Origin of the sequence: Streptomyces sp. NPDC096136, from assembly GCF_044763325.1 — a bacterium.
Taxonomy (GTDB): Bacteria; Actinomycetota; Actinomycetes; order Streptomycetales; family Streptomycetaceae; genus Streptomyces.
Genome location: NZ_JBIWFZ010000019.1, coordinates 1 through 115,343, shown reverse-complemented (window position 1 = coordinate 115,343; position 115,343 = coordinate 1). Strand labels below are relative to the sequence as shown.

Annotated in this window: 85 protein-coding genes, 1 tRNA gene, 1 rRNA gene and 3 pseudogenes (1 of these 90 running past the window's edge); 31 read left to right on the top strand and 59 right to left on the bottom strand. The window is 73.9% G+C overall.

What is annotated here, in order from left to right:
* The 5 genes from ACIRBY_RS30270 to ACIRBY_RS30250 form a co-directional block, all read right to left on the bottom strand.
* On the bottom strand, window positions 1–1,161 hold the 5' portion of the coding sequence (locus ACIRBY_RS30270) for a hypothetical protein (protein WP_403906469.1). It extends 162 nt beyond the left edge of the window; only the first 1,161 of its 1,323 coding nucleotides appear in the window; it begins with the start codon at window positions 1,159–1,161; its stop codon lies beyond the left edge, outside the window.
* A gap of 333 nt (window positions 1,162–1,494) precedes the next feature.
* Window positions 1,495–4,056 (bottom strand): ABC transporter permease, encoded by a 2,562-nt coding sequence (locus tag ACIRBY_RS30265; RefSeq protein WP_403906466.1) that lies wholly within the window; start codon window positions 4,054–4,056, stop codon window positions 1,495–1,497.
* Between the two features lie 53 nt (window positions 4,057–4,109).
* Window positions 4,110–4,892 (bottom strand): ABC transporter ATP-binding protein, encoded by a 783-nt coding sequence (locus ACIRBY_RS30260; RefSeq protein ID WP_403906463.1) that lies wholly within the window; start codon window positions 4,890–4,892, stop codon window positions 4,110–4,112.
* Between the two features lie 148 nt (window positions 4,893–5,040).
* Window positions 5,041–5,718, bottom strand: coding sequence for a response regulator (locus tag ACIRBY_RS30255; RefSeq protein ID WP_403906461.1), 678 nt, complete (start codon window positions 5,716–5,718; stop codon window positions 5,041–5,043).
* Window positions 5,715–7,535, bottom strand: coding sequence for a sensor histidine kinase (locus ACIRBY_RS30250; RefSeq protein WP_403906458.1), 1,821 nt, complete (start codon window positions 7,533–7,535; stop codon window positions 5,715–5,717). Before ACIRBY_RS30250 ends, ACIRBY_RS30255 begins: the two co-directional genes overlap by 4 nt.
* A 167-nt stretch (window positions 7,536–7,702) precedes the next feature.
* Here ACIRBY_RS30250 and ACIRBY_RS30245 point away from each other — a divergent pair, with 167 nt between their 5' ends.
* The 4 genes and pseudogenes from ACIRBY_RS30245 to ACIRBY_RS30230 all read left to right on the top strand — a co-directional run bounded on the left by ACIRBY_RS30245 (window position 7,703) and on the right by ACIRBY_RS30230 (window position 11,151).
* Entirely contained in the window at window positions 7,703–8,113 is a 411-nt protein-coding gene (locus tag ACIRBY_RS30245) for a DUF4267 domain-containing protein (RefSeq protein ID WP_403906456.1), read from the top strand.
* Between the two features lie 169 nt (window positions 8,114–8,282).
* Window positions 8,283–8,745, top strand: a pseudogene (locus ACIRBY_RS30240) (cupin domain-containing protein).
* 94 nt (window positions 8,746–8,839) lie between these two features.
* Window positions 8,840–10,456, top strand: a complete 1,617-nt coding sequence (locus ACIRBY_RS30235; protein ID WP_403906453.1) for an ATP-binding protein — start codon at window positions 8,840–8,842, stop codon at window positions 10,454–10,456.
* 38 nt (window positions 10,457–10,494) lie between these two features.
* Window positions 10,495–11,151: a response regulator gene (locus ACIRBY_RS30230; RefSeq protein WP_403906538.1), complete on the top strand. Its 657-nt coding sequence runs from the start codon at window positions 10,495–10,497 to the stop codon at window positions 11,149–11,151.
* A gap of 18 nt (window positions 11,152–11,169) precedes the next feature.
* Here ACIRBY_RS30230 and ACIRBY_RS30225 read toward each other — a convergent pair whose 3' ends face one another.
* The 3 genes from ACIRBY_RS30225 to ACIRBY_RS30215 form a co-directional block, all read right to left on the bottom strand.
* Window positions 11,170–12,762, bottom strand: coding sequence for a cation acetate symporter (locus tag ACIRBY_RS30225; RefSeq protein WP_403906450.1), 1,593 nt, complete (start codon window positions 12,760–12,762; stop codon window positions 11,170–11,172).
* Window positions 12,759–13,247, bottom strand: a complete 489-nt coding sequence (locus tag ACIRBY_RS30220; protein WP_403906447.1) for a DUF485 domain-containing protein — start codon at window positions 13,245–13,247, stop codon at window positions 12,759–12,761. Before ACIRBY_RS30220 ends, ACIRBY_RS30225 begins: the two co-directional genes overlap by 4 nt.
* Window positions 13,248–13,378: 131 nt before the next feature.
* The gene (locus tag ACIRBY_RS30215; protein WP_403906444.1) at window positions 13,379–15,499 is read right to left on the bottom strand and encodes a type IIA DNA topoisomerase subunit B; all 2,121 of its coding nucleotides are present in this window, start codon (window positions 15,497–15,499) and stop codon (window positions 13,379–13,381) included.
* Between the two features lie 447 nt (window positions 15,500–15,946).
* Between ACIRBY_RS30215 and ACIRBY_RS30210 the strand changes: the two genes are divergently transcribed.
* Window positions 15,947–16,183, top strand: a complete 237-nt coding sequence (locus ACIRBY_RS30210) for a hypothetical protein (protein WP_042813742.1) — start codon at window positions 15,947–15,949, stop codon at window positions 16,181–16,183.
* Between the two features lie 197 nt (window positions 16,184–16,380).
* Here the strand turns inward: ACIRBY_RS30210 and ACIRBY_RS30205 are convergent, their stop codons facing one another.
* From ACIRBY_RS30205 to ACIRBY_RS30175, 7 genes are all read right to left on the bottom strand, one after another.
* Complete coding sequence (locus ACIRBY_RS30205) at window positions 16,381–17,235, bottom strand: S1 family peptidase (protein WP_403906441.1); 855 nt, start codon at window positions 17,233–17,235, stop codon at window positions 16,381–16,383.
* A gap of 101 nt (window positions 17,236–17,336) precedes the next feature.
* The gene (locus ACIRBY_RS30200) at window positions 17,337–18,908 is read right to left on the bottom strand and encodes an RNA polymerase sigma factor (RefSeq protein WP_403906439.1); all 1,572 of its coding nucleotides are present in this window, start codon (window positions 18,906–18,908) and stop codon (window positions 17,337–17,339) included.
* Window positions 18,909–19,223: 315 nt separating this feature from the next.
* Complete coding sequence (locus tag ACIRBY_RS30195) at window positions 19,224–20,111, bottom strand: FadR/GntR family transcriptional regulator (RefSeq protein WP_403906436.1); 888 nt, start codon at window positions 20,109–20,111, stop codon at window positions 19,224–19,226.
* Window positions 20,112–20,312: 201 nt separating this feature from the next.
* Window positions 20,313–22,259 carry an ATP-binding cassette domain-containing protein gene (locus ACIRBY_RS30190; RefSeq protein ID WP_403906434.1) on the bottom strand — a complete coding sequence of 649 codons (1,947 nt, stop codon included), beginning with the start codon at window positions 22,257–22,259 and terminating at the stop codon, window positions 20,313–20,315.
* Window positions 22,260–22,432: 173 nt separating this feature from the next.
* Complete coding sequence (locus ACIRBY_RS30185; RefSeq protein WP_366451068.1) at window positions 22,433–23,179, bottom strand: NUDIX domain-containing protein; 747 nt, start codon at window positions 23,177–23,179, stop codon at window positions 22,433–22,435.
* A gap of 117 nt (window positions 23,180–23,296) precedes the next feature.
* Window positions 23,297–25,498, bottom strand: coding sequence for a glycogen debranching N-terminal domain-containing protein (locus ACIRBY_RS30180; RefSeq protein ID WP_403906431.1), 2,202 nt, complete (start codon window positions 25,496–25,498; stop codon window positions 23,297–23,299).
* A gap of 212 nt (window positions 25,499–25,710) precedes the next feature.
* Entirely contained in the window at window positions 25,711–26,973 is a 1,263-nt protein-coding gene (locus tag ACIRBY_RS30175) for a DUF4192 domain-containing protein (protein ID WP_403906429.1), read from the bottom strand.
* Window positions 26,974–27,096: 123 nt separating this feature from the next.
* On the opposite strand from ACIRBY_RS30175, the gene ACIRBY_RS30170 reads away from it, so the two are divergent.
* Both ACIRBY_RS30170 and ACIRBY_RS30165 read left to right on the top strand, forming a co-directional pair.
* A complete protein-coding gene (locus ACIRBY_RS30170; RefSeq protein WP_403906426.1) occupies window positions 27,097–29,256 on the top strand; it encodes a RecQ family ATP-dependent DNA helicase in 2,160 nt (719 codons plus the stop codon).
* 215 nt (window positions 29,257–29,471) lie between these two features.
* Entirely contained in the window at window positions 29,472–30,098 is a 627-nt protein-coding gene (locus ACIRBY_RS30165; protein ID WP_403906423.1) for a hypothetical protein, read from the top strand.
* A gap of 160 nt (window positions 30,099–30,258) precedes the next feature.
* Here ACIRBY_RS30165 and ACIRBY_RS30160 read toward each other — a convergent pair whose 3' ends face one another.
* The 8 genes from ACIRBY_RS30160 to nrdR form a co-directional block, all read right to left on the bottom strand.
* Entirely contained in the window at window positions 30,259–30,891 is a 633-nt protein-coding gene (locus ACIRBY_RS30160) for a hypothetical protein (RefSeq protein ID WP_403906420.1), read from the bottom strand.
* 59 nt (window positions 30,892–30,950) lie between these two features.
* On the bottom strand, window positions 30,951–31,661 hold the full coding sequence (locus tag ACIRBY_RS30155) for a ribonuclease HII (protein WP_403906417.1): 711 nt from the start codon (window positions 31,659–31,661) through the stop codon (window positions 30,951–30,953).
* A 608-nt stretch (window positions 31,662–32,269) separates the two neighbouring features.
* Complete coding sequence (locus ACIRBY_RS30150) at window positions 32,270–33,184, bottom strand: ADP-ribosylglycohydrolase family protein (protein ID WP_403906414.1); 915 nt, start codon at window positions 33,182–33,184, stop codon at window positions 32,270–32,272.
* 11 nt (window positions 33,185–33,195) lie between these two features.
* Window positions 33,196–33,855, bottom strand: coding sequence for a histidine phosphatase family protein (locus ACIRBY_RS30145; protein WP_403906410.1), 660 nt, complete (start codon window positions 33,853–33,855; stop codon window positions 33,196–33,198).
* Window positions 33,856–33,928: 73 nt separating this feature from the next.
* A complete protein-coding gene (locus ACIRBY_RS30140) occupies window positions 33,929–34,534 on the bottom strand; it encodes a YdbC family protein (RefSeq protein WP_042810081.1) in 606 nt (201 codons plus the stop codon).
* 33 nt (window positions 34,535–34,567) lie between these two features.
* Window positions 34,568–35,404, bottom strand: a complete 837-nt coding sequence (locus ACIRBY_RS30135; protein WP_403906407.1) for an arylamine N-acetyltransferase — start codon at window positions 35,402–35,404, stop codon at window positions 34,568–34,570.
* Window positions 35,405–35,574: 170 nt separating this feature from the next.
* Window positions 35,575–38,454 (bottom strand): vitamin B12-dependent ribonucleotide reductase, encoded by a 2,880-nt coding sequence (locus ACIRBY_RS30130; RefSeq protein WP_403906404.1) that lies wholly within the window; start codon window positions 38,452–38,454, stop codon window positions 35,575–35,577.
* 134 nt (window positions 38,455–38,588) lie between these two features.
* Entirely contained in the window at window positions 38,589–39,104 is a 516-nt protein-coding gene (nrdR, locus tag ACIRBY_RS30125; RefSeq protein WP_403906402.1) for a transcriptional regulator NrdR, read from the bottom strand.
* Between the two features lie 516 nt (window positions 39,105–39,620).
* On the opposite strand from nrdR, the gene lexA reads away from it, so the two are divergent.
* The gene (gene lexA / locus ACIRBY_RS30120) at window positions 39,621–40,415 is read left to right on the top strand and encodes a transcriptional repressor LexA (protein WP_042810077.1); all 795 of its coding nucleotides are present in this window, start codon (window positions 39,621–39,623) and stop codon (window positions 40,413–40,415) included.
* Window positions 40,416–40,515: 100 nt separating this feature from the next.
* Here the strand turns inward: lexA and ACIRBY_RS30115 are convergent, their stop codons facing one another.
* From ACIRBY_RS30115 to ACIRBY_RS30095, 5 genes are all read right to left on the bottom strand, one after another.
* Window positions 40,516–42,486: an ATP-dependent DNA helicase gene (locus ACIRBY_RS30115; protein WP_403906399.1), complete on the bottom strand. Its 1,971-nt coding sequence runs from the start codon at window positions 42,484–42,486 to the stop codon at window positions 40,516–40,518.
* A gap of 51 nt (window positions 42,487–42,537) precedes the next feature.
* Window positions 42,538–44,394 (bottom strand): IucA/IucC family protein, encoded by a 1,857-nt coding sequence (locus tag ACIRBY_RS30110; RefSeq protein WP_403906397.1) that lies wholly within the window; start codon window positions 44,392–44,394, stop codon window positions 42,538–42,540.
* 105 nt (window positions 44,395–44,499) lie between these two features.
* Window positions 44,500–45,189, bottom strand: coding sequence for a GNAT family N-acetyltransferase (locus ACIRBY_RS30105; protein ID WP_403906395.1), 690 nt, complete (start codon window positions 45,187–45,189; stop codon window positions 44,500–44,502).
* A gap of 30 nt (window positions 45,190–45,219) precedes the next feature.
* On the bottom strand, window positions 45,220–47,070 hold the full coding sequence (locus tag ACIRBY_RS30100; protein ID WP_403906535.1) for an IucA/IucC family protein: 1,851 nt from the start codon (window positions 47,068–47,070) through the stop codon (window positions 45,220–45,222).
* A 1,399-nt stretch (window positions 47,071–48,469) separates the two neighbouring features.
* Window positions 48,470–49,810, bottom strand: a complete 1,341-nt coding sequence (locus ACIRBY_RS30095; RefSeq protein WP_403906532.1) for a diaminobutyrate--2-oxoglutarate transaminase family protein — start codon at window positions 49,808–49,810, stop codon at window positions 48,470–48,472.
* 348 nt (window positions 49,811–50,158) lie between these two features.
* On the opposite strand from ACIRBY_RS30095, the gene ACIRBY_RS30090 reads away from it, so the two are divergent.
* A complete protein-coding gene (locus ACIRBY_RS30090; protein ID WP_403906393.1) occupies window positions 50,159–51,346 on the top strand; it encodes a trypsin-like serine peptidase in 1,188 nt (395 codons plus the stop codon).
* Window positions 51,347–51,458: 112 nt separating this feature from the next.
* On the opposite strand, the gene hflX is transcribed toward ACIRBY_RS30090, so the two are convergent.
* From hflX to miaA, 6 genes are all read right to left on the bottom strand, one after another.
* Window positions 51,459–52,964 carry a GTPase HflX gene (hflX, locus tag ACIRBY_RS30085; RefSeq protein WP_403906390.1) on the bottom strand — a complete coding sequence of 502 codons (1,506 nt, stop codon included), beginning with the start codon at window positions 52,962–52,964 and terminating at the stop codon, window positions 51,459–51,461.
* A gap of 161 nt (window positions 52,965–53,125) precedes the next feature.
* On the bottom strand, window positions 53,126–54,682 hold the full coding sequence (locus ACIRBY_RS30080) for a M1 family metallopeptidase (RefSeq protein WP_403906387.1): 1,557 nt from the start codon (window positions 54,680–54,682) through the stop codon (window positions 53,126–53,128).
* A gap of 120 nt (window positions 54,683–54,802) precedes the next feature.
* The gene (locus tag ACIRBY_RS30075; RefSeq protein ID WP_403906384.1) at window positions 54,803–56,875 is read right to left on the bottom strand and encodes a RelA/SpoT family protein; all 2,073 of its coding nucleotides are present in this window, start codon (window positions 56,873–56,875) and stop codon (window positions 54,803–54,805) included.
* A 140-nt stretch (window positions 56,876–57,015) separates the two neighbouring features.
* The gene (gene dapF / locus ACIRBY_RS30070) at window positions 57,016–57,891 is read right to left on the bottom strand and encodes a diaminopimelate epimerase (protein WP_403906381.1); all 876 of its coding nucleotides are present in this window, start codon (window positions 57,889–57,891) and stop codon (window positions 57,016–57,018) included.
* Between the two features lie 85 nt (window positions 57,892–57,976).
* Complete coding sequence (locus ACIRBY_RS30065; protein ID WP_403906530.1) at window positions 57,977–58,543, bottom strand: hypothetical protein; 567 nt, start codon at window positions 58,541–58,543, stop codon at window positions 57,977–57,979.
* A 112-nt stretch (window positions 58,544–58,655) separates the two neighbouring features.
* Window positions 58,656–59,594 (bottom strand): tRNA (adenosine(37)-N6)-dimethylallyltransferase MiaA, encoded by a 939-nt coding sequence (gene miaA, locus ACIRBY_RS30060; protein ID WP_403906379.1) that lies wholly within the window; start codon window positions 59,592–59,594, stop codon window positions 58,656–58,658.
* Between the two features lie 227 nt (window positions 59,595–59,821).
* Here miaA and ACIRBY_RS30055 point away from each other — a divergent pair, with 227 nt between their 5' ends.
* Together ACIRBY_RS30055 and ACIRBY_RS30050 are read left to right on the top strand one after the other, a co-directional pair.
* A complete protein-coding gene (locus ACIRBY_RS30055) occupies window positions 59,822–60,019 on the top strand; it encodes a gliding motility protein (protein ID WP_403906377.1) in 198 nt (65 codons plus the stop codon).
* 49 nt (window positions 60,020–60,068) lie between these two features.
* Complete coding sequence (locus tag ACIRBY_RS30050) at window positions 60,069–60,314, top strand: antitoxin (protein WP_366451045.1); 246 nt, start codon at window positions 60,069–60,071, stop codon at window positions 60,312–60,314.
* Window positions 60,315–60,402: 88 nt separating this feature from the next.
* On the opposite strand, the gene ACIRBY_RS30045 is transcribed toward ACIRBY_RS30050, so the two are convergent.
* Both ACIRBY_RS30045 and miaB read right to left on the bottom strand, forming a co-directional pair.
* Complete coding sequence (locus tag ACIRBY_RS30045; RefSeq protein ID WP_403906374.1) at window positions 60,403–61,110, bottom strand: class III extradiol dioxygenase subunit B-like domain-containing protein; 708 nt, start codon at window positions 61,108–61,110, stop codon at window positions 60,403–60,405.
* A gap of 113 nt (window positions 61,111–61,223) precedes the next feature.
* Window positions 61,224–62,744 carry a tRNA (N6-isopentenyl adenosine(37)-C2)-methylthiotransferase MiaB gene (miaB, locus tag ACIRBY_RS30040; RefSeq protein ID WP_403906371.1) on the bottom strand — a complete coding sequence of 507 codons (1,521 nt, stop codon included), beginning with the start codon at window positions 62,742–62,744 and terminating at the stop codon, window positions 61,224–61,226.
* A 92-nt stretch (window positions 62,745–62,836) separates the two neighbouring features.
* Between miaB and ACIRBY_RS30035 the strand changes: the two genes are divergently transcribed.
* Window positions 62,837–63,763, top strand: coding sequence for a LysR family transcriptional regulator (locus ACIRBY_RS30035; RefSeq protein WP_403906369.1), 927 nt, complete (start codon window positions 62,837–62,839; stop codon window positions 63,761–63,763).
* 79 nt (window positions 63,764–63,842) lie between these two features.
* Window positions 63,843–64,838 (top strand): TAXI family TRAP transporter solute-binding subunit, encoded by a 996-nt coding sequence (locus ACIRBY_RS30030; RefSeq protein WP_403906367.1) that lies wholly within the window; start codon window positions 63,843–63,845, stop codon window positions 64,836–64,838.
* Here ACIRBY_RS30030 and ACIRBY_RS30025 read toward each other — a convergent pair.
* Both ACIRBY_RS30025 and ACIRBY_RS30020 read right to left on the bottom strand, forming a co-directional pair.
* A complete protein-coding gene (locus ACIRBY_RS30025; RefSeq protein ID WP_403906527.1) occupies window positions 64,828–65,766 on the bottom strand; it encodes an ROK family protein in 939 nt (312 codons plus the stop codon). The genes ACIRBY_RS30030 and ACIRBY_RS30025 overlap by 11 nt on opposite strands.
* Before the next feature lie 107 nt (window positions 65,767–65,873).
* The gene (locus tag ACIRBY_RS30020) at window positions 65,874–67,010 is read right to left on the bottom strand and encodes a LacI family DNA-binding transcriptional regulator (protein WP_403906364.1); all 1,137 of its coding nucleotides are present in this window, start codon (window positions 67,008–67,010) and stop codon (window positions 65,874–65,876) included.
* Window positions 67,011–67,361: 351 nt separating this feature from the next.
* On the opposite strand from ACIRBY_RS30020, the gene ACIRBY_RS30015 reads away from it, so the two are divergent.
* Window positions 67,362–68,615: a glycosyl hydrolase gene (locus tag ACIRBY_RS30015; RefSeq protein WP_403906361.1), complete on the top strand. Its 1,254-nt coding sequence runs from the start codon at window positions 67,362–67,364 to the stop codon at window positions 68,613–68,615.
* A 41-nt stretch (window positions 68,616–68,656) separates the two neighbouring features.
* Window positions 68,657–70,762 (top strand): endo-beta-N-acetylglucosaminidase, encoded by a 2,106-nt coding sequence (locus ACIRBY_RS30010; RefSeq protein ID WP_403906358.1) that lies wholly within the window; start codon window positions 68,657–68,659, stop codon window positions 70,760–70,762.
* Between the two features lie 4 nt (window positions 70,763–70,766).
* Here ACIRBY_RS30010 and ACIRBY_RS30005 read toward each other — a convergent pair whose 3' ends face one another.
* Both ACIRBY_RS30005 and ACIRBY_RS30000 read right to left on the bottom strand, forming a co-directional pair.
* Window positions 70,767–72,179 carry an ATP-binding protein gene (locus ACIRBY_RS30005; RefSeq protein ID WP_403906355.1) on the bottom strand — a complete coding sequence of 471 codons (1,413 nt, stop codon included), beginning with the start codon at window positions 72,177–72,179 and terminating at the stop codon, window positions 70,767–70,769.
* 10 nt (window positions 72,180–72,189) lie between these two features.
* Window positions 72,190–72,909, bottom strand: coding sequence for a response regulator transcription factor (locus ACIRBY_RS30000; RefSeq protein ID WP_403906352.1), 720 nt, complete (start codon window positions 72,907–72,909; stop codon window positions 72,190–72,192).
* A 276-nt stretch (window positions 72,910–73,185) separates the two neighbouring features.
* Here ACIRBY_RS30000 and ACIRBY_RS29995 point away from each other — a divergent pair, with 276 nt between their 5' ends.
* The 8 genes from ACIRBY_RS29995 (at window position 73,186) to ACIRBY_RS29960 (ending at window position 79,430) form a co-directional block, all read left to right on the top strand.
* Entirely contained in the window at window positions 73,186–73,971 is a 786-nt protein-coding gene (locus ACIRBY_RS29995; protein WP_366451035.1) for an amino acid ABC transporter ATP-binding protein, read from the top strand.
* 98 nt (window positions 73,972–74,069) lie between these two features.
* A complete protein-coding gene (locus ACIRBY_RS29990) occupies window positions 74,070–74,924 on the top strand; it encodes a glutamate ABC transporter substrate-binding protein (protein WP_403906348.1) in 855 nt (284 codons plus the stop codon).
* 89 nt (window positions 74,925–75,013) lie between these two features.
* On the top strand, window positions 75,014–75,688 hold the full coding sequence (locus tag ACIRBY_RS29985) for an amino acid ABC transporter permease (protein WP_403906345.1): 675 nt from the start codon (window positions 75,014–75,016) through the stop codon (window positions 75,686–75,688).
* Window positions 75,685–76,566: an amino acid ABC transporter permease gene (locus ACIRBY_RS29980; protein WP_403906342.1), complete on the top strand. Its 882-nt coding sequence runs from the start codon at window positions 75,685–75,687 to the stop codon at window positions 76,564–76,566. The genes ACIRBY_RS29985 and ACIRBY_RS29980 overlap by 4 nt, the downstream gene beginning before the upstream one ends.
* 170 nt (window positions 76,567–76,736) lie before the next feature.
* Window positions 76,737–78,308: an FAD-dependent monooxygenase gene (locus tag ACIRBY_RS29975; protein WP_403906339.1), complete on the top strand. Its 1,572-nt coding sequence runs from the start codon at window positions 76,737–76,739 to the stop codon at window positions 78,306–78,308.
* Window positions 78,309–78,341: 33 nt separating this feature from the next.
* The gene (locus tag ACIRBY_RS29970) at window positions 78,342–78,428 is read left to right on the top strand and encodes a putative leader peptide (protein ID WP_311318651.1); all 87 of its coding nucleotides are present in this window, start codon (window positions 78,342–78,344) and stop codon (window positions 78,426–78,428) included.
* A 79-nt stretch (window positions 78,429–78,507) separates the two neighbouring features.
* On the top strand, window positions 78,508–79,041 hold the full coding sequence (locus tag ACIRBY_RS29965) for a cysteine dioxygenase (protein WP_403906335.1): 534 nt from the start codon (window positions 78,508–78,510) through the stop codon (window positions 79,039–79,041).
* A complete protein-coding gene (locus tag ACIRBY_RS29960; protein ID WP_403906524.1) occupies window positions 79,032–79,430 on the top strand; it encodes a rhodanese-like domain-containing protein in 399 nt (132 codons plus the stop codon). The genes ACIRBY_RS29965 and ACIRBY_RS29960 overlap by 10 nt, the downstream gene beginning before the upstream one ends.
* A gap of 267 nt (window positions 79,431–79,697) precedes the next feature.
* On the opposite strand, the pseudogene ACIRBY_RS29955 reads toward ACIRBY_RS29960, so the two are convergent.
* The 4 genes and pseudogenes from ACIRBY_RS29955 to ACIRBY_RS29940 all read right to left on the bottom strand — a co-directional run.
* A pseudogene (locus ACIRBY_RS29955) lies at window positions 79,698–81,008 on the bottom strand (FtsX-like permease family protein); the annotation flags it as partial.
* 694 nt (window positions 81,009–81,702) lie between these two features.
* Window positions 81,703–82,365, bottom strand: a pseudogene (recX, locus tag ACIRBY_RS29950) (recombination regulator RecX); the annotation flags it as partial.
* Window positions 82,275–83,384: a recombinase RecA gene (gene recA / locus ACIRBY_RS29945; protein WP_042818365.1), complete on the bottom strand. Its 1,110-nt coding sequence runs from the start codon at window positions 83,382–83,384 to the stop codon at window positions 82,275–82,277. The gene recA and the pseudogene recX, both read right to left, overlap by 91 nt.
* Before the next feature lie 363 nt (window positions 83,385–83,747).
* Complete coding sequence (locus ACIRBY_RS29940) at window positions 83,748–84,578, bottom strand: serine protease (protein WP_403906331.1); 831 nt, start codon at window positions 84,576–84,578, stop codon at window positions 83,748–83,750.
* Window positions 84,579–84,877: 299 nt separating this feature from the next.
* Here ACIRBY_RS29940 and ACIRBY_RS29935 point away from each other — a divergent pair, with 299 nt between their 5' ends.
* Both ACIRBY_RS29935 and ACIRBY_RS29930 read left to right on the top strand, forming a co-directional pair.
* Window positions 84,878–85,303, top strand: a complete 426-nt coding sequence (locus ACIRBY_RS29935; protein ID WP_403906328.1) for a hypothetical protein — start codon at window positions 84,878–84,880, stop codon at window positions 85,301–85,303.
* A 126-nt stretch (window positions 85,304–85,429) separates the two neighbouring features.
* On the top strand, window positions 85,430–86,185 hold the full coding sequence (locus ACIRBY_RS29930; protein ID WP_403906325.1) for a Clp protease N-terminal domain-containing protein: 756 nt from the start codon (window positions 85,430–85,432) through the stop codon (window positions 86,183–86,185).
* Here the strand turns inward: ACIRBY_RS29930 and ACIRBY_RS29925 are convergent.
* Both ACIRBY_RS29925 and ACIRBY_RS29920 read right to left on the bottom strand, forming a co-directional pair.
* Window positions 86,139–87,254: an AI-2E family transporter gene (locus ACIRBY_RS29925; RefSeq protein WP_403906521.1), complete on the bottom strand. Its 1,116-nt coding sequence runs from the start codon at window positions 87,252–87,254 to the stop codon at window positions 86,139–86,141. The genes ACIRBY_RS29930 and ACIRBY_RS29925 overlap by 47 nt on opposite strands.
* A gap of 296 nt (window positions 87,255–87,550) precedes the next feature.
* The gene (locus ACIRBY_RS29920; RefSeq protein WP_042820097.1) at window positions 87,551–87,745 is read right to left on the bottom strand and encodes a DUF3046 domain-containing protein; all 195 of its coding nucleotides are present in this window, start codon (window positions 87,743–87,745) and stop codon (window positions 87,551–87,553) included.
* 81 nt (window positions 87,746–87,826) lie between these two features.
* Here ACIRBY_RS29920 and ACIRBY_RS29915 point away from each other — a divergent pair, with 81 nt between their 5' ends.
* The gene (locus ACIRBY_RS29915) at window positions 87,827–88,768 is read left to right on the top strand and encodes a hypothetical protein (RefSeq protein WP_403906321.1); all 942 of its coding nucleotides are present in this window, start codon (window positions 87,827–87,829) and stop codon (window positions 88,766–88,768) included.
* Between the two features lie 12 nt (window positions 88,769–88,780).
* On the opposite strand, the gene ACIRBY_RS29910 is transcribed toward ACIRBY_RS29915, so the two are convergent.
* The 3 genes from ACIRBY_RS29910 to ACIRBY_RS29900 form a co-directional block, all read right to left on the bottom strand.
* Window positions 88,781–89,089, bottom strand: coding sequence for an AzlD domain-containing protein (locus ACIRBY_RS29910; protein WP_403906318.1), 309 nt, complete (start codon window positions 89,087–89,089; stop codon window positions 88,781–88,783).
* A complete protein-coding gene (locus ACIRBY_RS29905) occupies window positions 89,086–89,784 on the bottom strand; it encodes an AzlC family ABC transporter permease (RefSeq protein ID WP_403906518.1) in 699 nt (232 codons plus the stop codon). Before ACIRBY_RS29905 ends, ACIRBY_RS29910 begins: the two co-directional genes overlap by 4 nt.
* Before the next feature lie 88 nt (window positions 89,785–89,872).
* Window positions 89,873–90,706, bottom strand: coding sequence for an AraC family transcriptional regulator (locus ACIRBY_RS29900; RefSeq protein WP_403906315.1), 834 nt, complete (start codon window positions 90,704–90,706; stop codon window positions 89,873–89,875).
* Between the two features lie 80 nt (window positions 90,707–90,786).
* On the opposite strand from ACIRBY_RS29900, the gene ACIRBY_RS29895 reads away from it, so the two are divergent.
* The 4 genes from ACIRBY_RS29895 to ACIRBY_RS29880 all read left to right on the top strand — a co-directional run bounded on the left by ACIRBY_RS29895 (window position 90,787) and on the right by ACIRBY_RS29880 (window position 98,000).
* Window positions 90,787–95,385 carry an ATP-dependent helicase gene (locus tag ACIRBY_RS29895; RefSeq protein ID WP_403906313.1) on the top strand — a complete coding sequence of 1,533 codons (4,599 nt, stop codon included), beginning with the start codon at window positions 90,787–90,789 and terminating at the stop codon, window positions 95,383–95,385.
* Window positions 95,386–95,566: 181 nt separating this feature from the next.
* Entirely contained in the window at window positions 95,567–96,274 is a 708-nt protein-coding gene (locus ACIRBY_RS29890) for a hypothetical protein (protein WP_403906310.1), read from the top strand.
* Between the two features lie 110 nt (window positions 96,275–96,384).
* Window positions 96,385–97,197, top strand: a complete 813-nt coding sequence (locus tag ACIRBY_RS29885) for an Fpg/Nei family DNA glycosylase (protein WP_403906308.1) — start codon at window positions 96,385–96,387, stop codon at window positions 97,195–97,197.
* 32 nt (window positions 97,198–97,229) lie between these two features.
* On the top strand, window positions 97,230–98,000 hold the full coding sequence (locus ACIRBY_RS29880) for an SDR family NAD(P)-dependent oxidoreductase (protein WP_403906306.1): 771 nt from the start codon (window positions 97,230–97,232) through the stop codon (window positions 97,998–98,000).
* Between the two features lie 431 nt (window positions 98,001–98,431).
* Here ACIRBY_RS29880 and ACIRBY_RS29875 read toward each other — a convergent pair whose 3' ends face one another.
* From ACIRBY_RS29875 to ACIRBY_RS29840, 8 genes are all read right to left on the bottom strand, one after another.
* The gene (locus ACIRBY_RS29875) at window positions 98,432–98,812 is read right to left on the bottom strand and encodes a helix-turn-helix domain-containing protein (protein ID WP_007266936.1); all 381 of its coding nucleotides are present in this window, start codon (window positions 98,810–98,812) and stop codon (window positions 98,432–98,434) included.
* A gap of 109 nt (window positions 98,813–98,921) precedes the next feature.
* Window positions 98,922–99,422 carry a CinA family protein gene (locus tag ACIRBY_RS29870; RefSeq protein WP_403906296.1) on the bottom strand — a complete coding sequence of 167 codons (501 nt, stop codon included), beginning with the start codon at window positions 99,420–99,422 and terminating at the stop codon, window positions 98,922–98,924.
* A gap of 56 nt (window positions 99,423–99,478) precedes the next feature.
* A complete protein-coding gene (pgsA, locus tag ACIRBY_RS29865) occupies window positions 99,479–100,135 on the bottom strand; it encodes a CDP-diacylglycerol--glycerol-3-phosphate 3-phosphatidyltransferase (protein WP_042820365.1) in 657 nt (218 codons plus the stop codon).
* Window positions 100,132–101,646 carry a 30S ribosomal protein S12 methylthiotransferase RimO gene (rimO, locus tag ACIRBY_RS29860; RefSeq protein ID WP_390690138.1) on the bottom strand — a complete coding sequence of 505 codons (1,515 nt, stop codon included), beginning with the start codon at window positions 101,644–101,646 and terminating at the stop codon, window positions 100,132–100,134. Before rimO ends, pgsA begins: the two co-directional genes overlap by 4 nt.
* A gap of 145 nt (window positions 101,647–101,791) precedes the next feature.
* Window positions 101,792–102,694: a RodZ domain-containing protein gene (locus ACIRBY_RS29855; protein WP_403906292.1), complete on the bottom strand. Its 903-nt coding sequence runs from the start codon at window positions 102,692–102,694 to the stop codon at window positions 101,792–101,794.
* Window positions 102,695–102,902: 208 nt separating this feature from the next.
* A complete protein-coding gene (locus tag ACIRBY_RS29850; RefSeq protein WP_403906289.1) occupies window positions 102,903–105,668 on the bottom strand; it encodes a DNA translocase FtsK in 2,766 nt (921 codons plus the stop codon).
* A gap of 205 nt (window positions 105,669–105,873) precedes the next feature.
* Complete coding sequence (locus ACIRBY_RS29845; RefSeq protein WP_045949494.1) at window positions 105,874–106,554, bottom strand: two-component system response regulator; 681 nt, start codon at window positions 106,552–106,554, stop codon at window positions 105,874–105,876.
* Between the two features lie 234 nt (window positions 106,555–106,788).
* Window positions 106,789–112,296 (bottom strand): HAMP domain-containing protein, encoded by a 5,508-nt coding sequence (locus tag ACIRBY_RS29840; RefSeq protein ID WP_403906285.1) that lies wholly within the window; start codon window positions 112,294–112,296, stop codon window positions 106,789–106,791.
* 192 nt (window positions 112,297–112,488) lie between these two features.
* Between ACIRBY_RS29840 and ACIRBY_RS29835 the strand changes: the two genes are divergently transcribed.
* The gene (locus ACIRBY_RS29835) at window positions 112,489–115,047 is read left to right on the top strand and encodes a SpoIIE family protein phosphatase (protein ID WP_403906516.1); all 2,559 of its coding nucleotides are present in this window, start codon (window positions 112,489–112,491) and stop codon (window positions 115,045–115,047) included.
* 122 nt (window positions 115,048–115,169) lie between these two features.
* On the opposite strand, the gene ACIRBY_RS29830 is transcribed toward ACIRBY_RS29835, so the two are convergent.
* Window positions 115,170–115,245, bottom strand: a tRNA-Thr gene (locus ACIRBY_RS29830).
* 5 nt (window positions 115,246–115,250) lie between these two features.
* Window positions 115,251–115,343, bottom strand: a 5S ribosomal RNA gene (gene rrf / locus ACIRBY_RS29825); the annotation flags it as partial.

Here is a 115,343-nt window from a genome sequence, read left to right as displayed (position 1 = left end):
CCGGTAGGGCAGCAGCGCCCCGTACAGCCGCGCGGCGCCGTCCCGCTCCCCCAGGGCCACCAGGGCCGTCGCCCGGAACGTGCCGAGGACCTTGAACAGGTAGTCGGTGCGCAGCGGTCCGGCCTCCGCCGGCAGCCGCCGCGCCTCCCCGTCCTCGCCGGCCGCCGCCAGCGCCGCCGCGAGCAGGTCGGCGGCCACCGGCCCGAACCCGGCGTACACCCGCCGGGCCCACGGCACCGACCGCGCGAGCCGCCCCTGCGCCGCCCACAAAGCGGCCGTGGCGATGGCGAGGGAACCCTGCGCGTGCGGGGAGCCCTGGCGGGCCATCCGCTCCGCCGACCGGCGGTAGCGGGCCTCGGCCTCCTCGAAGCGCCCCTCGACGTGGGCGAGGGTGGCCGCGGCCGTCTCCGCGACCGCCGTCGGGCCCGGCATCCGGTAGGCCCGGGCGAGCTCCGTCCAGCGGCGCACGAGCCCGTGCGCGCCCTCGGCATCTCCCTCGGCGGCGAGGGCCGTGGACCGGACGAACATCCCGTACCGGCGGTGGGCCGGGAGGTCGTGCGCCGCCCCGAGCCACTCCAGTTCGGCGCCGAGGGCGGCCCGCTCGCGCCACTCCAGGTCCGCGTCGAGCTCCTTGGCCAGCGTCGCGAGCGCCCCGGCCCGCAGGACCGGGTCGGCCTGCTCCCCGGCGAGCGCGAGCGCCTCGCGGGCCGCGGCCCGTACGGCGGGCACCTTGGCGTCGGACAGCTCGGCCGCGTACGCGCCCAGCAGCCGGGCGCGTACGCCGGGCTCCCGTCCGGGCCGCTCCAGCAGGCGCTCCAGCCGCTCCACCACCGGCCGGTCGACCACCCCGTACGGGCGGGTCCGCCACGGGGTCGGCTCGCTCCAGGCGGTGAACGCGTGCACCTCCAGATCCTCCCGGCAGGCGGCGACCGCCCGCTCGACGGCCGTGCGCCGGGTCTCGCGGGCCGCCGTGACCCTCCCGGCCCGGAGCTGGGCCCGCAGCAGCCGGCCGAGCAGCTCCGCGCGGTCGGCCTCGCGGTCCCCGCCGGGGGCCGCGGGGAGCAGGGCGGCGCAGGCCAGCGCGTCGGTGAGCAGGTCCGCCACCGCCTCGCAGGCGTAGCGGCCCTCGGCGAGGCCGACCGCCCGCAGGCAGTGCTCCACGCCCCGCGCGGCGGTCGCCGAGGAGGCGGCGCGGGCGAAGTGGTGGGCGCCTCCCCCAGCACCGCGCGGGCGGTGTCCGGATCGGCCGCAAGCCGCGCGCGGGCCTCGCCGAGCAGCCGCTCGAACCGCCAGGCGTCGACCGCGTCCCCGGCGAGCCGCAGCGCGTACCCCGGCGGCGAACTCACCAGCAGCCGCGCCGGGGTGCGCGGGGCGGGCTCGCCGTCCCGCTCGGCGGTGCAGGACCCGAGGACGCGGATGTACACCATGACCCGCCCAACCCAAGCCGGACCGGCCGGTTCCTGCCCTGGTGGAGGGGGAACGGGTGGCGGCGGTTCAGCCGCCGGACACCGCGCGCAGGGGGCCGAGCGCGGCCGCCCGCCGGGCCGGGAGCGCTGCCGCGGCCGCGCCGACTCCGAGCGAGAGGACCACGACCAGGACGAGGGTCCCCCAGGGGAGCGAGAACGCGTACTGCGGAATGGCCCCGTTGGCGAGTCCGCTCACCTTCCACGCCCCGAACAGGCCGCCGGCCAGGCCCAGCAGGGTTCCGTAGGCGGCGACGGCGAGCGATTCGAGCGCGATCATCCGGCGGACCGCGCTGCGGTCCATGCCGATGGCGCGCAGGACGCCGATCTCCCGGGTGCGTTCGGCGACCGACATGGCGAGGGTGTTGACCATGCCGAGGGCGGAGATGACCACGCCGATCGCGAGCAGCCCGAAGACCATGGTCATCAGATCGCCCGCGACACCGGCCTGTTCGCGGACGAGCCGGTCGCGGTCCTGCACCTTGAGCAGGGGGCTGTTGTCGACGGCGCCGCGCAGCCGCTTCTCCATGTCCGCCGCGCCCGGTCCGGTGCGCACGAGGACGCGCTGGACGGAGTCGCGCAGGAAGCCGTTGGCCTGGACCTCGTCGCGGTGGGCGAGGACGTCCCGGGCGGTGGGGTTGTCCTCGTAGATCCCGACGACGGTGAAGGGTCGGTCGCGCTCGCCCTGCCCGGGGCCGATGGCGCCGTCGATCCGCCCGCCGGTGGCGAGCCGGTTCTCCTTGGCGAAGCTGCTGGAGACGGCGATCCGGCCCGGCCCGATGGCGGCGGCGGATCCGCTGGTGAAGCGGAGCTTCATGACGGCCCCCACGGTCTTCGGGTCGACGCCGGAGACCTCCCGGGCGAGGGCTCCGGCCGAGAAGGTGGAGTCCGCGACGGCCGAGGCCGTCGACACCCCGGGCAGCGCGGCGACCCGCCGGACGGCGGCCGCGTCGATGGCCGTGGTGTTGCCGCGGGTGCTGATGACGTAGTCGGCGCTGAGACCGGCCGCGGCCTGGGAGTCCAGGGCCCGCGCGGAGGAGTGCTCGATGACGGCGAGTCCGCAGACCAGCGCGGTGCTGATCATCAGGGCGGCGGCGGTGGCCGCCGTACGGCGGGGGTCGCGCAGGGCGTTGTCCCGGGCCAGGTCGCCCGCGACCCCGAAGCGGGCGGTCAGGCGGCCGAGGAGGCGGATCACCGGGCCCGCCAGCAGCGGGGCCAGCAGGATCAGCCCGGTGACGAGGATCCCGCAGCCGGCCATGGCCGTCCGCAGGTTCCCCTCCGAGGCGTCCTTGGCGCCGCCCAGCGAGAGCAGCAGCCCGGCGCCGGTGAGGAGGAGGGCCGCGCCGGCCGCGCCCCGGATCCGGGACAGGGCCGCGGAGGGCGGCTGCTCGGCGGTGCGCAGGGCCTCGACGGGCGCGGTCCGGGCCGCCCGGCGGGAGGGCAGCCAGGCGGCGAGGACCGTGACGCCGACGCCGACGGCCAGGGAGGCGAGCACCGGGGCCGGGCCGACCACCAGCGGCCCCTGCGGCAGCCGTTCGTCCGCGCCGCCGAGGACCTCGGGCAAGGCGGTGGCGACGCCGAGCCCGAGGGCGAAGCCGAGCACGGACGCGACGAGCCCGACGAGGGCCGCCTCGGCGAGCACGGAGGCGACCACCTGCCGGCGGGTGGCGCCGATCGCGCGCAGCAGCGCCGTCTCCCGCGAGCGCCGGGTGACGAGCATGGTGAAGGTGTTGACGATGAGGAAGGAGCCGATGAACAGCGAGACCACGGCGAAGACCAGCGGCAGCCGGGAGTAGCTGCGGGTCCGGGTGTCGATGAAGACCGACTGCTGTCGGGCCAGCGCCCTCGCGGTGGTCGCCTCGGCCCGGTCGGCCGGGAGCAGCGCGGAGACGCGCCGGGCGAGCTCGTCCGGGTCGGTGCCGGGCGAGGCGGACAGGTCGATGCCGGTGTAGCGGCCCGGGGTGGCGAACAGCCCCTGGGCGGTGGCCCGGTCGAGGACGGCGAGGGTGCCGCCGGCGGTGACCCGCGGGTCGGTGGTCGAGACGATGCCGACCAGCCGCAACCGCAGGACGGGGCCGTCGGTGGCCAGGCCGACGGTGTCGCCGAGGGCGTATCCGCCGGCGTCGGCGGTGCCCCGGTCGAGGGCCACCTCGCCGGCGGTGCGCGGGGCGCGGCCGGCGGTCAGCGGATGGCGGCCGTCCGTGCCGTCGGGGCCGGGGACGTAGGCGGCGGCCAGCTTCCCCATGGTGTTCCCGGCGCGCAGCGGACTGCCGTCCTTGGCGGACAGGGTGGCCGAGCCGTCGACGGCCGGCCGGGCCGCGGCGACGCCGGGAACGGCCGCCAGCCTGGCCACGAGCGCATCGTCGAGGACGGACTCTCGCTGGTCGGCGGGGGCGCCGAGGGGGTACTTGGGGTCCACGGTGACCGCGATCCCGGCGTGGTTCCGTGCCAGGGAGGCGCGGTAGGCGGCGGTGGTGGAGTCGGCGAAGACGAGCGAGCCGGAGATGAAGGCGACCCCGAGGCAGACCGCGAGGACGGTCATGGCCAGACGGGCCTTGTGCGCGAGGACGTTGCGCAGGGCTGTTCGGAGCATGGCGGGCTTTCAGGAGGTGGGGCGCGGGGGACGGGAGGGCGCGGGAGGGGTGGTCAGGAGGTGCGGCCGCGGGCCTCGAAGGCGAGCATCCGGTCGAGGACGGCGGCTGAGGTCGGCTCGTGCAGTTCGTCCACCAGGCGGCCGTCGGCGAGGAAGACGACCCGGTCGGCGTGGGCGGCGGCCGCCGGGTCGTGGGTGACCATCACCACGGTCTGGCCCAGCTCCCGCACCGAGTCGCGCAGGAAGCCGAGGACCTCGGCGCCGGAGCGGGAGTCGAGGTTGCCGGTCGGCTCGTCGGCGAACACGATCTCCGGCCGGGACGCCAGGGCGCGGGCCACCGCAACGCGCTGCTGCTGGCCGCCGGAGAGCTCGGCGGGGCGGTGTGCGAGCCGGCCCGCGAGTCCGACCGTGGCGACGACGGTGTCCAGCCAGGCCGCGTCGGGCCGCCGGCCGGCCAGCCTCAGCGGCAGGGTGATGTTCTCCAGCGCGGTGAGGGTGGGCATCAGGTTGAAGCCCTGGAAGACGAACCCGACCTTCTCGCGCCGCAGCCGCGTCAGCCGGCGGTCGTCGAGGGAGGACAGCTCGACCCCGCCGATCCGGGCCGATCCGGAGGTGACGGGGTCCAGGCCGGCCATGCAGTGCATCAGCGTGGACTTGCCGGAGCCGGAGGGGCCCATGACGGCGGTGAAGCGGCCCCGGGCGAAGTCCACGGACACCGCGTCCAGCGCGGTGACGCGGGTCTCGCCCTTTCCGTACGTCTTGGTCAGGCCGCGGGCGCAGGCGGCCGGCTCCGTGAGGTCCGCGCCGGAGGGGGAAGGGGGGAAGGTTGGTGACATGCCTCCATCCTCAAAGCCCTGACCTGCGCAGACATCGCCCTGGAGGCGGGAGTTCGGCTCTGCCGCAGGTCGGGGTCCGGCCGGCCGCGCTCTGCCGAAAGGCAGAGGCCGCGGCGGCGCAACCCTGTCCCCGGAGGGGGGCGGGAGCTCAGGGGGCCAGGCCGGTCCGGTGGGCCAGCAGCGCCGCCTGGACCCGGCTCGTCGATCCCGTCTTGTCGAGGATGGCGCCCACGTGGCTCTTCACGGTGCCGGTCCCGATGCCCAGCCGGGCGGCGATGTCCTGGTTCGACAGGCCCTCGCCGAGCATGGCCAGGACCTCCCGCTCCCGGCCGGTCAGCCGGGCGATCCGGTCGTCCGCCTCCGGGACGTCGGCGCCGCGCGGACCGGCGGCGGTCAGCATCCGGGAGATGACCGCGCCCGTCACCCCCGGGGAGAGCACGGCGTCCCCGGCGGCGGCCGCCCGTACCGCGCTGATCAGCTCCTGCGGCCCCTCGTCCTTCAGCAGGAACCCGGCGGCGCCCTCCCGCAGCGCCTGCAGGACGTTCTCGTCGTCGCCGAAGGTCGTCAGCACCACCACGCGCGGAGCCGGATCGAGGGCGAGCAGCGGGGCGATCGCGGCGAGCCCGTCGCAGACCGGCATCCGGATGTCCAGGAGGACGACGTCCGGGTGGTGCGCGGCGGCCAGTTCGACGGCCTGCCGTCCGTCGGGGGCCTCGGCGACCACCTCGATGCCGTCGGCGTGCCGGAGGATCAGGCGCACCCCGGCGCGGATCATGGCCTCGTCGTCGGCGAGGAGGACGCGGATCGGGTGGGCGGGCGCGGTCACGGGGTCTCCCAGGGTGTGGCGTCCCGGACCGACGGGACGGTGAAGCGGTCGATGGCGATGAGGCGCTGCCCGCTGTCGAAGCAGTAGCGGGCGATGGTCAGGGAGCCGGGGCGGGACTCGGTCGCCCCGTTGAACGGGTACACGCAGCCGGCCGTGCCGGGCGGGCGCGGCGGTTCCCGGCCGGTGGCCGCCGCCCGGACGGCGGCGTTGTCCGTGACCCCCCGCACGTCGTCGTAGGTCATGCCGATGCGGGGCGGCGGGGGCGGTCCGGCGTCCCGGTGCGGGGCGGTGGCGTAGACGAAGAGGGTGCCGAGGACCATCAGCACGCACAGCGCCACCATCCCGAGGGCGAGCGCCAGCGCCTGCGCGGTGCCGCGTTCGGCCGGGTCGCCGGTCCGGTCGGCCGCGACGCCGGTCCGGTCGGCCGCAGCGCCGGTCCGGTCGGCCGCAGCGCCGGTCCGGTCGGCCGCGACGGGTGCCAGGTCGCCGACCCCGCGTCCCGGGACTGCCTCACGTACCGGGTCGGCCCCGCGTACGGGGACGGCCCCGCGTCCCGGGTCGGCCCCGCCGGGGGCCCGGGCGCCGGAGCCCGGGTCCCCTTCCGCCGCCTCCCGCCGGGGCGCGGGGGCGTCCCCGGGTTCGGCCGGGAGCACCGCCTCCACCCGGAAGCCGCCGGACGGCAGCGGGGCGGCGGTGAAGCCGCCGCCGAGCAGTTCCACCCGCTCCCGCAGGCCGGTGAGCCCGCGGCCGGTTCCCAGGCCGCCCGCCGGTGCGGGGACCGTGGGCGGGGCGCCGTTGCGGACGGTGACCCGTACCGACTCCTCGCCGTGCGCCACGGTGACGGCGACGTGCGCGGCGCTCGCGTACCGGTGCACGTTGGTCAGGGCCTCCCGGACCACCCGGTGCACCGCCCGCCGGACCCCCGCCGGACGGGTGTCGAGGTCCGGTCCCGTCCAGTCGAGGCGGACGGCGACCCCGCCGTCCCGGGACTCCGCCACGAGCGCCTCGATGTCGGCGCGGGTGCCGGTGGCGTCGGTGAGGGCCTCCGGCCCGGTGTCGCGGCCCAGCGGCCCGAGCACCCCGAGGGCCTGGCGCAGCTCGCGCATGGCGTCGCGGGTGGTCCGCCGCACCAGGACGGCCTCCTCGCGCAGTTCGGGGTCGGACCGCTCCAGGGCCAGTTCCAGGCCTCCCGCGTGCAGGGAGATGAGGCTCAGCCGGTGCCCCACCAGGTCGTGCATCTCGGCGGCGATCCGGGAGCGCTCGTGGATGCGGGCCTCGCTGTCGGCGAACCGGCGGGCCCGCTCCGCCGCGTCGCCGCGCTCGCGCAGCGCCCGCACGAGGCGCCGCTGCTGCCCGTACGAGGTGCCGACCAGGCCCGGGACGAGCACGGCGGTCGGCGTCAGGACCAGCCCGAGCGCCGGGCCGTAGGGCAGCGGTCCCGGACCGAGCCAGGGCGCGGCCACCGTCGCGCACACCACCAGCAGGGCGGCCGCCGCCGCCAGCAGCCGGGCCCGCCTCCGCGCCCGGGCCGTCCGCCGGGCCACCGTGTACGCCGTCGCCGCGGTGGCCGGGCCGACGCAGACGGCCAGGCCCGTCAGCGCGGCCAGGACGAGGAGGACGGCCGCGGGGAAGCGGCGGCGCAGCGGGAAGAGGGCCGCGCCGAGCGCCAGGGCGGGCAGCTGGAGGTACGGGCGCGGGAGCATCCCGGCGTGCGCGACGGCCACCCACACGCCGAGCCCGGCGAGCAGCACCCAGGCCGTCTCCGCCACCGCGCGCGCGGGTCCCCGGAGCGGACGACGAAGCCGAAGGAAACGCATGCTCACCACGCTGACCAGTATCGATACCGGAACCGGCGACGGCATGCGCCTCACGGCCGATCCACTCCTCTGCCAAAAGGCAGAGGGCTCCCCCTTCGGCCCCCACCGGGATCCGTCTCCAAGAGGGTTCCAAGAGCCTTCCATGAGCCGACGCCGACGCTCTTCCCATGACACCCCTCCGAAGCACCCCGGTGTACCGCAGGCACCTCGCCACCGCCCTGGCCGTCCTCGGCGCCGGGCTCGTCCTCGTCGTCGGCCTCCAGTACCTGCTCGCCCCGCAGGCCACCGCCCCCGACTTCGGTCTGCCGACCCGGCCGCGGCACGACGGTGCCGGCTTCCTCGCCGTCAAGGGCGTACGGGGCCTCGCGACCGGCCTGGTCGTCCTGGTCCTGCTGCTCGCCGGGCAGCGGAAGGCGCTCGGCTGGGCGATGGCCGCGATCGCCGTCGTCCCCGTCGGCGACATGGTGATCGTCCTGACCTCGGGAGGCCCCGCCGGCACGGCGTACGGGGTCCACGGCGCGACCGCCCTGGCCGTCGCCGCCACCGCCGCCCTGCTGCTGCGCGAACGCCCGGCCTGACCGGCCGACTCCTCCTCCGCCTCCGCGGCCCCCGCGGCCCGCACCGTCTGAGAGCGAGCCCCCGATGTCCCTGATCACCCCCTCTTCGGACCCCTCCCCGGCCCCCTCCCCCGACCCGTCCGCCGCTCCGTCCTCCGGCCCCTCCTCCGGCCCCTCCTTCGGCCGGTCCGTGATCGTCCGCGCGGCCGGGGCCGAGACGATCGGCGCCGCCCCGGCCACCGTCCGGCTCCTCGCCGACAGCAGCGCCACCGGCGGCGCCCTGTCCACCCAGCGCGTGACCCTCCTCGACGGCGCGAACGGCGCCGCGCCCCACCGCCACTCCCGCTCCTCCGAACTCTCCTTCCTGCTCGACGGCACCGCCCGGCTGCTGTCGGGCGAGCAGGTGGTGACGGCCGGCCGCGGCGACCTGGTCGTCGTCCCGCCCGGCCTCGACCACGCCTTCGCCGCCCCCCCCCGGCGAGAACGCCGACATCCTGATCGTCGTCACGCCGGGCATCGAGCGGTTCGAGTACTTCCGCCACCTGGAGCGCACCGCGTACGGGAAGGTGCCGCCCGAGTCCCTGCTGGAGGTCCAGGAGCTCTACGACACCTGGTTCACCCGCAGCGAGGCCTGGGAAGCGGCCCGGCGGTGACCGGGCCGGGCCCCGGTCACGCACGGTGACCGCCTGGGCGGGCCTGCGCGACAGGCGTTCCGCTTCGGCGCCCGCCGACCTACGGTTGCTTTCCATGCGGTTCCTCCCCCCGCGCTCGCGGCGTCTCGGGCTGCCCCGACGCGCCGTCTCGCAGATCCTCTTCACCCAGCTGGCCATCGCCGCCGGGGTCCTCGTCCTGGCCACGGGGCTCTTCCTGGCGCCCCTGAGCCACCAGCTGGACGACCAGGCGATGCGGCGCGCGCTGGCCATCGCCCAGAGCGCGGCGGCGGACCCCTCCCTGGCGGCCGACCTCCTGCGGTCGCGGCCCACGGCAGACAGCCCCGTCCAGGCCTCCGCCGAGCGGATCCGCAGCGCGACCGGCGCCGAGTACGTCGTCGTCCTCGACCTGGCGGGGATCCGCCGCTCCCACCCCAGTCCCGACCGCATCGGACGGCCCGTCTCCACCGACCCCGGCGACGTGCTCGCCGGACACGAGGTGATGGAGATCGACCAGGGCACCCTCGGCCGCTCCGCCCGCGGCAAGGTCCCCCTCGTCGCCGCCGACGGGGAGATCGTCGGGGCCGTCTCCGTCGGCATCGCCTACGACAGCGTGCGCGACCGGCTCCTCGGCGCCATCCCCGGCCTCCTCGCCTACGCCGGCGGCGCCCTGGCCGCCGGGGCGCTCGCCGCCTACCTCCTCTCCCGCCGCATCCAGCGGCAGACCCGGGACCTGGCCTTCTCCGACATCGCCGGCCTCCTCGCGGAACGCGAGGCGATGCTGCACTCCATCCGCGAGGGCGTGATCGCCCTCGACCGCGACGACCGGGTACGGCTCGTCAACGACGAGGCGGCCCGGCTGCTGGGCCTCGACCAGGACCGCGCGGCCACCCTGGCCGGCCGGCCCCTGGACGAGGTCCTCGGCCCGGGCCGCACCAGCGACGTCCTCGCCGGCCGCGTCACCGGCCGCGACCTGCTGACCGTCCAGGGCCCGCGCGTCCTGGTCGCCAACCGCATGCCCACCGCCGACGGCGGCGCCGTGGCCACGCTGCGCGACCGCACCGAACTGGAGCACCTGAGCCGCGAGCTCGACTCCACCAAGGGCCTGATCGACGCCCTGCGCGCCCAGGACCACGAGCACGCCAACCGCCTCCACACCCTCCTCGGCCTCCTCGAACTGGGCCTGCACGAGGAAGCCGCCGCGTTCGTGACCGAGGTCGTGGGCGTCCACCGGACCACGGCCGAGCAGGTCGCCGAGAAGGTCCACGACCCGCTGCTGGCGGCGCTGCTGGTGGGCAAGGCCACCGTCGCGGCCGAACGCGGCGTCCCGCTGCGCCTCGCCCCCGAGTCCCTCCTCCCCGACCGCCTGGTGGACCCCGGCGGCCTCGTCACGATCCTCGGCAACCTCGTCGACAACGCCCTGGACGCGGCGGCCGGCTCCACCGCGCCCCTCATCGAGGTCGACATCCGCGCGCAGGGGCGCACCGCCGTCCTGCGGGTGCGCGACAGCGGCCCCGGGATCCCCGCCGGACGCCGCGAGGAGATCTTCACGGAGGGCTGGTCGACCAAGCAGCCCGCGGCCCACCGTGAGCGCGGGCTGGGCCTCGCCCTCGTACGCCGCCTCGCGGAGCGGCAGGGCGGCAGCGCCCGGGCCGGTGAAGCAGAGGACGGAGGGGCGGAGTTCTCCGTCGTACTTCCGGAGGCCCTGCGGTGAACGAGTCCCCGATCCACGTATTGGTCGTCGACGACGACATGCGTGTTGCCCGTATCAACGCGGCGTACGTGGCGAAGGTTCCCGGGTTCCTGGTGGCGGGCCGGGCCCATTCGGCCGCCGAGGCACTGGAGTTCCTCACGGCCCACCCGGTGGACCTGGTCCTCCTCGACCACTACCTCCCCGACGGGACCGGCCTCGACCTGGTGCGGCGCCTGCGCGAGCCGGGCCGGCACACCGACGTGATCATGGTCACGGCCGCCCGCGACCTGGTCACCGTCCAGGCGGCCATGCGGCTCGGCGCCCTCCAGTACCTGGTCAAGCCGTTCACCTTCGCCGGCCTGCGCGCCAGGCTGGAGGCCTACGCGGCCCTGCGCCGGTCCCTGTCCGGCGGCGGGGAGGCCGAACAGGCCGAGGTCGACCGGATCTTCGGGGCCCTCGCCGCGGCCGGCACCCCCAACGACCTCCCCAAGGGGCACTCCCCCACCACCGCGGACCTGGTCCGCCGGGTGCTGCGCACGGCCGAGGGCCCCCTGTCCACCCAGCAGATCGCCGACCGGGCCGGCATCAGCCGCCAGACCGCCCAGCGCTACCTGAAGCTCCTGGACCGCGCCGGCCGCGTCTCCCTGGCCCTGCGCTACGGCGAGACCGGCCGCCCGGAGCACCGCTACACCTGGCTCCCGTCGGCCGGCGCCTGAACCGCCGCCCCGCGGACCTCACACCGCGCCGGCCCCCGTCAGGGAACGGACCTCCGTCTGGGCGTACTTGCGCTCGTCCGGCTCCTCCGCGGAGGTGACCGTGCCCAGCCAGCCCGCGAGGAAGCCGAGCGGGACCGACACGATCCCGGGGTTCTGCAGCGGGAAGTACTGGAAGTCCAGCCCGGGGAAGAGGGATCCGGGGCTCCCGGACACCACCGGCGACAGGACCACCAGCACCAGCGCCGGGACCAGCCCCCCGTACACCGACCACACGGCCCCCCGGGTCGTGAAGCCCCGCCAGAACAGCGAGTACAGCAGCACCGGCAGGTTCGCCGAGGCCGCCACGGCGAAGGCCAGCCCCACCAGGAAGGCCACGTTCATGTCCTGGGCGAGCAGCCCCAGGGCGATGGCCACGGCCCCGATCCCCACGGCCGCGGTCCGGGCCACGGCCACCTCGCTGCGCTGCCGGGCCCGGCGCCGCCTGAGGGAGGCGTACAGGTCGTGCGCGACGGAGGCCGACGAGGCCAGCGTGATGCCGGCGACCACGGCGAGGATCGTCGCGAAGGCGATGGCGGCCACGAGCGCGAACAGCACCGCGCCGCCGGTGGATTCGGCGCCTCCGCCGAGGATGCCGGCCAGCAGCGGGACGGCCGTGTTCCCGGAGGCGCTGGACGCCCGCACCGCGTCGGGCCCGACCAGCGCGGCCGCCCCGAAGCCGAGCACGATCGTCATCAGGTAGAAGCCCCCGATCAGCCCGATCGCCCACACCGCCGACCGGCGCGCGGCCCGCGCGGTCGGCACGGTGTAGAAGCGCGACAGGATGTGGGGCAGCCCCGCCGTGCCCAGGACCAGGGCCAGGCCCAGGCTCATGAAGTCGATCCGCGCCGTCCAGCCGCCGCCGTACCGCAGGCCGGGGCTCAGGAACCGGGCCCCGTGCCCGCTGCGTTCGGCGGCGGACGCGAGGAGCTGGTCGATGTTCCCGTGGAAGCGCAGCAGGACCAGCGCGGTCAGGGCGATCGCCCCGCCGATCAGCAGGACGGCCTTGACGATCTGGATCCAGGTGGTGGCCCGCATCCCGCCGAAGGCCACGTAGACCACCATCAGCGCGCCGACCCCGATCACCGTCAGGGTCCGGGCGCCGGGGCCCGCGTCCGACAGGAGCAGACCCACCAGGCTGCCCGCGCCGACCATCTGCGCGACCAGGTAGAGGACCGAGACCACCACCGAGGAGGTCCCGGCGGCGATCCGCACGGGCCGTTCTCTCATCCGGGCGACAACGACGTCGGCGAGGGTGAAGCGACCGCAGTTGCGGACCAGTTCGGCGACCAGGAACAGCACCATCAGCCAGGCGACGAGGAACCCGATCAGGTACAGCAGGCCGTCGTAGCCGAAGAGCGAGATCAGCCCGGAGACCCCGAGGAAGGAGGCGGCGGACATGTAGTCGCCCGCGATGGCGAAACCGTTCTCCATCGGGGAGAACAGCCTCCCGCCCGCGTAGAACTCCTCCGCCGAGCCGTGCCTCCTGCGGCTGACCCAGGTGGTGATGCCGAGGGTGACCGCGATGAACAGGCTGAACAGGAGCAGCGCGAGCGTCTGGTGCTCGGAGGTCACCGGTCCTCCCCCCGCCCGGTGCGGTTGCGCTCCTGGCCGCGTTCCCGTTCGAAGACGGTCCAGCGCAGGTCGAGCGCGGCGCTGTCCCGTCGCAGCCGGGCGTGCCGGGAATAGGCCCAGGTCAGCAGGAAGGTGCTGAGGAACTGGCCGAGGCCCGCCAGAAGGGCCACGTTGAACGAGCCGGCCACGGGCCGGGCCATCAACCCGGGCGCGGCGGTGGCCGCGATCACGTAGGCGACGTACCAGACGAGGAAGCCGGCCGTCGCGGGCACGACGAACCTCCGGTACCGGCCGCGGACTTCCTGGAAGGCGGCGCTGCGCTGCACCTCCAGGTAGATGTCGGACGCGCTCGGGGCGCTCCCGTCCGCCGGGGTCCGATGCGGCGGCGGGGCCTCCGCGCCCTCGCCCCAGCCCACGGCCAGGGCGTCGTACCAGGGGTCGTCAAACCGGACCGTTCCGGCTTCACGACCTTCGTGCTTGTCCACCGAACTCTCCTTGTCCGTCGCCGCATCGGCGGCGTGCTCACAAGGATGTGCCGAATGGTCGCTTTCCGGACTGGTGTCCTGGCGCTCTTCACTCCATCAGGTGAGGGAGCGAAGAGCGCCGGGGCGCCGGATCAGGCGTCGATGCGCGAGCGGTCCAGGGTCGCGGCCGAGCTGGTGATGAACTCCTTGCGGGGGGCGACCTCGTTGCCCATGAGGAGGTCGAAGACCTGCTCCGCCGCTTCCAGGTCGCCGATGTTGATCCGCCGCAGGGTGCGGTGGCGGGGGTCCATCGTGGTCTCCGCGAGCTGGTCCGCGTCCATCTCGCCGAGGCCCTTGTAGCGCTGGATGGCGTCCTTGTACCGGATGTTCTTGCGCTGGAACTCCAGCAGGGTCTGGCGCAGCTCGTTGTCCGAGTACGTGTAGACGTACTTGTCCTGGCCCCGCTTGGGCTGGACCAGCTCGATCCGGTGCAGCGGCGGAACGGCCGCGAAGACCCGGCCCGCCTCGACCATCGGCCGCATGTACCGCTGGAACAGGGTCAGCAGCAGGGTGCGGATGTGGGAGCCGTCGACATCGGCGTCGGTCATCATGATGACCTTCCCGTACCGGGCGGCGTCGATGTCGAAGGTGCGGCCGGAGCCGGCTCCTATGACCTGGATGATCGCGCCGCACTCGGCGTTCTTGAGCATGTCCGAGACCGACGACTTCTGGACGTTGAGGATCTTGCCTCGGATCGGCAGCAGCGCCTGGAACTCGGAGTTCCGGGCGAGCTTGGCCGTACCGAGGGCCGAGTCCCCCTCGACGATGAAGAGCTCGCTGCGGTCCACGTCGTCGCTGCGGCAGTCGGCCAGCTTGGCCGGCAGCGAGGAGGACTCCAGCGCGGTCTTGCGGCGCTGCGCCTCCTTGTGCTGGCGGGCCGCGATCCTGGTCCGGGCGGCCGCGACGATCTTCTCCATCACGGCGCGGGCCTGCTGCTTGTCGTCGCGCCGGGTCGAGGTCAGGAAGGCCTTGAGCTCCTTGGCGACGACGGCCGCGACGATCCGGGTGGCCGCGGAGGTGCCGAGCACCTCCTTCGTCTGTCCCTCGAACTGGGGCTCGGCGAGGCGGACGGTGACGACCGCCGTCATGCCCTCCATGGCGTCGTCCTTGACGACGTCGTCCTCGGCGACGCGCAGGAGCTTCGCGGAGCGCAGCACCTCGTTCACGGTCTTGGTGACGGACCGCTCGAATCCGGCCACGTGGGTGCCGCCCTTGGGGGTGGCGATGATGTTCACGAAGGACTTGACGCCGGTCTCGTAGCCCGTGCCCCAGCGCAGGGCGATGTCCACGCCCAGCTCCCGGGTGACCTCGGTGGGGGTCATGTGGCCGCGGTCGTCGAGGACCGGGACGGTCTCCTTGAAGGTGCCCGCGCCGGTCAGGCGCAGCACGTCGCAGACGGCCTTGTCCGGGGCGAGGTAGTCGCAGAACTCGCTGATGCCGCCGTCGTAGCGGAAGGTCTCCTCGGTCTTTCCCGCGCCGTCGACGGCGCGCTCGTCGCGGACGACGATGGTCAGGCCGGGCACGAGGAAGGCGGTCTGACGGGCGCGCTGGTAGAGCGTCTCCAGGGAGAGCCGGGCGTCCTTGAGGAAGATCTGGCGGTCGGCCCAGTAGCGGATCCGGGTGCCGGTCTTGCCCTTGGTGATCCGCTTGATCTTGCGCAGGCCCCCGGCCGGGTCGAACGGGCTGTCGGCGCCCTGCTCGGTGAAGAGCCCGGGGACGCCGCGCCGGAAGCTGATGGCGTGCGTGGAGCTGCCGCGGTCGACCTCGACGTCGAGTCGGGCCGACAGGGCGTTGACCACGGAGGCGCCGACGCCGTGGAGGCCGCCGGAGGCCGCGTAGGAGCCGCCTCCGAACTTGCCGCCGGCGTGCAGCTTGGTCATGACGACCTCGACGCCGGACAGGCCGGTCTTGGGCTCGACGTCGACCGGGATGCCTCGGCCGTTGTCGCGGACCTCGACCGAGGCGTCCTCGTGGAGGACGACCTCGATGTGGTCGCAGTAGCCGCCCAGGGCCTCGTCGACGGAATTGTCGATGATCTCCCAGAGGCAGTGCATGAGGCCTCGGCTGTCGGTGGAGCCGATATACATGCCGGGGCGCTTGCGGACGGCCTCGAGGCCTTCGAGGACGAGCAGGTGCCGCGCGGTGTAGTTGGAACCGTCCCGGTCTGCTCCGGACAGCAGCGCGCTGGAAGGCACGGACGTGTCGGCGGTCACGCAGTTCGCTCCTCGCTGAATTTCTTTTCTGGCCCACTGGGGCGCAGGGGTGGCTCGGTTGCCGGTCGAAGGGTACCGAGGCCTGGTAGAGCCGATGCAACGCCACCCTCGCGCGTTCCACAGCCTAGTGCAGATCCGCACGGGTGTTCGATCCCCCGGGAGGGTGAAGCAAACATCACGTTCCCTTCCAGGCATGAACCATTTAGGGTTCGGGCACGTCCTCATGCACAACCGGCACTCACGCCGGGGAGGACGAGAACTGCTACAAGCGAACGACTGACAACGCGAAACCGTAAAGCAACGCAATACGGCTCCTTCGCCGCCAACCGGCAGCAGCCGGCCAGCTTCGGAAGGAAGTTTCGAGGAAAAGCCGCGAGCGGGAACGTTTTCGGCCTGGTTGGATGTTGACCCTGGTACGACAGCTCGTCGAGCTAGAGAAGAGGCGACGTGACTACTGTTCTGACACCCGCGACCCCGCTGACGGCCGCTGACCGATGCGACCGTTGCGGCGCCCAGGCATATCTGCGCGTCGTCCTCCTGAGCGGTGGTGAACTGCTCTTCTGCGCCCACCACGGGCGTAAGTTCGAGCCGGAACTCAAGAAGATCGCCGCGGAAATACAGGATGAGACCGAGCGGCTGACGTCCGCTCCGGCCGCCCACGCAGCCGACCACGAGGACCGCTGACACAAGGCCTGACCTCGCATCCGACGAGCCAGGACCGGCAAGGCCGGTCGACGGGCGGCGTCTCTGAGACCCAGAGACGCCGCCCGTCCTCATATCCGGGCACCCTTCCCCGCTCCGGGGACACCCTGCGGCTCCAGCACCCCCGTGCCGGGCCGTACGGGGGTGCTGGAGCGCCTGCGGACCCCGCGTGCGATGCCTCAGACCCCGCCGCGCCGCCGGTCGCCCTGGGGGCCGCTCACGAAGTCGATCAACGGGGCGATCCGGGTGTACACGCCCGGGCTGTCGGCGCGCCCGCAGCCGCGCCCCCAGGACACCAGGCCGATCAGCCGGCCGCCTGCCACCAGCGGGCCGCCGCTGTCCCCCTGGCAGGCGTCCTTCCCGCCCGACCGGTCGCCCGCGCACACCATGGAGTCGGCCCGGTACTGACCGTCGGAGCCGCCCGGGTACGCCCGCCGGCAGACCTCGTCGTCCAGCACGGTGACCTGCGCCGCCCGCAGCCCGTACGCGTAGTCCCCGAACCCGCTCGTGTCGCCCCAGCCGTACACCGCCGCCCCGGTGCCGGCCTCGTAGCCGGGGTGGCCCTCGCCCGCCATGGGGAGCACGTTCTCCGCCGGCACCGCCTCGGCCAGCTCCAGCACGGCGAGGTCGCCGGCGTTGGTCCCGGGGTCGTACGCGGGATTGACCCGGGCCGCACGGACCGCGATCTCCCGCCCCTCGGAGGCCCGCAGCTCCGTCCGCCCGGTGATCACGCGGAAGTCGGCGACGGAGTCGACCGGCCCGCCCAGCACCTGGCGGCCCAGGCAGTGGGCCGCCGTCACCACCGTGGTCGGCGCCACGAGGACGCCCCCGCAGAACTGTCCGTCGCGGATACCCCCGAACCGGTCACGGCTGGCGAGGGCCACGACCCACGGGCTGTCGGCCACCTTCACCGGCTTCCCGCCTATGACAACGCTGTCCGCCGCCGCCGTGGGCGCCTTGGCCGGCGGCACCACGGCCGCTCCCGCCACCAGGGTCAGTGCACCCGCCAGGGCACGGGCGAAGGAACGACGCATGGGGCCTCCTGACTCCGAGTGTGCATCACTCCACCCAGAGTGGGATGCCCGGTGGCCGCGCGCACCCGCGCGGCCGCTGGCGTACGCCCCTGCCGGTCCGGTCAGTCCAGGTAGTCGCGCAGGACCTGGGAGCGCGAGGGGTGGCGCAGCTTCGACATGGTCTTGGACTCGATCTGGCGGATGCGCTCGCGGGTGACCCCGTAGACCTTGCCGATCTCGTCGAGGGTCTTGGGCTGGCCGTCGGTCAGTCCGAAGCGCATCGAGACCACGCCGGCCTCGCGCTCGCTCAGCGTGTCGAGCACCGAGTGCAGCTGCTCCTGCAGGAGCGTGAAGCTCACCGCGTCGGCCGGGACGACCGCCTCGGAGTCCTCGATCAGGTCGCCGAACTCGCTGTCGCCGTCCTCGCCGAGCGGCGTGTGCAGGGAGATCGGCTCGCGGCCGTACTTCTGGACCTCGATGACCTTCTCGGGGGTCATGTCCAGTTCCTTGGCCAGCTCCTCCGGGGTGGGCTCGCGGCCCAGGTCCTGGAGCATCTGGCGCTGCACGCGGGCGAGCTTGTTGATCACTTCGACCATGTGCACCGGGATGCGGATGGTGCGGGCCTGGTCGGCCATCGCGCGGGTGATCGCCTGCCGGATCCACCAGGTCGCGTAGGTGGAGAACTTGTAGCCCTTGGTGTAGTCGAACTTCTCGACCGCGCGGATCAGGCCCAGGTTCCCCTCCTGGATCAGGTCCAGGAAGAGCATGCCGCGGCCCGTGTAGCGCTTGGCCAGGGAGACCACGAGGCGGAGGTTGGCCTCCAGCAGGTGGTTCTTGGCGCGGCGGCCGTCCTCGGCGATGATCTCCAGCTCGCGCTTGAGCTTGGGCGCCAGCTTGTCGGAGTTGGCCAGCTTGTCCTCGGCGAACAGGCCCGCCTCGATGCGCTTGGCGAGCTCGACCTCCTGCTCGGCGTTGAGGAGGGGGACCTTGCCGATCTGCTTGAGGTAGTCCTTGACGGGGTCGGCGGTGGCGCCCGCCACGACGACCTGCTGGGCGGGGGCGTCGTCCTCGTCGTCGGAGATGACGAAGCCCTTGTTCTCCCCGCCCTCCTCCTCTTCCTCGGCCTCGGCCTTCACCGCGTCGGGACCCTCGTCGACGGTTTCCTCGTCGCCCTCGTCCAGGTCCTTCTTGGCGGCGGTCTTCTTGGCGGCGCTCTTCTTCGCGGCGGCCTTCTTCGCGGGCGCGGCCTTCTTGGCCGCCGTCTTGCGGGCCGCCGTCTTCTTCACGGCCGGCTCGGCCGCAGGCTCCCCGGCGAGGGCGTCGGCGGTGTCGGGTTCCGTCGGACCGGCTTCCACCGCCGGGGCCGCGGCGGCCGGCGCGGCCGCCGATTTGGCCGCGACCGGCCTGGTCGTCGTACGCTTGGCAGGGGTCTTCGCTGCGACGCTCTTGCGTGGGGTGCGCTTGGGCGACTCTGCGGCACTGACCATCAGCGTCACACCCTCTTCCTCGAGGATCTGGTTGAGGCTGCGCAGGACATTCTTCCACTGGGTCGCAGGAATCTGGTCAGCCTCGAAGGCCCGACGCACGTCATCGCCGGCGATCTGCCCCTCGGCCTTGCCCCGCTCGATGAGCGCCATCACGGACTCGGATTCGGCGATCTCCGGCGGGAGCGTACGGGATGTGCTGGCCGACACGAACAACCTCTCGGAACGATGGGAACGGGTTCCGACCCCGGCCTGGTGCTGGACCGGAGCCGACGACCACCGACTGGGGATGGGCCGGGGGCGCGGGCAGGGGCCGGGGAGCTGCACAGCACCCCAAGGGCTGCTGTCTTCCCTCCGTCGGCCATCACCGCTTAGGTCATCGCGTGACGTCGCAGAGCGTTACGCCCAATCTTCGTGGCCCAAGTCACACCGACGTCTCGACACCCCCCGCACACCGGTGTCGCCGGGCCCGAGAACGGGCCCGGCGACCGGTGCGGCACCCCCACGCCCCCGTGCGCCGGGGGGTCAGTGCTCGCGCGGGGCGGGCACCACGCGCTCGACCTCCGGATGCACCGTCAGGAGCTGGCGCATGGCGTTCTCGGCGCCCGCGCCGTCACCGGTGGCGAGGGCCTCGACCATCCGCGCGTGGTGCGCCACGCAGGTCTCGCTCGGGCGGTCGCAGGAGGTGACGGGACTGCCGGAGACCTGGAGGGCGGCGGAGACGATGCCCGAGAGGTGCTCCAGCATCCGGTTGCCGGCGACCTGGATCAGCAGCCCGTGGAACTCGTTGTCGGCGCGGGCGAAGGTGATCGCGTCGCCCTGCCCGAGGGCGTGGCCCATGATCTCGACCATGTCGGAGAGGCGCTGCTGGACGTCCGGGCGGCCGTGGCCGGCGGCGAGGCGGGCGGCCAGGGGCTCGATGGTCCAGCGGAGCTCGTTGAGCTCGCGGCGCTGGTCGTCGCGCTGGGGGCCGAAAGCGCGCCACTCGATGATGTCGGGATCGAGGAGGTTCCAGTCGGCGACGGGCCGGACCCGGGTGCCCACGTTGGGGCGGGCGCTGACGAGGCCCTTGGCCTCCAGGACGCGCAGCGATTCGCGGACGACGGTGCGGGAGACCTCGAAGCGCTGGCCGATCTCCTCGGGGACCAGCGGCCGGTCCGCGCCGAGGTCGCCTGAGACGATCATCTGGCCGAGCTGCTGGACGAGTTGACCGTGCAGCCCGCGCCCGCGGCTGCCGGCCGCCCGGCGGCCCACACGGCTCAACTCGACGTCGGCGCCGTCCCAGTGGGGCGGTCCGACCCGGTCGGAGCCGGGGGCCTCCGCATAGGGGTAGCGGTCGAGTTCGCCCGGGCCGGCGAGGCCGGTGTCGGCATGGCGGGCGGCGGTCATCATGGTGTGCGCAAGGGTACTCACGAATCCTTTGTCGGCCGTGCCTCCACCGCCCTTGAGGTCTTTGGTGAAAAGCACACGAAAGGGTGATCGGTGCCACCTACGCAATTGACGACTTATCGTAAAGAACCGGGCCTTTTGCGGGGAGTTGTGGTCCGCTTCGCGTGATCCGACGCGAAGCGGACTTGTCCGGTCCTCCGGGAGTCGGCCGACGCACCGGAACGATCACCAACGGACCCGACCGCGCAGTCCTGTGAACCCATAGGCGCACAACAGGACCATCAGCGACAACACCAGTGCGGCTCCGACCGGTTGGACCATCACCCGGAAGGCCCCCAGCACCCAGCGGTCCGCCTCCGCCGGCCATGGGGCCGAGGCCAGGCCGCGCAGCCGGGAGGCGAACCCGGTCGCGGGATGCGCGGAGGGCCCCTCCAGCGCCTTGCGCACCAGCGGTACGACCATCACCGGCACGGCGAGCACGGCGGCCAGGCCGGCCGAGGCGGAGCGGAACACCGCGGAGCCGAGCACCCCGGCCCAGGCGCAGCCGACCAGCAGCCCCGCCCAACTCGCGGCGGGAGCGGCCCACTCCGCCCAGGTGCCCAGCGGGCCTCGGCCGAAGACGAGCCCGAGGGCGGCGGCGTCGGCGGTGACGGCCAGGGCGCCGAGGAGGAGGGCGAGGACGGCGCAGACCCCGAGCTTGGCGGCGAGCAGCCCGAGGCGGCGCGGGACGGTGCCCCGGTCGGCGGCGAGGGCGGGGTAGCGGTACTCCTCGCCGAAGGCCAGGGCGCCGAGCAGCCCCGCCCCGAGCGCGGCGGGGGGCAGCGGGACCAGATCCGGCCAGGCCGCGAGCACCCGGTCGCGGGGGGCGTGTCCGGCCCGGGCCAGCACCAGGGCGGTCAGGGCGGAGACGGCGACGACGAGGGCGGCGGTGAGGAAGGGCGTGGCCGTGCCGAAGACGCGGCGCAGTTCGTAGCGCAGGGGGCGCAGCGGCCCGCCCACACGGCGCACCACAGAGACGGGGGGTGCGGAGCGGGAGGCCGGGGGGCGCGCGCCGGCTGCGGGGCGTTCCGCGGCCTCCGGCCCGGGGGCGGGCCAGGACGACGCGGCCTCGGGGCCCGCCTCGCGGCGGAACCCGGCGCCGTGGGCGGGGCGCGGGTCCGTGCGGGGATCGGGGGGGACGGCGGTGTCGGGGCCCCCGGCGGCGCCCGCCCCCGCCCGGACCGGCGCCCCGGCCTCGACCCGCGCCTCCGCCTTGCCCGGTCCGCCGGCACGGGCCTGCGGTACGGGTGGGACCGGGGCTCCGGCGTCGCCGGTCTCGTCGGCGAGCTGGTGGACGAGGACGCCGTTGCGGAACGCCGCCTCACCGACCTCGGCGCAGTCGCTGCCGTACACCGAGAGCCGGCTGCCGCTCTCCGCGACGATCTCCACGGCGCGGTGCGCGGCACGGGCCTCGCGGCCCAGGACGTCGGCCAGCCGGGCGGCGTGCGGGGTGCGCACGGCGACCCGCGGGCGCAGCCGGGTGCGGGCGAAGTCCGCGGCCTCCTGGTCCGCGACGAGCCGGCCCGAGGCGATGGAGACGACCCGGTCGGCGCTGCGGGCGGCCTCCTTGGCGTCGGCGGTGGTGAACAGCACGGCCCCGCCGAGGGAGGCGTGGCCGCGCAGCAGTCCGTGCAGCCAGGCGCGCTCCCGGGGCTGGAGGCCGGCGGACGGCTCGTCGAGGAGCAGGGTGCAGGGGTCCGCGAGCAGGGCCGCGGCCAGCCCGAGGCGGCGGTCCATGCCGACCGAGAGCGACCCGATCCGCTGGTCGCGCAGGCCCGCGATGCCGACGACCTCCATCATGGTGTCCGCCCGGGAGGCCGGGACGCCGACGGCGGCGCAGAGCATGCGCAGCTGGCCGCGGACCGTCCTCGAAGGATGGCCGGGAACGTCGCCGAGGAGTACGCCGACCTCGCGGCCGGGATGCGGGATCCGGTGCAGCGGGCGGCCGCGGAAGTAGGTGATGCCGCGGCCCGGTTCGAGTTCGAGCATGAGCCGCAGGGCGGTGGTCTTGCCCGAACCCGGCTCTCCGAGCAGGGCGGTCACACACCCCGGGCGGGCCTCGAAGGTGAGGTCGTCCACGAGGGGCGGCAGATCTCGACGGGGGGTGCTGGTGAGTCCGATGGCCTGGAGCATCGCTTCTCTCGCGGGGTGTGAGACCGCTCTGCGGCAGCGTGAGTACCGCACGCAAGATAACGCGATATGTCCGATTTTCTACGCAACCGCTCCGGGTCGCGGCCGGTATTGCGGCCATCCGGGGCGGTGCGGGCCCGGACGCCCCTGGCGGGCACCCGACCGGATGGGGCGGATCAGACTTCCGGCCGGAGCATCGGCGGGTTGAGCAGGGTCGCCCCGCCGGCCCTGAACAGCTGTGCGGGCCTGCCGCCCTGACGGGTCGTCGTTCCGCCGGCGGGCACCAGGAACCCGGGGGTCCCGGTGACCTTGCGGTGGAAGTTGCGCGGGTCGAGCGCCACGCCCCACACGGCCTCGTACACCCGGCGGAGCTCGCCCACGGTGAACTCGGGCGGGCAGAAGGCGGTGGCCAGCGAGGAGTACTCGATCTTCGAGCGGGCGCGCTCCACACCGTCGGCGAGGATCCGCGCATGGTCGAAGGCGAGGCCCGTGACGGTCTGGTCGGGGCCTTCCAGGAGCTCGTCGACGGGAGCCCAGCGGGCGCTGTTCGCGTCGCCGCCCGCCCGGGGCGCGGGAAGGTCGGGAGCGAGCACCAGGTGCGCCACGCTGACCACCCGCATCCGGGGGTCGCGCTGCGGGTCCCCGTAGGTGGCGAGCTGTTCGAGGTGCGCCCCGTTGTCCACACCGGGAGCGGCCGGGTCGTGCGCGCACAGCCCGGTCTCCTCGGCGAGCTCCCGCGCCGCGGCGGCCGCGAGGTCCTCGTCCCCGCGCACGAAGCCGCCGGGCAGGGCCCAGCGTCCCTGGAACGGCTGCTCTCCCCGTCGTACGACCAGCGCGCAGAGCGCGTGGCGCCGCACGGTGAGCACGACCAGGTCGACGGTGACGGCGAAGGGCGGGAAGGCCGACGGGTCGTAGGGCGACATGCGGCGATCATAGTCGTCTGCCTGACGATAAACAGCGCTTTCGTGATCCCGAGGACGGTGATCTGGAACCCAGTCCGCGCCGTCGCGCCCAGGCGGGCCGACCACCCGCGAGGTGCCTCACCCTCCCAATTGGAGTCCATCGGCGGCCTCCTCCACCATGCCGACGCCGAGACGACTGATCCGGACCGTGAACGGCTCCCCCGCCACCCGCAGTCCGGCCAGGCGCAGGGCACCGAGCGGGGCGCCCGCCCGGGGGGCCACGGCGACCGTCCGCGCCGGGGCGTCCGGGCGGATGCCCGCGAGCGCGGTGAGGGCGTGGATCCCGGCGGCGGCGGCCACCGCCGCAGGCCGGCAGGCCGCCGGGTGCGGGAGCGGGGCGCTGCCTGCGGTGCGCTGCTCGGCGGCGTACATCTCCGGCAGCCGGTACCCGAACACCTCCGCCGCGTCGAGCAGGCCCCGCAGCAGGCCCGCGGCTTCCTTCTCGTGGCCGGACTGGGCCAGTCCGGCCACGGCGACGGCGGTCTCGTGGGGCCGGACCGCGCCGGAGCGGTGACCGAAGGGGTTGTGTCCCGGCTCCCGGGCCGCCATGCTCCGCAGCCCCCATCCGGAATCCATCGGCGGGGCGCCGAGGAGGCGGGCGAGCTGTTCGGACCGGGTCCGGTCCAGCAGCCCGGGTGCGAGGCTGCCGCCGCCCAGCAGGCCGGTGTCCAGCAGGTGCGCCGCGGCCGCCGTCAGCCGGGCCAGCGGTCGGCCGTCGGGATGCAGGGCGGCGGCGGGGCGGCCGCCGTCCGGGCCGTCGATCCAGAACCGGTCCAGGAATCTCTCCCGCAGGGCGGCCGCCCACTCCCGCCACTCCTCTGCTCCGGCCCGCCCGCACCCGTCGAGCAGGTCGGCGCCGAGCAGGGCGGCCCGGTGGGCGTGGGCCTGGGTCTCGCAGCGCCGCGGCCCCGGGTCGGGGTCGGTCAGGAAGCCGTCCTCCCCGAGGGCCCCGCGCAGCCAGTCCAGGCAGCGCTCGGCGGCGGGCAGGAGGCGGGCCACCTCCTCCTCGGGCAGCCCCCACCGGCGGGCCTCCGCGAGCACCGCCGGGAAGCCGAGGGTGGCCTCGGTGCCGGTGCAGCCCGGCGGCAGCTGCGGTCCGGCGGCGCGCAGCGGCCCGGGAATCCGGCCCGCCCCGGGGCCCCGCCCCGCGACCTGGCTGCGGGCCAGGGTCCGCAGCGTGGCGGCGGCGAGCCCGGTGCCGAGGGGCAGCGCCATCCGGGCGGCCCAGAGCGACTCCGCCGGTGCCAGTCCGAGCCGCCAGGGCACCCCCGCCGCGGCGAAGGCGTCGCCGGGGTCCGCGGCGTCCCGCAGGAGCAGGGCCCGCAGGTCGTCGACGCTGGTCCTCAGCCAGGCCTCCACCCTGGGGTCGTCCCCCTCGGCGCGGGCTCCGGCCAGCGGGTTCGCGACCTGTCCGGCGGGGGCCCGCGCGGTGCGGTCGCGCGTGGTCCGCAGCTCGATGGTGCGGGACTCCCCCGGGCCCAGTTCGAGCTGCCAGCGCAGGAGACCGGCGGTGGCGAGGGCGTCGTCCGGGGCGGGTTCGGCGGTGATAACGGCCAGGGCCTCCTCCGTGCTCCAGCGCAGCCCCGCCGCGTGCACCCCGGCGGCGAGCTCGGGCCCTGCGCGGCCGGCCGCCACCGCGGCCAGTTCGGCCAGGTCCGTGCCGAGCGAGACCTCCACGGGCAGCCGCAGGGGACGGGCCGCGAAGCTGCGTACGGTGATGCGTTCGGTGCCGTCCGCGTGCCGGACGCGCTCGATGCCGATGTCGGGGTCGGGTCCGGGTTCGACTCCCGTCCGGACGGTGGCCGCGAAGACGGCCCGGTCGGGCCCGAGACTGCGCCCCTGCACGGCGACCGGGTCCCGCCCGGCGACGCGCAGCACGCAGCGCGACAGCAGCCGGCGTCCGGACCGGTAGACGCCCTCGATGCCCTGCCCGGTCAGCTGGCCGTGCTCGGGCGAGACGACCAGGCAGGGGGCGGCGACGCAGATGACGGCACCGTGCACCGGCGGCAGCTCGGCCCGCCGCCCGCCGCCGGGCCCCGGCGGTGGTCCCGGCGGCCGGACACCGGGGGATCCGCCCTCGGGCAGGGCCGTCGGCACCGGGGCGTCGGGCACGGCCGCGATCCCCGGCGGCGACCCCGGAGGGTGTGACCCGGAGGCCGGGGCGGCCGCGGGCGGCGGCTGCGGGGGGCGGGGGGCGGGCGCCGTCCCGGAGGGGAGCCCCGGGGGGCGGGGAGCGGAGGTGGTTCCGGGCGGGCCGGTTTCGGGTGCGGGGGGAGCCATGTGTCGCCTTGTCTGCGCTCCGGCCGGTTCGGCTGGGCGGCGGCGCGACCGGACCCCCACCGCCCACCGGCTGAACGCCCTCACCCCCGCCCGGGTCACGGGACCCGGTGGCGGCGGCCCGCAGCGGGTGGCGCGCGGGCGGCGTTCGGCCCCGCCCGCCGCGTCCCACAGCCGTCGCAGGGGGCGGCCCGGCGCCGGGGCCCGACGGGCGCTCACCGCCCGCTCCCCTCGGGGCGGCGGGAGGGGCGGCGGCGCTGCACGGTCCGCCGGCCGGGCGGACGGGTGGGGGCGGCGGTCCGCTTGCGGCGGGGTTCGCGGCGCCTTCGCTCCTCGCGCAGGCACTGCCGCAGCCCCTCGGGGTCGAGGCCCTCGTTGCAGGCGTGGTGGAGCAGCTGGGCGAACCGGTACTCGGCGTCCGCCTGGAGGGCCAGCCCGAGGGCGATCCGGGCGGTCGGCTCGTCCCCGCTGGACCAGGAGACCCAGCCGGCCAGGGTGAGCGGGGCCGCCGCGTGCTCACCGTAGGCGCCGACGCAGCGCCGGGCCAGGGCCCGCCACAGCCGCAGGGCCGGGGCCGCCTCGTCGCCCTCCATCCACTCGGCGGCGATGTCGCGGATCTCCCGGTCCTGGAGGCCGAGGATCACGGCGGCGGCCTCGTCGTGGCCGAGCAGGGCGTCGTCCCAGTCGTCCGCGCGGGGCCCGCCCTCGGCGGGCGGGGCGAGGGTAAGCCGCCTCAGGAGGGTGCGGGCCAGGCTGAGCGTCTGCGCGCCGACCTCCTCGCGCGTCTCCCCGTCGAGGATCCTCGGGACGAGGGAGACGGCGGCCCGCTCCAGGGCCTCCTCCTGATCGGCGGCCCAGGCTCCGCCGAGCGGCGCCATCCGCTGCTCGATCTCCCTGAGGGAGCCGCGGACCCGGAGCCCGGCGAAGGTGGCCGCGGCGGCCATCACCGAGGTGCCGGGCGGGACCAGCGGGGTCCCCTCGGCGGGACAGGGGTCGGCCTCGGTGCAGACGTACGACCAGTAGCGGCCGCCGGAGAGGCACAGGGCTTCCAGGACCGGTACGTCCAGCGCGCCGCAGGCCGTCCGGAGCCGCTGGGCGAGCGGCCTCAGCCGGGTCATGACCCGTTGCCCGCTCTCCCCCGCGGCCGGGTCCTGGCAGAGGAAGACCACGATGCCGTCGGGCTTGCCGCCGCGCCGTTCGCTGCCCTTGATCAGGCATTCGGCGACCTGGCGGGCCGTGTCCTCCCATTCGGCGGTGGCGGTGGGGATCCCGACGCGGAGCCGGCCGCCGAAGCGGCCCGACGCGCCGTGCACGGCGACCATGACGAGGGAGTCGGTGGGGTGGAAGCCGAGCATGTAGGGCAGCGCGTCGGCCAGTTCGGCCGGGCTGCGCAGGGTGATCTCGGGGGCGTCGGGGGCTCCGGCGGGACTGATGGAGGGCCTGCCGGACGTACGGTGCGATTCGTCGTTCGTCGTCATGCCTCGAAGGTCCCGTGCGTGATCCGATCCGGAAACCCCTGTGGATAACTCGTCCAGCGTTCAACATCCACAGGCCGGAGTCCGCATTGGCGCGATGTCAGAGGGATCGGGTTGCATGGGGGCATGAACGCAGACCTGAGGTCCTCCGCCGATTCCGTACTCGCCCGCCTCGTCGGCGACCCCACGGGCACCGCGAGGCTGCGCGAGGACCAGTGGCGGGCGATCGAGGCCCTCGTCGCACACAAGCGGCGGGCCCTGGTCGTCCAGCGCACGGGCTGGGGCAAGTCCGCGGTCTACTTCGTCGCCACCTCCCTGCTGCGGGCGAACGGCGCCGGGCCGACCGTGATCGTCTCCCCGCTGCTCGCGCTGATGCGCAATCAGGTCGAGGCCGCCGCCCGCGCCGGCATCCACGCCCGCACCATCAACTCCGCCAACCCCGAGGAGTGGGAGGGCATCCAGGCCGAGGTCGCGGCGGGCGAGGTCGACGTCCTGCTCGTCAGCCCGGAACGCCTCAACAATCCCGAGTTCCGCGACCAGGTCCTGCCCAAGCTGTCGGCCGCCACGGGCCTACTCGTGGTCGACGAGGCCCACTGCATCTCCGACTGGGGGCACGACTTCCGCCCCGACTACCGCCGGCTGCGCACGATGCTCGCGGACCTCCCCCCGGGCGTGCCGGTCCTGGCGACGACCGCCACCGCCAACGCCCGCGTGACGGCCGACGTCGCCGAACAGCTCGGCACCGGGGCGGGCACGGACGCCCTGGTGCTGCGCGGACCCCTGGACCGCGAGAGCCTCAGCCTGGCCGTGCTGACCCTGCCCGACGCGGCGCACCGCCTGGCCTGGCTCGCCGACCACCTCGGCGAGCTGCCCGGCTCCGGGATCATCTACACCCTGACGGTGGCCGCCGCCGAGGAGGTCACCGCCTATCTGCGCCACCGCGGGCACACGGTCTCCTCGTACACCGGCAAGACCGAGAACGCCGACCGTGAGCAGGCGGAGAACGACCTCCAGGCGAACCGCGTGAAGGCCCTCGTGGCCACTTCCGCCCTCGGCATGGGCTTCGACAAGCCCGACCTGGGCTTCGTGGTGCACCTGGGCTCGCCCTCCTCCCCCATCGCCTACTACCAGCAGGTGGGCCGCGCCGGCCGTGGCGTCGAGCACGCCGAGGTGCTGCTGCTCCCCGGCCGGGAGGACGAGGCGATCTGGCAGTACTTCGCCTCGGTGGCCTTCCCCCCGGAGGAACAGGTGCGCCGCACCCTGGACGCCCTGGCGCAGGCCGGCCGCCCCCTGTCGCTGCCCGCCCTGGAGCCGCTGGTCGACCTGCGGCGCACCCGGTTGGAGACGATGCTCAAGGTGCTCGACGTGGACGGCGCGGTGCACCGGGTCAAGGGCGGCTGGACCGCCACCGGCGAACCCTGGGTGTACGACGCCGAGCGGTACGCGTGGGTGGCCCGGCAGCGGGCCGCCGAGCAGCAGGCGATGCGCGACTACGCCGCGGCCACCGGATGCCGGATGGAGTTCCTGCGCCGCCAGCTCGACGACGAGGAGGCCGCGCCCTGCGGCCGCTGCGACAACTGCGCGGGCGCCCGCTTCACTGCGGCGGTGTCCTCCGCCTCCCTCGACACCGCCCGGGGGGAACTGGGGCGCCCGGGGGTCGAACTGGAGCCGCGCAGGATGTGGCCGACCGGACTCGCGGCGGTGGGCGTCGACCTCAAGGGCCGGATCCCGGCCGGCGAACAGGCCGCGTCCGGACGGGCCCTGGGCCGGCTCTCCGACATCGGCTGGGGGAACCGGCTGCGGCCCATGCTCGCCCCCCAGGCACCCGACCAGCCTGTTCCGGACGATGTGGCACAGGCCGTGGTGGCGGTTCTGGCCGACTGGGCCCGGGGGCCGGGCGGCTGGGCCTCGGGCGCCGAGGACGCGCCGGCACGCCCCGTGGGAGTGGTCGCGCTGCCCTCGCGCAGCCGCCCGCAGCTGGTCGGCTCGCTGGCCGCGCGGATCGCGGAGGTCGGGCGGATTCCGCTGCTCGGAGCCCTCGAGTACACCGACCAGGCGCCGGAGTTCGGGCTTCCGTCCTCGAACAGCGCCCAGCGGGTGCGGGGGCTCCACCAGGCCTTGACCGTGCCGCCAGCCCTGGCGGCGAGCCTGACCGAGGTCGCCGGTCCCGTGTTCCTCGTCGACGACCGCGCCGAGAGCGGCTGGACCCTCGCAGTGGCCGCCCGGCTGCTGCGGCGAGCGGGAGCGAGGGGGGTGTTTCCGCTGGTGCTCGCACTTCAGCCGTAGCGGAACGAGTCGTCACCGGCGTGGCGGGGCAAGGATATGAACGGCATACCGGCGAATTCCGGTCCGCGTGCTCAAATGCTCATTGCCCCACCGTCGCGGGCCACGCGAGAATCGGAGTGCTCCCGCTCGGCTCGTCGGCACGCTCCTGGGCCTCGCTGCGGCGCGCCCACACCTCAGCCGTGCCCGTTCGCGGGCGTGTACCCGAAGGGAGGACCGTGACCTTCGGTTTCGCCCCGCCCGCGACCGCGTCCTTGACTACGGCCACCGGTGGCACCAGTCGGCACGGCCGACTGCTCGAACCCTCCGAATGGACCGCCGCGGGAGTTCCCCTGCTGCGCAACCCGCGGGAGGTGGTCAGCGGCCTGCACTCCCGGCACAGCCCGGTGCCGTCCACCGCCGTCATAGCCGTGCTCGGGCCCGAGGAACAACTCGTCGCCAGCGCCTCGTTCGTACAGCGCTCGACCTCGGCGGACGGCTGGGAGTACCGCAACGCCCTGCTGTCCCGGCTGCGCCGGGTCATCCCGCACGACCTGCGGCGGCGGACCCCGGTCCGGACGGCGGTGCTGATGTACTGCCGCGAGGGCGACGAGCGGTGGACCGAGGAGGACGGGGCCTGGATGTGGGGGCTGCGGGACGCCTGCACCCTGCACGGGCTGCGCTGCGGCGCCTACATCACCCTGACCCGCGGGGGCTGGCAGGTGCTCGGCGAAGGCCGGGGCGGAAGGCACCCGAGTTCGGAGTCCCGACCGGAGCGGCTCGGCTCCATCACCGAGGTCGCTCCCCTGCCCCTGGCCACGGCCGGCGGCACGGTCGAGCCGCTGCGCCGGGCGGCTGCCCGCTAGACGGTCTCCGGTCCCCGGCCGCACCCGGTCGGCGGGGACACGGCCCAGGCCCGCACGGCCGCCCTCCCACGGACAGGAGGTGCGGCTGGTCGGGCCCCGGACCTCGGCGGGGCCGGCCTGCGGCCCGCCCCGCCCCCTCGCCCGTACGGGGCACGGGGCGTCAGACGCCCGCGCCCAGCACCGAGTTGATCTGCTTCGCGTCACCGCAGACGACGAGCAGCGCACCCGCTCGCGCGAGTGCGACCGGCAGGGCGGCCGCGGTCGCCCCGGCCGGTCCGCCGTTGGCCGCGAAGACCACGACGGGACGTCCGGCGGCGCGCTGCACCTGCGCCGCGTCCGCGTAGAAGACGTCGTCCTTGGCGTCGTGCTGGGCCCAGTAGGAGGCCTCGCCGAAGGACAGCTCGTGCGCGGCCCACGGGTGCGGGTCGCCGGTGGTGATCACCAGGATGTCGCCGGGCGCGCGCCCGGTGTCGAGCAGCAGGTCCACGGCCTCCTCGGCCGCGTCCAGCGCGCCCTCGGCGGAGGCCGGGATCAGCTGGACCTGCGGCACCGCGTCCGAGACGGACGGCGCGGCGGAAGCTGGGGGAACGGGCCCGGGGGCGGCCTGCGCCGCGCGCTGCGCGGGCGGGGCGGGGCGGGCGGGACCGGGGCGTCCGGGCCGGGGTACGGCGGCGGGACGCGGACCAGGTACGGGGCGGGGGGTCTGCGCGGTGCGGCTCGCGGCCGGCGTGACGCGGGGACCCTGGGCACTCTCGTGAATCTGAGGCTCCTCGATGGCGGGGGTGAGAGGCATGAGTTGATGTCTATCAAACACCGGTACGAAACGTACCGGTGGGTGGCACGTGGGTGCGATCAGAAATCGAAGCCGAGTTGGCCTCCGTTTTCCAGCTCCATCGATTCCTCGCTGCGGCGCACCTTCTTCAAGTGCCGCCACTGGGGCAGCGCGTCGAGGTACGACCACGAGAGCCGGTGGTACACGGTGGGGCCGCGCTCCTCCAGCGCGGCGCGGTGCACGGGCGAGGGGTAGCCGGCATTGGCGGCGAAGGCGAAGTCCTCTGTCCCGTCGCCCGGTTCGCCCAGTGCGGCCATCATCCGGTCGCGCTGGACCTTGGCGATCACCGAGGCCGCGGCGACGGCGATGCAGGACTGGTCGCCCTTGATCACCGTGCGGACCTGCCAGGGCGTGCCGAGGTAGTCGTGCTTGCCGTCGAGGATCACCGCGTCGGGCCGCACCGGCAGGGCCTCCAGCGCGCGTACCGCGGCGAGCCTTAGCGCGGCCGTCATCCCCAGCGCGTCGATCTCCTCCGGGGAGGCGTGCCCGAGGGCGTGTGCGGTGACCCAGGCCTGCAGGACGTCGAACAGTTCGTCGCGTCGCCTGGGGGTGAGCAGTTTCGAGTCGGTGAGCCCCTCGGGGGCCCGGCGCAGGCCGGTGATCGCCGCACACACGGTGACGGGACCGGCCCAGGCCCCTCGTCCGACCTCGTCGACCCCGGCGATGACCTTGGCGCCGGTGGTTGCACGGAGGGAGCGTTCGACGGTGTGGGTGGGTGCTTCGTACGGCATGGCGCCAGCAAGGTTACGCCGCCCCGGGCCGCCTGCACACCCCGGCCCGCGGCAAGCGCGCGCAGGGGGTACCGGCCGACCCTCGCGGGGGGCCGTACCGGAGCTGCGGCGGGACGTCCGCGGCCCGCCCGGAGGGCGCTCGGGAGCGGAGCACCGGCACCATCGGTCCGACGATCACCTCGGCGATCTCCCGGTCGGCCCATTCGCTTCCGCATACCCTGGCCGGGTACACCAGCACCACCGGGATCGCGTCGGCGATCACCAGAATCATGGCGTCCGGCTGGGCTTGCACCCGCCTGATTCAGGGTGACACCAGCCCCTGGATGGCCACACGGGGCGACTCACACAACACCCTCCCGAACCGCCTCGCGGAGGGAATCATCCGACCGGGATCGCAATCGTGAAGCGCGGCCCTCGGCTCCTTCGCCGCCGCCGTCGGCCTGCTCGGCCTCGTCGTGCCGGTCGGTCCCTGATCGCCGAATCCGTCGTCCCGCTGCGGATGTTCACCGGCCGCAGCCGCCCGGGCAGCCGCCGGCGCGCACGGCCATGCGAAGGGACCCGGGTGCGGGGCCTCCCCCGCACCCGGGTCCACAGCGAAAAGGGGTGGTCTAGGCGGGGAGCTCGGGGAGCCAGGCCGGGAGCGCCTCGGTCCGCGCCAGCCAGGCCTGCGGCAGTGCGGCGTCCCCGCGCGCGCCCAGGATCCCGCCGACGATCGCGCAGGTGGTGTCCACGTCGCCGCCCACCTGGGCGGTGGTCCAGAACGCCCGCTCGAACGCGTCCAACGCCCGCGCCGCCGACCACAGTGCGAACGGCACCGTGTCGTGGGCGCTGGTGCGCCGACCGCAGCCCAGTACGGCCGCGACGGTGTTCGCGTCCCCGTAGTCCAGCATGTCCCGAGCCCGGCGCACGCCGGCGCCCACGGCGCTGCGCGGCACCAGCGCGATCACCCCGTCCAGCAGGTCCTCGGCGGTCGGCGGACCGTCCTGGGCCGCCGCCAGCGCGGCCGCGGCGGCGACGGCCATCGCCCCGCACACCGCCTCGCGGTGCTGGTGGGTGGTGTAGGCGGAGATCTCGGCCTGGTGGGTGGCCTGCTCGGGGTCCTCCGCGTACCAGGCGCCCAGCGGGGCGATCCGCATGGCCGCGCCGTTGCCCCAGGAGCCCTGCCCGTTGAAGAGCTCGGCGGCCAGGGTGCGCCAGTCCTCGCCCTCGCGGACCAGGCGCAGCATCCGGTTGACGGCGGGGCCGTAGCCGCGGTCGAAGTCGTGGTGCTCGGCGAACGAGGCCGCCAGCGCGTCCTGGTCGATGCGCCCGTGCGCGGCGAGCACGGCCACCACCGAGCAGGCCATCTCGGTGTCGTCGGTCCACTGCCACGGCTCGCTGCCGGCCGGCAGCTCGCGCCGCTTGAGCAGCGGGTAGTTCACGGGGACGAAGTACTGGGAGCCCAGGGCGTCCCCCAGGGCCAGCCCGCGGAGGCTGGACAGGGCGCGTGCGTAGCGCCGTTCGGAAGCGGAATCAGCGGTCATCGCGCGCCACTTTAGCCGTCCAGGTCATAAGGCTCGGGTGTGGTCCACCGCTCAAACGGGCGGTCCATCCGGTACCGTCCGTCGGGACCGAGCATCAGCACCCGGAATTCGCCGTTCCCGGGGTTGGAGAGGGCCTCGAACTCGGCCACCGACCAGTGGAACCAGCGCATGCAGAACAGCCGCATCGTCAGACCGTGCGTCACCAGCAGGACGTTCTCGGGGTGGTCGGGTGCTTCGAAGCTGCGGTAGAGGCTCTCCAGGAAGGAGCCGACGCGGTCGTAGACGTCGGCGCCCGACTCGCCCTGGGCGAAGCGGTAGAAGAAGTGCCCGTAGGCGTCGCGGTAGGCCTTCTGGAGCTTCACGTCGTCGCGGTCCTGCCAGTTGCCCCAGTCCTGCTCGCGCAGCCGGGGCTCCTCGCGCATCCGCACCCGCGAGGGGTCCAGGCGCAGCTCGCGGAAGGTCTGGAGGGTCCGGCGGTACGGGGAGACGTAGGCGCTGATGTGCTCGTCGCCGAAGAGCTCGCGCAGCCGGACCCCGGCCTCGGCGGCCTGTTCGCGGCCGGCGGGGGTCAAGCGCAGGGCGTGGTCGGGCTCGCGCTCGTACACCGTGTCATCGATGTTTCCCTCCGATTCCCCGTGCCGGACGAGGACGATGCGCCGTGGTCGAACCATGCCCCGACCCTATGCGGCCCCCGGGGCGAGCACGCCCCGGGCACGCCGGTCGCCGGAGCGGTTCGTCGTACGGTCATACCGTCCAGCCGGGTTCGAGGTCCACGACGTCCCCGGTGAGGGCCTCCACGTCCGCCTCGGTCTGGGCGCGCAGCGAGAGCCGCTCCACCCGCTCCTGCCGGTACTTGCCGTGCTCGGCGGCGGCACGCCACATGGACAGCACCAGGAACTCACGGCCCGGCGCCTCGCCGAAGAGTCCCCGGATCATCCCGGGCGACCCGGCCATGGCGGGGTTCCAGACCTTCTCCTGCATCAGCGCGAAGTGCTCCACGCGGCCTTCCCGGACCCGGGTGTGCGCGACCCGGACCACGTCGGCGTCGGTGAAGCGCGGCTCGAAGCCGGTCTTCACGTCGAAGCGGTAGTCGAAGAGCGTGACCCGGGCGTCGGTGTAGGTGCCCGCCTGCGCGGCCGCCAGTCTGTCGTGCGAGCGGGCCATGAAGGAGTCGTAGAAGGAACGGCTCTCCCAGAACGCGAAGACATGCGCGACCCCCTGCCGGCCCCTGCTCCAGCCGCCGCCCTGCCCCCGGAATCCGGGTTCGCCGGGCAGCCCCGCCCACTTGCGCTGCCCGCGCTCGAACCCGCGTCGGTCCGTCACCGTGCAGCGAATCCACTTGACCAGCACCGCGCCATCGTACGGGCCGGGGACCGGCCCCGGTCAGTCCCCGGAGCGGTGGATCCGTACCAGTTCGGCCGCATCCCGCTCGGGCAGCCGAAGACCGAACTCCCGCTCGATCAGGGCGAGCAGTCCGTCCGGGGCGACGGCCTCCCGCTCGGTCCGCCCGTCGGGGTGGAGGCGCATGAGTTCCCGCCCGACGAGTGTCGTGCGCACCGTGTCGCCCGGGAGCTGTACGAGGGTCTGCCCGATGAAGGCGGAGCGGGGGTGGGTGGAGCTGTAGTGGTTCAGCACGACGTAGTCGACGGGGTGGTAGCGCTGCGGGGAGAAGGCGTACAGGTCCCGCCAGGCGTCACCGCGGCGGATGCGGAGGGCCAGGACGCCGCCCTCCTCCTCGTGGACGGCGAAGGTCCACCGGCCCTGGCGCACCTCGGTCCCGGGCCGCCCCAGCGGGACGGGCTCGCGCGGGCCCTGGTAGCCGAACCCCGCGTCGCAGAGCCACGGTTCGCCGTCGACCGTGACGACGAGCGCGGCGTGCGTCACCGGGAGCAGGGTGTCGCCCCGGGTGCGGTTGCGGGCGCCGCGCCCGGAGACCTCGAAGCCGATCCGTTCCAGGGCGGCGGCCAGCAGCGAGTTCTGCTCGTAGCAGTAGCCGCCGCGGCGGCCGTGCACGAGCTTCTCCTGGAGGGCCTCGACCTCCAGCGCGACGGGCCGGCCGAACAGGACGTCCAGGCTTTCGAAGGGGATGGTGGCGGTGTGCGCCCGGTGCACCGCGTACAACGTGCCTAGGTCCGGCCGGAGTTCCCGGCCGTCGCCGCCCAGCCCGATCCGCGCCAGGTAGGCGGCCAGATCCAGCTCGTCACCGTTCCACATGCCCATCCGCTCCCCGTCGTGGTGTTCCCGGGCCCGCGCGTGCCCGCGGGCCCCTCCCCATGATCACCACGCCGGCTCCGCGCACCAACCGTATTCACCGCTCCCGCACCGGAAACGCCGAAGAGGGCGCCGACCCGCAGGTCGGCACCCTCTTACGTGGTGCTAGGCGTCAGCCGTCAGCTGCAGCCGCTGGTGGAGCCGCAGCCCTCGCAGATGTAGCAGGAGCCGGCGCGCTGCATCTTCGTACCGCAGGAGAAGCAGAGCGGAGCGTCGGCGGAGACGCCCATCTGCATCTCGACCAGCTCGGCGTTGCTGTGCGCCGTCTTCGGGGCCGGGACCGGGACGACCGCCACCGGCTTGACCACGGGGGCGACGGGCGCCGACTGGGCCAGGGACTCGGTGTCGATCTCCTCCTCGAGCGGCTCGTACGAGCCGGTGTCGAGGTGGCGCTGGCGCTCCTCGGCGGAGTGGATGCCGAGGGCCGAGCGGGTCTCGAAGGGCAGGAAGTCGAGCGCCACGCGGCGGAAGATGTAGTCGACGATCGACTGCGCCATCCGCACGTCCGGGTCGTCCGTCATACCGGCCGGCTCGAAGCGCATGTTGGTGAACTTCGCGACGTACGTCTCCAGCGGGACGCCGTACTGCAGACCGACCGAGACGGCGATCGAGAAGGCGTCCATCATGCCCGCGAGGGTCGAACCCTGCTTGGACATCTTCAGGAAGACCTCGCCCAGGCCGTCGTCCGGGTAGGAGTTGGCCGTCATGTAGCCCTCGGCGCCACCGACCGTGAAGGAGGTGGTGATCCCCGGGCGGCCCTTGGGGAGGCGCTTGCGGACCGGGCGGTACTCGATGACCTTCTCGACCGCCGTGCGGATGGTCTCCTCGGCCTTCTCGGTGATCTCGGCCTTCTCCTCCTCCTTCTTCTTCGCGGAGAGGGGCTGGCCGACCTTGCAGTTGTCGCGGTAGATCGCGAGCGCCTTGACGCCCAGCTTCCACGCCTCGAAGTAGATCTCCTCGATCTCCTCGACGCTGGCCGTCTCCGGCATGTTGACCGTCTTCGAGATCGCGCCGGAGATCCAGGGCTGGATCGCGGCCATCATGCGGACGTGGCCCATCGGGGAGATGGAGCGCTCGCCCATCGCGCAGTCGAAGACCTCGTAGTGCTCGGTCTTCAGGCCGGGGGCGTCGACGACGTTTCCGTGCTCGGCGATGTGGGAGACGATCGCCTCGATCTGCTCCTCCTGGTAGCCCAGGCGGCGCAGGGCCTGCGGGACGGTGCCGTTGACGATCTGCATCGAGCCGCCGCCGACGAGCTTCTTGAACTTGACCAGGGCCAGGTCCGGCTCGACACCGGTGGTGTCGCAGGACATCGCGAGACCGATGGTGCCGGTCGGCGCGAGGACGGAGGCCTGGGAGTTGCGGAAGCCGTTCTTCTCGCCGAGGCGCAGGACGTCCTGCCAGGCCTCGGTCGCGGCGGCCCAGATCGCGTTGTCCAGGTCCTCGGTGCGCGGCGCGACGGCGTTGGCGTCGGCGTGCTGCTTCATGACGCGCTTGTGCGAGTCGGCGTTGCGGGCGTAGCCGTCGTACGGGCCGACGATGGCGGCCAGCTCGGCGGAGCGCTTGTACGCGGTGCCGGTCATCAGCGAGGTGATCGAGGCGGCGAGGGTGCGGCCGCCGTCCGAGTCGTACGCGTGGCCGGTCGCCATCAGGAGGGCGCCGAGGTTGGCGTAGCCGATGCCCAGCTGGCGGAAGGCGCGGGTGTTCTCGCCGATCTTCTGCGTCGGGAAGTCCGCGAAGCAGATGGAGATGTCCATCGCGGTGATGACGAGCTCGACGACCTTGGCGAAGCGCTCGGCGTCGAAGGACTGGTTGCCCTTGCCGTCGTCGTTCAGGAACTTCATCAGGTTCAGCGAGGCGAGGTTGCAGGACGTGTTGTCCAGGTGCATGTACTCGCTGCAGGGGTTGGACGCGGTGATGCGGCCGGACTCGGGGCAGGTGTGCCAGTTGTTGATCACACCGTCGTACTGGATGCCCGGGTCGGCGCAGGCCCACGCGGCCTCGGCGAGCTTGCGGAAGAGCGCCTTGGCGTCGACCTTCTCGATGACCTCGCCGGTCATGCGGGCGCGCAGGCCGAACTCGGTGCCGTTCTCGACGGCCGTCATGAACTCGTCGTTCACGCGGACGGAGTTGTTGGCGTTCTGGTACTGGACGGACGTGATGTCGTCGCCGCCCAGGTCCATGTCGAAGCCCGCGTCGCGCAGGGCGCGGATCTTCTCCTCCTCCTTCACCTTGGTGGCGATGAAGTCCTCGACGTCCGGGTGGTCCACGTCCAGGACGACCATCTTGGCCGCGCGGCGGGTGGCGCCGCCCGACTTGATCGTTCCGGCGGACGCGTCGGCGCCGCGCATGAAGGAGACCGGGCCGGAGGCGTTGCCGCCGGAGGAGAGGAGCTCCTTGGAGGAGCGGATGCGGGAGAGGTTCAGGCCGGCGCCGGAGCCGCCCTTGAAGATCATGCCCTCTTCCTTGTACCAGTCGAGGATCGACTCCATGGAGTCGTCGACGGACAGGATGAAGCAGGCGGAGACCTGCTGCGGCTGGGGCGTGCCGACGTTGAACCACACCGGGGAGTTGAAGCTGAAGATCTGGTGCAGGAGGGCGTAGGTCAGCTCGTGCTCGAAGATCTCCGCGTCGGCGGGGGACGCGAAGTAGTCGTAGTCCTCGCCGGCCTTCGTGTAGGTCTTCACGATGCGGTCGATGAGCTGCTTCAGACCGGTCTCGCGCTGCGGGGTGCCGACGGCGCCGCGGAAGTACTTGCTGGTGACGATGTTGACCGCGTTCACCGACCAGAAGTCGGGGAACTCGACGCCGCGCTGCTCGAAGTTGACCGAGCCGTCGCGCCAGTTCGTCATGACGACGTCACGGAGCTCCCAGTTCACCTCGTCGTACGGGTGCACGCCGGGGGTGGTGTGGATGCGCTCGATCCGCAGGCCGCCCTTGGCGGCCTTGGTCCCCTTGGCGCGGGAACCACGTGCCGAGCTGCTCGCCGTCTCTGTCATGCCGCCTGCCTCCCATATGCGGGCAAAAACGCCCTAAAGTGCCAGCGATATTCCGCGGCACAATGCTGTGTCCTGGATCTACGAATCTCGCCCTGCCGACCGGCGGGGCCGCACTGCGCTGCGGCCCCGTCCGGTCAGTCGGCGGCGGAGGCGGGCACGGGGACGACCGAGGGGGTCCCTCCGGGCTCGCACTCATGGGGATGAGGCCGCGGCACGCGGAGTTCCGCGATGGCGGTCTCGAAGTCTTCAAGGGTGTCGAAAGCTTTGTAAACGGACGCGAACCGCAGGTACGCGACCAGGTCGAGCTCCTGCAACGGGCCGAGTATGGCCAGACCCACGTCGTGGGTGGTCAGCTCGGCGCTCCCGGTGGCGCGCACCGCCTCCTCGACCCGCTGGCCGAGCTTGGCGAGGGCGTCCTCGGTGACCGGCCGCCCCTGGCACGCCTTGCGGACGCCAGAGATGACCTTGGTGCGGCTGAAGGGTTCGGTGACCCCGCTTCGCTTGATCACCATCAGCGACGCCGTCTCCACCGTCGTGAAGCGACGGGAGCAGTCGGGGCACTGACGGCGCCGGCGGATCGACGTTCCGTCATCGGTGGTGCGGCTGTCGACGACGCGGCTGTCGGGGTGCCTGCAGAAGGGGCAGTGCATGGTTCCCTCACCCTCCTCTTGGCACGACTGAATCACCCCACGGAGCCCCTCAGCGACAGAGAGCGAGTCTCCGCCGGGGGCTCGTGAAGCAGCCACAAGCATATGCGATCCCGGAGCCCCGAGCAGACCCCGACCACAACTTGTGGGCTGTGACGCTCATCCAACCACTAGATCTTGCGTTGGGCAGGATTTGCACCCCTACGCGTGTCGCGGGGCCCGATGGCCGGATTCCGGCGGTTGCGGTGCCACACTGGGCACGAGCCCGAGCGGTGGCGACCCAACCGGGAAGGGTACCGTAAGCAGCACACGCGGTTCCGAATCCGCGTTCGGACGACGGGCCGACCGCACCCCTCCGGGCCGCCGTTCGAGCCGGTCATCCACACCGGCCGTCCATACACCCACCGCTCTAACCCAGGTGGGGGATCCGCGATTTTTCACTCGAACGTGTGTTTGGCGCAACCTTTCGAAAGCTACTACCGTTGTCCAGCTAGGGAGAACATTTCGAGAGGGGCCGACGTGACCACCACCGCAGACAGTGCCACCATCACTGCCCAGAACCGCTCCCAGAGCCGACTCGAGCCGGTGCATGCCATGAATGACGCAAGTCAGAACCCGGAGGCGGAGGCCGCCGTACGCCCCGCACGCTCGCTGCCAGGGCGACCTCCAGGCATCCGCGCCGACAGCTCCGGACTCACGGATCGGCAGCGGAGGGTCATCGAGGTCATCCGTGACTCGGTGCAGCGTCGCGGCTACCCGCCGTCCATGCGCGAGATCGGCCAGGCCGTCGGCCTCTCCAGCACCTCCTCGGTCGCGCACCAGCTGATGGCCCTGGAGCGCAAGGGCTTCCTGCGCCGCGACCCGCACCGTCCCCGCGCCTACGAGGTGCGCGGCTCCGACCAGCCCAGCTCGCAGCCCACCGACACCACCGGCAAGCCCGCCGCCTCCTACGTTCCCCTGGTCGGCCGGATCGCGGCCGGCGGCCCGATCCTCGCCGAGGAGTCGGTCGAGGACGTGTTCCCGCTCCCCCGCCAGCTCGTCGGCGACGGTGAGCTCTTCGTGCTCAAGGTCGTGGGCGACTCGATGATCGAGGCCGCCATCTGTGACGGCGACTGGGTCACCGTCCGCCGCCAGCCCGTCGCGGAGAACGGCGACATCGTCGCCGCGATGCTGGACGGCGAGGCGACGGTCAAGCGTTTCAAGCGGGAGGACGGCCACGTCTGGCTGCTCCCGCACAACGCCGCCTACCAGCCGATCCCCGGCGACGAGGCGACCATCCTCGGCAAGGTCGTCGCCGTACTGCGCCGCGTCTGACCGCTCGCCCCCTCAGCCAGCTCCGGGACCCTCTGCGCCGGTCCCGGAGCTGTTGTATGCCCACTGTTCGTATGCCCGCTCTGCGCCCGTCGGCCGGGACCTACTGGTCGTCTGCCTTCGCGCTCGCGTCGATCGCGGCCAGTGAGCGGCGGACCTGGTTGCGGTCCGTCGTGTACCAGAAGTCGGGCAGCGAGGCCCGCAGGAAGCTCCCGTACCGGGCCGTGGCCAGACGGGGGTCGAGCACCGCGACGACGCCCCGGTCCCCGGACGCCCGAACGAGGCGGCCGGCGCCCTGGGCCATCAGCAGGGCCGCATGGGTGGCGGCGACCGCCATGAAGCCGTTGCCTCCGTTCTCCTCCACGGACTTCTGCCGCGCGCTCATCAGCGGGTCGTCGGGGCGCGGGAACGGGATCCGGTCCATGATCACCAGCTGGCAGCTGGGACCGGGCACGTCCACGCCCTGCCAGAGCGAGAGCGTGCCGAACAGGCAGGTGCGCGGGTCCGCCGCGAAGGCCTTGATCAGCTCGCCCAGCGTCTCCTCGCCCTGGAGCAGGATCGGGTTGTCGAGCCGTCCGCGCAGTTCCTCGGCGGCCGCCTTGGCACCGCGCATGGAGGAGAAGAGGCCGAGGGTCCGGCCGCCCGCCGCCTCGATCAGTTCCGCCAGCTCGTCCATCATGTCCCCGCGGGTGCCCTCACGGCCCGGGGTGGCCAGGTGCTTGGCGACGTAGAGGATGCCCTGCTTCGGGTAGTCGAACGGGGACCCGACGTCCAGGCCCCGCCAGAGCGGCACGCCCTCCCCCTCGACCCCTTCCGGGGAGAGGCCGAGCGAGGCCGCGACCCCGTTGAAGTCCCCGCCGAGCTTGAGGGTGGCGGAGGTGAGGACCACCGAGCGGTCCTCGAAGAGCTTCTCGCGCAGCAGCCCGGACACCGACAGCGGCGCGACCCGGAGGGTGGCGCCGAAGCGGTCGTGGCGCTCGTACCAGACGACGTCGTACTCGGAGCCGAGCATGATCCGCTCGGCCACCGTGTGGACGTTCTCCACCGCGGCCAGGGCCTGCTTGCGGATGGCGTCCTCGTCGTGGACGGACTTGTCGCGGGTGGCGCCGATCGCGGAGATCACGGTGCGGGCGGAGTCGCGCAGGGCGGCCAGCGCGTAGCCGAGGTCGTCGGGGATCTGCTCCAGGCGGCCGGGGAGCGCCAGCTCCATCACCCGCTCGAAGGTCTCCGCGGCGGTCTGCAGGGAGTCCGCGATCTTCTCGTCGACCAGCTTGGCGGCACGCTTCACCGCCCGGTTGACCTGGCCCGGGGTGAGCTCGCCGGTGGCGACGCCGGTGACGCGGGAGACCAGCTCGTGGGCCTCGTCCACGATCAGGACCTCGTGCTGCGGCAGTACGGGGGCGCCCTCGATGGCGTCGATGGCGAGCAGCGCGTGGTTGGTGACGACCACGTCCGCGAGCTTGGCCCGCTCTCGGGCCGCCTCGGCGAAGCATTCGGCGCCGTACGCGCACTTCGTGGCGCCCAGGCACTCCCGGGAGGAGACCGAGATCTGACCCCAGGCCTTGTCGGAGACGCCGGGGGTGAGGTCGTCGCGGTCGCCGGTCTCGGTCTCGTCGGCCCAGTCGCGCAGGCGCAGCAGGTCCTTGCCGAGCTTGCTGGTGGGGGCGGCCGCCTCGAACTGGTCGAAGAGGCCCTCCTCCTCGTCCTGCGGGGCGCCCTCGTGCAGCCGGTGCAGGCAGAGGTAGTTGGACCGGCCCTTGAGCATGGCGAACTGCGGCCGTCGGCGCAGCTGCGGGTGGAGGGCCTCGACCGTGCGCGGCAGGTCGCGCTCGACGAGCTGGCGCTGGAGTGCCAGCGTCGCCGTGGCCACGACGACGCGCTCGCCGTGCGCCAGGGCCGGGACCAGGTAGCCGAGGGACTTGCCGGTGCCGGTGCCGGCCTGGATCAGCCGGTGGGAGTTGTCGTCGATCGCTTCGGCGACGGCTTCGGCCATGGCCACCTGGCCGGGGCGCTCCGTGCCGCCGACGGCGGAGACGGCGGCGTGCAGCAGGTCGGGGAGGGAGGGCTTCGTCATAGCAGGACCAACCCTACGGGGCGCCGCCGACAGCGGCGTACCCCTCGGGCCTCACGGGCGGTAGAGGGGATTGGGCACGGTGCCGTGGATGACGGCGTGGGGGCGGTCCGGGCGGTCGCGGTAGCCGTCCTGGTGGAGCCGGTTGCGGTTGAGGCAGAGCCGGTCGATCCGCTCGGTGAGCAGGTCGAAGAGCTCGTGGCGGTCCTTGAGGTCGGGGAAGCGGGCCTGGTGGCGGAGGATCTCCGCCCGTACGAGGGACCAGAAGTCGTCCTCGGGGACGGCGAGGCGGTCCTCGCACAGGGCGGCGAGGTAGCGGAAGACCCCGACGAACAGGCCGGCGTGGAGGAACTGGGTGAGGAAGGCGGGCGGCTCGGAGCGCAGGACGGCGCGGGCCTCCTCGGGCAGGGACTCCTGCTCGGGCAGCGGGGCGCTGCTGATGCCGACGTCGGCCACGAAGTCCTTGACGGCGAGGCGGACGGGCACGTCCTGCTGGTCGAAGACCACGATCGCGTTCTCGCCGTGCGGGGAGAAGACGGTGCCGTAGCGGTAGAGGAAGTGGAGCAGCGGGGGCAGCAGGGCGGCGAAGAGCCGCTGGAGCCAGGCCGTGGGGGCGAGGCCGGAGCGGGCGACGAGTTCCGCGGTGAAGCAGCGGCCGCGCGGGTCGGTGTGGAGGAGCGAGGCGAGCGTGCGGGCGCGCTCGCCGGGGGCGAGGTGACGGGCCAGGGGTTCGCGCCAGATCGCTCCGAGGAGTTCCTTGTACTGGTAGGGGACCTCGGGGAGCCGGCCGTACACGGGGTGGCGGACGGTGACGGAGGCGACCTCGCCGAGCAGGATGACCCCGCATTCGTCGCGCAGGAAGGGGTCGGCGTCGCGCAGGGAGTGGATCCAGGCGGTGACGGCGGGGGCGGCCAGGGTGAGGTCGCCGGGCAGGCCCCGCCAGACCATGGTGTTGAGGACGGACAGCGGGAGTTTGACGCTGTGGCGGTCGGGGCGGGTGAGGTTGAGGAAGGTGCGGACGGACTGCTGCGGGAGCCGTTCGTCGGGGTCGGCGGGGAGCGGGACCAGGGCGCCGGAGGCGAGGGCGGGGGCGAAGAGGGGGAGGACGACCTCGTCCCACTGCCAGGGGTGGACGGGCAGGTAGAGGTAGCCGAGGGGGTCCAGTCCGCGCTCGCGGAGGGTCCCGTCGAAGACGGCACGGGTGACGGGGTCGAGTTCGGCCCCGTAGAGGCGCGCGGGGTCCTCCAGGCCGGCGCCGCCGCGGTACTCGGCGAGGGAGGTGTGGGCGGCGAGCCAGGGCAGGCGCTGGGGGGTGCGGGCCTCGGGGGCCCAGGCGGCGGCGTCGGCGGCTGACCATCCGACGCGGCCCTTGTTGGCGACGAGCCAGGGGTGGCCCGTCTGGTGGCCTTCGAGCGCGGCGTAGTCCAGGTCGGCGAGGACGTCGGCGGTGAGGGCGTGGTGGTCGAGGCGGGCGTCGGCGGCGAGGGTGGCGCTCAGCTCGCGGATCAGGTGGCCGAGGGTGGGGCCGTCGAGGCCGAGGAGGGTGCGGGCGCGCACGAGGAAGCCGTACGGGTCGCCGAAGGACGTCGGGGGTCCGGTGGAGGGTGCCGGCGGGGTGAGCGTGATCGTCTCCGGTGCGACCTGCCAGCTCCCGTAGGCGCGGCGGCGGGCGCGGAAGCCGAGGCTGCTGCCGTCGTCGAGGGTCAGGGTCCAGGCGTCGCCCGCGGCCGCCGGTGCCGGGGCTGGGGTGACGATCTCCTCGTAGGCGAACTCGGCGAGCATCTTGGCGAGCAGCCGGCGGGCGGCGGAGTCCCAGGTCGGACGGTTGAGCTCGGGGGGTGTGCGGGGGTGTCGGGGCGACGGGGGGAAGGCGGGCTCCATGGAGTCGGGGGCTGCGGGGAAGGTCGGCACGGGACTCCTCGTGGATCGGGAACTTCGCGGCGGGACGCGGAGTTTTCGAAGGGAGAGGCGTGAAGGAACGGCCTGGGAGGACGGACGGCGGGTCGACGGCGGCGATCAGAGGAGATTGCGCAGCGACCGGTCCCGGATCATCAGGGCGGCACGCTTCCCGGGGAGTTCGATTTCCGTGGCATAGCGGAAACCGGCGGCGAGGAAGGCTGATACGGAGGGGGTGTTGCGGATGTCCGGTTCGGCGATGACCCGTGTGCAGCGCGGGCGGTTGTCGAAGACGAGCTCGGTGACGGCGCGCAGCAGCGTGGTCCCCAGGCCCCGGCCGCGGTTCGTGCCGTCTCCGATCAGCAGGTGGATACCCGTGTCGTGGGGGCGCGCCGGGTAGTGGCGGGAGACCGGGTCGAGGTCGGCCCGGTAGATCTCCCAGTAGCTCATCGTGGTCCCGTCGAGCAGGCCGAGGCAGGGAATGCTGCGGCCGTCGCCGTCGAGCTGGGCCCGCAGGTGGGCGGCGGTGACGGCGGAGGCGCCGGCCAGTTCCCAGTAGGCGGCCACGTCGGGGTCGTTCATCCAGCGGGTGAGGAGCGGGAGGTCCCGGCCCGGCCGTACGGGTTCGAGGCGGAAGGCTCCGGCCGGTGTGGGAAGGGAGCCCCAGCCCGCGGGTGAGTCGAGGAGGTCCGCCTCGGCGAGCAGGGGCAGCAGTCCGACGGTGAAGCGGTGTCCGGTGGTCTCGTGCCGGGCGGTCCCCTGGCGGGCGAGGCCGGTGAAGGTGCTGGTGGTGGTTTCGGCGGGGGGCATCGGGCTCTTCTCCGTGTCGGTGGGCTCGCGTCAGTCGTGGAGGGGGTTGGCGATGGTGACGTAGACGGACTGCGTGTCGACGGGGCCCACGAGCTCGTCGAGGCCGCCCAGGCGGGTGAGCAGGTTCGCCTTGCAGCGGAGGGTGGGTGAGTCCAGCAGCTGCGCGGGGAGCGGGCCGAGGCCCGTGGCCTTGCCGAGGAAGCGGCGGAAGGCGGCGAGGAGCACGCGCTCGTCGGCGAGCCGCTGGGAGCCGAAAGCACCGATGAGGCCGAGCACGTTGTTGATGCCGAGGTAGTAGGCGAAGCGTTCGTCGGTGACGGCGTCGGGGACGAAGGTGTCGCTCGCGCGGCCGATCCCGGGGAGCCGTTGTTCCAGTTCGGTGCGCCGGGAGTCGCGGAAGTAGTACCCCTGGTTGTCGCGGAAGCGGCCGCCGACGGGCCAGCCGGCCCGGTCGAGGAGCACCAGGGTGTTCTGCTGGTGGGCTTCGAGGGCGATGCCGGCGAGCGCGTCGAAGGCGAGGACCGGCAGGACGACCTGGTCCAGGTAGCGCAGGAACCACTCGGTGGCGACCGCGGAGGCGGGGCGCCCGGTGGTCGCGGCGAGCCGGGAGACGGTGTCGGCGAGCCGGGACCGCATGGTGGTGCGGCTCGGCCACGGGCGTGGGGAGGTGAGTGCGGCGACGCAGACCGCGTCGTCGTCGGAGCGGAAGGGGTTGTGTCGGAGCAGGGCGTCGAGGCCCGGCACGGGGGTGCCGTCGGGTGTGTCGACGGCGACCCAGGCGGGGTCGCGGACGATGTCGAAGCCGGGGTGGGCGGTCTGCCACTGCTCGGCGAGGCCGGTGCGGAGCAGCCGGTGCACCTCGACGCCGCGGTGGAGTTCCTTGCGGAGGTTCTCGCGACGGGAGTTGGTGATGCGCAGGCCCAGGGAGAGCTTGAGCATGGCGGGCGCGCCGGGGCGGTGGACGGTGCGGACGGAGGAGGTGGGGTACCAGGGGGTTCCGTACGGACCGAGGTCGGTCAGGAGTCCCGCGTCGCGCAGGGCGGTGACGGCGGGGCGCTGGAGGAGGTCGCGGGCCTGCCAGGGGTGCAGGGGAAGGGGGGTGGTGCCGGCGGGCAGCGGGAGGCCGGGGGCCAGCCGGGTGAGGAGCCGGGCCGCAGAGACCGGGCGGCCGCGTTCGGTCCAGGCGGATTCGGTGGCGAGGACGGTCGGTGCGACCGCGATCCAGTGCAGGGGGAAGGAGCCGTGGAGTTCGGGTGAATAGTGGTGTGCTTCGGCTTCGGAGAGTCCTTCGCGGCTCTTGGGGTCCGGTTGGAGGGGGTGGCCGAGGAGAAGGGACTGCTCTGCGGTGAGGAAGAGGTCGCTCGCGATGGGAGCGGGGGCGGCGGGGCGGCGGCGCCGGTCGGCGATGAACTCGGTGGTGCGGCGCACCGAGTCGGCGACGCGGCCGACGAGGTCGGCGCCGCGGCCGTTGCCCTCGCGGGCGAGCAGGGATGCGAGGGTGACGGCGTCCACAGCGGGGGCGTCGGCGGGGGCGCCCTCGATGCGGGCGGGGGCGAAGCGGTGCCAGCCGGCCGCGGACCAGTGCCGGACGGGGACGAGCAGCGCGGCGGCGGACGCGGGGAGAGGGATGCGGAGCAGGGTACCGACGGGCCCGTCGGGGCGGCCGATGCCGCTCTCGCGGATCCAGCACCGCAGCAGGTTCTCCACGGTGGCGGCCTCGGCTGCGGTGGCCGGGTCGGGGTGGTCCAGCAGGTCGGGCAGCACCGCCGGGTCGGGCCCGGCGGGTCCTGCCCCGCCCGCCAGGGGCCGGGGGGTCGCGGCCTTCTGCCGGGGCACGGTCCCGCCCCGGGCGCCTGCCGACCCCGGGCCGGGCCCGGGCAGCCCCGGCCCGGGGTCGGCGGCCCGGTCCCGGTCCCCCTGCGGGGTACCGGGCGCCTGAGCCGATGCGGCTCCGGCCCAGGGCAGCACCGGAGCGGGCCCGGCCTCCGGCCGAGGGGGCTGGGGGGTGTCCTGCGGCCCGGGCCGGTCGGTGCCCGCCGGGAGCGCCGGTGCGGGGGCTGGCGTCGCGTGGGCCGACTGCCCGGGATGGTCCGGGGGCGGGGTGGCGGCCGGCTCCGTGAGGTGCGCGCACTCCCCCGCCCCGACCGGGTCCGGGTCCTCCGCCCAGGGCGTCGTGGTCGGTCGGGCCAGAGGGGCGGCCTGCCCGGAGGCCGACGGCACGGGCCCAGGTGGTGTGGCCGCCGGACGGCCGGTCTGGGCGGGGGGCGGGTCCACGGGCAGGACCGTCCCGGCGGAACGGGCCGGTCCCGGGCCGGCGGGGGCCTCGCGGTGCAGTGCCTCGCCGGGGCCGCCCGGACGGGCGGCGGGGGTATCGGGGTGGCACGGCAGGCCCTCGGCGGGAATGGCCGAACCGGCCGCACGGGCCTCGCGGGGGGCGGCCTGCGCGACGGCCGGGGCGTCGGAGCGGGGCGTGCGGACGGTGGCGGGGATGGCCGTGCCTGTCGTATGGGTGGCGAGGGCGGCGGCTTCAAAGGCGACCTCCCCGGCGGCGCGAGCGTCCGGGTGGGATGGGCCGACGGTGACGGGGATGACTTGGCCCGTCGCACCGGACGCGGAGTCGGCTGCTCCTGCGACTGCCAAGGCGTCCGTGTCAGGCGGGCGGACGGCGGTCGGCGAGCTCGACGCTCGGGCCTCGGGGTCGGCGACCCCTGCGTCCGCGAGAGAGTCCCGGTGGGGCGCACCGACGGTGACGCGGATAGCCCGGCCCGTCGCACCGGACGCGGAGTCGGCTGCTCCTGCGACTGCCAGGGCGTCCGTGTGAGGCGGGCGGACGGTGGTCGGCGAGCTCGTCCCTCGGGCCGTGAGGTCGGCAACGCCTAGTGCCGTCGGAGCGTCCGAGTCGGGCGGGCGGACGGTGGTGGTGGGGATGGGCGGGCGCCTCGTGTGGGTCGCGGGGGTGGCGGGCACTGCGGCAGCTCGGGTGTCCGGGTGGGAGCGGGGGCTGGTCGCGGGAGTCGGTCCGGGCTCGGGGTGGGTGGGGGCGGCGGGCGGGATGGGCGGTCGAAGTTCCGCATGAGTGGGGGCGGCGGCGGGCGGGTGGGGGGCCGGGCGGGTGGGGGCGGCGGCAGGCAGGGTGGCCGGGCGGGGGCTTGCGGCGGCGGGCGGGTGGACCTCCGGGCGGGTGGGGGCGGCGGCAGGCAGGGTGGTCGGGAGGGGGTGGGGGTGGGGTGGGACGGGGGTGGGGGTGGGGGGTTCGGGGTGGGGCATGGGGGTCCTCGGGTCAGTGGGCGGCGGCGGGGACGGCGTCGGCGAGGCGGTCCAGGACGGCTGTGGCCTGCTCGTCGGTCAGGGTGAGCGGGGGCAGCAGGCGGACCACGGCGCCGTGGCGGCCGCCGAGTTCGACGATCAGGCCGCGGTCCAGGCATTCCTGGCGGATGGCGGCGGCGAGGGCGGGGGCGGCGGCCCCGGTGTCGGGGTCGACGATCTCGATGCCGAGCATCAGGCCCCGGCCCCGGACGTCGCCGATGCAGGGCTGGTCGCCCGCCAGGCCGCGCAGGGCCGTCTGCATCCGCCCGCCCAGCTCCGCCGCGCGCTCGGCGAGGCCGTTGCGGCGGACGTAGGCGAGGGTGGCGGTGCCGGCGGCCATGGCGAGCTGGTTACCGCGGAACGTTCCGGCATGGGCCCCGGGAGCCCAGACGTCCAGCTCCGAGCGGTAGACGATCACGGCGAGGGGCAGGCTGCCGCCGATCGCCTTGGACAGGACCATCACGTCGGGGACGACCCCGGAGTGGTCGACGCCCCAGAAGGCGCCGGTGCGGCCCACTCCGGTCTGTACCTCGTCCGCGATCAGCGGGATGCCCCGGGTCTCGGTGATCTCCCGCATCCGGCGCAGCCAGTCGTCCGGGGCCGGGTGGACCCCGCCCTCGCCCTGGACGGGTTCGACGAGCATGCCCGCCGGCGCGGGCACCCCGCCCTTGGGGTCGTCGAGCAGGCTCTCGGTCCAGGCCGCGGAGAGCCGGGCGCCCTCAGCGCCGCCGACCCCGAAGGGGCAGCGGTGGTCCTGCGGGTAGGGCAGCCGGGTCACGCGGACGTCGGTGGCCCCGCCGGAGGCGGAGAGCGCCCCGGCCGTCATGCCGTGGTAGGCCCCGGCGAAGGCGAGGAGGCCGGAGCGGCCGGTGGCCGCCCGGACCAGCTTCAGCGCGGCCTCGACGGCGTCCGTCCCGGCCGGCCCGCAGAACTGGACGCGGGCGTCCGAGGCCAGCCCGGTCGGCAGGTTGGCGAAGAGCTCGGTGGTGAACGCGTCCTTGACCGGGGTCGCGAGGTCGAGCACGTGCAGCGGGGCGCCCGAGTCGAGGACCCCGCGAATGGCCTCCAGGACGACGGGGTGGTTGTGCCCGAGGGCGAGGGTGCCGGCGCCGGAGAGGCAGTCGAGGTAGCGCCGCCCGTCGGCGCCCTCGATGGTGAGCCCGCGCGCCCGTACCGGGACGATGGGCAGCGAGCGCGCGTACGTCCGGGCGGCGGACTCCCGCAGTGCCTGCCTGCCCAGGATGCCCTCGGCCGCGGCGCCCCCGCGGCCGCCCTGGGGCGCGATCTGTGCCGCGGCTGCGGCCTGCTCGGTCAGGGACACGACTGTCGGACCTCCCGCACGGATTCCTCTTCCGGATTGCGCCTCGAACACGAACGCTGCTGCACCGTCCCCCGTACGTACCAACGACGGCGGCGGCGCCGGATCACGGGTCGGCCGAAGATCCTTGGGGCCCCGGTCCTCCTGAACGTCCCTCAGCAGCCCGCCGCGGCGCGCCCGCACCCGGTGCGAGCAGCCGGCGAAGACGCCGGCCGGGGACCGGAACCGCCGACCCGGGGGCCGCCGTCTTCAACGGCGGCGGCATAGTGGGGTGCTGCGAAAGCGAACCGAAGCACCCTGGACGACACCGTCCCAACACCTCGAAGCACCTGGGGGACTTACGACATGCGACCGAACCGACCGGTCACCGCGGCCCTCTGCGCGGCCGCGCTCGCGCTGACCGCCGCGGCCTGCGGACCCGGCGACGGGGAGGCCGGCGGCGACGCCAAGCCGACCGTGGCAGCGAGCCTCCCGTCCGGCGGCGCCGCGGACGGCCCGATCAAGATCCCGCAAGAGCTCAAGGACAAGCTCAAAGAGCACGGCTTCGACATGGAGAAGTGGAAGGGGGGCGCGTGGAAGAACTGGAAGAAGGAGGACTGGCTCCGCGAGGCGAACGACTACGTCAACCCCATCATCGACGGCCTGTGGGACCCGGACCGGATGCGTGACGCGGAGCAGCCGCAGACCCCGGCCGTCGACCCGGACGCCGGCAAGGACCAGGGCGTCACCGACCCGACGCCGGCCCCGGTGACGGCCAAGGCCGCGGTCTCGCCGTACCACTCCACCGTCCCGGCGTCCGGCAAGGTCTTCTTCGACGGCCCCGAGGGCTCGATGGTCTGCTCGGCGACCGTGGTGAAGGACCCCGCCCACCCCGGCAAGTCCAACATGGTCTGGACGGCGGGCCACTGCGTCCACGCGGGCAAGGCCGGCGGCTGGTACCGCAACATCGCCTTCGTCCCCTCGTACAACAACGCGGGCCGTCCGGCGGCCGAGCTCAAGGGCGCGCCCCGCGAGCAGGTGGCCCCGTACGGCGTGTGGTGGAGCGACTGGGCGCAGACCTCCGACCAGTGGATCGCGACCGGCGGGCCCACGGGCGGCGCGGGCGCTCCGTACGACTTCGCGGTGCTGCACGTGACCCCGGAGAAGGGCGGCAGCGGCAAGTCCCTGGAGGAGACGGTCGGTACGGCGCTCCCGGTGGAGTTCAACGCCCCGGCGGTCCCGAAGATCACGGGGATGACGGCGACGGGCTACCCGGCGGCGGCTCCCTTCGACGGCCAGAAGACCTTCCAGTGCACGGACAAGCCGGGCCGTCTGGCGCTGCACAAGGAGGACCCGGTGATGTACCGGATCGGCTGCACGATGACGGGCGGCTCCTCCGGCGGCGGCTGGATCGCGACGGGCGCCGACGGCAAGCCGGCGCTGGTGTCGAACACCTCGATCGGTCCGGCGAAGGCGGGCTGGCTGGCCGGCCCGAAGCTGGGGCCCGAGGCCAAGGCGATCTACGACGCGGTGAGCACCAAGTTCAAGCGGTGAGCGCGGACGGGGCGTAGTCCCCTCCGCACACGAAACGACCGGGGGTCCTCCGCACTAGGCGGAGGCCCCCGGTCGTCTGCGTCTGCGTCTGCGTCTGCGTCTGCGGCCGGCGTTACTGCTTGGCGGGGACGTACGGCGCCAGTTCGGCCGCCAGTTCCCGGTGGACCCGCGCCTTGAGCAGGGTGCCCTCCGGGGTGTGCTCCTCGGAGATCACCTCGCCCTCGGCGTGCGCCCGGGCGACCAGCCCGCCGCGGGTGTACGGCACCAGGGCCTCCACCTCGACGGCCGGACGCGGCAGCTCGCTGTCGATGAGCGCGAGGAGTTCCTCGATGCCCTGGCCGGTGCGGGCCGAGACGGCGATGGAGTGCCGCTCGATGCGCAGCAGGCGCTGCAGGACGAGCGGGTCCGCGGCGTCGGCCTTGTTGACCACCACGATCTCGGGCACGTTGACCGCGCCGACCTCGCGGATGACCTCGCGGACCGCCGCCAGCTGCTCCTCGGGCGCCGGGTGCGAGCCGTCCACGATGTGCAGGATGAGGTCGGAGTCGCCGACCTCCTCCATCGTGGAGCGGAAGGCCTCGACGAGGTGGTGGGGCAGGTGCCGGACGAAGCCGACGGTGTCGGCCAGGGTGTAGACGCGGCCGGACGGGGTCTCGGCCCGGCGCACGGTCGGGTCGAGGGTGGCGAACAGGGCGTTCTCCACCAGGACGCCCGCGCCGGTGAGCCGGTTGAGCAGGGAGGACTTTCCGGCGTTGGTGTAGCCGGCGATGGCGACCGAGGGCACCTTGTTGCGGCGCCGTTCCTGCCGCTTGATGTCGCGGCCGGTCTTCATCTCGGCGATCTCCCGGCGCATCTTCGCCATCTTCTCGCGGATGCGGCGCCGGTCGGTCTCGATCTTGGTCTCACCGGGGCCTCGGGTGGCCATGCCGCCACCGCCGCCGCCGCCCATCTGCCGGGACAGCGACTGACCCCAGCCGCGCAGACGGGGCAGCATGTACTGCATCTGCGCGAGGGCGACCTGCGCCTTGCCCTCTCGGGACTTGGCGTGCTGGGCGAAGATGTCCAGGATGAGGGCGGTCCGGTCGACGACCTTGACCTTGACGACGTCCTCGAGGGCGATGAGCTGGCCGGGGCTGAGCTCACCGTCGCAGACGACGGTGTCGGCGCCGCTCTCCAGCACGATGTCCCGCAGTTCGCGGGCCTTGCCGGAGCCGATGAAGGTGGCCGGGTCGGGCTTGTCGCGGCGCTGGATGACACCGTCGAGTACGAGGGCGCCCGCCGTCTCGGCGAGGGCCGCGAGCTCCGCGAGGGAGTTCTCGGCGTCGCCCACCGTGCCGGAGGTCCAGACACCGACGAGGACCACGCGCTCCAGGCGGAGCTGGCGGTACTCGACCTCGGTGACGTCTTCGAGCTCGGTGGAGAGACCGGCCACGCGGCGCAGGGCCGCGCGCTCGGAGCGGTCGAACTGGTCGCCGTCCCGGTCTCCGTCGATCTCGTGGCTCCAGGCGACGTCCTCTTCCATCAGGGCATCGGCCCGAAGGCTCTCGGTGAAGCGCTGCGGGTCCCGCACGTCCTGCGCGTCCCGCGGGTCCTGGGAAGGGGATGAAGAGGAGGTCATTGGATCCTTACGTCGATTCGATTGCATGCGCGCCGGCTAGGGCCAAAGGTACCGGCCTGCGTGACCGGCACTGTCACGTCCAACGCAGGACTCCGCCCGGTGATTCCCCGGACCGCCCCGTCGTCGGCCTCGACGATGGTGACATGCCCGTTCCCGGCCCGTCATACCGTTTTCCCGCCCGCTTTCGGGGCCGGGGCGTGGGCGGCGGCGGGCGCCCCCTTCGGAGAGGCCTTCGGGGAGGCCTTCGGGGAGGCGTCCGCCGTCGCCTTCGGGGCCGCCGGGGCGCTCCAGTCCGGGTGGCCGGGCATCGGCGGGGTCTTCTCCCCGTAGAGCCAGGGCTCCAGGAAGGCCGAGAGGTCGCGTCCGGCCTCCTGGGAGGCCAGGCGCACGAAGTCGTCGGTTCCCGCGGTCCCGTCCTTGTGGTCCGCCACCCACCGCCGCTCGACCCGGTCGAAGGCCTCCGTGCCGATCTCCTCGCGCAGCGCGTAGAGGATCAGCGCCGACCCGTCGTAGACCACCGGCCGGAAGAGTCCGATCTTCTGCCCGGGGGCCGCCGCCTTCGGTGCCGCCGGGGGGCCGCCCGCCGCCCGCCACTGGTCGGAGCGCTGGTACGCCTCGCGCATGCGCCGCTCCAGGGAGTACTTGCCGAGCCCGTCCGCGTACAGGGCCTCGTACCAGGTGGCGTGGCCCTCGTTGAGCCAGAGGTCGGACCAGGTGCGCGGGGTGACGCTGTCGCCGAACCACTGGTGGGCGAGCTCGTGGACCATGACCGCCTCCACGTACCACTCGGGGTAGCCCTCGGCCTCCCCCGCGAAGAGGCTGTTCTCGAAGAGCGAGAGGGTCTGCGTCTCCAGCTCGAAGCCGGTGCGGGCGCGTGCGATCAGGACCCCGTAGTTCTCGAAGGGGTAGCGGCCGACCCGCTGCTCCATCCACTCGATGTGCCCGGCGGTCTTGCGCAGCCAGGGCTCCAGCCGCTCCCGGTCGGCGGCGGGCACCACGTCGCGCAGCGGCAGCCCGTGCGGCCCGGTGCGCTGCAGGACGGCGGAGCGGCCGATGGAGACCTGCGCGAGCTCGGTGGCCATCGGGTGCAGGGTCCGGTACGTCCACTGGGCGGCGCCTCCCGCGCGGGCGGCCGGGAGGGCGGCGGGCAGGCCGTTGGCGACGGCGGTGTAGCCCTCGGGGACGGTGACCCGGAAGGTGAAGTAGGCCTTGTCGGCGGGGTGGTCGTTGCAGGGGAAGACGCGGTGGGCGGCGTCGGCCTGGTTGGCCATGGCCAGGCCGTCGTCGGTGGTGACCCAGCCGCCGTCGGCCGAGCCGCGCGGGTCGCTGGTGTGCCGCACGGTGATGCGCAGCGGGGTGTGGGCGGCGACGGGGTGTGCGGGGGTCAGTACGAGGTCCTCCCCCGCGCTCTCGAACCGCGCGGGCTCGCCGTTGACCTCGGCGGAGGCCACCTTGCCGTGGGTGAAGTCCAGGTTGATCCGCTCCAGCGGGGCGAGGGCGCGGGCTTCGATGGCGGTGACCGCGTCGAGGGGGCTGCGGTTGTCCTTGTACGTGAGGGAGAGGTCGTACGAGAGGACGTCGTACCCGGGGTTGCCGAGCTCGGGGAAGAGCCGGTCGCCGATGCCGAGCGCCTTGGGCGGGGGCAGCGCGGCGGCGACGAGGGTGAGCGAGGCCGCGGCGAGCAGGGCGGCGCGCAGGCGGGGGGAGGAGAGCTGCATCCACCACCGCTTACCAGCGCCCGCCGCGGGCCCGCGCGCGGCGCGCGACGGATCCACCCGAACGAGACTCCCCCGGCCGTTCCCGGCCTCCCCCGGCCTCCGGCACCCGCCCCCGGCCCCTCAGGCCCGGCCGACGTCGTAGACGCCGGGTACGTCCCGCATCGCCCGCATCAGGCCCGGCAGCACGGAGGCGTCGGGCAGCTGGAGCGTGTAGCTGTGCCGGACCCGCTGTTCCACGGGCGGCTCCACGGTGGCGGAGACCACCTCGACCCCCTGGCGGGCGATGGCCTCGGTCAGGTCGGCCAGCAGGTGCGGGCGGCCGAACGATTCGGCGAGCAGGGTGACCCGGCAGTCGGCGGTGGCCCGCCAGTGCACGGCGACGGAGGTGCGGCCCAGGGAGCGCATCTGGGCGACGGCCGGGCAGTGGATCCGGTGGACGGTGACGGCCCCGCCCCGTACGACGAACCCGGCGACCGCGTCCGGCGGTACGGGGGTGCAGCAGCCGGCGAGCCGGACGTGCGCGTCGGGGAGGTCGGCGACGGCGTTGCCCCCGCCCCCGCGCAGCCCGGGCACCGAGAGCGGGGCGCGGGGGGCGGCGGTGGCGGGTACGGCCCCGTCGGGGTGGGCCTGGAGCCAGCCGCTGATGGCGATCCGGGCGGCGGGGGTCCGGGCGTGCTCCAGCCAGTCGGCGGCGGGCCCGGAGGAGGCGTCCTGGGCGAGCAGCAGCTGGACGGTGTCGCCGTCGGAGAGCGGGGCGGAGAGGGAGGTGAGGCGGCCGTTGACGCGGGCGCCGATGCAGCCGTGGGCCGCCTCGCCGTGCTGGGCGTAGGCGGCGTCGATACAGCTGGCCCCGGCGGGCAGGGCCAGGGTGCCGCCGTCGGCGCGGTACACGGTGATCTCGCGGTCCTGGGCGAGTTCGGCGCGCAGCCCGGTCCAGAAGGTGTCGGGGTCGGGCGCGGACTGCTGCCAGTCGAGGAGCCGGGAGAGCCAGCCGGGGCGGGTGGGGTCGACGCGCTCCTCCTCGCAGTCGGCGCCCTCGCCGGTGGCGTACGGGTTGCCGAGGGCGACCACGCCGGCTTCGGCGACGCGGTGCATCTGCCGGGTGCGGACGATGACTTCGGCGACGTACCCCTCGGGGACGGCGACGGCGGTGTGCAGCGACTGGTAGAGGTTGAACTTCGGGACGGCGATGAAGTCCTTGAACTCCGAGACGACCGGGGTGAAGCAGGTGTGGAGCTCGCCGAGGACGGCGTAGCAGTCGGCGTTCTCGCCGACGAGGACGAGGATGCGGCCGAAGTCGGGGCCGCGCAGCTCGCCGCGGGTGCGGGAGATGCGGTGGACGGAGACGAAGTGCCGGGGGCGCACGAGCACCTCGGCGGTGATGCCGGCTTCGCGCAGGACGGTGCGGACGGACTCGGCGATGGCGAGGAGGGGGTCGTCCGCGCCGCAGTGGGAGGCGATGAGCTCGCGGGTGCGCTCGTACTCCTCGGGGTGCAGGATCGCGAAGACGAGGTCTTCCAGCTCGGTCTTGAGGGCCTGGACGCCGAGGCGTTCGGCGAGCGGGATCAGGACGTCGCGGGTGACCTTGGCGATGCGGGCCTGTTTCTCGGGGCGCATCACGCCGAGGGTGCGCATGTTGTGCAGCCGGTCGGCGAGTTTGATGGACATGACGCGGACGTCGTTGCCGGTGGCGACGAGCATCTTGCGGAAGGTCTCGGGTTCGGCGGCGGCGCCGTAGTCGATCTTCTCGACCTTGGTGACGCCGTCGACGATGAAGGCGACCTCGTCGCCGAACTCGGCGCGGACCTGATCGAGGGTCACCTCGGTGTCCTCGACGGTGTCGTGGAGCAGGGACGCCGTCAGGGTCGTGGTCTCGGCGCCGAGTTCGGCCAGGATGAGGGTGACGGCGAGCGGGTGCGTGATGTACGGCTCGCCGCTCTTGCGCATCTGGCCGCGGTGCGAGGACTCCGCCAGGAGATACGCACGGCGCAGGATGGACAGGTCCGCGTCCGGGTGGTGGGCGCGGTGCGCTTCTGCTACGTGTCCGATGGCGGCCGGGAGGCGGTCCCGGGACGCGGGCCCGAGCAGGGCGGCTCGGCCCAGGCGGCGCAGATCGAGCCGGCTACGGCCACGTCTGCGCAGCTCAGGGCGCATTTCTGCGTGTGCTTCGGGGTTCGTGGCCTCTGCACTCATGGGCACCTCCGGCGGCTTCGACCGGCGGTGGTGGGCATGGGGTGAGCCCTCAGGGCCGGTGCCTGATGTTACCGACCCCACCACGTGGCGCAGTCCGCCTCTCGCTCAGCGTGAAACGGATCACCCATGAGAGGGAATCTTCAGGCGAAAGCCGTTTCGCCGAGCCAGTCCGCTTCGAACTCGCCGGCGGCCACGATGACGGCCGGACCGGTCATGTCGATGCGACCGTCGGGGTGTTCGGTGATGACGAGGGTACCGCCGGGCAGGTCGACCGTGTACGAGACGGGCTCACCCGTGACGGCGGGGTCGGCGCCGTCGCGCCGGATGGCGGCCACGGCGACGGCGCAGGCGCCGGTTCCGCAGGAGCGGGTCTCGCCGGATCCGCGCTCGTGGACGCGCATGGCGACGTGCCGCGGGCCGCGGTCGACGACGAATTCGACGTTGACCCCGGTGGGGTAGGCGGAGGCGGGGCTGAAGGGCGGGGGGCTGTACAGGTCGCCGGCGTGGTCGAGGCTTTCAACGAACGCGACGGCGTGCGGGTTCCCCATGTTCACGTTCCGCGCGGGCCAGGAGCGCTCGCCGACGGAGACGGTGACCTCTCCTTCGGGGAGCCGGGCGCGGCCCATGGAGACGGTGACGTCGCCCGTCTTGGCGAGGTGGACCTGCTTGACCCCGCCCCGGGTGGCCACCGCGAAGTCGCCGGGCTCGACGTGGCCGGCGTGGTGGAGGTAGCGGGCGAAGACGCGCACGCCGTTGCCGCACATCTCGGCGACGGAGCCGTCGCTGTTGCGGTAGTCCATGAACCACTCGGCCTCGTCGGCCAGGTGGGCGGCCTCGGGGTGGGCGGCCGAGCGCACCACGTGCAGCACGCCGTCCGCCCCGATGCCGGCCCGGCGGTCGCACAGGGCGGCGACGGCGGTGGGCGGCAGCTCGACGGCGTTGTCCGGGTCGGGAACGATCACGAAGTCGTTCTCGGTCCCGTGACCCTTGAGGAAGGGGAGGGCGGTGTGCGTCACGGGCCCATGGTACCGAGCGGGACGGGTTCCCGGCCGGTGGGACCGGCATGCGGTCAGGGTGCCGTCAGCGCGGCGTCGGCGCTGGTCAGCGCAGGCGGGCCACCCGGTAGACGGCCAGGGCGACGACGACCAGCGCGACCAGGGCGTAGAGCCCGGCGATCCGCCAGTCGGGGCGGCGGCCGCTGCCGCGCGACGGGAGCCCCGGCCAGGAGTAGCCGACGCGGCGCGCGGCCATCATGCCCCAGCCGCCGGCGCAGGAGCTGATGAGGAAGCCGAGCATGGCGACGACGGCGCCGCCGTCGCCGAACTCGAAGGCCAGCGGGAAGGCGAACATCAGGGAGCCGGCGGCGGCCAGCATCACGATGGGGGCGATCTGCCAGATGCGCAGCCTGCGCTGGGGGCGCAGCTCGACCTCGACGGCGGGGTCGGCGGCGGCCTCCGCGCCGGGCTCGGGCAGGTCGGGGCCGTCGGGGGTCAGCCGCGCCGGGTCGGCGGGCAGGCCGAGCCCGTCGGGGCCGTCCGGTTCGCCGGGGGTTCCGGGCGCGCCGGGGCCGACGGGCTCACCGGTCGCCGCGGGGGCGGCGGAAAGCCTCGCCTCCGCCTCCCGCTCGCTCCCGTCCCGCCCGGTGTCTCGTCGAGGGCCGGCCTCCATCGCCACGCGCCCTCCCCACTTCGGACTCCGCACGCCACTGTTCAGAAGTTTGATGATGGCACGGTCGCGGGCCCTCGACGGGCACACGGGGCTTCCCGATGCCATCACGTGATCAGGCTGTGACCGCTCGTTCGACCAACGACTGCGCGAGTCCGGGGAGTTCCCCGCGGTCGGCGGCGGCTCCGCTGAGCCAGTGGACGCGGGGGTCGCGGCGGAACCAGGAGTCCTGGCGGCGGGCGAAGCGCTTGGTGGCCCGTACCGTCTCGGCCCTGGCCTCGTCCTCGGTGCACTCGCCGGCGAGGGCGGCCAGCACCTGCTGGTAGCCCAGGGCGCGGGAGGCGGTGATGCCCTCGCGCAGGCCCCGGGCCTCCAGGGCGCGGACCTCGTCGACCAGGCCGGCCTCCCACATGCGGTCGACGCGGGTCGCGATGCGCTCGTCGAGCTCCGGGCGGGCCACGTCGACGCCGATCTGGACGGTGTCGTAGACGGACTCGTGGCCGGGCAGGTTGGCGGTGAAGGGCTTGCCGGTGATCTCGATCACTTCGAGCGCCCGGACGATGCGGCGGGTGTTGCCGGGCAGGATCGCGGCGGCCGCCGCCGGGTCGGCGGCGGCGAGGCGGGCGTGCAGGGCGCCGGGGCCGCGCAGGGTGGCCTCCGCCTCCAGCCGGGCGCGCACCTCGGGGTCGGTGCCGGGGAACTCCATGGCGTCGAGCGCGCCGCGGACGTAGAGGCCGGAGCCGCCGACGAGGACCGGGGTGCGGCCCTCGGCGAGGAGCTTGTCGATCTCGGCGCGGGCGAGGCGCTGGTACTCGGCGACGCTGGCGGTCTCGGTGACGTCCCAGACGTCGAGGAGGTGGTGGGGGACTCCGCCGCGCTCGTCCATCGTCAGCTTGGCGGTGCCGATGTCCATCCCCCGGTAGAGCTGCATGGAGTCGGCGTTGACGACCTCGCCGTCGAAGTGGCGGGCCAGGGCGACGCCCAGGTCGGACTTTCCGGCCGCGGTGGGACCGACGACGGCGATGACCCGCGGGGCGGGGGCTGCATTCCTCACCGACACAGTCTCGCAGCCCCCGGTCAAGACACCGTCATGTACCCGATCGGGTGAGGTGACGGGGTGTGGCCGGGGTCGTTGCCCTGACGAGGTTCCGGCCCGGCGTGCGCCTGGCGCGCATCCGGTGGAGGCCGGTCCGGGCCCGCCGGAACTTCACCCGCACGAGTAACGTTATGGGAGTAGACATGGGCGTTTTTGACCGGATTTTTCGCCGTAAGGAAGAGGCAGTGACCGAGCAGGTCGCCGCCGAGGCCGCCCCGGCGGAGACGACGGCCGAGGAGACCGGGCCGGCCGGCGGGGCCGGGGAGGCCGAGGCCGCCGCCGAGTCCGGGGCTCCCGCGGCGGAGGCCGCCGTGGAGATCCCGAAGCAGCAGTCCGCGGACGTGGTCGCGGACAGCGAGGCCGGCGAGGGCGCCCGAAGGTAGCGACCGCCTCCCCGGGCTCCGTCCGGGGGGACCTCCAGGAAGGTGACCCATGGGCCTGCTCGACAATCTGAAGGCCAAGCTCGCTCCGGCCAAGGACAAGGTCGGCGACCTCGCGCAGAAGCACGAGGGCACGATCGGCCAAGGCCTGGACAAGGTCGCCAAGGCCGTGGACTCCAAGACCCACGGCAAGTACAGCGACCGGATCACGAGCAGTACGGACAAGGCGAAGGACGCCCTGGGCAAGGTCGCGCACAAGGACGCCCCCGGCGGGCCGACGCCGCCGGCGGCTTCCTGACGCGGGGCGCCGGCGGGATCAAGGGGCGTGGGGCCGGGGGTCCCGCGCCCCTTCGCCGTACGCTCTCACGCGGGGGCGGGGCCCGCCGTCAGGACCAGGCGGCCACGAAGTAGCCGACCCCGTACGGGGCCTCCTCGTACAGCAGTCGCCCGCCCAGGCCCGCCCCCTCGGCCGCGCCCGCCAGCACCTGCCAGGGAGCCCGGCCGGCCGCCTGGAGCTCGGCGGCGAGCACGGGGTCCAGCGCGGCCAGCGCACCGGTGTCGGCGGAGCCGAGGGCCCGGCCGGCGGCGGCGTCGAAGGCGGCGGCGCGGTCGTCGAGGTAGCCGGGGGCCTTCAGGGTGCGGCAGGCGCTGCCGTCGCCCATGACCAGCAGCGCGACCCGCTCGTCGGCGGCGGCGAGCTCCCGGCCGGTCTCCAGGCAGCGCGCGGCCTCCAGCGAGGCGGCGACGGCGAGCCCCTCGACGGGGGCGGCGCCCCAGCGCGCGCGGCCCAGCAGCCAGGCGCCCACGGCGAGGGAGGCGGGCAGCAGGCGCGGCCCCTCCTCGCCCTCCCCGAGCCGGACCTCGGCGTCGACCCCGAAGCCGTGGAAGCCGCCCCGGGAGCCCTGCGGGTACGGCCCCTGGTGGTCCTCGTCGGCCGCGCCGACGACGACCAGCACGTCGGGCCGGGAGGCGGCCAGCACGGCGAGCGCGTCGGAGCAGGCGGTACGGGCCCCGTCGAGTTCGGCGGCGGCGCCCGCGGCGACCTCCGGCACGAGGAGCGGCGGGGCGGGGCAGACGGCGGCGGCTACGAGCATGATCCGCAGCCTAGGCGGTGTCGTGCCGATCGGGCCAGAGGACCTGCGGGCGCCCCGGGCGGCCCGCAGGTCCCCGGTGACGGCCGCCGGGGCGGCCGCCGGGGCGTCGCGGGTCAGTCGATCGCGCAGCCCGAGGTCGCCACCGGCAGCGGGGCCGGGACGCCGAGGGTCGGGATGCCGAGCATGACGCCCTGCGGCTGGGCCGGGGCGGCGTTGCGCTTCTCCCAGGCGTCGCCGGCCCGGGTGCGGCGCACGCCGGTGGTCGGGCCCTCGGCGAGCAGGTGGTGCGGGGCCGCGTAGGTGATCTCCACGGTCACCACGTCGCCGGGGCGGACCTCCTCGTCCGGCTTGGTGAAGTGGACCAGGCGGTTGTCGGGGGCACGGCCCGACAGGCGGGCGGTGGCGCCGTCCTTGCGGCCCTCGCCCTCGGCGACCATGACCTCCAGGGTGCGGCCGACCTGCTTCTTGTTCTCCTCCCAGGAGATCTCCTCCTGGAGGGCGACCAGGCGCATGTAGCGGTCCTGGACGACCTCCTTGGGGATCTGCCCCTCCATCTCGGCGGCCGGGGTGCCGGGGCGCTTGGAGTACTGGAAGGTGAAGGCGCTGGCGAAGCGGGCCTCGCGGACCACGTGCATCGTCTGCTGGAAGTCCTCCTCCGTCTCGCCGGGGAAGCCCACGATGATGTCGGTGGAGATCGCGGCGTGCGGGATGGCGGCGCGGACCTTCTCGATGATCCCGAGGAAACGCTCCTGCCGGTAGGACCGGCGCATCGCCCGCAGGACCGGGTCCGAGCCGGACTGGAGCGGCATGTGCAGCTGCGGCATCACGTTCGGGGTCTGCGCCATGGCGGCGATGACGTCGTCGGTGAAGTCCTTCGGGTGCGGGGAGGTGAAGCGGACCCGCTCCAGGCCCTCGACCTGGCCGCAGGCGCGCAGCAGCTTGCTGAAGGCCTCGCGGTCGCCGAGGTCGGAGCCGTAGGCGTTGACGTTCTGGCCGAGCAGGGTGATCTCCGAGACGCCCTCGGCGACCAGGGCCTCCACCTCGGCGAGGATGTCGCCGGGGCGGCGGTCCTCCTCCTTGCCGCGCAGTGCGGGGACGATGCAGAAGGTGCAGGTGTTGTTGCAGCCGACGGAGATGGACACCCAGGCGGCGTACGCGGACTCGCGGCGGGTCGGCAGGGTGGAGGGGAAGGCCTCCAGCGACTCGGCGATCTCGATCTGCGCCTCCTCCTGGACGCGGGCGCGCTCCAGGAGGACGGGCAGCTTGCCGATGTTGTGCGTGCCGAAGACCACGTCGACCCAGGGGGCCTTCTTGACGATGGTGTCGCGGTCCTTCTGGGCGAGGCAGCCGCCGACGGCGATCTGCATCCCGGGGCGCTTCGTCTTCATCGGGGCGAGCCGGCCGAGGTTGCCGTAGAGCTTGTTGTCGGCGTTCTCGCGCACCGCGCAGGTGTTGAAGACGACCACGTCGGCGTCCCCGTCGGAGCCCTCGGGGGCCCGTACGTAGCCGGCGTCCTCCAGCAGACCGGACAGTCGCTCGGAGTCGTGCACGTTCATCTGGCACCCGTAGGTGCGCACCTCGTAAGTTCCCTTGGGGTCCACCACTGCCGGGCTCCGGTCGCTGCTGCTGGTCATGGAACAAGGGTAGGCGGTGCCGGAGAGCCCCCCGTCCCCCCGTGGGGCACGGCCGGGGAGGCGGACGTCCCCGCGATCTAGCATCACCGCTCATGGAACTGGCTCAGCTGAGGTACTTCGTGGCGGTCGTGGAGGAGGGGGGCTTCACCCGGGCCGCGGGGCGCCTGCACGTGTCCCAGCCGGGGGTGAGCGCGCAGGTCGGGCAGCTGGAGCGGGAGCTGGGGCAGCGGCTGCTGGACCGGTCGGGGCGGCGGGTGACGCCGACGGAGGCGGGCGAGGCGGTACTGGTACACGCGCGGGCGGCGCTGGCCGCGGTGGAGGCGGTCCGGCGCACGGCCGACGAGTTCTCCGGGCTGCTGCGGGGCCGGGTCGCGCTCGGGCTGGTCCCCGGGGCGGCCGGGGCGCCGGTGGACTCCTTCGACCTGGTGTCGCTGCTCGGCGACTTCCACGACGCGCACCCGCAGGTGGAGGTGTCGCTCACCGAGGACACCTCGGAGGGGATGCTGGCCGCGCTGCGCGGCGGGCGGCTGGACCTGGCGGTGGTCGGGCTGGCCGGGGAGCCGCCGCCGGGCGTCACCGTGCGGCTCCTGCTCGACGAGCCCCTGGTGGCGGCGGTACGGGCCGACGACCCCCTCGTACGGGAGGCCGTGGACGGGAGCGTCGCGCTGGACGCGCTGCGCGGGCGGGCGCTGATCTGCCTGCCGCGCGGGACGGGGCTGCGCGGGGTGCTGGAGCGGGCCTGCGCGGAGGCCGGGTTCGCGCCCCGGGTGGACTTCGAGGCGGCGGCTCCTGCGGTGCTGGCCCGGCTGGCGGCGCGGGGGCTGGGGGTGGCGGTGGTCCCGGACGGGGCGCACGCGCCGGAGGGTCCGGGGCTGGTGGCGCTGCGGATCACCGGGCCGGAGCTGAGCGGGCGGGTGGCCCTGGCCTGGCGCGCGGACGGCCCGTCGGGCCCGGCGGCCCGCAGCCTGCTGGCCCGGCTGCGGGCCGCCCTGCCGCCGGAGCCCCGGCCCCGCGGGTAGGCCGGCGCGGCCGGGTCGCGCCCGGGGCCGGGAGGGCGGGCCGTGACAGGACGGCGGGGTGGGTGGGAGGATCGCGGGCATGCCCCTCGTACCACCCCGTATCACCCCGCGCCGCCTCCTCGTGGGGCTGGCCGCCGTGCTGGCCGTGCTCGGGGTGCTGCTGTGGTGGCTGCGGCCCTTCGGGGAGCCCGCGCTCACGGGGCGGCTCACCTTCAGCACGGGCGTCCGCACCGGCGTCTACCACCGCTACGGCCAGCTGCTGGAGCAGGCCCTCGCGCAGGACATGCCCGGGGTGAAGGTCCGGCTGGAGACCAGCGAGGGATCACAGCAGAACCTCCAGCGGGTGGCCTCCGGCGAGGCCGACTTCACCATCGCGACGGCGGACGCCGTCGCCAAGTACCGCGCCGACGGCAAGCCGGGCGCGGAGCAGCTGCGCGGGTGCGCGCGGCTCTACGACGACTACGTCCAGCTGGTGGTCCCCGCCGGGTCGCCGGTGCAGTCGGCCCGGGACCTGCGGGGCAAGCGGGTCGCGGTCGGCCAGGACGGCTCGGGCGTGCGACTGGTCTCGGACCGGCTGCTGCGGGCGGCCAAGCTGGACCCGGCCCACGACATCACCCCCGTCGCCATAGGCATCGACACCATGCCCGCGGAGCTGGAGGCGGGGCGGATCGACGCCTTCTTCTGGTCGGGCGGCCTGCCGACCAGCGCGGTGCGCGAGCTGTCGGAGCGCTTCGACATCCGGCTCGTCCAGCTCGGCGACCTGGTGGAGCAGCTCCAGGCCAGCGGGAGCCCGGCGCGGTACTACCGTGCGGCGGTGATGCCGCAGGACGCGTACGCGCGGGCCCGCAACACCTCGTCGGTGGCCACGCTGGCCGTCCCCAACCTCCTGGTCACCAAGGAGGGCACGGACGCCCGGCTGACGGAGCAGTTCACGCAGACGGTGATCCTGAGCCGGGACAGGATCGGCCACGAGGTGCACGCGGCGCAGCTGGTGGACCTGCGGACGGCGATCTACACCGATCCCCTGGACCTGCACGAGGGGGCCCGGCGGTACTACCGCTCGGTCAAGCCGTAGGGAGCCCGCCGGCCGGCGCCAGCATCCTCGCGGCGGCCGCCGCGCCGATGAGCCCGGCGTGGGTGCCGAGCGCGGCCGGGACCACCCGGAGGTCCGCGACGAAGGACAGGGCGGCGTACGAGGCCAGGTGGCGCCGGACCGGCCCGAAGAGGGTGTCCCCGCTGGCGGCGACCCCGCCGCCGATCACCGCGATCTCGGTCTCGACGAGGGTGGCGGTGGCCGCGATGGCGGCGGCCAGGGCGCGCCCGGCGCGGTCGAAGGCGGCCAGCGCGACCGGGTCGCCGGCCTCGGCGGAGGCGGCGACGCCCGCCGCCGTCGGGTCGGGGCCGGTCCAGCCCTGGGCGAGGGCCCAGCGGGCGATGGCGGTGCCGGAGGCCAGGGATTCGACGCAGCCGCGGCCGCCGCAGGCGCAGGGCTCGCCGTCGAACGCGACGCTGATGTGGCCGATGTGGCCGGCGTTGCCGGTGGGGCCGGCGTGGAGCCGGTTGTCGAGGACCAGTCCGCCCCCGACTCCGGTGGAGACCACCATGCACAGGGCGTTCGCGTAGCCCCGGGCGGCGCCGAGCCAGTGCTCCGCCGCCGTCATCGCCACCCCGTCGCCGGCCAGGACCGCCGGGATCCGGGCGCCGCGCGCGGCCAGTTCGGCCTCGATGCGGGCCCGGACGGGGAAGCCGCGCCAGGCCCCGATGTTGACCGGGCTGACCGTGCCCCGCGAGGTGTCGACGGGGCCGGCGCTGCCGATGCCGCAGCGGACGGCCCGCTCCCACGGCGGGGCCGCGGACAGTTCGGCGATCACTTCGGCGACCGCCGCCATCACCGCCTCCGGGTCCGTGCCGCGCGGGGTCGGGCGCCGGGTGGCCGCCGTCATGGTTCCGTCGGGGTGGACCAGCGCCCCGGCGATCTTCGTCCCCCCGATGTCGATCGCCACGGTCGGGCCGGTGTCGCCGGTCGTGCCGTACGCCGCCGCGACGGCGCGCGGGGTGGGGAGGGCTGGGGTGGGGGTGGTCACGGGGCGCTCCTGGAAGGGGTCGGTTCTCAGTATGCGGCCGGCGGCGGGGCCGTACTCCCGCGGGGTTCCAGCCGGGGCAGCTCGCTCTCGCGGACCCGGGGCGGGGCGCCCGCGAGGACGGAGAGCAGCTCCTCGGCGGCGAGCCGGCCGAAGCCGGCCGTGTCCCGGACGAGGGCGGTCAGCGGGGGGTGGGTGACCCGGCAGAGGGCCGAGTCGTCCCAGGCGACGATGGAGAGCCGGCCGGGCACCGGGATGCCGAGTCCGGCGGCGACCGCGCTGCCCGCCACCGCCATCACGTCGTTGTCGTAGACCAGCGCGGTGGGCGGCTCCGGCTCGGCGAGGACCCGGCGGGTGGCGGCGGCGCCCTCGGCGTCGGAGTAGTCCGTGGGTACGGAGCGCACCTGGCCGGGAGGGAGCCCGAGCCGCCGGGCCTCGGCGCGCAGCGCGGCGACCCGGCGGGCGGTGTGGGCGAGGCCGGGCAGGCCGGCGATGTGCACGATGCGGCGGTGGCCGAGTCCGTGGAGGTGGTCCAGGACCTCGGTCATGGCCCGGGCGTCGTCCGCCCGTACCGCCGCGAGGCCGGCGGCGGCGTCCTCCCCGGCCCCGGTGCCGGCCGCCGGCCCGGGCGCCCGCGCGTCCTCCCGCGCGTCGGCCGGTGCCGGGTCCTCGGGGTGCCACGGGTCGGGGGGCGTCCCCGCGCCGCCGCCTATCACGACCGCCGGAAGGCCCAGCCGGGACAGCAGCGGCGGGCGCGGGTCCCGGGTGCGGGGGTCGACGACGAGGACCCCGTCCACGCGGCGCTCGGCCCACCACCGGCGGTACACGGCGCATTCGGCCTCGACGTCCTCCACCACCTGGAAGAGCAGGGCGGTGCCGGCGGCCGAGAGCACCTCCTGGATGCCGGACACGAGCCGCAGGAAGAAGGACTCGGCACCGAGGGTGTGCGCGGGACGGGCCAGGACCAGCCCCACGGCGCCCGAGCGTGCACCCGAAAGGGCCCTGGCGGCGCTGTTGGGCCGCCAGCCGAGCTCCTCCGCGACCCGGCGGATCCGGGCGCGGGTGCCCTCGGAGACGCCCGGCTTGCCGTTCAGCGCGAAGGAGACGGCGCTCTCCGACACCCCGGCCCGGCGGGCGATGTCCTTGATGGTGGGTCTGCGGGCCATGGCCGTGCCTTCCTCATCCCTCGGCGACGCGGCCGACGTGGGCCCCGTGGGCCGGACCGTACGCGATCCGGCCCCGGCGGTCCGCACCGGCGGCGGGCCCCGGCCGCCCCCGGCGCGGCCTGAACCGCTCTCCCCCTTTCCCCGTGGAAGCCTGTACGCGCGCCTGCGCTCAACCGCAGGAGCCCCGGCCTCCGCCGCACCCCCCAGCCCTTGCACGCCGACGGCTGAAGCGCATGAGCACCCCGCCCGCCGGAATCCGGCCGGGGCGCGCGGAGGCCCTGTTGACTTCCCCCGGACCGGCCCGGCAGTTTGTGGGCGTCCGGCGAATCCCCCTGAACTCCGGGACCCCTCATGGACCGCGCCGCCCGCCCCCGCACGCTGCGCTTCGGCGCGAACTACACGCCTTCCCGGGGCTGGTTCCACCACTGGCTGGACTTCGACCTCGACGAGGTGCGGGCCGACCTCGACGCGGTCGCCGCGCTCGGACTGGACCACGTACGGGTCTTCCCGCTGTGGCCGCTCTTCCAGCCGAACCGGACCCTGATCCGGCCGCGCGCCGTCGAGCAGCTCGTCGCGCTCGCCGACGCGGCCGCCGAGCGGGGGCTCGACGTGAACGTGGACGGCCTCCAGGGGCACCTGTCCAGCTTCGACTTCCTGCCCGCCTGGACGGGGACCTGGCACCGGCGCAGCATCTTCACCGATCCGGACGTGGTGGCCGGGCAGGAGGAGTACCTGCGCACCCTGGCCGCCGCCCTCGCCGACCGGCCGAACTTCCTGGGCATGACCGTCGGCAACGAGGTCAACCAGTTCTCCGACGCGCCCCACCCCGACCCCGACCGGATCACCGCCGCGCAGGCGCAGGCCTGGCTGGAGCGGATGCTGGCCGCCTGCGAGGAGGGCGCGCCGGGCCGGTTCCACCTGCACGCCGAGTACGACGCCGTCTGGTACCGGGACGGGCACCCCTTCACGCCCGCGCAGGCGGCCCGGCTGGGCGCGGCCACGGCCGTGCACTCCTGGGTGTTCGACGGCACCGCGCAGCGCCACGGCCGGGCGGGGGCCGCCACCGAGCAGCACGCCGCCTACCTGATCGAACTGGCCAAGGCCTGGGCCGAGGACCCGCACCGCCCCGTGTGGCTCCAGGAGGTCGGGGCGCCGGCGCCGCTGGTCCCGCCCGAGCACGCGGCGGAGTTCGCCGGGGCCACCCTGGCGGCGGCGCTGGACTGCCCCGGCCTGTGGGGGGTGACCTGGTGGTGCTCGCACGACGTGTCCCGGGAGCTGGCGGACTTCCCCGAGCTGGAGTACGGGCTGGGCCTGCTCACCAACGACGGCCGTACCAAGCCCGCCGGGGCCGCCGTCGCCCGGGCCGCCGAGGCCTGGCGGGGCCGGGAGCACCGCCCGGCCGTACGGTCCACCGCCCTCGCCCTGGACAGCGGATCGGCCCGGTCCGCCTGCGCCCCGGGCGGCGCGTTCTTCGAGGCCTGGGCGGTACTGGCGGCGAAGGGGCTGCGTCCGGCGGTGGTCCGGGCGGAGGAGGCCGGCGACCCTGGCCGGCTGGCCGCGCGCGGGATCACCGAGGTGCTGCGCGTGCACGACGTCACGGCCTGATGCGACCCGACCGCCCCTCCCCCCGTCTGCGAGGAGCCCGCATGTCCGGAACCGGCGACGCAGCCGATCCCCGTACCGCCGACCCCTCGGGGCCTGCCCGCCGTACCGTCCTGGCCCTGGGCGCCGGGGCCGCAACCGCCGTCCTGCTGCCCGCCGCCGGCGCCGCGCGGGCCGCGTCCCCGGCCGCGCCGGAGCCCCGCCTGGCCCCGTACGCCTCCTACTGGTTCCCCGACGCGCTGCCCGAGGGCGCGCCCGGCCCGGGGATCGTCTGGCGCTCCCTCAAGGACTGGACCCCGCAGTCGGATCCGGACCTGGTCCACAACACCGCGAGCGTCCCTCTGGCCCCGCGCTTCACCCCGGTCCCGGCGAACCGGGACGCCCGCGCCGGCCAGGCCCGGATCGTCTCGCTCGTCTCCTTCGGGCCCACCTCCCGCAACCCCTCCCAGGGGCAGGCGACCGCCGACTCCTACGCGCCGACGCACTGGGCGTACCTCGACGAGCTGGTCTTCTGGGGCGGTTCGGCCGACGAGGGCCTGGTCCTCGCCCCCAACGCGCCCGTCGTGGACGCGGCCCACCGCAACGGGGTCCGCGTCCTGGGCAACGTCTTCCTGCCCCCCGTCGCCTACGGCGGCGACCTGCGATGGACCCGGGACCTGGTCCGGTCCGACGCCCACGGCCGGTTCCCGCTCGCGGAGAAACTGGCCGAGGTGGCGCGGACCCACGGCTTCGACGGCTGGTTCGTCAACGCCGAGACGGACGGCGGGGACAGCGGACTCGCCACCCGGATGCGGGGGTTCCTGCGCGCGCTGCGGGCGGCCGGTGAGCCGCACGGGCTGCGGATCACCTGGTACGACGCCATGAACAGCACCGGCGCGGTGGGCTGGCGGGGAGCGCTCGACGAGCTCAACCAGGAGTTCTTCGAGGACCGGACGGGCAGGGTCGCGGACTCGGTGTTCGTGGACTTCCGCTGGACGCCCGGGTCGCTGGCCTCCTCGGCGGCCCTGGCCGAGCGGCTGGGCCGCTCCCGCCACGAGCTGTGGGCGGCCGTGGACGTGGAGTCCAGGGGCTGGGATTCCGAGGTCCGCTGGGACGCGATCGTCCCGCGCGGCCGCGACCACGTCGTCAGCCTCGGCTTCTACCGGCCCGAGTGGACCCGCAACCACCTCGCCGACCGCTCCCCCGGCGCCTTCCACCGGGCCGACGACCGGTTCTGGACGGGCGAGTCGCTGGACCCGTCCCGCCCCGCGCCCGATGCCGTCTGGCGGGCGCCCGCCACGGCCGTCGCCGACCGGTCCACCGTCACCGGGCTCCCGTTCGCCTGCTCCTTCAACACCGGGCACGGGCTGTGCTGGTACGAGGGCGGCGCCGTCGCCTCGGAGGAGCCCTGGAGCCACCTCGGGCTCCAGGACCGGCTCCCGGGGCGCCAATGGGTGGTGGACACCGACGGCGAACGCCCCGACGTCCGGCTGGACTTCGCGGACGCCTGGCGCGGCGGCTCCAGCCTGCTGGTGACGGGCGCCCTCACCGCGCCCGCCGCCGTCGGCCTGCACTCCACCCGGCTGCCGCTGAACCGTTCCGCCGTCGCAGAGCTGGTCCACACGGCCGGCCCGGTCGCGGTGGAGGTCGAGCTCGGGGTCGCCGTGCGCGAGCCGGCCGCTCCGGGCGCGCCCGTCCCGTACACCTGGCTGCGGGCCGGTACGGCGGGCGGCCCCGGGGGCTGGCGGACCTCCCGGGTCCCCCTCGGGGCGCTGGCCGGGGAGACGGCGTACGCCCTGGCGGTACGGATCACCGCGCGGGGGAAGGGGCCGGTGTCCTGGCGGCTCGGAGCCCTGTCGGTACGCGACGCCGCCGCCGTCCGGCGCCCGGCCGCGCCCTCCCGCCTCACGGTCGACGCCTCGGCCCGCCGGGGCGCGGAGGCCGAGCTCCGCCTGTCCTGGCTGCGGGCGGCCGGGCCGGTCCGGCACTACGAACTGCACCGCCTCCTGCCGGACGGCACCCGCCGCTTCCTGGCCGGCACCTGCGGGACGGCCCTGTACCTCCCCCGGCTGGCCCGCGCCGGCCGGGAGCGGGCGGCGGCGTTGGAGCTGCGGGCGGTGGACGAGGCGTACGCGGCGTCGGCCCCGGCCCGGGCCGGATTCGCGTGGTGAGGGCTCAGGCGCCGTGCGGGTCGGTGCGCGGCACGGCCACCGTCACGCGCAGCCCGTGCGGCGGGTTCTTGGCGTAGGAGAGGGTGCCGCCGCCGGTGGCGAGCAGGGCGCGGGAGATCGACAGGCCCAGCCCCGAGCCCTTGACGTTCTGGTGGCGGCCGCTGCGCCAGAAGCGGTCGCCGACGCGCAGCAGCTCCTCCTCGGTCAGGCCGGGCCCCCGGTCGGCGACGACGACGAGGGCGCTGCTGCCCTGCGCGGAGACGGAGACCTCGACCTCCTCTCCGGCCGGGGTGAACTTCAGGGCGTTGTCGATGACGGCGTCGAGGGCGCTGGACAGGGCGATGGGGTCGGCCCAGCCGGTGACGGCGGAGCGGCCCGTCTCCCTGAGCCGTACGCCCTTCTCCTCGGCGTACGGGCGCCAGGAGGCGACCCGCTCGGCGGCCAGGGCGCCGATGTCGGTCAGGCTGATCTCGGCGGAGGCGTGCTCGGCCAGCGCCAGGTCGAGGAGGTCGTCGAGGACCTGGGCGAGGCGTTTGCCCTCGGTGCGCACGGAGGCGATCTCCTCGTTGCCCTCGGGGAGTTCGAGGGCGAGGAGCTCGATCCGCAGGAGCAGCGCCGCAAGCGGGTTGCGCAGCTGGTGGGAGGCGTCCGCGACGAACGCCCGCTGCTGCTCCAGTACCTCTTCGACGTTGTCGGCCATCTCGTTGAACGAGCGGGCCAGGCGTCTGAGTTCCGGGGGGCCGCTGGCGGCCGCGACGCGGGAGTTCATGCGTCCGGTGGCGATGCCGTGGGCGGCGGCGTCGAGGGTCCGGACGGGCTTGAGCACCCATCCGGTCAGGCGGAGCGCGGCGCCGAAGGCGGCGAGCATGGCGGCGGCGAGGCCGGCGGCGATGAGCAGCCAGCCGTGCAGGATCCGGGCGCGCATCTGGTCGGTGGGTGATTCGGTGGCGACGACGGCCACCACGTCACCGTCGAGGACGACCGGCGAGACGACGAGGAGTTTGCCGTTGACCTGCCAGGGCCAGACCTGTCCGGGGTCGTGGCTGCGGCGTCCGGCCAGGGCCTCCTCGAAGGACCGGCGGGCCTCGCCGGAGTCCGGGAGCTGCCACCAGCCGGGGGCGCGGACCATGGCGTTGTCGTCGCGGTAGAAGATGCCGACGCGGATGCCGTACAGCTCCTGGTAGCGGGCGAGTTCCAGCTGGAGGGTGTCGCGCCGCTCGTCGGCGCCGGTCGCGCCGGAGCCCTCGGCGTCGATGACGAACTGGGCGAGGGCGGCGAAGCGCGCGCTGTCGTCGATCCGGTCGACCACCACCCGCTGCTGCTGGGCGGCGGCCAGGCTGACGGCGAGCGGGAAGCCGAGGGCGATCAGCACGCCCGCCATCAGGATGACGAGGAGCGGGAGCAGGCGGGCGCGCACGGCGGACCCGCTAGGGCGCGGCCGGGGTGACGAGCCGGTAGCCCACCCCGCGGACGGTCTCGATCAGCGCGGGCATGCCGAGCTTGGCGCGCAGCGAGGCGACGTGGACCTCGAGGGTGCGGCCCGTCCCCTCCCAGCTGGTGCGCCAGACCTCGCTGATGATCTGCTCCCGCCGGAAGACCACGCCGGGCCGCTGCGCGAGCAGGGCCAGCAGGTCGAATTCCTTGCGGGTGAGGGGCACGTCCGCGCCGTTCACGGTGACCCGGCGGGTGGGCAGCTCGACGGCGACCGGGCCGAGCCGGACCAGGCCCGGTCCGGCGGCCTCGCCGGGAGCGGCAGGCTCCTCGGAGGTTCCGGTGCGGCGGGCGACGGCGTGGATGCGGGCCAGCAGCTCGCCGGTGTCGTAGGGCTTGACCACGTAGTCGTCGGCGCCCATGTTCAGGCCGTGGATGCGGGAGCGGACGTCGCCGCGGGCGGTCACCATGATGACGGGCGTGCTGGTGCGCTTGCGGATCTTGCCGCAGACCTCGTAGCCGTCCTGGTCGGGCAGGCCGAGGTCGAGCAGGATCACCCCGTACGGGGAGGCCGCGGGCTTGGCACCGGCGGGCAGCAGCGCCTGGAGGGCCTCCTCGCCGTTGCGGGCATGGGTGACCTGGAAGCCGTGCCGGGCGAGGATCGCGGACAGGGCGGCGGCGACGTGGTCGTCGTCCTCGACGAGCAGCAGTCTCATGGTCGTCCCCCTCTCCTTCTCTCGCTCTCGGGTTTCCGTTCGGATGGCCACCATGCATCCACGCCGATGCAGAGTCCCACGTCAAGGGTGTTCCGGCCCGGCGGGTCTTCCGTTATGCACCCGGTACGCGTACATCGTGCACAGATGGTCGCAGCGCACGGAGCGTATCGGCGCGAGGCCGTATCGTTATCCTCAATTCTCCCTCAGATGTGATGACGCTGTGCGCGCCGCGTCACTACTGTCCTGCCAACCGACGGAGGACGGAGCAAGAAGCCGATGAGCGGAGTATCAGTGGCCGAGGACGCGCAGGACGCGGCGGGCGCCGCGGACGGCCTGGTCGTACTGAGCAACGTCAACAAGCACTTCGGCGCGCTGCACGTGCTTCAGGACATCGATCTGAGCATCGCCCGCGGCGAGGTCGTCGTGGTGATCGGTCCTTCGGGATCGGGCAAGTCGACGCTGTGCCGGACCATCAACCGGCTGGAGACCATCGACTCGGGGACCATCACGGTCGACGGGAAGGAACTGCCCTCCGAGGGCAAGGAGTTGGCCCGGCTGCGTGCCGATGTGGGCATGGTCTTCCAGTCGTTCAACCTGTTCGCGCACAAGACCGTGCTGCAGAACGTGATGCTGGGACAGCTCAAGGTCCGCAAGACGGACCAGGCAGCGGCGATGGAGAAGGCCAAGTCCCTCCTGGACCGCGTCGGCGTCGGCTCCCAGGCCGACAAGTATCCGGCGCAGCTGTCCGGCGGCCAGCAGCAGCGCGTCGCGATCGCCCGGGCGCTGGCGATGGACCCGAAGGTGATGCTCTTCGACGAGCCGACCTCGGCCCTGGACCCGGAGATGATCAACGAGGTGCTGGAGGTCATGCAGCAGCTCGCCCGCGAGGGGATGACGATGGTGGTCGTCACGCACGAGATGGGCTTCGCCCGCTCCGCGGCGAACCGGGTCGTCTTCATGGCCGACGGCAAGATCATCGAACAGGCCGCCCCCGAGCAGTTCTTCAGCAACCCCAAGAGCGACCGCGCCAAGGACTTCCTGTCCAAGATCCTGCACCACTGACGCCCGCGTCTGGTAGTGATCCGGTCGACGGCGCCCGCCGTCGCACACGACGTGTCCAGCTCGTCGTTCAACAACGTCTCACCCGAGGGAAGTTCACCATGAAGGTTCTCAAGGCCGGCGCGGCAGTGGCCACGGCCGCCGTTCTCGCACTGACGGCGACCGCCTGTGGCGGCGGCACGAAGGACGGCGCGGGCGACGCGGGCGCCTCCGGCGGCGCCAAGGCGAACAAGATCGTCATCGGCATCAAGTTCGACCAGCCGGGCCTGGGCCTGAAGACCCCCGACGGCAAGTACGAGGGCTTCGACGTCGACGTCGCCACGTACATCGCCAAGGAGCTCGGCTACCAGCCGGACCAGATCGAGTGGAAGCAGGCCGTCAGCGCCGAGCGCGAGAACCTGATCTCCAACGGCGACGTCAAGTTCATCGCCGCGACCTACTCGATCAACGACAAGCGCAAGGCGAAGGTCGACTTCGCGGGCCCGTACTTCCTGGCCCACCAGGACCTGCTGGTCCGCGCCGACGACAGCAGCATCACCAAGGTCGAGGACCTCAACAAGAAGAAGCTCTGCTCCGTCACGGGCTCCACCTCGGCGCAGAACATCAAGAAGGACCTGGCCAAGGACGCGGACCTCCAGGAGTTCCCGGGCTACTCCGAGTGCCTGACCGGCCTGGAGAACAAGGCCGTCGACGCGCTGACCACGGACGACTCGATCCTCGCCGGCTACGCCGCGCAGGAGAAGAACAAGGGCAAGTTCAAGCTCGTCGGCCTGAAGATGAGCAACGAGAACTACGGCATCGGTCTGAAGAAGGGCGACAAGGAGCTCCAGACCAAGATCAACGCCGCGCTCAGGAAGATGGTCTCGGACGGCAGCTGGGAAGCGGCCGTGAAGAAGAACCTCGGCCCGGCCGACTACAAGAACGAGCCTGCCCCGCAGATCACCGAAGGCAGCTGATTTCCCGGTGAGGTGCGCGCCGCCGCCCGCCCGTCCGCGGGCGGCGGCGCACCGCCTCACCGGCCATCCTGGGGAGAGCGCAGGGCATCGTGTTCGACTTTCTTGATTCCGGGCAGTACGACCTGCTCGGAGCCTTCTGGGTGACGGTTCAGCTCACCCTCTACTCGGCGGTGGGCTCCCTGGTCTGGGGCACCGTCCTGGCCGGGATGCGGGTCAGCCCGGTCCCGCTGATGCGGGCCTTCGGCACCGCGTACGTGAATCTGGTCCGCAACACGCCGCTGACCCTGCTGATCATCGGCAGCTCCTTGGGCCTCAGCCAGACCCTCGGCCTGAACATGGGCGGCGGCACGTTCAAGGAGACCGGCTTCCGGCTCGCCGTCCTCGCGCTGACCGCCTACACCGGCACCTTCGTCTGCGAGGCGCTGCGCTCGGGCATCAACACCGTGCCCGTGGGCCAGGCCGAGGCGGCCCGGGCGCTGGGGCTGGGCTTCTTCCAGGTGCTCACCCTGATCGTGCTCCCCCAGGCCTTCCGGGCGGTCATCGCACCGCTCGCCAACGTACTGATCGCCCTCACCAAGAACACCACGGTGGCGGCGGCCATCGGCGTGGCCGAGGCGGCCCTGCTGATGAAGGAAATGATCGAGAACGAGGCGGACGCGCTCTTCGCCGTCTTCGGGATCTTCGCCCTCGGCTTCTGCCTGCTGACCCTCCCCACCGGTCTGCTGCTGGGCTGGGTGGCCAAGCGAGTGGCGGTGAAGCGATGAGCTCGGTGCTGTACGACGTTCCCGGCCCGAAGGCCAAGGCCCGCAACTGGATCTACACGGCCGTCTTCCTGGCCCTGTTCGCGCTCGCCGCCTGGTGGATCCTGTCCATCATGGCGGACAAGCACCAGCTCGACGCCGACAAGTGGACCCCCTTCGTCACCGACGACCGGATCTGGACCACCTATCTGATCCCCGGCCTGCTGGAGACCCTGAAGGCCGGCGCGATCGCCATGGTGATCGCGCTGCCGCTGGGCGCCCTGCTGGGCATCGGCCGGCTCTCCGACCACGCCTGGGTGCGCATACCGGTCGGCACGGTCGTCGAGTTCTTCCGCGCCATCCCGGTGCTGATGCTGATGATCTTCGGCTCGGCGTTCATCGTGAAGTTCGTCCCCGCCGTTTCCTCGGACTTCCGGCCGCTGTACGCCGTGGTGATCGGCCTGGTCCTGTACAACTCGGCGGTCATCGCCGAGATCGTCCGCGCGGGCGTGATGTCGCTGCCGCGCGGCCAGACCGACGCCGCCAAGGCGATCGGCATGCGCAAGGGCCAGACGATGGTCCACGTCCTGATCCCGCAGGCCGTCACCGTGATGCTGCCCGCCCTGGTCAGCCAGCTGGTGGTGATCCTCAAGGACACCGCGCTCGGCGGTTCGCTGCTGGGCGTCGGCGACCTGCTGGCGGCCAACCGGCAGATCTCGGCCAACTACAGCAACACCATCGCCACGCTCGTGGTGATCGCCCTGCTCTACATCGCGCTGAACTTCGCCCTCACCACCTTCGCCTCCTGGCTGGAGGGCCGGCTGCGGAAGTCGAAGAAGGGCGCCGCCCCCGTGGCCGCCGTCGCCAAGGTCGACGACATGGCCACCGGAGCGGCGGCCTGACCGCGGGGGGCTGACGTCCGGTCAGTCCCGCACGATGCGTAGCCTGTGTGGTGCGGCGGAACTCTCCGCCGCACCACACGGCTTTGTCCGGACCGGGGTCACTTGACGCCGGAACCTCCAGTGGGTTGCATACGTTCTGTGATCACATACCGGACATCGGGAGCCGCATCATGGACCCGGTGATCGTCGTCGGCTCGGGCCCCGTCGGACTCGCCCTGTCCCTCGCCCTGGCCGGCCACGGCGTGCCCTCCGTCCTGCTCGACGAAGGCCCCGGCAAGGACGAACCCCGGCCCGCCCGCAGCGTCGTGCTGCACTCCGACACCGCGGCCATGGTCCACCGCCTGGGCTGCACCACCCTGCGCGACGAGGGCGCGCGGTACGCAGCCTGGCGCACCATGAGGCGCCGTCAGGAGTCCCGGCGGATCACCTTCGAGGACGCCCCCGCCCCCCTGCACCTGCCGCAGCACGCCCTCACCCGCGGACTGCGCGCCGCGGCCGCGGCGCACCCGCTGGTCCAGCTGGTGGCCGACGCCAAGCTGGACTCCCTGGAGCAGGACGGGCACGGGGTCACCGCGCACACCCGGGGCTCCGAGACCACCTGGTGGCGCGGCAGCCACCTGGTCGGCTGCGACGGAGCCCGCTCCACCGTCCGCAAGCTGCTCGGCATCCGCTTCCCCGGCCGGACCGCCGTGGAACGGCACGCCGTGGCCGCGCTGCGCGCCGAACTGCCCTGGCCCGGCGAGACGTTGCTGCACCGCAACCCGCCGTCCGGGCCCGAGGAGATCACCGCCCGGCCGCTGCCCGACGGGGTCTGGCGGCTGGACTGGCTGCTGCCCGCGCGCGGGGAACTCGTCACCCCCGACGCCCTCGTCACCCTCATCCGCGACACCCTGGCGCTCTGGTGCGGGGGCAGCACTCCCCCGTACGACCTCATCGACACCGGCGTGCACACCCTGCACCACCGCCTCGCCCGGCGCTGGCGCGACGGCCGGGCCTTCCTCGCCGGCGACGCCGCGCACCTGCTGGGAGCGCTGGGCACCCAGGGCGTCGAGGAGGGGCTGCGCGACGCCGAGAACCTGGCCTGGAAGCTGGCCCTGGACTGGCACCAGGGCGCCTCCGAGGCCCTGCTCGACAGCTACGAGGGCGAGCGGCGCACCGCCGTCGCCGCACGGCTGCGCGCCGCCGACCAGGCCCTGCCCGCCCTGCGCGGCGGGGGTGGCCTGCGCACCCTCCTGCCCGGGTCGGGGCGGTCCGCCGAGGCCCTGCTGACCGACGGGCACCTGGGCCGGGGCCCGCTGGGCGGCCGGCCGGTCTACGCCCCGCCGGTGGCGGTGCGCGAGGTCCCGACGGACACGGAGCCGGGCGGGCCCGTGGCGAACGTGCCCGTGTCCGCGCCCGACGGGTCCACCGTCCCGCTGCGGGACCTGCTGGGGCGGGGCCGGCTGCTGGTGCTGCTGGTCGCCCCGGGCACCGGGGTGTGGGACCGGCGGCACTGGATGGGCGTCGGGCTGATGCCCCGGCTCGCGGCGGCCGTGACCGCGCTGCCGGTTCCGGCCGACCTGCTGGTGGCGGACGGCTATCCGGGGGCTCCGGCGCACACCGTGCTCCTGGTACGGCCCGACGGACACCTCGCCGCGACCTTCTCGGGGGTCCGCCCGGCCGAGCTGTACGCGGCGGCGGACGCGGTGCGGGCGGGTGCCCCGGCCGGAGCCCCCGCCACACCCGCCCCTGTGATCGATTGACCGCCCTCGGGCACTCGTGGTTCACTCGCCGACATGACCGGCAACGACGTACGCCTGTGGCGGAGGGTCCACATGGACCTGCTCCGCTACGCGGGCTGCGTGTGTCGCCCCTCCTGCTGATTCGCCCCTTCCCCGCGCGCCCCGCCGCCCTTCCGGGCCCGCGCGCCCTTTTCGCGAACCCCAGGACGGTCACCCCCCGATGTCTGCTTCCGCGTCCCCGCACGCCCCTGCCCGCTCCGCCGCCCCCACGGCGGCGGAACTCCTCGCCTTCGCCCTGCGCACCGCCGCCGACCCCGCCGTCGTCGACTCCCTGCCCCTCGACCCGGAGGGCCGGACCTGGATCCGGCTCGACGGCCCGGGCGGCAGCGAGGCCTGGCTGATCGGCTGGCCGCCGGGCACCGGCACCGGCTGGCACGACCACGCCGAGTCCCGGGGGGCGTTCGCCACCGCGCGGGGCCGCCTCACCGAGCACTCCCTGGCCGTCCGGCTGCCCTCGGAGGGGTGGCGGAACCTGGAACTGGCCCCGGACGTGGACCGCACCCGCAGCCTCGGCGCGGTGACCGGGCGGGCGTTCGGCGAGCACCACGTCCACGAGGTGCTCAACGAGTCCGCCACCGAGCACGCGGTCTCGGTGCACGCCTACTACCCGCCGCTCCCGCTGATCCGCCGGTACAGCCGCAGCGGACCGGTCCTCACGCTGGAGCACGTCGAGCGCCCGGCGGACTGGCAGTGAGCGGCCCCGTCGGCATCGACGACCTCCTGGAACGGGTCCGGGCGGCCTACACCCGCGTCGACGCCCGGTCGGCGCACGAGGCGTGGCAGGACGGGGACGCCCTGCTGGTGGACATCCGCTACCAGGCGCTGCGCGAGCGGGACGGGCTGATCCCGGGGGCGGTCGTGGTGGAGCGCAACGAGCTGGAGTGGCGGCTGGACCCGCTGGGCTCCCACCGCCTCCCGCAGGCCGTCTCGCACGAACTGCGGGTGGTGGTGATCTGCAACGAGGGCTACGCGTCCTCGCTGGCGGCGGCGTCGCTCCACGCGCTGGGGCTGCACCGGGCGACGGACCTCACGGGCGGCTTCCAGGCCTGGCGCTCCGCAGGCCTCCCCGTCGTCCCCGCCTGACACCGCGGGGTGTCCGGGAAGGAGCGCCCGCCCCGCGCTTCGGGCGGACGGAGCTCCCTCGCGGACACCCCTCGGGGCCGCTGCGCGGGGCGTGCTCCGCGCAGCGGCCCCCGCGTCACCGGCCGCCCCCGGCTCACTACGACGCCGCCACGTCCACCGGGCGCGACCGCAGGGCCAGCCGGCCCGGGAGGGCGACGGCCGGGAGGCCAGGAGCGCGGCCGCGCCGACCACCCCCGCCCACACCACCGGCAGCACGGTCGGCGCGGCCGACCCCGTCATCGCGACGCTGAAGGCCGTCAGCACCGCCGCCGCCGTCCCCGACCCCAGCACCACCCCCGTCAGCAGCACCGCCACCGCCTCGGCCCGCAGCATCCGCAGCACCTGCCGCCGCTGCGCCCCCGCCGGCCTCAGCAGCGCGAACTCCCGGAACCGCTCGGCCGTGGACATGGCCAGGGTGTTGACCACCGCGATCGCGGTGAAGGCCAGGACCAGGCCCATCGCCAACACGTTGGCCCCCGCCCCGGCCGGCGTCGGCCGCGCCGGGCCGCATCGGCCTGGCCCGCCGACAGCACCGGCACCCCCGCGGCGGCGGCCAGCCGCTCCCGGCCGACGCCCGGCTCCGCCGCCACCAGCACGCTGCTCGCCAGCGGGTCGCCCACATGCGCGGCCACCAGCGCGTGCGGCAGCACCACGTCGCCGAAGCCCAGCCCCCGCGCGTATGTGACCCCGGGCGTCCGGCGGACGCGTTCGACGGCCCCGGGGTCCACCCCCGGCCCCTGGGCGGCGAGCACCCACGGCGCCCGCACGCCCTCGCGGGCCTGCGCCCGGGCCGCGTGGCCGAGGGTGGGGGTGGCGAAGAGCACGGTGCAGGTCATCCCGATCAGCAGGGTGAGGGGGGTGACGGCGCAGGCCATGCGGGTGGCGTTGCCGCGCAGGTTGGCTGGGGCCAGCCGGCCGCCCGGGCCGGTCAGCGCCAGGGGTCCGGCGAGCAGCGCGGCCGCGCCGCGGACCAGCAGCGGACCGAGCAGCGCGACGGCGCCGGCCAGCACCACCACCGCGAGGAAGGTCACCGGCGTCGACGCCGGCTCGGTGTGCAGGGAGCCGAGCACGACGACCAGCACGGCCCCGCCGGCCAGCAGGAGCAGTCCGGCGACGGTGCGGGCCCAGGCGGGGCGGGGCCGCTCGACGGCGGCTTCGGCCAGGGCCTCGGCGGGGCGGATCCGGGCGACCCGTCGGCCGGTGATCCGGACGGCGGCCCAGCCCCCGAGCAGGCCCGCCGCGACGGCCGCGATCATCGGGAGGATTCCGGCGGGCGGTGCGCTCCAGGGTGGCCGGGACGGCCCCGGTGGCGACGAACCGGCCGTACAGCCAGGCGGCCGGCGGCAGCCCCGCGAGGGCGCCGCCGATCCCGGCGGCCAGGCCGACGAGCAGCGCCTCGCGGCCGAGCAGGCCCCGCAGCTGCCGCGGGGTGGCGGCGACGGCCCGCAGCAGGGCGAGTTCGCGGTGGCGCTGCTGGACGGAGAGGGCGAAGGTGCCGGCGACCACGAGGACCGCGACGAGGAGGGAGGTGCCGCCCATCGCACCGCCCGTGGGGACCAGCCCGGTGCGTGCGCCGGCCGCGTCGGGGAACTCGACCGGGCCGCGGTCGTCACCGGTGGAGACCCGCGCGGTCGTGCCTTCGAGGGCCCGTGCGACCCGGGCGACGAGCTGCTCGGCGTTCACCCCGGCGCCGGGCAGGACGCCGATGGCCGGGACGCCGCCGGCGCGGGCGGCGAGCCGCTGGGCCTCGGCGTCGGTGAAGAAGAGCGCGCTCTGGTGGCCGAGGCCGCCGTGGGCGGTGTGCGCCACACCACTGACGGTGTACGTCTTCGGGTCGCCGGTGGCCTGCACGGTGAGCCGGGCTCCGGGCGCGAGTCCCGCCCGGACGGCCAGGTCGCGGTCGATGACGACCTCGTCCGCGCCCCCGGGGGCGCGGCCCTCGGCCAGGGTGAAGGGGGTGAGCTCGGCGGAGGTCCAGGCGTGGCCGTACGAGGGTTTCGGCGGGCCCGCGTCGCCGACCAGCGGGACGGCCTGGAAGGTGAGCTCGGGGACGGCCCGTTCGACGCCGGGGACGGCTTGGACGGTGTCCACGACGGAGGCCGGCAGCCAGGCCCGTTCGGTCCGAAGGGCGTAACGCAGCATCCTGCGGTCAACTCTGTCGGCGGGAGCCGCTCCCGGCACTGGAGTGCCCCGCCCTCCCCGCCGGGGGGGCTGACCCCGCCCCCCGAGGGGGTCAATCCCCGGGGTACCCCAGGTCGTCGGCGTCCCCGCCCTCCGCCTCCAGGGCGCGGCGCACCACCCGCAGGGCCATGCCCTCCGGGTACCCCTTGCGCGCGAGCATCCCGGCCAGCCGCCGGATCCGCTTGTCGCGCTCCAGCCCCCGGGTCGAGCGGAGCTTGCGCTCCACGAGCTCGCGGGCGGTCTGCTCCTCCTGCTCGGAGTCCAGCTGTTCCAGCGCCTCCTGGACGAGGGTGGTGTGCACCCCCTTGGTCCGCAGCTCCTGCGCGAGCGCCCGTCGGGCCAGGCCCCGGCCGCGGTGCCGGGACTCGACCCAGGCCCCGGCGAAGGCGGCGTCGTCGATCAGGCCCACTTCCTCGTACCGGGAGAGGACCGCCTCGGAGACCTCCTCGGGGATGCCCCGCTTCGCCAGTGCGTCCGCGAGCTGCCGCCGGGTGCGCGGCATCCCGGTGAGCAGGCGCAGACAGATCGCCCGCGCCTGCTCCTCGGGACTCTGGGGCGGCAGCTCCTGGCGGCCCTCACGGCCGCCCCCCGCTCTGCCGCCCCTCTCCTGCTCCTCGCGCACGGTCAGCTCTTGGCCACGGCGGCCTTGGCCGCCGGCTTGGCCTTCGACGCCGGGGCGGGCACGGAGGCGTCGGCCGGCGCGGCGGACGCGGCCGCGTCGTCGCCCTCGGCGTCCTTGCGCACGCCGACGCCCAGCTTCTCCTTGATCTTCCGCTCGATCTCGTTGGCGAGGTCGGGGTTGTCCTTCAGGAAGTTGCGGGCGTTCTCCTTGCCCTGGCCGAGCTGGTCGCCCTCGTACGTGTACCAGGCGCCGGCCTTGCGGATGAAGCCGTGCTCCACGCCCATGTCGATCAGGCCGCCCTCGCGGCTGATGCCCTGACCGTAGAGGATGTCGAACTCGGCCTGCTTGAAGGGGGGCGCGACCTTGTTCTTCACGACCTTGCAGCGGGTGCGGTTGCCGACCGCCTCCGTGCCGTCCTTCAGCGTCTCGATGCGGCGGATGTCGATGCGCACGGAGGCGTAGAACTTCAGCGCGCGGCCACCGGTCGTGGTCTCCGGCGAGCCGAACATCACGCCGATCTTCTCGCGGAGCTGGTTGATGAAGATCGCGGTGGTCTTGGACTGGTTGAGCGCGCCCGTGATCTTGCGGAGCGCCTGGCTCATCAGGCGGGCCTGGAGACCGACGTGCGAGTCGCCCATCTCGCCCTCGATCTCCGCCTTCGGCACGAGGGCCGCCACGGAGTCGATGACGATCAGGTCGAGGGCGCCGGAGCGGACCAGCATGTCGACGATCTCGAGGGCCTGCTCGCCCGTGTCCGGCTGGGACAGGATGAGGTTGTCGGTGTCGACGCCGAGGGCGCGGGCGTACTCGGGGTCGAGCGCGTGCTCCGCGTCCACGAAGGCGACGGTGCCGCCGGCCTTCTGCGCGTTGGCCACGGCGTGCAGCGTCAGGGTCGTCTTACCGGAGGACTCCGGGCCGTAGATCTCGACCACGCGGCCGCGGGGCAGCCCGCCGACGCCCAGGGCGATGTCCAGGGCGGTCGACCCGGTGGGGATGACCTCGATGGGGTCGTTCGGCTTGTCGCCGAGGCGCATGACCGCACCCTTGCCGAATTGCCGTTCAATCTGTGCGAGCGCGGCGTCGAGAGCCTTCTCGCGGTCGGTGCCTGCCATGGGTTCCACCCGGTTTGCTTGAGTCGATCGCTTCACGCCATTGACGCTAACGCCTGCCACTGACAATGCGCTTCCACGCCCGGTTCGGCTGTGGATAACTCATCAGAATGGATGTTCGATTTTCCTGTCAAGCCGACCGCGCCGCACCCCGCAACCCCTTCGCACCGAAGGCGGAACGCTCCCCACCGCCCCCGGCCGCGACCTCCGGGAGGACCTGCGGCGGCACGGCCGGCAGGGCGCCGCGGCGTGGCGCGCCTCACATCCGCCGGCCGGGCCCGCGGGCGGCGGGGGACGCACCGCGGCCCCGCCGCGCACCGGGGGGCCGGTGGGCGACGGGGCCGCGGGGTCCGCCGGGGCGGGGGGTTACGGCTTCGGCAGGGTGCAGCCGGGGCGGTTCAGGTCGATCTGGTTGCCGGGGCCGATGCACGGGACGAGGACGTAGGTCTCCTGGGCGTAGTTGATGCCCTGGCGCACCGTGACGTTGCCGGCCTGGTCCACCTCGCACGGGTTGTTGTCCGTGCAGCGCTGGCCGTCCTCGTTGCCGGTGTTGTTGACGGCGACGACCTTGCCGGTCGTCGTGTCGATCACCGGCGAGCCGGAGGTGCCGCCGATGGTGTTGCAGGACGAGGTGTAGCGGACCGAGTCCTTCCAGGTCCACTCCCCCTCCTTGAGGCGGTAGGCGAACCCGTCGACGCTGCAGCTGTAGGTGCGCTTCCAGTAGCCGGAGACCACCTTGATCGACGCCCCCTGGACCGGGTGGGTGTCGTTGAGGGTGAGCGCCGCGATGCCGTATTGGCTCTGGATCTGCGCGTACGTCTTGGTCAGCTGGTAGAGCGAGACGTCCGTGTCCGTCATCGTCCCGTACGCGATCTTGCTCGCGCGCAGGGTCGCGACCTTGGAGCCCGAGGCGTTGAGCAGGGAGAAGCTGCGGCTGGACGCGCGGTTGACGAGGACCTCGCCGGCCGCCGGGAAGCCGGTCTCCAGGCAGTGGCCGTTGGAGAGGACGAGCGCGGGGTCGTCCGGCTGCGAGCCGGGCGCGCGGACGACGGAGCCTGAGCAGTTGCTGAGCGCGACCGTGCCCGCGTAGGTGACCGCGGCGGCCTGCCGGGGCGCGGGGGCCTGGGCCACGGCCGGAGTGGCCGCCGCTCCGGTCAGGAGCAGGGACAACACGGCGCCGGCGAGAGGCTTGTTCATGTGGGGGTTCCCCTCTGGTGACGAATGCGACCGAAGATCCTTCGGTTGACATGTGCACTGCATTCTTCGCCCAGAGGAATCAACACACAATAGGGCGTTGGGAGTTGGACACCAGGGCGGCCGAAAGCCCGCGGCCGTAAGCGGAATTAATCACTCCAACACCCCGCGAGGCGGACGGGGGAACCCATTCCGGGGCGCATGACCCACACCCCCGGGCTGGCGCGAAACAGCCGTTTTACGGCCGGTACTCTGCGGTGCCCCCGACGACGGGGGCCGTGAGATTCCGCTCAGGAGGACCCATGGCCGTCAAGAAGGCCACGATCCAGCAGCAGGTGGCAGAAGCCCTCGCCCAGGCCAACCCCGCCGACCGCCCCCTCGTCACGATCCAGGCCATCGCCGGCCCGAGCGTCTGGCTGATGAGCATGCTCGGCCTCATCGGCCAGGCGTTCCTCAGCTACTACTTCATCACCGTGACCGAGCAGGCCGTGGTGCTCCACCGGGCCAGCCGGATGAGCAACCGCCCGCAGGAGATCGTCTTCGCGATACCGCCCCACCAGGCCGTCGGCACCATCACCGAGGTCAAGCGCAACGCCATCTGGAGCTCGTTCCGCATGCAGCTCCCCGGCCAGGCGACCCCGACCCGCATGAACGTGCACCGCATCTGGCGGGGCGAGATGGACCAGCTGCTCGGCCTGCTGGCGGGCCAGGGCCAGCCGGTCGCCTGACGGCCGCGCACAGACCGGGGCGGAGGGGCGCGTCCCCAACCCCTCCGCCCTCCGCCCTCCACCCTCCACCCTCCGAGTGACAACCCATGGTTGACACCCCTCAGGTGTCAACCTAGGGTTGCACCTATGACGAACCCTTCCGTGGAACCCGTCCGCATCCCCCATCCCGTCCGCCTCGACGACCTGATCGAGGCCATCAAGAAGTCCCACGTCGACACCCTGGAACAGCTCAGCGGCGCCGTCGTCGCGGCCGAGCACCTCGGTGACGTGGCGGACCACCTCATCGGCCACTTCGTCGACCAGGCCCGCCGCTCCGGCGCCTCCTGGACCGACATCGGCCGCAGCATGGGCGTCACCCGGCAGGCCGCCCAGAAGCGCTTCGTCCCCAAGGCCGACAAGGAGGGCGACCCCGGCCTCGACCCCGAAGCCGGCTTCGCCCGCTTCACCCCCCGCGCCCGCAACGTCGTCATCGCCTCGCAGAACGAGGCCCGCGCCGCCGACAACGCCGAGATCCGCACCGAGCACCTGGCGCTGGGCCTGCTGGCCGAGCCCGAGGGCCTCGCCGGACTCGTCCTCGGCGCCCGGGGCATCTCGGCGGACGCCCTGCGCGCCGCCGCGACGGCCACCCTGCCCCCGGCGGCGGCGGAGATGCCCGCCCTCGTCCCCTTCGACGCCAACGCCAAGAAGGTCCTGGAGCTCACCTTCCGCGAGGCCCTGCGCCTGGGCCACGGTTACGTGGGCACCGAGCACATCCTGCTCGCCCTGCTGGAACTGGAGAACGGCGAGGGCACCCTCAGCGGCCTCGGCCTGGACAAGGCCACCGCCGAGGCGGCCGTCACCGAAGCCCTGGCAGCCGTACTCGGCGCGGACGGGCAGCCGTAGGCTCCCCGCCGGCGGCGGCCCCGTCGGCGCCGCCGGCCTCGCCCGCCACCTCGTACCGCTTCACGTAGGCGCCGAGGAAGGCCTGCAGCGTGGCCACGGCCGGGATCGCGATGAGCGCCCCGACCGCGCCCAGCAGGGCGGTCCCCGCGATGACCGAGCCGAAGGCCACCGCCGGGTGGATGTCCACCGTCCTGGCGGTCAGCTTCGGCTGGAGGACGTAGTTCTCGAACTGCTGGTAGACCACGACGAACCCGAGCACGTACACCGCGTACCAGGGATCGACGGTGAAGGCGATCAGCGTCGGCAGCGCGCCCGCCAGGTAGGTGCCGATGGTCGGGATGAACTGGGAGACCAGCCCCACCCACACCGCGAGCGCGGGCGCGTACGGCACCCCGAGCACCGCGAGGACCACGTAGTGCGCGATGCCGGAGACCAGCGCCATCAGCCCGCGCGAGTACAGGTACCCGCCGGTCTTCGCGACGGCGATCTCCCAGGCCCGCAGCACCTCGGACTGCTTCGCGGGCGGCAGTACGGAGCACAGCGCGCGCCGCAGCCTCGGCCCGTCGGCGGCGAAGTAGAAGGAGAACAGGCCGACCGTCAGCAGCCGGAAGAGCCCGCCGAGCACGGTGGCGGACACGTCGAGCACCCCGCTGGCGCTGTTCTGCACGTACTTCTGGAGCCAGTCGGAGTGCACCAGGCTGTCCTGGATCTCCAGCCGGGACAGCTCGGTGTGCAGCGTGCGGTTGATCCAGTCGATCACCATGTCGAGGTAGTGGGGGAAGCCCTCCACCATGTCGACGATCTGCCCGGCGAGCATCGAGCCGAGCAGCGCCAGGAAGCCGGCGGTCGCGACGAGCACGCCCAGGAACACCAGGAAGGTGGCGAGCCCGCGGCGCATGCCCCGGGCCGCCATCCTGGCCACCGCGGGTTCGATCGCCAGCGCCAGGAAGAACGCGATCAGGATGTTGACGAGCAGCCCGATCAGCTGGTGGAAGGCCCAGCTGCCGAGCTGGAAGCAGGCGACGAGCGCCAGTACGAGGATCACCGCGCGGGGCAGCCAGCGCGGCATCCGCGCGTCCGCCCGGGCCGGGGCGCCGTGGGGCGCGGGCACCTCCGACCCGTCCGCGGGCCCTGTCGGGGCGGTACCGGGCGAAGGGATTCCGGGCCCCTCAAGCCCGCCCCGCGCCGGGGCGGGGTGCTCCGCCGGGGCCGGGGGGTCCACTGCCACGGGCCGTCCCGGGAACGGGGGGTCCTGCGGGTCCTCGGGCCGGTCGGTCGTCTCGTCTGTCACTGCCACGCCGACCAGTCTGTCCCACGGGCCGCGCGAACCACGAAGCCGCCCGGCACGCGGCGGGCGGCAGGGCCTCAGCGCAGCGAGGCGGGCACGTCCATCGCCGAGCACACCGCGCGCCACACGTCCTTCGTCTCCCAGCCCGCCTCCAGCGCCTGGTGCACCGTGCGCCCGCCGAGCTCGGACATGACGTGGTCCCGCGCGAAGGAGTCCGCGTAGGCCGCACCGAAGTGCTCCGCCATCCGCTCCCAGAAAATCGTCAACCGCATGACCCCAGTATCCCGCCCCGGAGAGTGCACCCTTCCCGTTGCCGCCCACCGCCGCCCTCCGTGCGCCCTACGGTGGCTCGCATGCCTGGAGACGAAGCGTCCGCGCCGGCCCCCGCGGCCGCCCCGGCCCCGCTGGCCCGCGCCGAGCAGTTCATCTGGCTCACGGCCCGGGTGCTCGAGCAGCACCGGTTCGCGTACCACTTCCTCGGCGGGGACGCCGACCCCGTCGACACCGCCCTCGGCTCCTACCTGGGCCCCGACGGCGGCTACGGCCACGCCCTCGACCCCGATCTGCGCGGCCCGCTGAGCCAGCCCCTGCACACCGCCCACGCCCTGCTGGTCCTCGACGGCCTCGGCCGCTGCGCCGGGCAGCGCATCCAGCGGCTCTGCCGCCACCTGACCCGGATCTCCACCCCGGAGGGCGCGCTCCCGCTGGCCGTCCCGGCCCCGCGCGGGCATCCCGCAGCGCCCTGGCACCCGGTGGGCGACGACCCGCCGGGCGAGCTGGTGACCACGGGCCCCGTCGTCGGGGTGCTGCACCGCAACCGGATCTGGGACGCCTGGCTGTTCCGGGCCACGGAGTTCTGCTGGGAGCGGGTCGAGACCCTGCGCCACGCGCATCCGTACGAGGTCCAGGGCGCGGTGGCCTTCCTCGACGGGGTCCCCGACCGGGCCCGCGCGGCGGCGGCCGCGGACCGGCTCGGCCGGCTGGTGCGCGAGCGGCGCCTGGCGGTGCTCGACCCGGCCCGGCGCGAGGAGTACCCGCTCTCCCCCGGCTACGCACCGGGCGAGCGGCTGTTCCCGCACGACTACGCGCGGCGGCCGGAGTCGCTGGCCCGGGGCTGGTTCACCGACGAGGAGGTGGGCCGCTCGCTGGACTTCCTCGCGGCGGAGCAGCAGCCGGACGGGGGCTGGCCGGTGCGCCGCCGGGCCTGGGCCCCGGGCAGCACCCTGGAGCGGCGCCCGATCGCCACCATCGAGGCCCTGCTGACCCTGAGGGCCTACGGGCGGCCCCTGGCCTAGGCCGCGCCCGTCCTAGCCGGCGAGGGCCCGCACGCCGGCGGTGACCACCACGGCCGCCCCGACCACCACGAGGAACGGGGCGCGCAGCAGCAGCGCCGCGGCGGCGGCCGCCAGCCCGGCGGCGCGGGCGTCGAGGACCAGCTCGTGGCCGGTGCTGAAGGTCTGCTGGGCGGTGAGCGCGGCGAGCAGCGCGACCGGCAGCAGGGCGGAGAGCCTGCGCACCGCCGGGCGCTCCAGGGCCCCGGCGGGCACCAGCAGTCCGGCGAGCTTGACGGCGTAGCATCCGGCGACGGTGAGCCCGATGGCGATCCAGACGTTCACGAGCGGCGTCCCTTCAGCCACAGCACGGCGGGTGCGGCCAGCGCGGCGATCAGTACGGGCACCCCGGCGGGCAGGACGGGCAGGAAGCCCAGCCCGAGGACGAGCGCGAGCCCGGCGGCGGCCCGCTCGGTGGTGCTCTTCAGCATGGGTGCGAGGAGGGCCAGGAACACGGCGGGCCCGGCGGCGTCCAGCCCCCAGGCGGCGGTGTCGCCGATGGCCTCGGCACCGAGCGCGCCGAGCAGGGTGGTGAGGTTCCACAGCAGGTACAGGGTGAGACCGGTGACGGTGAACCCGAGCCGGGCCGACCTGCGGTCGGGCTGGGCGAGGGCCACGGCGGTGGTCTCGTCGATGACCCAGTGCGCGGCCAGCGGGCGGACGGCCTTCGGGAGGGCGAGCAGCTGGGAGAGCCGCAGGCCGTAGAAGGCGTTGCGGGTGCCGAGGAAGAAGGCGCCGGCGGCGGCGGTGAACGGGTTCCCGCCGGCGGCGAGCGCTCCGACCAGGGCGAACTGGGAGGCGCCCGTGAAGACGAGCAGGCTCAGCACGCAGGCCTGGAGGACGCTGACACCGGCCCCGGCGGCCGTCACGCCGAACGCGAACCCGGAGAGCCCGACGGCCACCCCGACGCCGAGGGCGTCCCGCACGACGGCTGCCCTGGTCCGCCCGCCGACGCCGTCGGGGGCCTCTTGTATGACCATCTGTTCTGTTCCCACCCGGCGACGGTAGGCGGGGACGGCCGGCCGGGTCTTGTACGTTCTTGCGCGCCCCCCCGGCCCGGCGGCGGGGCTAGCCCGTGCGCCCCCGCCGGTAGGCGCCCGGGGGGACGCCGACGATGCGGGTGAAGTGCCGGTTCAGGTGCGGCTGGTCGGTGAAGCCGACGGTGACGGCCACCTCGGCCGGCGCGCCGCCCGCGTCGAGCAGCCTGCGGGCGCGGCGGACCCGCGCGTCCGTCAGCCAGGTGTGGGGCGGCATCCCGTACCGCTCCCGGAAGGCCCGCAGCAGGGCGAACGGGCTGGTCCCCAGCTCCGCCGCGAGCTGCTCCAGGGACGGCGGCGCGGCCATCCGCTCCTCCAGGACGGCCCGCGCCCGCTCCGCGTCGGAGCCGCCCGCGCGGGACACCGCGCGGGCGGGCAGCGGCGCGGCGTGCCGGCCGAGCATCCGGGCCACGACGGCGCGCAGCAGGGTGTCGGCGGCCAGCGCGTTCCCCGCCTCGGCGGCCCGGTGAACCTCGGTGATCAGCTTCGCGCCCTGCGCGTCGAGCACCATCTCGGCGGTGAAGCCGGGGGTGCCGCGCAGGGTGCCGAGCTCGGCGGCGACCTCGGTGATCAGCTCCCGGGAGGGGTAGAGCGTGGAGTACGCCCAGCCCCCGGGGTCCCCGGCCCGCGCGGTGTGCGGCACCTCGGGGTTGATCAGCACCACGCTGCCCGGCCCGGCCCGCAGGGTGCCGCCGGGCATGCCGATCTCCTCGACGCCGCCGGTGACGGCCGCGATGACGTAGCCGTCGTGGGCGTGGCGGGGGAAGGTGTGGCGCACGTAGTGGGCGCGCAGCAGGTCCAGCCCGGGCAGGTGCGGGTAGCGCCAGTGCCGGGCCCACTCGCGGCCCGTGTCGTCCTTCCCCATCCCCTCATTCTGCGCCCCCGTGCCGCCGGGCGTTTGCGCAGGTCCGGCCGGTTGTCAGTGACGGGGTGCACGATGGGGGCATGGCAGGCGCTGCGCTCGACTCGTTCTCCCCCGCGACCCGCTCGTGGTTCACGGGGGCCTTCCGTACGCCCACCTCCGCGCAGGAGGGCGCCTGGCGGGCCATCGGGGAGGGGTCCGACGTGCTCGTCGTGGCGCCGACCGGCTCCGGCAAGACCCTCGCCGCCTTCCTCGCCGCCCTCGACCGGCTGGCCTCGGGGCCGGCGCCGGCCGAGCCGAAGAAGCGCTGCCGGGTGCTGTACGTGTCGCCGCTGAAGGCCCTCGCGGTGGACGTGGAGCGCAATCTGCGCAGCCCGCTGACGGGCATCCGGCAGGAGTCGGCCCGGCTGGGCCTGCCCGAGCCGGACGTCCGGGTCGGGATCCGCTCCGGGGACACCCCGGCCGCCGAGCGCAGGGCGCTGGCGCTGCGCCCGCCCGACATCCTGATCACGACTCCGGAGTCGCTGTTCCTGATGCTGACCTCGGCGGCCCGCGAGGCCCTGTCGGGGGTCGAGACGGTGATCCTGGACGAGGTGCACGCGGTCGCCGGGACCAAGCGCGGCGCCCATCTGGCCCTCTCCCTGGAGCGGCTGGACGAGCTGCTGCCGCGCCCGGCCCGCCGGATCGGGCTGTCGGCGACGGTCCGGCCGGTGGAGGAGGTGGCCCGCTACCTCGCCCCGCGCGGCCGGGTGGAGATCGTGCAGCCGCCGTCGGCCAAGGAGTTCGACCTGTCGGTGGTCGTCCCGGTGGAGGACATGGGCGAGCTGGGCGGCTCCCCCGCCACCGAGGGCCGCGAGGGCGGGGACAAGCCGTCGATCTGGCCCCATGTGGAGGAGCGGATCGCGGATCTGGTGCAGGCCCACCGCTCCACCATCGTGTTCGCCAACTCCCGCCGTCTCGCGGAGCGGTTGTGCAACCGGCTCAACGAGATCGCCCACGAGCGCGCCACCGGCGAGCCGCTCGGCGAGGGCGCGCCGCCCCCGGCCGAGATCATGGCGCAGTCGGGCGCCGCGCGGGGCGCCCCGCCGCTGCTGGCGCGCGCGCACCACGGCTCGGTGTCCAAGGAGCAGAGGGCGCTGGTGGAGGAGGACCTCAAGGCGGGCCGGCTGCCCGCCGTGGTCGCGACCTCCAGCCTGGAGCTGGGCATCGACATGGGCGCCGTGGACCTGGTGGTGCAGGTGGAGTCGCCGCCGTCGGTGGCCTCGGGGCTCCAGCGCGTGGGCCGGGCGGGCCATCAGGTGGGGGCGGTCTCCACCGGGGTGGTCTTCCCCAAGTACCGGGGGGACCTGGTCCAGGCCGCCGTGGTCACGGAGCGGATGCGGACGGGGGCGATCGAGTCCCTGCGGATCCCGTCCAACCCGCTCGACGTACTCGCCCAGCAGCTGGTGGCGATGACCGCGATGGACACCTGGCAGCTGGACGACCTGCTGGCGCTGGTCCGGCGGGCGGCGCCCTTCGCGGCGCTGCCGGAGTCGGCGTTCACCTCGGTGCTGGACATGCTGGCGGGCCGCTACCCGTCGGACGCGTTCGCGGAGCTCAGGCCCCGGGTGGTGTGGGACCGGGTCGCGGGGACGGTCACGGGCCGGCCCGGCGCGCAGCGCCTGGCGGTGACCTCGGGCGGCACCATTCCCGACCGCGGGCTGTTCGGCGTCTTCCTGGCGGGCGCCGATCCGAAGAAGGGCGGCGGCCGGGTCGGCGAGCTCGACGAGGAGATGGTCTACGAGTCCCGCGTGGGCGACGTCTTCACCCTGGGCACGACCTCCTGGCGGATCGAGGACATCACCCGCGACCGGGTCCTGGTCACCCCGGCTCCCGGGGTGCCCGGCCGGCTGCCGTTCTGGAAGGGCGACCAGCTGGGCCGCCCCCTCGAACTGGGCCGTGCCGTCGGTGCGTTCCTGCGCGAGCTCGGCGGGCTCGCGCAGGAGGACGCCCGGCTGCGGCTGCTGGCGGCGGGGCTGGACGCCTGGGCCGCGGAGAACGTCCTGGCGTACCTCGCGGAGCAGCGGGAGGCCTGCGGCCACGTGCCGGACGACCGGACCATCGTGGTGGAGCGGTTCCGGGACGAGCTGGGCGACTGGCGGGTCGTCGTGCACTCCCCCTTCGGCGCCCAGGTGCACGCCCCGTGGGCGCTGGCGCTGGGTGCCCGGCTCGCGGAGAAGTACGGGATGGACGCCCAGGTGATGCATGCCGACGACGGCATCGTGCTGCGCCTGCCGGACGCCGACCTGCTCTCCATGGAGCTGGACCTCCTCGACCACGATCCGGCCCGGCCCGCGTCCTTCGGCTTCGACGACGGGCAGGCCCCGCTGGGCGCCGCCGACGTCGCCTTCGACCAGGGGGAGGTGGCCCAGATCGTCACCGACCAGGTCGGCGGTTCGGCCCTGTTCGCCTCCCGGTTCCGCGAGTGCGCGGCGCGCGCCCTGCTGCTGCCGCGCCGCAGCCCCGGCAAGCGCACACCGCTGTGGCAGCAGCGCCAGCGGGCCTCGCAACTGCTCCAGGTGGCGTCCGAGTTCGGCTCCTTCCCGATCGTGCTGGAGGCCGTGCGCGAATGCCTCCAGGACGTCTTCGACGTCCCGGGCCTGACCGAGCTGATGGGGGACGTGGAGGCGCGCCGGGTCCGCCTGGTCGAGGTCACCACGCCCGAGCCCTCGCCGTTCGCCCGCTCCCTGCTCTTCGGGTACGTCGCCCAGTTCCTCTACGAGGGCGACTCGCCGCTGGCCGAGCGGCGGGCGGCGGCGCTGTCGCTGGACTCGCGGCTGCTGGCGGAGCTGCTGGGCCAGGCGGAGCTGCGCGAACTCCTCGACGCCGAGGTGCTGGAGGAGCTGGAGCGGGAGCTCCAGTGGCTGACGGAGGACCGGCGGGCGAAGGACGCCGAGTCGGTGGCCGATCTGCTGCGCCTGCTGGGCCCGTTGACGGACGCCGAGCTGGCGGAGCGGGGCGCGGAGCCGGGCTGGGCGCCCGCCCTGGAGGCCTCCCGCCGGGCGATCCGGGTGCGGATCGGCGGCGCGGAGCACTGGGCGGCGGTCGAGGACGCGGGCCGGCTGCGGGACGCCCTGGGGACGGCGCTGCCCGTGGGGGTCCCGGAGGCGTTCACCGAGCCGGTCAAGGATCCGCTGGGCGATCTGCTGGCCCGCCACGCCCGCACGCACGGCCCGTTCACCACGATCGCCGTCGCCGCCCGGTTCGGGCTGGGTGCGGCCGTGACCGAAGGCGCCCTGCACCGGCTCGCGGCGGCGGGCCGGGTGGTGCAGGGCGAGTTCCATCCGGCGGGCATCGGCCAGGAGTGGTGCGACGCCGCGGTGCTGCGCCGGCTGCGGCGCCGCTCGCTGGCGGCGCTCCGGCAGGAGCTGGAGCCGGTCCCGCCTGCCTCGCTGGCCACCTTTCTGCCGCAGTGGCAGCACCTGGGCGGCGGTCTGCGCGGGATCGACGGCCTGGCGCGCGCCGTGGAGCAGCTCCAGGGAGCGCCGGTGCCGGCGTCGGCGCTGGAGCGGCTGGTCCTGCCCTCCCGCGTCGCGGGGTACGCGCCGTCCCTGCTGGACGAACTGACCACCACCGGCGAGGTGGTGTGGGCGGGGGCGGGGGCCCTGCCGGGCAAGGACGGCTGGGTCTCGCTCTACCTGGCGGACGCGGCTCCGCTGCTGCTCCCCCCGCCGCACCCCCTGGAGCTGAACCCCCTTCACCAGGCGCTGCTGGACGCCCTCTCGGGCGGGTACGGCCTGTTCTTCCGCCAGCTCACGGAAGCGGTCCGGGCCCGCCATCCGGAGGCGGGCGACCTGGAGCTGTCCTCGGCCCTGTGGGACCTGGCATGGTCCGGCCGGCTGACCAACGACACACTGGCCCCCCTGCGCTCCCTGCTGGGCTCGGGCCGTACGGCGGGCGCCACCGCCCACCGGGCCCGCCGTACGGTCCCGCGCGGCCGGTACGGCAGCCTGAGCGCGACCGCTTCCCGGAGCGGGCCGCCCACGGTCTCGGGCCGTTGGTCGCTCCTCCCGGCGCCGGCCCCGGATCCGACCCACCGCGCCCACGCCCTGGCCCGCACCCTGCTCGACCGGCACGGGGTGGTGACGCGCGGGGCTGTGGCGGCGGAGGGCGTCGAAGGCGGCTTCAGCGCGGTGTACCGGGTCCTGTCCGCGTTCGAGGACAGCGGGCAGACCCGCCGGGGGTACGTGGTGGAGGGGCTGGGCGCCGCCCAGTTCGCGATGGACGGCGCGGTGGACCGGCTCCGCGCGGCCGAGAAGAACCCGCCCCCGCTGGAGGCGGTGGTCTTGGCCGCCGCCGATCCGGCGAACGCGTACGGGGCGGCCCTGCCCTGGCCGGAGCCCCCGGCCGGAGCCACCCACAAGCCGGGCCGCAAGGCGGGCTCCCTGGTGGTGCTGGTCGACGGCGAGCTCACGCTGTACCTGGAGCGCGGCGGCAAGACCCTGCTGGCCTGGCCCGAGGCGGGCGATCCGCGCCTGGCGGCGGCCACACAGGCCCTGGCGGCGGCCTCCCGCGCGGGGACCCTCCCGGACCTGACGGTGGAGCGCATCAACGCGGCGGCGGCCCTCACCTCCCCGCTCGGCCGGGCCCTGGAGACGGCCGGCTTCCACGCCACCCCGAGGGGACTGAGGCTGCGCAACTAGGCCGTGTGCCTCAGGGAAACGGCTTGAACCCGCTCCGGTCTCGACTCAGCCACGTATGTCTTGGCCATGTCACGAAACCGCTGCCAGCCGCTCCTGAGCTGGCACAGGCGCTTATCCATGCCTTATCAAAGGTGATCACAGGCACCGCATTGGCGGTGCACAGTCATGGGGGAGAAGAGAAGTGAGCAGCATCAGCATGCGCAAGACCACCCTGGCCGCGGCCGGCCTCGCCGTCGCCGGCACCCTGGTCCTGACGGGCTGCAAGGACGGCAACGAGGAGCTCACCCCGGCGGCGCCGTCCGCCCCGGCCGCCCAGCCGTCCCAGCCCGGCGGCTACGCCACCCCGCCGGCCGGAGCCCCGAGCTCCCCGGCCGCGGAGGGCTACGACGGCGCCTCCGGCGCCCCCGCCGGCGGCGGCGGCGCGGTGGCCACGTCCGGCCAGGCCTTCAAGATCGGCCAGGCGGCGACCGTCCCGTTCACCTCCGGCAGCAAGACCGGCCAGCTCGCCCTCACGGTCACCAGCATCGAGGCGGGGAACCCGGCCGACCTGGCGTCCCTGAACGTCGCCGACAAGGTGAAGGGCAAGACGCCCTTCTACATCCACTACACGGCCAAGAACACCGGCACGACGGACCTGTCCTTCACCTCCGTCGGCCACATGAAGGGCCTGCTCGACGGCGGCGCCGAGTCCGACGTCCTTCTGGTCGTCGGCAAGTTCGACAAGTGCCCGAGCGAGTCGCTGCCGTCCGGCTTCACCAACGGCAAGTCGCAGGCCTCCTGCGCCATCGCCCTCGCGCCGACCGGCGCCAAGGTCACCGGCGCCGAGTACTGGGGCGACCCGTACAACAACCTGAACAAGCCGGCCCAGAAGGGCCTCACCTGGAAGTGATGAGCGGCCCCACGGCCCCTCACCGCTCCTGATCGCGCGACCCCCCTGCGGCGGCCACCCCGCCCGGGGGGTTCCGCGTTTCCCCGCCCCGGCGGCGTGACAATGGCCCCATGCCCGAAGGAGACAGCGTCCACCGCGCCGCGGCCCGGCTGCACGCCGCCCTGGCGGGCAAGACCCTCACCCACGCAGACCTCCGCGTCCCCCGGTTCGCCACCGCCGACCTCGCCGGCCGCACCACCCTGGACGTCACCCCGCGCGGCAAGCACCTCCTCGCGCGCCTCGAAGGCGGCCTCACCCTCCACAGCCACCTCGGCATGGACGGCGCCTGGTACGTCTTCGCCCCCGCCGAGAAGTGGCGCGGCGGCCCCTCCTACGAGATCCGGGCCGTCCTGGCCGCCGCGGACGCGACGGCCGTCGGCTACCGCCTCCCCGTCCTGGAGCTGCTGCGCACCGCCGACGAGGCCCGGGCCGTGGGGCACCTCGGCCCCGACCTCCTGGGGCCCGACTGGGACCCGGACCGGGCCGCCGCCAACCTCCTCGCCGCCCCCGGCCGCCCCCTGGGCGAGGCCCTGCTGGACCAGCGCAACCTGGCGGGGATCGGCAACATCTACAAGTCCGAGCTCTGCTTCCTGGCCGCGGCCACGCCCTGGACCCCGGTCGGCGCGCTCCCCGACCCCGAGGTCACCGCCGTCCGCCTCGCGGGCGCCGCCCAGCGCCTGCTCGCCGCCAACACCGGACACGGCGGCCCCCGCAACACCACCGGCAGCCGCCGCCCCGGCCGGGAGCTGTTCGTCTACGGCCGCGCCCGCCGCCCCTGCCTGCGCTGCGGCACCCCCGTGCGCCAGGCCCCGCAGGACGACCGCCCCACCTACTGGTGCCCGCGCTGCCAGTCCGGTCCCAGCCCGGACGCCCCCACCGATTGACGCCCCGTCAGATCCACTCGTACGGTCCTGGCATGCCCACACCCATCACCGCGTACGACCTCACGGGCCGGACCGCACTCGTCACCGGAGCCGCCGCCGGCATAGGCCGGGCCACCGCGCTCCTGCTCGCCGCCGCGGGCGCGGCCGTGCACTGCGCGGACCGCGACGAGCGGGGCCTCGCCGAGACCGCGGCCCTGATCGCCAAGGCCGGCGGAAGCGCCACCGCCCACCCCCTCGACGTCACCGACCGCGCCGCCCTGCGGGCCGCCGTCGCCGCGGCGGGGCCGCTCGACATCGCCGCCGCCGTCGCCGGGGTCATGCACACCAGCAGCGTCCTGGAGACCACCGACGAGGACCTCGACCGGATCCTGGACGTCAACTTCAAGGGGGTCCTGCGCACCTGCCAGGAGGCCGTCAGATCCATGATCACCGCCGGCCGCCCCGGCTCGGTGGTCACGATGGCCTCCGGCGCCGTGGACGCCGCCCAGCCCGGCCTGCTCTGCTACAGCGCCGCCAAGGCCGCCGTGGTACAGCTGACCAAGACCCTGGCCACCGAGAGCGGGCCGCACGGCATCCGCGTCAACGCCGTCGCCCCGGGGTGGGTCCGCACCCCCATGACCGCCCGCCACACTCCCGAGGCCCAGGAGCAGACGGAGGCCGCCATGGTCCGCATGTCCCCGCTGCGCCGGGTCGGCGAGCCCGAGGACGTCGCCCACGCGGTGCTCTACCTGGCCTCGGACGCCTCGTCCTTCATGACGGGACAGATCCTTCGGCCGAACGGCGGGGTGGCGATGCCCTGGTAGCGCCCTGCGCGCCCGCGTCGGCGGCGCCGGGGGTCCGGCCCCCGGCCCTGCGCGCGGGGCCCGGTACGCAGTGCACGGGCAGCAGCCCCAGTCCCCAGCCGCCGATGGCTATCGCCCCCTCCACGGGGCCCGAGTCGGCCGGCGCCACCGCCAGCCTCACCACGGCCCACCACCACAGCGCGCCCGCCGCGAGCACGAGGGGCAGGACCAGCACGACGGACAGAGCCACAGGTATGCGCAGTAACAGCCGCACGGCCACCTCCCAGAGGGCCGGTTCCCGGTCGCGCCCATCCTCCCGCACACCCCCGGCCCCCGCACCCAGAACGACGGGCACCCGGCCGGCGGCGGGAGCCGTGGACGGCAAGGAGCCCCGGCCGGTGCTCCACGCACCACCCGGGGCTCCGCCACACCCACGTGTCCAGCTCGCGCACTCAAGCGGCTACGACGTTCACCGCTTCCACGGGTGCCTTGATGGTCACCCGTTCGGGTCCGCCCGTGACCGAGGCCACGGAGACCGAATTGAGCATCGGGCGCACCGGTGCCGGCACCGGTTCGCTTGCGGCTGCCGACTGCGCGAGCTCGGCCAGCGACAGCTCGTCACTGACTTCGCGCATCAGCTCGGACATCCGTACGTCCAACGCGTCGCAGATCGCGGAGAGCAGCTCGGAGGATGCCTCCTTCTGCCCCCGCTCCACCTCGGAGAGATAGCCGAGCGAAACTCGGGCGGACGAGGAGACTTCGCGCAGAGTACGGCCCTGGCGCTGGCGCTGCCGACGCAGCACGTCACCCAGCAGGCGACGGAGCAGAATCATCGGTGGCTCCCTCCTCTGACCGTGTAGCCGTAACCTTCACGCCCCACCGTACCGCCTCGCGCCGCGGCCGTGCGGGGAGCGATGTCGTGTTCACTCAGGGCTGCAAACATCAAATCCCCCCGTTCTGTTCCGTATCCTGCCCCCGCGGATTCTCGCGGAGTTCGCTCGAGAGCAGTTCGAGCACTGTGCGTGCACTCTCCCTACGGATTTCCGTACGGGAGCCGTTCAACCGCAGCCGGGCCGTTTTCCTGCCCCCCGGACCCGCCACGGCGACGAAGACGGTGCCGACCGGCTGCCCGTCCTGGGGGTCCGGACCGGCCACCCCGGTCGTCGCGATCCCCCACGACGCGCCCATCACGCGCCGCACCCCGTCGGCCATCTCCGCGGCGACCTGGGCGTTCACCGCGCCTTCGGCCGCGAGCAGGGCCGCGTCCACCCCGAGGACGCGGTGCTTGAGTTCAGTGGCGTACGCCGTCACCGACCCGCGGAAGGAGCGCGATGCCCCCGGCACCGCCGTCAGCTCCGCGGCGACCATCCCCCCGGTCAGCGACTCCGCCACGGCCAGGCTCTGGTCACGCTCCGCGAGCAACCGCAGCACGTCTTCGGCCACGCGCACGGCGCCGTACCCCGCCCCCGCGGATTCCGGCGCCTCCCCCGCCCCCTTCGTCACTTCGCGGCCCGCTCCGCGGCCAGTCCCGCCCGGCGCAGCACCAGGGCCTGCCGGACGTAGTCCAGACCGGTGACCACGGTCAGCACGACGGCCACCGCCATCACCCAGAAGCGCAGGGTCGCCAGCGGGCCGGTCAGCGCGAGCACGTACATGCCCACCGCCGTCCCCTGGGCCAGCGTCTTGAGCTTGCCCCCGCGGCTGGCGGGGATCACCCCGTAGCGGATCACCCAGAACCGCATCAGCGTGATGCCGAGCTCCCGTCCGAGGATGACCCCGGTCACCCACCAGGGCAGGTCCCCGAGCCAGGAGAGACACACGAGCGCCGACCCCATGATCGCCTTGTCGGCGATGGGGTCGGCGATCTTCCCGAAGTCCGTGACCAGGTTGTACGTCCTGGCCAGGTGCCCGTCGAAGATGTCCGTGATCATGGCGACGGCGAAGGCAGCCCAGGCCAGGGCCCGCCAGACGGGGTCGTAGCCCCCGTCGGCGAGCAGCAGCAGGACGAATCCCGGCACGAGGACGAGCCGGACCATCGTCAGGATGTTGGCGATGTTCCAGAGGCTGGCCTGGTTGACGGCCGCAGTCCCGAGCTTCGCGCCGGGCGCGGGCCGGCGGCCGGTCCCGCCCGCCGCCGATGCCGGGACTCCGCTCATCCGGCCGCCTCCTGGATTTCCGAGAACTCCGTGCCCAGGGGTTCGGCCACCAGGTCCACGCCCAGCGTGCCGACCACCTTGGCCGTGACGATGCGCCCCGGCACCAGGCCGGTGCCGTCGGTGAAGACGACCTGGCCGTCGGTCTCGGGGGCCTGGTGGGCGGCGCGCCCGTAGGCGCCCTCGCCCTCCTCCGCCTCGTCGAACGGGACGACCGTCTCGACGAGTACCTCAAGGGTCTCGCCGATCCGCTCCTCCGCACGCTGGGAGGTGAGCTCCTCGGCGAGCCGCTGCATGTGCGCGAGGCGCTCGGCGACGGTCTCCTCGTCCAGCTTGTTCTCGTAGGTGGCGGCCTCCGTGCCGTCCTCGTCCGAGTACCCGAAGACGCCGATGGCGTCCAGGCGGGCGTGGGTGAGGAACCGCTCCAGCTCGGCGAAGTCCTCCTCGGTCTCGCCGGGGAAGCCGACGATGAAGTTGGAGCGGACGCCGGCCTGCGGGGCCTTGGAGCGGATGGTGTCCAGCAGCTCCAGGAAGCGGTCGGTGTCGCCGAAGCGGCGCATGGCGCGCAGCACGTCGGGGGCCGAGTGCTGGAAGGACAGGTCGAAGTACGGCGCGACCTTGGGGGTCGAGGTGAGCACGTCGATCAGGCCGGGCCGCATCTCGGCGGGCTGGAGGTAGCTGACGCGGACGCGCTCGATGCCGTCGACGGCGGCGAGCTCGGGCAGCAGGGTCTCCAGCAGGCGGATGTCGCCGAGGTCCTTGCCGTACGAGGTGTTGTTCTCGGAGACCAGCATGATCTCCTTGACGCCCTGCTCGGCGAGCCAGCGGGTCTCGCCCAGCACGTCGGAGGGGCGGCGGGAGATGAAGGAGCCGCGGAAGGACGGGATCGCGCAGAAGGAGCAGCGGCGGTCGCAGCCGGAGGCCAGCTTCACCGAGGCGACCGGGCTCTTGTCCAGGCGGCGGCGCAGCGGGGCGCGCGGACCGGAGGCGGGGGCGACGCCCTCGGGGAGGTCGGCGGGGGCCTCCGCGGGCGCCTCGGCGCCGTCCTGGGCGTGTCCGGGCAGGGCCACGGAGGCCTTCTGGCGCTCGGCCGGGCTGATCGGCAGCAGCTGGCGCCGGTCGCGCGGGGCGTGGGCCTCGACGCTGCCGCCGCTGAGGATGGTCTGGAGGCGGCTGGAGATGTCGGCGTAGTCGTCGAAGCCGAGGACCCCGTCGGCCTCGGGGAGGGCCTCGGCGAGCTCCTTGCCGTAGCGCTCGGCCATGCAGCCGACGGCGACGACGGCCTGGGTGCGGCCGTGGTCCTTGAGGTCGTTGGCTTCCAGCAGGGCGTCTACGGAGTCCTTCTTGGCGGCTTCGACGAAGCCACAGGTGTTGACGACGGCGACGTCCGCGTCGGCGGCGTCCTCGACGAGCTCCCAGCCATCCGCCGCCAAGCGGCCTGCGAGCTCCTCCGAGTCCACCTCGTTACGGGCGCAGCCAAGAGTGACAAGGGCGACGGTACGGCGTTCGGGCATGGACTCAAGACTACTTCGTCCCGGCGCCGGCCCCCGCCCCACGTCCCCCCACAGCAAGATCCCCGGGGGCCGGCGGCAGGTGCCGCACGGGTCCCGGGGATCTGGAATTTTTTATTCCGGGCTGCTCGCCGCCGATCGGGGCCGGTCAGCCCGCCTGGGCCTGGCCCTGGCGGGGGTCGTCCTTGGTGTAGGTGAGACGTTCCACCTGGCCCGACTCGAACCGGTCCTTGATCTCCTTGCCGTTCACGAACAGCTTGACGGCACCGGCGTCACCCAGGACGAGGTCCACGGACTCCTTGTCGGTGAACGTCTTCGACTCGCCGTGCGCGAGGGTGCCGTCGAAGAGCAGCCGGCCGCTGTGGTCCTTCGCCGAGATCCAGCTCTCGCCGACGTCGGCCGTCAGGACCACGGTGACGAGGTCCTTGGGCGCGGCCGCGATGGCGCTGTCCGAGGGCTCCGGCTTGGGGGCCTGGGGTGCCTGCGGGGTCTTGGCCGGGGGCTGCTGCCCGCCCGCCGACTGCTTGGGCGCCGGCTGCGGGGAGGCGGAACCTTCCGCCACGGGGTGCTTGGCCTTCTCGTCGCCGCCGCTGAAGGCGGTGAAGCCGACGAAGCCGATCACGGCGACGATCGCGGCGACCATGGCGGCGGTCCAGTTGGGCCGCTGCCGTTCGGGGCGGATGCGCTCGGCGTCGAACATCGGCGCGGCGGGGGTGGGTGCCGGCCGGCCGCCGTGCGCCGCGTCGTACATCTCGACCAGGGGTACCGGGTCGAGGTGAACGGCGCGGGCGAGCGTACGGATGTGGCCGCGGGCGTAGACGTCGCCGCCGCACCGCGTGAAGTCGTCCTCCTCGATCGCGTGCACGATCGGGATGCGCACGCGCGTGGTGGACGAGACCTCGTCGACGGTGAGCCCGGCGGCGATCCGGGCCTTCTTGAGGGCCGTCCCGATGGACGGTCCTTCGACGGAGCGTTCGACGAGACGGTCCTCGGACCGGTCGTCGGCCGAAGGCCGCTCTTCTTCGGGGGAGTTGGAGTTGCCGATGGACACAAGGGCGCCTTTCGAGCGTGTAGCCACCTGCTGGATGTCCAGTCTAGGGGGGTGACGAAAGGGTCGGGCAACCGGAGGGTCCGCTTCCTACGCCATCCGTATGGCGAGGGCGCCGCCCGCCGCTGCCTCCCTCAACTTGACGCGCGCCCAGGGGAAACGGTTGCCCGCCGAACCCCCTGCGGTCGGGTGAGGCGGGCGGATCCCCGTTCTAGGGAGCCTCTCCCCGGATGACGGCGAGCACGGCGTCCAGTTCGTCCGGTTTGATGAGGACGTCGCGGGCCTTGGAGCCCTCGCTGGGGCCCACGACCCCCCGGGACTCCATGAGGTCCATCAGCCGCCCCGCCTTGGCGAAGCCCACGCGCAGCTTGCGCTGGAGCATCGAGGTGGAGCCGAACTGGGTGGAGACCACCAGCTCGGCCGCCTGGCACAGCAGGTCCAGGTCGTCGCCGATCTCCTCGTCGATCTCCTTCTTCTGCTTCTGCCCGACCGTGACGTCGTCCCGGAAGACGGGGGCCATCTGGTCCTTGCAGTGCTGGACGATGCCCGCGATCTCGTCCTCGGTGACGAAGGCGCCCTGGAGGCGGACCGGCTTGTTCGCACCCATCGGCAGGAACAGTCCGTCACCCTTGCCGATGAGCTTCTCGGCGCCGGGCTGGTCCAGGATGACCCGGCTGTCGGCGAGCGAGGAGGTCGCGAAGGCCAGTCGCGAGGGCACGTTCGCCTTGATCAGACCGGTCACCACGTCCACCGAGGGCCGCTGGGTGGCGAGCACCAGGTGGATGCCGGCCGCGCGGGCCAGCTGGGTGATCCGCACGATGGAGTCCTCGACGTCGCGCGGGGCCACCATCATCAGGTCCGCGAGCTCGTCGACGATCACCAGCAGGTACGGGTACGGGCTCAGCTCCCGCTCGCTGCCGGGCGGCAGCTTGATCTTGCCGTCGCGGATCGCCCGGTTGAAGTCGTCGATGTGCCGGTACCCGAAGGCGGCCAGGTCGTCGTAGCGCAGGTCCATCTCGCGCACCACCCACTGGAGGGCCTCGGCGGCCCGCTTGGGGTTGGTGATGATCGGCGTGATCAGGTGCGGGATGCCCTCGTAGGCGGTCAGCTCGACCCGCTTGGGGTCGACCAGGACCATCCGCACGTCCTCCGGGGTGGCCCGGACCATGATCGAGGTGATCAGGCAGTTGATGCAGGAGGACTTGCCGGAGCCGGTGGCGCCGGCGACCAGCACGTGCGGCATCTTCGCGAGGTTGGCCATGACGTAGCCGCCCTCGACGTCCTTGCCCAGCGCGACCAGCATCGGGTGGTCGTCCTCGGCGGCGTCGGCCAGCCGCAGGACGTCGCCCAGGTTGACCATCTCCCGGTCGGTGTTCGGGATCTCGATGCCGACCGCCGACTTGCCCGGGATCGGGCTGATGATGCGCACGTCCGGGGAGGCCACGGCGTAGGCGATGTTCTTCGCCAGCGCCGTGATCCGCTCGACCTTCACCGCGGCGCCGAGCGTGACCTCGTACCGGGTGACCGTCGGGCCCCGGGTGAAACCGGTGACCTGGGCGTCCACCTTGAACTCGGTGAACACGTTCGTCAGCGCCGCGACCACCGAGTCGTTGGCGGCGCTGCGGGTCTTGCCGGGACCGCCCTTCTCCAGCAGGTCCAGCGAGGGCAGCGCGTACGTGATGTCCCCGCGCAGCTGGAGCTGCTCGGCGCGGGGCGGTAGGGGCTGGTTCTCGGGCGGGGCCTTGGTCAGGTCCGGCACCGACAGGGTGCCCGAGGCCGCCGCGGTGGGCTCGTGCGGCACGTCGGCGGGCTCCGGCTCCGCCGGGGCGGCTGGGGCGGCCGGCCGCTCCTCGCGGGCGGGCGGCACGGGGGCGGTGATCTCCACGCCGTCCCGCCGGGGGGTGATCCCCTGGGTGAGGTCGGCGACCACCGGGGACGGCGGCAGCCCCCCGAAGACCACCCCGTCCAGCGCGGCGGCGGCCGCCGCGGCCACGTCGACGGCGTCCATCTCCCGCTCCCCCGGCCGCGCGGCGGCGCGGCGGGGGCGGCGCCGCTTGGCCAGGGCCGCCTCCTCCGCGGCGTCCGCGGGGTCGCCCGGCTCCGCCGCGCCCTCCGTGCGGGCCCGCCACTGCTCGGCGTCGTGCCGGTCGGCGCCCGCGGCCTGGCCGTACCCCTCGTCGTACTCGTTCGGGGCGATGATCCCCAGCCGGATCCCAAGCCGGCGCAGCCGCTGCGGGATCGCGTTGACCGGGGTGGCGGTCACGACCAGCAGGCCGAAGACGGTGAGCAGCACCAGCATGGGCACGGCCAGCGGCGCGCCCATCGTGAAGATCAGCGGCTTGGAGGCGGCCCAGCCGATGAGCCCGCCCGCGTTCTGCATGGCGGTGGTGCCCTCGTCGCGGCCGGGGGCCCCGCAGGCGATGTGCACCAGCCCGAGGACGCCGATGACCAGGGCGGACAGGCCGATGCCGATGCGCCCGTTGGCGTCGCTCTGCTCGGGGTGGCGGATGAAGCGCACCGCCATGACCCCGAGCAGGATCGGAACGAGCAGGTCCAGGCGCCCGAAGGCCCCGGTGACCAGCATCGTGACCAGGTCCCCGACGGGCCCGCTCAGGTTGGACCAGGTCCCGGCGGCGACGATCAGGGCCAGGGCGAGCAGGAGCAGCGCGACGCCGTCCTTGCGGTGGGCGGGGTCGAGGTTCTTCGCCCCCCGGCCGATGCCCCGGAAGGCCTTGCCGACGAGGTGCGCCAGCCCCAGCCAGCAGCCGCGCACGACCCACAGCACGCCGCCGGTCGGGGACGGCGCCGCCTTGGCGGCCGTCTTCTTCGCCGGGGCGCGCTTGGCCGCCGCGGCCTTCTTCGCGGGGGGCTTGCGCGCGGGGGCCGTCTTCTTCGCCGGCGCCGCCGTACGGCCGGGGCGGCCCTTCGCGGTGCCCGCGGTGCTCTGGGAACCCTTGCCGGACGTACGTGAGGCCATGGGGCCGAGGTTACCGGTGCGCGCGCCGGTGGACACGCGTGCCCACCCCTTCACCCGTTCGTGTCGCCCCGTCCGTACGCTCTTTGACGCACCGGCAGACCTGACGGTCCCCCATCAGTCCCTCGGGCCGCCCCGCTTCGCCTCCCGTCCGGGGCAACCGGGGGAGGCGGCGTCCGCGCCGGGACCCGGGTCCCGGCGCGGCCCCTCAGCCCTGGGCGGGCAGGACCGGCGCGGTCCCGCCGGCTCCCGGCTCCAGCGCGTCCAGCGCCCGCCGCAGCCCCGTCAGCTTGCGCTCCAGGTGCGCGGCCGTCGCCACCACGGCGGCGTCGGCGGAGTCCTCGCCGAGCTGCTTGGTCAGCGCCTCGGCCTGCTCCTCGACCGCCGCGAGCCGCGCGGAGAGCTCGGCCAGCAGCCCGGCCGCCTCCTTGCTGCCGTCGCCGTTGGAACCGCCGCCCTCCAGCTGGAGGCGCAGCAGGGCCGCCTGCTCCCGCAGTTGGCAGTTCTTGGTGTAGAGCTCGACGAAGACCGAGACCTTGGCGCGCAGCACCCAGGGGTCGAACGGCTTCGAGATGTAGTCCACCGCGCCCGCCGCGTACCCGCGGAAGGTGTGGTGGGGACCGTGGTTGATCGCGGTGAGGAAGATGATCGGGATGTCCCGGGTCCGTTCGCGCCGCTTGATGTGCGCGGCGGTTTCGAACCCGTCCATTCCCGGCATCTGCACATCCAGCAGGATGACCGCGAAATCGTCCGTCAGCAGCGCCTTGAGCGCTTCCTCCCCCGACGACGCCCGGACCAGTGTCTGATCGAGCGCGGAGAGGATGGCCTCCAGCGCCAGCAGATTCTCCGGCCTGTCGTCGACCAGGAGGATCTTGGCCTTCTGCACCATGCCCTGTCCTCCTCGCCCCGGCATGGGGCCTCCCCGGCTCCGGGCGCCGGCCTGTGTGCCGGGGCCCGCCCCAGAGGACGGCGTCTTCGCGCCGTCCGTCCTTGTGCCGGTCATCGTAGCCCCAGTCCCGAGATCGCCACACCCTGTCACCAAGATGTCACTGTGCACGAACCGGAAACGCGGCGGGAGGGCGGAAGGTTCCCCTCGCGCCCTCCCTCCGCGCCCGGCCGACGGTCAGTCCCCGCGCATGTGCTGTTCCATGACCGACAGCAGGTAGTCGGGCTCGACCGGCTTGGTGACGTAGTCGGAGGCCCCGGAGTCGATGGCCTTCTCCCGGTCCCCCTTCATCGCCTTCGCCGTCAGCGCGATGATCGGCAGCCCCTCGAACTGCGGCATCCGCCGGATCGCCGACGTCGTCGCGTACCCGTCCATCTCCGGCATCATGATGTCCATCAGGACGACCGCCACGTCGTCGTGCTGCTCCAGCACCTCGATGCCCTCCCTGCCGTTCTCGGCGTAGAGCACCGCCAGCCCGTGCTGCTCCAGCACGCTGGTCAGGGCGAACACGTTGCGCACGTCGTCGTCCACGATGAGCACCCGCTCGCCGTGGAATCCGTACGTGCGCGGCGGCGCCGGCAGCGGCTCCTGCTCCTCCCACGCCACCGCGTCCGGCTGCCCCGGCACCTCGGTGCGCGGCAGCGGACCGGCCGCGGGCTTGCGCCGCCGCCGGAACAGCGCCGAGGAACCGTGTCCGGCGGGCTCCGCCACCGGCAGGGCCTGCCGCACCGGGACCGCGTTCTTCGGGGCCGCGGGCAGCGCCGCCACCGGGACGGGCTGCGGCGCCGGCGGCGCCTCCCCGGCCGCCCTGCGGTACTCCCCGCGCGCCCCGCCGGGCGTGGGCGGCGCGTACCCCTGCGGGGGCAGCTCGCTCGGGTGCAGCGGCAGGTACAGGGTGAACGTCGACCCGCGCCCGGGCTCGCTCGCCGCGTGGATCTCCCCGCCGAGCAGCCGGGCGATCTCCCGGCTGATGGACAGCCCCAGGCCCGTGCCGCCGTACTTGCGGCTCGTCGTGCCGTCCGCCTGCTTGAACGCCTCGAAGATCACCAGCATCTTGCTCGCCGCGATCCCGATGCCGGTGTCGGTCACCGAGAAGGCGATCAGGTCGGCGTCCGCGTCGCGCAGCGACCCGGCCTCCAGCAGCTGCTCGCGGATCGCCGTCGGCACGTCGGCCCCGGCGGGCCGGATCACCAGCTCCACCGCGCCGTTGTCGGTGAACTTCACCGCGTTCGACAGCAGGTTGCGCAGCACCTGGAGCAGGCGCTGCTCGTCGGTGTGCAGGGTCGCGGGAAGCTCCGGCGAGACCCGTACCGAGAAGTCGAGGCCCTTCTCCGCCGTCAGCGGCCGGAAGGTGGCCTCCACGTAGTCCACGAGCTGGACCAGCGCGATCCGCGTCGGGGAGACGTCCATCTTCCCGGCCTCGACCTTCGACAGGTCGAGGATGTCGTTGATCAGCTGGAGCAGGTCCGAGCCCGCCCCGTGGATGGTCTCCGCGAACTCCACCTGCTTCGGCGAGAGGTTCTCGTCCGCGTTGTCCGCCAGCAGCTTCGCCAGGATCAGCAGCGAGTTGAGCGGGGTGCGCAGCTCGTGCGACATGTTCGCGAGGAACTCGCTCTTGTAGCGCATCGAGACCGCGAGCTGCTCGGCGCGCTCCTCCAGGACCTGCCGGGCCTCCTCGATCTCGGTGTTCTTCACCTCGATGTCCCGGTTCTGCTGGGCCAGCAGCTCCGCCTTCTCCTCCAGCTCCGCGTTCGCGGCCTGGAGCGCCTTCTGACGGTTCTCCAGCTCGTCGGAGCGCTCGCGCAGCTGCTCGGTCATCTCCTGGGACTGCTTGAGCAGCATCTCCGTCTTCGAGTTGACGGAGATGGTGTTGACGCTCGTGCCGATCATCTCGGCGATCTGGCTGAGGAAGTCCTTCTGGATCTGCGTGAAGGGCTGGAAGCCGGCCAGCTCGATGACGCCGAGCACCTTGCCCTCGAACAGCACCGGCAGCACGATCACGTGCGCCGGCGGCGCCTCGCCCAGCCCCGAGGAGATCTTCAGGTAGCCCGGCGGGGTGTTCTCCACCAGGATCGTCCGCTTCTCCTCGGCGACCGTCCCGATCAGCCCCTCCCCCGGCCGGAAGGAGATCGGCATCTGGCCGCCCGCGTACCCGTAGCTCCCGCGCATCCGCAGCTCGTACGAGCCGCCCGCGCCGCCGTCCGTACCGATCTCGGGGCTGCCGCCCATCGGCACCGCGAGGAAGAACGCGCCGTGCTGCGCCGCGACCACCGGCGTCAGCTCGCTCATGATCAGCCCGGCCACGTCGTCCAGGTCCCGGCGGCCCTGCATGAGGGCCGAGATCCGGGCGAGGTTGCCCTTGAGCCAGTCCTGCTCCTTGTTGGCCAGGGTGGTGTCGCGCAGGTTGACGATCATCGTGTTGATGTTGTCCTGGAGGGCCTGGATCTCGCCCGCCGCGTCCACGTCGACCTTCAGGCTCAGGTCCCCGCGGGTCACCGCGGTGGCCACCGCCGCGATGGCGCGCACCTGGCGGGTCAGGTTGCCGGCCATCTCGTTCACGGACTCGGTGAGGTCCCGCCAGGTGCCGTCGACGTCGCGCACCCGGGCCTGCCCGCCGAGGATGCCCTCGGTGCCCACCTCACGGGCCACCCGCGTCACCTGGTCGGCGAACGAGGACAGCTGGTCGACCATCGTGTTGATGGTCGTCTTCAGCTCCAGGATCTCCCCGCGCGCATCGATGTCGATCTTCTTGGTCATGTCGCCCTTGGCGATGGCCGTCGTGACCATGGCGATCTGCCGCACCTGGCCGGTGAGGTTGGACGCCATGAAGTTCACCGAGTCGGTGAGGTCCTTCCACGTGCCCGAGACCCCGGGGACGTGCGCCTGACCGCCGAGGCGGCCCTCCGTGCCCACCTCACGGGCCACCCGCGTGACCTCGTCCGCGAAGGAGGACAGGGTCTTCACCATCGTGTTGACCGTGTCGGCGAGCTGCGCGACCTCGCCCCGCGCCTCGACGGTGACCTTCTTCGTCAGGTCGCCGTTGGCCACGGCCGCGGACACCTGGGCGATCCCGCGCACCTGCGCCGTCAGGTTCCCGGCCATCGTGTTGACGTTGTCCGACAGGTCCTTCCAGATGCCGGTCACCCCGCGCACCCGGGCCTGTCCGCCCAGGATGCCCTCGGTACCCACCTCACGGGCCACCCGCGTCACCTGCTCGGCGAACGAGGACAGCTGGTCCACCATGGTGTTCACCGTGGTGACCAGTTCGAGGATCTCGCCCTTGGCGTCGACGGTGATCTTCTTGGACAGGTCGCCCATGGCCACCGCCGTGGTCACCTCGGCGATGTTGCGGACCTGCGAGGTCAGGTTGTTCGCCATGAAGTTGACGGACTGGGTGAGGTCCTTCCAGGTGCCCGAGACCCCCTTCACCTCCGCCTGTCCGCCCAGGATGCCCTCGGTACCCACCTCGCGGGCCACCCGGGTCACCTGCTCCGCGAAGTTCGAGAGCTGGTCGACCATCGTGTTGATGGTGTTCTTCAGCTCCAGGATCTCCCCGCGCGCGTCCACGTCGATCTTCTGCGACAGGTCACCGCGCGCCACCGCCGTCGCGACCTGGGCGATGTTGCGCACCTGCGAGGTCAGGTTCCCGGCCATGCCGTTCACCGAGTCCGTCAGGTCGCGCCACACGCCGGCCACCCCGGGCACCTGCGCCTGGCCGCCGAGCCGGCCCTCCGTGCCCACGTCCCGGGCCACCCGCGTCACCTGCTCCGCGAAGGCCGAGAGCTGGTCGACCATCGTGTTGATGGTGTTCTTCAGCTCCAGGATCTCGCCCCGCGCGTCCACGTCGATCTTCTGCGACAGGTCACCGCGCGCCACCGCCGTCGTCACCTGGGCGATCTGGCGCACCTGCGAGGTCAGGTTCCCGGCCATGAAGTTGACCGAGTCGGTCAGCTCCTTCCAGGTCCCGGAGACCCCCTCGACCCTGGCCTGGCCGCCGAGACGCCCTTCCGTCCCCACGTCCCGCGCCATCCGCGTGACCTGGTCGGCGAAGGAGGACAGCTGGTCCACCATCGTGTTCACGGTGTTCTTCAGCTGGAGCATCTCGCCGGAGACGTCCACGGTGACCTTCTGGGAGAGGTCGCCGTTGGCCACCGCCGTCGTCACCTGCGCGATGTTGCGCACCTGGCCGGTGAGGTTGCGGAAGGCGGTGTTCACCGAGTCGGTGAGGTCCTTCCAGGTCCCCGCCGCACCCGGCACCTGCGCCTGACCGCCCAGCTCGCCCTCGACGCCGACCTCACGGGCCACCCGCGTCACTTCCGCACCGAAGGACTGGAGCTGGTCCACCATCGTGTTGACGGTGTTCTTCAACTCCAGCATCTCGCCGGCCACGTCGACCGTGACCTTCTGCGACAGGTCGCCGTTGGCCACCGCGGTCGTCACCTGGGCGATGTCCCGCACCTGCGTGGTCAGGTTGCGGAAGACCGTGTTCACCGAGTCGGTGAGGTCCTTCCAGGTCCCCGCCGCACCCGGCACCTGCGCCTGACCGCCCAGCAGGCCCTTCGCACCGACCTCGCTGGCCACGCGCGTGACCTCGTCCGCGAAGGTCCGCAGGGTCTCCGTCATCTGGTTGATCGTTTCGGCCAGCTGCGCCACCTCGCCCCGCGCGCTGACCCGTACCTTCTGCGACAGGTCGCCGTTCGCCACGGCCGTCGTGACCTGCGCGATCCCGCGCACCTGGGCCGTGAGGTTGCCCGCCATCGTGTTGACGGAATCGGTCAGGTCCTTCCAGACGCCCGCGACCCCGGGCACCTTGGCCTGACCGCCCAGCTCGCCCTCGGTGCCCACCTCGCGGGCGACGCGCGTCACCTCCGAGGAGAAGGAGGACAGCTGGTCCACCATCGTGTTCACGGTGTTCTTCAGCTGGAGCATCTCGCCGGCCACGTGCACCGTGACCTTGCGCGACAGATCGCCCTTGGCCACGGCCGTGGTCACGAGGGCGATGTCACGCACCTGGGCGGTGAGCCGGTAGGCCATCGTGTTGACGGAATCGGTCAGGTCCTTCCAGGAACCCGACATCCCGCGCACCTGGGCCTGACCGCCCAGCTTGCCCTCGGTACCGACCTCCAGCGCCACCCGCGTCACCTCGTCGGTGAACGCGGACAGCTGGTCGACCAGGTTGTTGACCGTCCGCCCGACCTTCAGGAACTCCCCGCGCAGCGGGTGCCCGGCCCCGTCCTGGGTCTGCGTCCGCAGGTCCATCCGCTGGTCCAGGTCGCCCTCGGCCACCGCCGACAGCACCCGGCCCACCTCGGACACCGGCCGGGCCAGGTCGTCCACCAGCTGGTTCGAGGCGTCGATCGCGGCCGCCCAGGAACCCTCGCAGGCCCCCGTCTCCAGCCGCTCGCCCAGCTTGCCCTCGCGGCCCACCATCCTCCGGACCCGCGACAGCTCCCCGGTCAGGTGCAGGTTGCGGTCGGCGACCTCGTTGTAGACGGCGGCGATCTCCGCCATCACACCGTCGCCGGACACCGTCAGCCGCTTGCGGAAGTTCCCGTCCCGCATCGACACCAGGGCCGTGAGCAGCCGGTTCAGTGCGGCGGTGTCGACCTCCGTCGTCCCGCTCCGCCGGGACCTACCGCCCTTGGGCCGCGTTCCCGTACGCCGCACCGCTGCGCCAGACTCCACCGTGTCCCTCCCGAAAGGGTCGACCTGTGTTCCACCGGATGTCCGGCTGTCCAAGAGCCGGCTCTCCAAGCCTGCCCAGTGTTTCACCCCGGCCGAACGCGGCCATAACACTCCGGCACCTTCGCACACCGTCCGCACCCTGCGGGTGGAATCCCGAACGACGGCCTCACGGCCGCCGCGAAGGTAAGTAACCTGGCATCCGATGTCCCACCGCGTCGAAGGAGACTCGTGATCACGGCACGGGCGGCTGCCAGTTTCACCCCGCAAGGGCGGTCGGTCGCCGCCGCCCGCGCCTTCGTCCGCGACACGCTCCAGGGCTGGGGCTTCGCGGACATCGTCGACGACGCGGTGGTGCTGACCAGCGAACTCGTCACCAACGCCGTCGTCCACGCCGGAACCCAGGCCGAGGTCCTGTGCCTGCGCGCCGAGGACGGCGTACGCGTCGAGATCGCCGACCGGTACCCCGAGCGCGAACTCCCCCTGCGCCACCCCGACGAGCGGCCGTACGCCGACCCGGACCGCGAGAGCGGCCGCGGCCTCATGCTCTGCGCCGCCCTCGCCACCCGATGGGGCGTCGAGTACACCAGCACGCGCAAGCACGTGTGGTTCCGCCTCGACCTCCCGGACCGGCCGGTCGGTACCCGCTCGGCGGGCCCCGTCGTCCCGGACCGGTTCCTGCCCCTGGCCGACAGCCGGGTCCGCGTCGCCGTCCTCCAGATCGACGCCGCCGACGCGATCTCCGCCTGGAACGAGGACGCCGAGCACGTCTTCGGCTACGCCGCCGAGAAGGTCGTCGGCCGCCCCCTCGCCGAACTCGCCGCCTGGCCCCAGACCCCCGGCACCGGCACCGGCATCGCCGAGGCCCTGCGCCTGTCCCGCTGGGAGGGCAGCTACGGCATCCGCGGCGCCGACGGCCGCGTCATCCCCGTCTACGCCTCGCACCTGCGCGTCCGCGACGCCCACGGGGAGCCGTCCATCGTCTGCCTCCTCGTCCACGACGACGAGCGCGCCCTGCTCCAGACCCCCGTACGGGCCGCGCCCTCCGACGGCCAGCTGTCCGAGCCCCGACCCGCGGACCCCTTCGAGGTGTTCATCGGCTCCCCCGCCCCCGACGACCTCGACGGCCTGCTCCAGCGCACCGTCGAGCGGGCCCGGGACATGCTCGACGCCGACGCCGCGTTCCTCCTGCTCGCCACCGACGACGAGACCGAGCTGGAGGTCCGCGCCACCACGGGGCTGCCCTCCACCCGGCAGCGCTTCGCCCGCGTCCCCGTCGAGGCCGGCACCAGCCGCTACGGATCCGCCCGCCTGCCCGCCGTCCACGACGACCTCTCCGCCGTCCCCGGGGCCGTACCGCTCCTGGAGTCCACGGGCATGCGCTCCGTGGTCACCGTCCCCCTGAAGGTGGAGGGACGCCTCACCGGCTCCCTGGGCGTGGCCGCCGAGAACCCGGGCCGCTACACCAACGAGGAGGCCCTGCGCCTCCAGTTCGCCGCGGACCGCATCGCCCTCGCCGTCGAGTCCGCGCGCCTCGGCGAGCTGGAGCGGCTGCGCCGGGGCTCCCTGTCCTTCCTCGTCGAGGCCTCCGACCTGCTGGCCGGCACCCTCGACCGGGACCAGACCCTGGCCCTGATGGCCCAGATGACGGTCCCGACGCTGGCCACCTGGTGCGCCGTCTACACGATCGCCGACCAGGCCTCCGACCCCTATCTCGCCTACGTCCTGCACGAGGACGAGGAGCGGATCGACGGTCTGAAGGACCTGCTGTCGCGGGTGGAGCCGCCCGAGCCGGTCCGTGAGGCCGGCGCCCGCCCCTGGCCTGCGACGGCCGCGGCGGTCGGCGGCGAGACGGTCGTCCTGCCCCTCCTGGCCCGCAACCGGGTGATCGGCATGCTGACCCTGGGCAAGCCCAGCGAGGAGCACTTCCGCCAGGAGATCCTGGAACTGGCCGACGACCTGTCGCGCCGGGCGGCCCTGGCCCTCGACAACGCCCGCCTCTACTCGGAGCGCACGGCGATCAGCCGCTCCCTCCAGCGCAGCCTCCTGCCGCCCGGCTCCCCCGCGATCCCCGGCATGGAGGTCGAGGTCATCTACCGTGCCGCCGGCGAGGGCAACGAGGTGGGAGGCGACTTCTACGACGTCTTCCCGATCCGCGACGGCGCGTACGGCTTCGCCATCGGCGACGTCTGCGGTACGGGCCCGGAGGCGGCGGCCGTCACCGGCCTGGCCCGCCACGCCCTGCGCCTGCTGGCCCGCGAGGGACTGGGCGGCCCGGCGGTCCTGGAGCGGCTGAACGCGGCCATCCTCGACGAGGGCGCCCGCAGCCGCTTCCTGACGCTCCTGTACGGCGAGCTGCATCCGCAGCCGGACGGCGGCGCCGTGATGAAGGTGGTCTGCGCCGGGCATCCGCTCCCGCTGCGCCTGCGCCCGGACGGAGAGGTCACCGCGGCGGCCGAACCGCAGCCGCTGCTCGGTGTGATCGACGACCTGGACCTCTACGAGCAGACCCTGTCGCTGGATCCGGGTGACGTCCTCCTCTGCGTCACGGACGGCGTGACGGAGCGCCGGGAGGGCGCCCGCATGCTCGGCGACGACGGCCTGGCCGAGGTCCTCACCACCTGTACGGGCCTCACCGCCGGCGCGGTGGCCGCCCGTGTCCTGCGCGCGGTCGAACGCTTCGCGGCGGAACCCGCCTCGGACGACATGGCCATCCTGGCCTTCCGCGTCCCCCACCCCCGCGAGGGCTCCTGACGGATCCCGCCCGGGTCCGGGCCGCCTCGACAGGCGGTCCGGACCCGGGTGGTCCGCGACCGGCACGGACCGGCCCCGGAAACGCAAAAAGGCCCCCGCCTGATGGCGGGGGCCTTTTTGTTTGGAGCCCTTTAACGGAATCGAACCGTTGACCTTCTCCTTACCATGGAGACGCTCTACCGACTGAGCTAAAAGGGCGGGTTGTTCGGCGGCGTCCTACTCTCCCACAGGGTCCCCCCTGCAGTACCATCGGCGCTGAAAGGCTTAGCTTCCGGGTTCGGAATGTAACCGGGCGT

Excerpts from the sequence above, each read along its gene's own strand:
- ACIRBY_RS30150 (WP_403906414.1), bottom strand. The coding sequence starts at position 33,184 with ATGACCGCTGATTCCGCTTCCGAACGGCGCTACGCACGCGCCCTGTCC.
- ACIRBY_RS30030 (WP_403906367.1), top strand. The coding sequence starts at position 63,843 with ATGCCCCTCGTACCACCCCGTATCACCCCGCGCCGCCTCCTCGTGGGG.
- ACIRBY_RS30075 (WP_403906384.1), bottom strand. The coding sequence starts at position 56,875 with ATGAGTGCAGAGGCCACGAACCCCGAAGCACACGCAGAAATGCGCCCT.
- ACIRBY_RS30015 (WP_403906361.1), top strand. The coding sequence starts at position 67,362 with ATGGACCGCGCCGCCCGCCCCCGCACGCTGCGCTTCGGCGCGAACTAC.
- ACIRBY_RS29845 (WP_045949494.1), bottom strand. The coding sequence starts at position 106,554 with ATGGTGCAGAAGGCCAAGATCCTCCTGGTCGACGACAGGCCGGAGAAT.
- ACIRBY_RS29965 (WP_403906335.1), top strand. The coding sequence starts at position 78,508 with ATGTCTGCTTCCGCGTCCCCGCACGCCCCTGCCCGCTCCGCCGCCCCC.
- ACIRBY_RS30090 (WP_403906393.1), top strand. The coding sequence starts at position 50,159 with ATGCGACCGAACCGACCGGTCACCGCGGCCCTCTGCGCGGCCGCGCTC.
- ACIRBY_RS30145 (WP_403906410.1), bottom strand. The coding sequence starts at position 33,855 with ATGGTTCGACCACGGCGCATCGTCCTCGTCCGGCACGGGGAATCGGAG.
- ACIRBY_RS29930 (WP_403906325.1), top strand. The coding sequence starts at position 85,430 with ATGACGAACCCTTCCGTGGAACCCGTCCGCATCCCCCATCCCGTCCGC.
- ACIRBY_RS30155 (WP_403906417.1), bottom strand. The coding sequence starts at position 31,661 with ATGCCGTACGAAGCACCCACCCACACCGTCGAACGCTCCCTCCGTGCA.
- ACIRBY_RS30035 (WP_403906369.1), top strand. The coding sequence starts at position 62,837 with ATGGAACTGGCTCAGCTGAGGTACTTCGTGGCGGTCGTGGAGGAGGGG.
- ACIRBY_RS29920 (WP_042820097.1), bottom strand. The coding sequence starts at position 87,745 with ATGCGGTTGACGATTTTCTGGGAGCGGATGGCGGAGCACTTCGGTGCG.
- ACIRBY_RS30185 (WP_366451068.1), bottom strand. The coding sequence starts at position 23,179 with ATGTCGCCCTACGACCCGTCGGCCTTCCCGCCCTTCGCCGTCACCGTC.
- hflX (WP_403906390.1), bottom strand. The coding sequence starts at position 52,964 with ATGACCTCCTCTTCATCCCCTTCCCAGGACCCGCGGGACGCGCAGGAC.
- ACIRBY_RS29850 (WP_403906289.1), bottom strand. The coding sequence starts at position 105,668 with ATGGCCTCACGTACGTCCGGCAAGGGTTCCCAGAGCACCGCGGGCACC.
- ACIRBY_RS29980 (WP_403906342.1), top strand. The coding sequence starts at position 75,685 with ATGAGCTCGGTGCTGTACGACGTTCCCGGCCCGAAGGCCAAGGCCCGC.
- ACIRBY_RS30230 (WP_403906538.1), top strand. The coding sequence starts at position 10,495 with ATGCGTGTTGCCCGTATCAACGCGGCGTACGTGGCGAAGGTTCCCGGG.
- ACIRBY_RS29940 (WP_403906331.1), bottom strand. The coding sequence starts at position 84,578 with ATGAACAAGCCTCTCGCCGGCGCCGTGTTGTCCCTGCTCCTGACCGGA.
- ACIRBY_RS29990 (WP_403906348.1), top strand. The coding sequence starts at position 74,070 with ATGAAGGTTCTCAAGGCCGGCGCGGCAGTGGCCACGGCCGCCGTTCTC.
- ACIRBY_RS29900 (WP_403906315.1), bottom strand. The coding sequence starts at position 90,706 with ATGGGGAAGGACGACACGGGCCGCGAGTGGGCCCGGCACTGGCGCTAC.
- ACIRBY_RS29880 (WP_403906306.1), top strand. The coding sequence starts at position 97,230 with ATGCCCACACCCATCACCGCGTACGACCTCACGGGCCGGACCGCACTC.
- ACIRBY_RS30010 (WP_403906358.1), top strand. The coding sequence starts at position 68,657 with ATGTCCGGAACCGGCGACGCAGCCGATCCCCGTACCGCCGACCCCTCG.
- ACIRBY_RS30080 (WP_403906387.1), bottom strand. The coding sequence starts at position 54,682 with ATGCAGCTCTCCTCCCCCCGCCTGCGCGCCGCCCTGCTCGCCGCGGCC.
- ACIRBY_RS30190 (WP_403906434.1), bottom strand. The coding sequence starts at position 22,259 with ATGCTCCAGGCCATCGGACTCACCAGCACCCCCCGTCGAGATCTGCCG.
- ACIRBY_RS30250 (WP_403906458.1), bottom strand. The coding sequence starts at position 7,535 with ATGCGTTTCCTTCGGCTTCGTCGTCCGCTCCGGGGACCCGCGCGCGCG.
- ACIRBY_RS30045 (WP_403906374.1), bottom strand. The coding sequence starts at position 61,110 with ATGCTCGTAGCCGCCGCCGTCTGCCCCGCCCCGCCGCTCCTCGTGCCG.
- ACIRBY_RS30265 (WP_403906466.1), bottom strand. The coding sequence starts at position 4,056 with ATGCTCCGAACAGCCCTGCGCAACGTCCTCGCGCACAAGGCCCGTCTG.
- ACIRBY_RS30180 (WP_403906431.1), bottom strand. The coding sequence starts at position 25,498 with ATGGCTCCCCCCGCACCCGAAACCGGCCCGCCCGGAACCACCTCCGCT.
- ACIRBY_RS30105 (WP_403906395.1), bottom strand. The coding sequence starts at position 45,189 with ATGCCCCCCGCCGAAACCACCACCAGCACCTTCACCGGCCTCGCCCGC.
- ACIRBY_RS30260 (WP_403906463.1), bottom strand. The coding sequence starts at position 4,892 with ATGTCACCAACCTTCCCCCCTTCCCCCTCCGGCGCGGACCTCACGGAG.
- ACIRBY_RS29895 (WP_403906313.1), top strand. The coding sequence starts at position 90,787 with ATGGCAGGCGCTGCGCTCGACTCGTTCTCCCCCGCGACCCGCTCGTGG.
- ACIRBY_RS30130 (WP_403906404.1), bottom strand. The coding sequence starts at position 38,454 with ATGACAGAGACGGCGAGCAGCTCGGCACGTGGTTCCCGCGCCAAGGGG.
- ACIRBY_RS30205 (WP_403906441.1), bottom strand. The coding sequence starts at position 17,235 with ATGCGTCGTTCCTTCGCCCGTGCCCTGGCGGGTGCACTGACCCTGGTG.
- ACIRBY_RS30160 (WP_403906420.1), bottom strand. The coding sequence starts at position 30,891 with ATGCCTCTCACCCCCGCCATCGAGGAGCCTCAGATTCACGAGAGTGCC.
- ACIRBY_RS30115 (WP_403906399.1), bottom strand. The coding sequence starts at position 42,486 with ATGACGAAGCCCTCCCTCCCCGACCTGCTGCACGCCGCCGTCTCCGCC.
- ACIRBY_RS29875 (WP_007266936.1), bottom strand. The coding sequence starts at position 98,812 with ATGATTCTGCTCCGTCGCCTGCTGGGTGACGTGCTGCGTCGGCAGCGC.
- ACIRBY_RS30000 (WP_403906352.1), bottom strand. The coding sequence starts at position 72,909 with ATGAGACTGCTGCTCGTCGAGGACGACGACCACGTCGCCGCCGCCCTG.
- ACIRBY_RS29925 (WP_403906521.1), bottom strand. The coding sequence starts at position 87,254 with ATGCCGCGCTGGCTGCCCCGCGCGGTGATCCTCGTACTGGCGCTCGTC.
- ACIRBY_RS29935 (WP_403906328.1), top strand. The coding sequence starts at position 84,878 with ATGGCCGTCAAGAAGGCCACGATCCAGCAGCAGGTGGCAGAAGCCCTC.
- ACIRBY_RS29885 (WP_403906308.1), top strand. The coding sequence starts at position 96,385 with ATGCCCGAAGGAGACAGCGTCCACCGCGCCGCGGCCCGGCTGCACGCC.
- rimO (WP_390690138.1), bottom strand. The coding sequence starts at position 101,646 with ATGCCCGAACGCCGTACCGTCGCCCTTGTCACTCTTGGCTGCGCCCGT.
- ACIRBY_RS30235 (WP_403906453.1), top strand. The coding sequence starts at position 8,840 with ATGCGGTTCCTCCCCCCGCGCTCGCGGCGTCTCGGGCTGCCCCGACGC.
- ACIRBY_RS30050 (WP_366451045.1), top strand. The coding sequence starts at position 60,069 with ATGGGCCTGCTCGACAATCTGAAGGCCAAGCTCGCTCCGGCCAAGGAC.
- ACIRBY_RS30065 (WP_403906530.1), bottom strand. The coding sequence starts at position 58,543 with ATGGAGGCCGGCCCTCGACGAGACACCGGGCGGGACGGGAGCGAGCGG.
- pgsA (WP_042820365.1), bottom strand. The coding sequence starts at position 100,135 with ATGAGCGGAGTCCCGGCATCGGCGGCGGGCGGGACCGGCCGCCGGCCC.
- ACIRBY_RS30020 (WP_403906364.1), bottom strand. The coding sequence starts at position 67,010 with ATGGCCCGCAGACCCACCATCAAGGACATCGCCCGCCGGGCCGGGGTG.
- recA (WP_042818365.1), bottom strand. The coding sequence starts at position 83,384 with ATGGCAGGCACCGACCGCGAGAAGGCTCTCGACGCCGCGCTCGCACAG.
- ACIRBY_RS30245 (WP_403906456.1), top strand. The coding sequence starts at position 7,703 with ATGACACCCCTCCGAAGCACCCCGGTGTACCGCAGGCACCTCGCCACC.
- ACIRBY_RS29970 (WP_311318651.1), top strand. The coding sequence starts at position 78,342 with ATGACCGGCAACGACGTACGCCTGTGGCGGAGGGTCCACATGGACCTG.
- nrdR (WP_403906402.1), bottom strand. The coding sequence starts at position 39,104 with ATGCACTGCCCCTTCTGCAGGCACCCCGACAGCCGCGTCGTCGACAGC.
- ACIRBY_RS30170 (WP_403906426.1), top strand. The coding sequence starts at position 27,097 with ATGAACGCAGACCTGAGGTCCTCCGCCGATTCCGTACTCGCCCGCCTC.
- ACIRBY_RS30175 (WP_403906429.1), bottom strand. The coding sequence starts at position 26,973 with ATGACGACGAACGACGAATCGCACCGTACGTCCGGCAGGCCCTCCATC.
- ACIRBY_RS29905 (WP_403906518.1), bottom strand. The coding sequence starts at position 89,784 with ATGGTCATACAAGAGGCCCCCGACGGCGTCGGCGGGCGGACCAGGGCA.
- ACIRBY_RS29995 (WP_366451035.1), top strand. The coding sequence starts at position 73,186 with ATGAGCGGAGTATCAGTGGCCGAGGACGCGCAGGACGCGGCGGGCGCC.
- ACIRBY_RS29975 (WP_403906339.1), top strand. The coding sequence starts at position 76,737 with ATGGACCCGGTGATCGTCGTCGGCTCGGGCCCCGTCGGACTCGCCCTG.
- miaB (WP_403906371.1), bottom strand. The coding sequence starts at position 62,744 with ATGACCAGCAGCAGCGACCGGAGCCCGGCAGTGGTGGACCCCAAGGGA.
- ACIRBY_RS30135 (WP_403906407.1), bottom strand. The coding sequence starts at position 35,404 with ATGGGCATGTGGAACGGTGACGAGCTGGATCTGGCCGCCTACCTGGCG.
- ACIRBY_RS29915 (WP_403906321.1), top strand. The coding sequence starts at position 87,827 with ATGCCTGGAGACGAAGCGTCCGCGCCGGCCCCCGCGGCCGCCCCGGCC.